The organism is Bradyrhizobium sp. CCBAU 11386 (assembly GCF_028128955.1).
In the GTDB taxonomy this organism is placed as follows: Bacteria; Pseudomonadota; Alphaproteobacteria; order Rhizobiales; family Xanthobacteraceae; genus Bradyrhizobium.
Genome location: NZ_LBKA01000244.1, coordinates 1 through 112,365 on the forward strand (window position 1 = coordinate 1; position 112,365 = coordinate 112,365).

A 112,365-nucleotide genomic window follows, 5' to 3' on the forward strand; every position below is an offset into this window, starting at 1 on the left:
GCTCCCTTGTCTGAGATTTGCAACAACCTCATTCTGGCACACTGATGCCGTAGGGGGCCGTCCACCCCATCAACCACAGGGAGACGTTTGGCGAAGACCGGCAGTTCGGGACTCACACCGGCTGCCCATCGAGAGATCTCGCGGTATGGGTCCCGACCTTCGCCGGGACGACAGTCTCTGGTTGTCCTTTTGCACCGCATCACAGAGCGGTGAGGACGCGTAACAGCGCCGCCTCTCCCTCCGTCCTTTGGACATCGACCCCAAAACAAGACGGAGAACGATCATGACACTTTGGCGCAGCCTTTTCGTCGCCGCGAGCCTGCTGGCGGCCCCTCTCAGCCTCGCTCACGCACAGACCCCGCAAACCGTGAAGGCCAGGAACGTCGTGCTGGTGCATGGCGCATGGGCCGACGGATCGAGCTGGTCGGAGGTGATCCCGATCCTCCAGGCAGCGGGCCTTCACGTGACCGCCGTGCAAAATCCGCTGTCGTCGCTTGCAGACTCCGTCGAGGCGACCAAGCGCGCACTGGCGGAGCAGGACGGTCCGACCGTGCTGGTCGCGCATTCCTGGGGCGGCACCGTGATCAGCCAGGTCGGCACCGATCCCAAGGTCACCGGCCTCGTCTATGTCGCCGCACGCGCGCCCGACGCGAACGAGGATTTCGTCGCGCTGTCGAAGCAGTTTCCGACCGGCCCGGTGCGCGCCGGCATCGTCGAACGCGACGGCTACACCAAGCTCTCGGAAGACGCCTTCCTGAAATATTTCGCCAATGGCGTGAAGCCGGAGCAGGCCAAAGAGCTCTATGCCGTGCAATGGCCGACCGCGGCCTCGATCTTCGCCGGCCGCACCACCGAAGCTGCATGGCACGCCAAGCCGAGCTGGTACGCGGTGTCGAAGAACGACGACACCATCAATCCCGATCTCGAGCGCTTCCTCGCCAAGCGCATGAACGCAACGACGATCGAGCTCGATGCCGGCCACCTCTCGCTGGTGTCGCATCCGAAGGAAGTGGCGAACCTGATCCTGGAAGCTGCGGGGTATGGGCGAAGCTGAGCGGCGATTGTGCGAATGCAAAAAAGGCGCCCGGAATTTTCGGGCGCCTTTTTGTCTTGCTCAGCTCTTCCCCACGTCGTCCCGGCGAAGGCCGGGACCCATACCCCCAGGGAGAAGTTTGGCGAAGATTCTGAGTTCGGTACTCCCACCACGCCCAATCGATAGACCTCGCGGTATGGGCCCCGGCCTTCGCCGGGACGACACCGTGAGTTTGACTAGCGCCGTCGCATCACGCGAGCAGCTTGCTAGTCCAGCCCCTGCGCGGCCGGCATGTCCTGCGTCGGCAGAATCGGGGGGCCGGCTTCGCCTGCCCCACTGTCGGCGTCGCGGCTTGCGGCGCGACGTCGGCGGGCTTGGCCTGCACGGCCGCCGTCTGCTGCGCAGGCTGTACCGCAGGCTCGGCCGGCTTCACGGCTGCGACCGACGTTTCGCCGCGCGGAGGAGCCGCCTTCGGCAGCGGCACGGTGCGACTGGCGACACGCGGGATCGGGGCTGGCGGGCGCGGCGGGCCGCTGCGGACCACGGTCGGCGGCGGCAGCGCGCTTTGCGGGCCGTAAGGGGCGACCGCACGCTCCTCATAGGTGGGCGCCATGCCATAGGCGTCGGCGGCGGGCATGAAACGCAGGATTCGTCCGTCGCGGGCGTCGATCACCAGCCGGCCGTCGTCGCCACGGCGGTCGATCACCGCGATGGTGTAGACGCTGCCGCGCAGGCGCGGGATGCCGAGCGGCGAGAAGCCGTTGTCGCGCAGCACCGCATAGACTTCGGTGGCCGGCAGCAGCGCCGGCGCCGGACCGCGTTCCTCATAGCCATAGCCATACCGCGGCGGTGGAGGCGGCGCGGCGTCCGGCGGCGCATAGGGCCTGTCGAAATCCGACACCGCGATCATAGCCCCTCCCGCAATACCGTTCGCTGGAACTTGCGCCTCTGCCGCGGTCACGGCCAGCGCCAGCGCGGCGGCGGGCACACATCCTGTGAAAAACTTCATGGTCGACACGCTCCTGTCAGGCCCCGGGTGGATCGCGCTCTTTCGCTTCTTGCGGCGTGGCGCGCCTTCCGAAGGGTCGATCCGAAGCTTCATTCGGGATTCCGGCGTCGGCGGGGCCGGATCAGGGCGCGTTTGCTTCAAAACCGGGGCCGCGCACCGTGCGGAAAGCGGAGATTGACACTCTGGGAATCGGGACTTTCGCGCGCTTGTGTGATAGACAAAAATTTGGCAAGGTGATGGTTACGACAGGAAAGCTGTCTCAATTTTGCTTGCGGTTCCGGCATAGGGATTGCACCGAAAGTCGGTGCTTCCGAGCACCAAGAAGGCAACAGGCAAAGCCGTTCTCGGGGACGTAGAACGCCTTGGCCTGAATTTAAGAAAATGCGGCTCGCAGCGGACGAGCGGTGACCCAGAGGCGGGTGCCGCGGAACGCCCAAGGTGCGCCGAAGATGGCGGTGAGGCAGCTTGCCGCATGGAGAGGACGAGGACATGAACGGGTCGCAATTCGAGCGCGCAAACATCGTGGCAGAAGAACTGTCGGCGACGGTCGCCTCGAAAACGACTGATCCGATTCAGGAGCACAATTCGCGCCCGCCGGCCGAAGGCCTCTACGATCCGAGCCTGGAGAAGGATTCCTGCGGCGTCGGCTTCATCGCCAACATCAAGGGCAAGAAGTCGCGCGAGATCGTCTCGGACGCGCTGAGCATCCTCTGCAACCTCGAGCATCGCGGCGCCGTCGGCGCCGATCCGCGCGCCGGTGACGGCGCCGGCATCCTGGTGCAGATCCCGCACGCGTTCTTCAGCCGCAAGGCCAAGGAGCTCGGCTTCGCGCTGCCGCAACCCGGCGAATACGCCATCGGCGCGCTGTTCATGCCGCGCGACACCGCCTGGCGCAACGTCATCAAGAGCATCATCGCCGACCAGATCAAGGAAGAGGGCCTGACCCTGCTCGGCTGGCGCGACGTGCCGACCGACAATTCCTCGCTCGGCGTCACCGTGAAGCCGACCGAGCCCGCCTGCATGCAGGTGTTCATCGGCCGCAACGGCACCGCCAAGACCGAGGACGATTTCGAGCGCCGGCTCTACATCCTGCGCAAGTCGATCTCGCAGGCGATCTACCAGCGCCGCGACCGGGGCCTTGCGGGCTATTACCCCTGCTCGATGTCCTGCCGCACCGTGATCTACAAGGGCATGTTCCTCGCCGACCAGCTCGGCAAGTACTATCCCGACCTGCACGAGGCGGACTTCGAGAGCGCGCTGGCGCTGGTGCATCAGCGCTTCTCGACCAACACCTTCCCGGCCTGGTCGCTGGCGCATCCCTACCGCATGATCGCGCATAACGGCGAGATCAACACGCTGCGCGGCAACACCAACTGGATGGCTGCGCGCCAGGCCTCGGTGAGCTCCGTGCTCTACGGCAAGGACATCAACCGGCTCTGGCCGATCTCCTACGAAGGCCAGTCGGACACCGCCTGCTTCGACAACGCGCTCGAATTCCTGGTGCAGGGTGGCTATTCGCTGCCGCACGCCGTCATGATGATGATTCCGGAGGCGTGGGCCGGCAATCCGCTGATGGATGAGACGCGCCGCGCCTTCTACGAATATCACGCCGCGCTGATGGAGCCGTGGGACGGCCCCGCCGCGATCGCCTTCACCGACGGCCGCCAGATCGGCGCCACGCTCGACCGCAACGGATTGCGGCCGGCGCGCTATCTCGTGACCAAGGACGACCGCATCGTGATGGCGTCCGAGATGGGCGTGCTGACGATTCCCGAGGACCAGATCATCACCAAGTGGCGTCTGCAGCCCGGCAAGATGCTGCTGGTCGATCTCGAGCAGGGCCGCCTGATCCCCGACGACGAGATCAAGGCCGATCTCGCCAAGAGCCATCCCTACAAGGAGTGGCTGGAGCGGACCCAGATCGTGCTGGAAGAGCTGCCGAAGGTTCCGACCACCGGCGTGCGCTCCAACCTGTCGCTGCTCGATCGCCAGCAGGCGTTCGGCTACAGCCAGGAAGACATCACCATCCTGATGACGCCGATGGCGGCCACCGGCGAGGAAGCCGCGGGCTCGATGGGCAACGACACGCCGATCTCGGCACTGTCGGACAAGGCCAAGCCGCTGTTCACCTACTTCAAGCAGAACTTCGCGCAGGTCACCAACCCGCCGATCGACCCGATCCGCGAGGAGCTGGTGATGAGCCTCGTCTCCATCATCGGGCCGCGGCCGAACCTGTTCGACCTGCAGGGCATGGCCACCACCAAGCGCCTCGAAGCGCGCCAACCGATTCTGACCGACGCGGATCTGGAAAAGATCCGCTCGATCTCGGAAGTGGCTGAATCGCACTTCAAGTCGCGCACGCTGGACACCACCTTCCACGCCGGTCTCGGCGCGGCCGGCATGGACCAGGTGCTCGACGAGCTCTGCGCGCGCGCGGAAAGCGCGGTGCGCGAGGGCGTCAACATCATCATCCTGTCCGACCGCATGGTCGGCACCGACCGGGTGCCGATCCCGGCACTGCTCGCCTGCGCCGCCGTGCATCATCATCTGATCCGCGTCGGACTGCGCACCTCGGTCGGTCTCGTCGTCGAATCCGGCGAGCCGCGTGAAGTGCATCATTTCGCGTGCCTTGCCGGCTACGGCGCGGAAGCGATCAATCCTTACCTCGCGTTCGAGACCATCATCGCGATGAAGGACCGCCTGCCCAGCTCGCTCGACGACTACGAGATCGTCAAGCGCTACATCAAGTCGATCGGCAAGGGCCTGCTGAAGGTGATGTCCAAGATGGGCATCTCGACCTACCAGTCCTATTGCGGCGCGCAGATCTTCGACGCGGTCGGCCTCAAGGCGGACTTCGTCGGAAAGTTCTTCGCCGGCACGCATACCCGCGTCGAGGGCGTCGGTCTCGCCGAGATCGCGGAAGAGGCCGTGCGTCGCCATGCCGACGCGTTCGGCGAGGCGCTGGTCTACAAGACCGCGCTCGACGTCGGCGGCGAATATGCCTATCGCAGCCGCGGCGAGGACCATGCCTGGACCGCCGAGTCGGTCGGGTTGCTTCAGCACGCCGCGCGCGGCAATTCGCTGGAGCGCTATCGCGCCTTCGCCAAGATCCTCAACGAGCAGTCGGAGCGCCTGTTGACGCTGCGCGGCCTGTTCCGGATCAAGAGCGCCGAGGAAGAGAAGCGCAAGCCGGTGCCGCTCGACCAGGTCGAGCCGGCCAAGGACATCGTCAAGCGTTTCGCAACCGGTGCGATGAGCTTCGGCTCGATCTCGCGCGAGGCGCACACCACGCTCGCCATCGCCATGAACCGGATCGGCGGCAAGTCGAACACCGGTGAAGGCGGCGAGGAAGCCGACCGCTTCAAGCCGATGCCGAACGGCGATTCCATGCGCTCGGCGATCAAGCAGGTCGCCTCGGGCCGCTTCGGCGTCACCACGGAGTATCTCGTCAACTCCGACATGATGCAGATCAAGATGGCGCAGGGCGCCAAGCCCGGCGAAGGCGGCCAGCTGCCCGGCCACAAGGTCGACGCGACCATCGCCAAGGTCCGGCACTCGACGCCGGGCGTCGGCCTGATCTCGCCGCCGCCGCACCACGACATCTACTCGATCGAGGACCTGGCGCAGCTCATCTACGACCTCAAGAACGTCAACCCGACGGGCGACGTCTCGGTCAAGCTCGTCTCCGAGATCGGCGTCGGCACGGTGGCCGCGGGCGTTGCCAAGGCGCGCGCCGACCACGTTACGATCGCGGGCTTCGAGGGCGGCACCGGCGCTTCGCCGCTGACCTCGATCAAGCACGCCGGCTCGCCGTGGGAGATCGGCCTTGCCGAAACCCACCAGACGCTGGTGCGCGAGCGGCTGCGCAGCCGCATCGTGGTCCAGGTCGACGGCGGCTTCCGCACCGGCCGTGACGTCGTGATCGGCGCGCTGCTCGGCGCCGACGAGTTCGGCTTCGCCACCGCGCCGCTGATCGCGGCCGGCTGCATCATGATGCGCAAGTGCCATCTCAACACCTGCCCGGTTGGCGTCGCGACCCAGGATCCGGTCCTGCGCAAGCGCTTCACCGGCCAGCCCGAGCACGTGATCAACTACTTCTTCTTCGTCGCGGAAGAGGTCCGGGAGATCATGGCCTCGCTCGGCTTCCGCACCTTCAATGAGATGATCGGCCAGGTTCAGCTGCTCGACCAGACCAAGCTGGTCGCGCACTGGAAGGCCAAGGGCCTCGACTTCTCCAAGCTGTTCGTCAAGCAGAAGGAAGAGAAGGGCCAGAAGATCTATCACTCCGAGCGCCAGAACCACCATCTGGAGGCGGTGCTCGACCGCACGTTGATCGAGAAGGCGACGCCCGCGCTCGACCGCGGCGCGCCGGTGAAGATCGACGCCACGATCAACAGCACCAACCGCTCCGCGGGCGCGATGCTGTCGGGTGCGGTCGCCAAGATCTACGGCCATGCCGGCCTGCCGCATGACACCATCCATGTCAGCCTCAAGGGCACCGCGGGCCAGGCCTTCGGCGCATGGCTCGCCCATGGCGTCACCTTCGAGCTCGAGGGTGAAGGCAACGACTATGTCGGCAAGGGCCTCTCGGGCGGCAAGATCATCGTCAAGCCGCCGAAGAACTCTGCCATCGTGCCGGAAGAGAGCATCATCGTCGGCAACACCGTGATGTACGGCGCGATCCAGGGCGAGTGCTACTTCCGCGGCATCGCCGGCGAACGTTTTGCCGTGCGCAACTCGGGCGCGGTCGCCGTGGTCGAGGGCGCGGGCGATCATTGCTGCGAATACATGACCGGCGGCATCGTGGTCGTGCTCGGCAAGACCGGGCGCAACTTCGCGGCCGGCATGTCGGGCGGCATCGCCTACGTGCTGGACGAGACCGGCGACTTCGACAAGCTGTGCAACATGGCCATGGTCGAGCTCGAGCCGGTGCTGTCGGAAGAGATGATCAATGCCGACACGTATCACGCCAGCGGCGATCTCGAGGCCCATGGCCGGGTCGACGTGTTCAAGAACCTGCTCGCCTCCGACGTCGAGCGGCTGCACGTCCTGATCACGCGTCATGCGAAAGCGACCGGCTCCAAGCGCGCCGCCGACATCCTCGCCAATTGGAAGGACTGGCTGCCCAAATTCCGCAAGGTGATGCCGGTCGAGTACCGGCGTGCGCTGCGCGAACTGGCGGCCAACGCGGACGCCGAGCCGAAAATCGCGATCGGGGCGTAAGCGACAGGCCCTCATGGTGAGGAGCGCGATAGCTGCGCCTCGAACCATGAGCTCACCATCCGGGCCTTCATCCTTCGAGACGCGGCGCGAGGAGTGCGCCGCTCCTCAGGATGAGGAGCAAGAAACAAACGAACTAAAGCGGCAGGACTTCGGGTTTAATGGGCAAGATCACGGGTTTTCTGGAAATCGAACGGCACGACCGCAAGTACACCCCGGTCGCCGAGCGCGTGAAGCATTTCAACGAGTTCGTCGTTCCCTTGACCGAGAAGGAAACGCGCGACCAGGCCGCGCGCTGCATGAATTGCGGCATTCCCTTTTGCCACGGCACCGGCTCGGTCGCGCCCGGCACGCCGGGCTGCCCGGTCAACAACCAGATCCCTGATTTCAACGACCTCGTCTATCAGGGCAACTGGGAAGAGGCCTCGCGCAACCTGCACTCGACCAACAACTTCCCGGAATTCACCGGCCGCATCTGTCCTGCGCCGTGCGAAGCGTCCTGCACGCTCAACATCGACGACAACCCGGTCACCATCAAGACCATCGAATGCGCGATCGTCGACCGCGCCTGGGACAATGGCTGGCTGAAGCCGGAGGTCGCCTCCGTCAAGACCGGCAAGAAGGTCGCGGTGATCGGCTCGGGTCCGGCCGGCATGGCCTGCGCGCAGCAGCTCGCCCGCGCCGGCCACGATGTGCACCTGTTCGAGAAGTACGCCAAGGCCGGCGGCCTGCTGCGCTACGGCATCCCCGACTTCAAGATGGAGAAGGGCATCATCGACCGCCGCGTCAAGCAGATGGAAGGCGAAGGCGTCACCTTCCACTACAACAGCCATGTCGGCGCCGACGGCAATGTCGATCCGCGCGAGATGCTCAACGAGTACGACGCCGTCGCCCTGACCGGCGGCGCCGAAGCCCCGCGCGACCTGCCGATCCCCGGCCGCGATCTCCAAGGCATCCATTACGCCATGGACTTCCTGCCGCAGCAGAACCGCCGCGTCTCCGAGGAGCCGCTGAACGGCGTCACCGAGATCCTCGCCGGCGGCAAGCATGTCGTCGTTATCGGCGGCGGCGACACCGGCTCGGACTGCATCGGCACCTCGCTGCGCCAGGGCGCGCTCTCCGTGACCCAGCTCGAGATCATGCCCGCCCCGCCCGAGCGCGAGAACAAGGGCCTGACCTGGCCGAACTGGCCGCTGAAGATGCGCACGTCCTCCAGCCAGGCCGAAGGCGCCGTCCGCGAATACGCCGTGCTGACCCAAAAGTTCACCGGCGAGAACGGCCAGGTCAAGAAGCTGCACTGCATCCGCGTCGACGACAAGTTCAAGCCGATCGCCGGCACCGAGTTCGAGCTCGACGCCGAGCTCGTCCTTCTCGCCATGGGCTTCGTCCATCCCGTGCATGAGGGCCTCTTGAAGCTGCTCTCGGTCGAGCTCGACCCGCGCGGCAACGTCAAGGCCAACACCTTGGACTACCAGACCTCGCGCCCGAACGTGTTCACCGCCGGCGACATGCGCCGCGGTCAGTCGCTGGTGGTGTGGGCGATCCGCGAGGGCCGGCTCTGCGCCCGGTCGATCGACACGTTCCTGATGGGGAAGACGGATCTGCCGCGCTAGCCGCGGCTCGTTCCGCCGCCAGATTTACAAACGGTGTCATCGCCCGCCTTGTGCGCACTTGCGCACTGGAGCGGGCGATCCAGTATTCCAGAGACATCAAACGTATACGGATAAGCCGCGGCGTACTGGATGCCCCGGTCAAGCCGGGGCATGACAGCTGAGCGGGTAGCGACGACAGCGCATCAAGGCGCGCCTCATCGCTAATTCTGCAACCTCACCCCCAGCATCACCACCGTCCCCTGCGAGCTAGACCCCGCCTGGTTCGAGTCCAGGATGTCGTGGCGCAGCGTGCCCTTGATCCAGATGTTGCGGTTGAGCTTGTAGATCAGATTGCCTTCGAGCGAGTAGGTCTTGTCGTTGCGGTTCTGGCCCTGGTAGTCGAGCGTGCCGTAGGTGAACTTGCCGACGGCGGTGAGCCAGCGGCGGAAGTCGTGATCGACCTCGGCGGAATAGGTGCGGACCAGCACGCCGGAGGAGCCGGCGACCGTGGTCTCCGCGATCTGCGTGTCGGTGACGAATTTCACCGTGGTGAGGCCGCTGGCGTTCCAGATCAGCGAGCCCGAGGTGAGGAAGCCCGAGAGCTGGCTGAGGCGCGGATCGACATAGTTGCGCGCGGAATAGCCGACCGAGACCTCGCCGGTGAGGATGCGCGAGAACTCGAAGGACGTGCCGACCTTGCCATAGCCGCCGTTTGAATCGCGAAAGTAGCCGCTGCGGTCGGCGGCCTGGTCGTGCACGCGGGTGTCGCCCTGGATCTCGACGAACGGCTTCAGGCCCGGCTTCAGCTCGTAGGAAAAGCGGCCGACGCCGCCATACTGACTGAAGTCGCGATCATTGTTGCTGAAGGTCGAGCCGTCGGTGAGCTTGGAGTCGGTGTAGGCGGTGCGATCCACGGTGGCGCCGGCCGCGACCTGGAAGCGGTTGAAGGTCTGGTCGAAGCCGACGGTCGTGCCATAGGTGGCGTAGACGGGATATTTCTGGAGGCCGGCCTGCACGTTGGGGCTGCCGGGATTGTCGGTGGCGAGCCGCAGGCGCAGCTGCGAGGTCAGCTTGAGGTCGCGGTCAACGTCGATGCGGCCGTCGACATGACCGGTGAAGTCGGGGCGGTCGATCTCGACCGGCGAGGGCGAGGGAAAGCCGTCGATCGTCGCCGGCATGTTGTTGGTGTAGCCCGAGAACGAGCCGCGCAAATCGGCGACCAGCGCGTGGCGCTCCCAGTCGGACACCACGAGGAGGTCGGGCGCGACGACATAGACCGGCGAGCCGATCGGCTTGTTCAGACGCGCCGGGTTGGTGTCATAGCCGGCGGAGAGCTCGAGCCCGCCCTTTATCAGGAAGCTGCCGGCATAATCGCCGACCGCACCGAACGGATCCTCGTCCGGCTTGAGGCGGCGGCGCAGCGGCTGGCCGGGCACGTTGCCGGCCATCGCCGGCGGCACCGGCACCTTGTGCGCGGTCTCGGACGGCGGCGACGCGATGCGCGGCGGGCCGAGCGTCCTGTCCGGCGTTGCCGGCGGCACCGGCGAGCCGGGCCCGACCGGGCGCTTCGGCTTCGGCTGCCCGGGATAGAGCTTGGGCTGCTGCCGCTTGCGGTTGAGCGAGTCGTAACCCGAGCCGCTGGCGCCGTTGGCGGCTGGCAGACCGTAGGTCGGGACCTGGCCGACGCGCGAGGTCGCCGGCGCCTGCTGGCGCTTGCGCGGATCGGCGCTGGGATCGGGCAGCGCCGGCAGCGCGTCCGTAGGTGCCTGCGGTACGCCCGCCGTGCGGCGCGTGGGCAACGTGTCGGGCGCGGCGAAACCGCCGCGGTTGGGATTGAACAGGTCGGGCGTGAGGCTCTGGGCGGCCACTGGGCCGCTTTGCAGGGCCGTCAGCGCAAGACACGGCAAGGCCGCGCGCAGGAAATGCGCGCGTTTGCTCCGGCCCGTGCCTGGAGACGACCCCACGATGGAATTACCCCAACGAAATCAAACACTTTCGCGATAGCCTCCGCCGGCTGGCAGAAACCATCGTTAATGGAGTTAAAACAATTATGGTTAATGACCCGTTGAGGGTCGGGGCGGCCGCGTCGCCTCATACGCCGAGGCGTGCTAAAGCAGGCGCCAATGGGCCATCGCCCCTCCTCCCTGGACCTGAACATGCCGAGTTCGAAACCGCTGATGACCCAATCATCCGGCCCCATTCCTACAAGTGTCGAATCCGCGCTCCGCACGCTGGAGACCGAGAGCGGCGGCATCAACGCGCTCGCCGCCGCGCTGCGCGGCCCGCTGGGTGCGGCCTTCGCCAAGGCGGTCGACCTGATCCGGCAGGCCAAGGGCCGCGTCATCGTCACCGGGCTCGGCAAGTCAGGCCATATGGGCCGCAAGATCGCGGCGACGCTGGCCTCGACCGGCACACCCGCCTTCTTCGTTCACACCGCTGAAGCCGGCCATGGCGACCTCGGCATGATCACCACCGACGACGTCATCATGGCGCTGTCCTGGTCCGGCGAGCAGCCGGAGATGAAGAACCTCGTGAACTATTCGGCGCGCTTTGCGATCCCCATGATCGCGGTGACGTCGAACGCGGCGTCCTCGCTCGGACAGGCCGCCGACCTCGTGATCGAGCTGCCGAAGGCACGCGAGGCCTGCCCGCACAATCTGGCACCGACCACCTCGACCCTGATGCAGGCCGCGATCGGCGATGCGCTCGCGATCGCGCTGCTGGAAGGCCGCGGCTTCACGGCGCTCGAGTTCGCGCATTTCCACCCCGGCGGCAAGCTCGGCGCGATGCTGAAATTCGTCCGCGACTACATGCGCACCGGCGCGGAGATCCCGGTCAAGCCGCTCGGCACCGAGATGTCGGAGGCCGTGGTCGAGATGTCGGCCAAGGGCCTCGGCTGCGTCTGCATCGTCAATGACGCGAATGAGGCGGTCGGCATCATCACCGACGGCGATCTGCGCCGCCACATGCGGCCCGACCTGCTGACGGTCACGGTCGACGACATCATGACCAGGCAGCCCAAGACCGTGCCGCCCTCGATGCTCGCCACCGAGATGATCGAGGTGCTGAACACCCGCAAGATCACGACGCTGCTGGTGACCGAAGCGGACAAGGTCGTGGGCATCGTGCACCTGCACGATCTGCTGCGGGCGGGTGTGGCGTAGCGCGCGCCATTTCCTATCGTCATTCCGGGGCGCGCCACTTGGCGCGAGCCCGGAATCCATTCATCTCCGAGGTTGCTGCCCGATGGATTCCGGGCTCGCGACTTCGTCGCGCCCCGGAATGACGGGGAGAGTGTGGCGCGCCCCTCTCTCCTCCGTCATTGCGAGCGCAGCGAAGCAATCCAGACTGCCTCCGCGGAAAGACTCTGGATTGCTTCGCTGCGCTCGCAATGACGGCGGTTAGAGCGGTGCCGGAAACCGCGCCGCCTTCTCCTCCAGCGGCAGCCTCAAGCCGTTCGCCAGATACGACACCGTGCGATAGACGCCGCACAGCAGCATGACCTCCAGGATCTGCGCCTCGTCGTAATGCGCCGCGAGCGCGGCGAATTCCGCATCGGTGAACGTCGCGTGGTGATGCAGCGCGTCGACGGCTGCGATCAGCGCCTGCTCGCCCGGTGACCAGCACGGCGACGTCGCATCGCCCTCTACGGTGGCGCGGACCTCGTCCTCGGTCAGGCGCGCCGGGCCGGCAAAGACCGCGACATGCACGCCCCATTCATATTCGCATTTGTTCAGCGCGCAGGTGCGGTCGATGACGATCTCGCGTTCACGCAACGACAGCGGCCCGGGATCGAGCAGGCCGCCGGCGCGGAACTTGTCCCAGGCGCGGCTGTGGCCCGCCATCACCCGGAACAGCAGCAGCGGCGGCGCGCCGCGCATGATGCGGTCGAATTGCGCCTGGATCTCCGGGGGATAAGGCGGCGCGAGCGGCGCAATGCGCGGTGTGGCCTGGGACATCGGCCGTCTCCATTGCTACAATTATCGTAGCACGACGCTACATTATCTGTAGCAATATGCAAGAGGGCGACGATGGCGAAACAGGCCGGCTCGACAACACGCAGCGTCCGCGGTTCACGCACGGGACGGCCGATCATGGCGCTGCTCGACCTGCTCGGCCGGCGCTGGACCTTGCGGATCCTGTGGGAGTTGCGCGACGCCCCCCTCACCTCCCGCGGCTTGCGCACCGCCTGCGACGAAGCTTCGCCGACAGTGCTACAGGCGCGGCTGGACGATTTGCGCGAGGCGGGGTTCGTGGAGCTCGGCGAAGGCGGAGGCTATGGGCTGACGCCGCTCGGGCGGGACCTGTGCGGGACGTTCATGCCGCTGCACAGGTTTGCGGAGAGATGGAGGAGGTAGGACGTCTCTTACCCTCCCCTGGAGGGGGAGGGTCGGCTCACATGGAGCGTAGCGAAATGTGAGACGGGGTGGGGTGACAGTCTCTCCACGGAAGCGGTGCCCGAGTGGAGAGATCACCCCACCCCGCTCGCGCTGCGCGCGATCGACCCTCCCCCTCCAGGGGAGGGTAAGAGCGGCTACGCCACCGCCACCGTCAGATTCACGCCGTCCACCCGCACCACCTTCACGCGCGTCCCGGCCGGCGTATCGGGACCTGCGACGCGCCAGACCGTGTCGCCGATGCGCATGGTGCCGTTGCCGTCGATGATCGGCTTCTCCAGCGTGAACTCGCGGCCGAGCAGCGCCTCGGTGCGCTTGTTGAGGAAGGGGCTCGCGCTCGCATCCGGATTCGGCCGCGAGAGACGGCGCCACACCGGCACCGCGGCAGCGGCGAAGATCGCGAACATCACCAGCTGCACCTGCCAGGACACGGCAACGGCGAACGAGATCAGCCCGACCAGCAGCGCGGCGAGCCCGAGCCAGAACAGGAATACGCCCGGCGCCAGCACCTCCAGCCCCATCAGGATGAAGCCGAAGATCAGCCAGTTCCAGGTGCCGAGCGATACGAACATGTCGGTCATGACACGACCTCTCTCAATGGCGCGGTTACGGCACCGCTGGCGGCGTCGGGCCGGACGACGGCACCGAGCCGCCACGACGGGCCGCGGCAGCGGCGGATGCCGCACTCTCGCCGAACGTCGCTTTCGCGATCTCGCCGATGCCGGCGAGCGAGCCCAGCATGCTCATCGCCTCGACCGGAAGCATGATGACCTTCTGGTTCGGCGAGTCCGCCAGTTGCCCGAACGCCTTGATATACTTGTCGGCGATGAAATAGTTCAGCGCCGCGACGTCGCCCTTGGCGATGGCTTCGCTGACCATCTGCGTCGCCTTGGCCTCGGCCTCGGCGGACCGCTCGCGGGCCTCGGCGTCGCGGAAGGCGGCTTCCTTGCGGCCCTCGGCCTGGAGGATCTGGCCCTGCTTGGCGCCCTCGGCGCGCAGGATCTCCGACTGCCGCTGGCCTTCGGCAGCCAGAATGTCGGCGCGCTTGACGCGCTCGGCCTTCATCTGCCGGCCCATCGCCTCGACGAGATCGGCCGGCGGCACGATGTCCTTGATCTCGATGCGGTTGACCTTCAGGCCCCAGGGCGAGACCGCGGCATCGACCACGCGCAGGAGGCGTTCGTTGATCTCGTCGCGATGCGACAGCACCTGGTCGAGATCCATCGCCCCCATCACCGAGCGGATGTTGGTCATGGTCAGGACGGTGATGGCCTGGGTCAGGTTGGAGACCTCGTAGCTCGCCTTGGCGGCGTCGAACACCTGGTAGAAGGCGACGCCGTCCACCGTCACGGTGGCGTTGTCCTTGGTGATCACCTCCTGCTCGGGGATGTCGATCACCTGCTCCATCATGTTGATCTTGCGCCCGACGCGATCGAAATAGGGCACGATCAGGTTGAGCCCGGGGCTCAGCGTCTGGGTGTATTTTCCGAACCGCTCGATGGTCCAGTCATAGCCCTGCGGCACCGTCTTCACGCCGGCAATCAGCGTGACGATGACGAGCAAAACCAGAACAATCGCGAAAATGTCGAAACCGCTCATATTTCCTCCAAGGCAGGAAAAGGCCCTTTCCCGCGCTGTCATTGGTCGGGATCGCGACCCTACTGGTTCAGCGGTTACGATTCACGTCGGCATTCGGACGATTCTGCACAAGACGCACGCGGGGGGAAACGGTCACGATATGTATTTCCGAAAGGCTCTTGAAAGCGTAAACGCGCAGACCTAGCGGCGAAAGTTAACGAATCCGGACATGTCCTCCGTCACGGACGACTTTATTCGATGACGTCGTTCGCGGTTGCGAGCAAGCTTGGGGGAATGGTGACGCCAAGCGCCTTGGCGGCCTTGAGGTTGACCGCGAGCTCGAACTTGGTCGGGTTCTGCACCGGCAGGTCGGCTGCCTGCGCGCCCTTCAGGATGCGATCGATGTAGCCCGCGGCGCGCCGGAGCTGCTCGGCGCTGTCGGTGCTGTAGGACATCAGCCCGCCCTCGTCGACGAAGGTGCGGCTCCAGAACACCGCAGGCACGCGCGCCTCAGCGATTGCCGCGAGCAGATGCGCGCGGTTGGCCATCGTGAAGAAGTCCGGCAGGATCAGCAGGCCGCCGTCCTTGCGCGAGGCCAGCGCCGCGATCGAGGCTGCGTCATGGACCGGCGCGGTCTCGACCGTCACATGAAGCGTTCGTGCGGCGTCCTCGATCGTGCGCAACATCAGGGGCGCGAACGGCGCGGTGGCGGGATTGTAGACGACGAAGACGCGGGACACTTTCGGCGTCACCTGCGTCAGCATCTCCAGCCATTTGCCGGCCAGCGGGCCGTCATAATCGGTGAAGCCGGTGATGTTGCCGCCGGGATGCGCGAGGGTCTGGACAAAGCCCTGGCTGACGGGATCGGTAACCACGGCGAACACGATCGGGATCGTCGCGGTGCGCCGGCGCAGCTCTTCGACCGAGGGCGTGCCGACCGCGAGCAGGATGTCGGGCTCGAGCGCGATCAGTTCGTCGGCGAGCCCGGCGATCCGCGCCCGGTCGCCGGCACCGCTGCGCCAGTCGACCCTGAGGTTGCCGTGCTCCTTCCAGCCATGGGCGGCGAGCGCCTCGACCAGGATGACGCTGCGCGTCTGCCCGATCGCATCGTCGGCGGCCGTGACCGAGAGCACGCCGAGCCGCCGCGTCGGTTGCTGCGCCAGTGCCGGGGACGGCAGCGCCGCGATCATTCCAAGAAGCCCCAACACCTCGCGGCGGTTCACGGGGGGCCCATCAAATCCAGGCTCATTATATCCAGCCCTGGAGTTCGCGCAGCACCAGGGTGCGGATCACGTCCATGCCGGGTTCGCTATCGTTGAGGCAGGGGATCGCGGAGAACTGCTCGCCGCCATTGTGCCTGAAGATCTCGGCATTCTCCTGCGCGATCTCCTCCAGCGTCTCCAGGCAGTCGGCGGCAAAGCCCGGCGTCACCACCGCGATGCGGCGCACGCCCTCTTTCGCGAGCCGCTCCATCGTCTTGTCGGTATAGGGCTGGAGCCACTCGTCATTGCCGAAGCGCGACTGGAACGTCAGCAGCAATTTTGACGCGTCCATGCCGAGCCGGCGGCGCAGCGCCTCGGTCGTGGCGATGCAATGCTCCTGATAGGGATCGCCCTTGTCGACATAGGATTTCGGCATGCCGTGGAAGGAGGCGACGATCAGCTCCGGCTTGAACGGCAGGGTTGCCAGATGCGTCTCGATCGAGACGGCGAGCGCCTCGATATAGGCCTCGTCCTCGTAGTACGGCGGCGTCACCCGCAGCGTCGGCTGCGCACGCAGGCGGGCGAGCACGCGGAACACCTCGTCGCAGACGGTCGCCGAGGTCGAGGCGGAATATTGCGGATAAAGGGGGACGGCGAGGATGCGGTCGCATCCCTCCGCGATCAGCGCCTCGATGCCCGACTTGATCGAAGGATTGCCGTAGCGCATCGCCCAGTCCACGACGACGTGATCGCGATCCGACAGCGCGGCGGCGAGCTTGTCGGCTTGCGACCGCGTGATGGTCTTCAGCGGCGACTCGTTCTTCTCGTTGTTCCAGATCTTCTGGTAGTCGAGCGCCTTGGTGCGGGGACGGCTGCGCAGGATGATCCCGTTCAGCACGAACTGCCAGATCAGGCCCTGGTCCTCGATGACCCGGGCGTCCGAGAGGAATTCCTTGAGATAGATCCGCACGCCCGGCGCATCGGCCGTGTCGGGCGTGCCGAGATTGACCAGGAGCACGCCGACGCGCTTCGGGCCGGACTGGACGGTTGGCTGCGTGGTCTCACTGGGGGCGGCGGTCGACATGATCAGTTGCGTCGCGCGTTGCACCGAACTTGTCAAGATGAGCCCGGTTTCGCTAGGGTCTCCCTAAGCGGGGGAGGGAAGATGACACTCGCGGAATGGTGCGTATTCGGAGCGCTGCTGCTCTATCTTGCGACGATCGCCTCGATCAAATGGATCCGGTTTCGCGGGTTCGACAATTCCCGGCCGCGCGATCCCGCCTTCTATGCAGACGCCATCGCGCAGCGCGCGCTCGGCGCCCACCAGAACGGCATCGAGACCTTTCCGTTCTTCGCCTTCGCGGTGCTGCTCGCCGAATTCAGGGACTCGCCGCAGCGGCTGATCGACGAGCTCGCGGTGCTGTTCCTGATCGTGCGGATCGCCTACGTGCTGACCTATCTCGGCAACCGCCCGACGCTGCGCTCGATCCTCTGGAGCATCGGCTTTGCGATCAATCTCGGGATCTTCTTCATGCCGATGCTGAAGCGGTTCTTGCCGGTGTGAGCTGCCGTGTCCCGGACGCGCTGCAACGCCCTTAGCGTTGCGGCGCAGAGCCGGGACCCAGCGGGCCACAGCTACAGTATGGAGAGATGGGCCCCGGCTCTGCAGCGCACCGTCGAAGGGACGCTGCGCTGCGTCCGGGGCACGAGAGCGTGCTTCAAAAACACGTCGTCCGTTCGGCCGCGATATAGCCGAACAACAGGCCGACGCCGAACAGCAGCACGAGACCGGCGGCGCTGAATTCGATGCCGCGCATGAACAGCGCGCCGCCGCCGTCGCGACCTGCGCTCAGGCGGGCGGCGATGTCCTTGGCGGAGACAGCGACGACGGCAATGGCCGCGACCGTGATCGCGGTGCCGAGCCCCATCAGGAAGGTCGCGGCGATGCCGGCCCAGAACAGGCCCTGGGCGAGCGCGAACACCAGCACGAGGATCGCGCCCGAACAGGGACGGATGCCGACGGTCAGGATCGCGGCGAATCCGCGCCGCCAGCCACCGGGGCCGGCGAGCTCGCTCGGCGCCGGGCCGTGGAAATGGCCGCAATGCTCGTCATGGACGTGGTCGTGCCCGTGATCGTGATCGTGATGGGCGTGGGCGTGGGCGTGACCATGATCATGGTGATCGTGGTCATGATGATCATGCGCATCATGATGGAGGTGATGGCCGTGATCATGGTGCTGCGGCACGCCCGCGATCGCCGGCACCGGCTGGGCCACCTGAAGCGCGCGGATGAAGGCGCCGCCCTTGACCCAGACCAGCCGCAGGCCGAACAGCGCGATCAGGGCGTAGCTCGCGATCTCGATCACGCCTTCCGCCTTGCACATGGTCTTGGCCGTCGCATTCAGGATCCAGGCCGAGATGCCGACGATCAGGATCGCGACCAGCGACTGCATCAACGCCGAGGCAAACGACAGCGCGATGCCGCGCCGCGCGGTCTCGCGGTTGGCGACGAGATAGGAGGCGATCACCGCCTTGCCGTGGCCGGGTCCGGCGGCATGGAAGATGCCATAAGCAAAGGAGATGAAGAGCAGCGTCCACACCGCCGAGCCGTCGGACCTGGCGGCGCGGATGGTCGCCGACATCTGGCGGTAGAACTCCGACTGTTTTGCCAATAGCCAGCCGATGAGGCCGCTGGCCTCGGGCTCGGCCGCCTGCGCGGGTTTCGGTGCGCCGAACGGATTTTGCGCGAGAAGATCGTGAAGCGCGGCATCGGCCACGCCCAGCACGACGATAACCGCGGCACAGGCGAGAAGCCCGCGGGCAAGCGGAGAATGCAGACGACCGATCAAGGGCAATCCACCGTGATCTTGTTGGCGAACATCATGCCGAAATTGGTGTTCTCGCCGCTCATGAAGGTCTGCTCGTTGAGCTTCTGCGCGGTCGCGGTGCCGTCGCTGGGACGGTCAAGCTTCATCTGGCAGCCGGCGGGCGCGCCGACCAGCTTGACCGGGTTGTCCTTGGCCATCTGGAAGTCGATGAAGAACGAACGGTCGAACACTTCGAGCACCAGCTGCTTGGGCTTGACCGGGTTCTTCAGCGGCAGCGTGAAGTGCAGGGTCAGCACTGTATCCTTGTAGTCGAGGAAGTAATCGACCGGCTCCTGGAATCGCTCCTTCTTGCCGTCCGCTCGCGCGAAGGTGAAGTAGGCATATTCCTTCAGCGATTCGACATTGGTCTGCGCAAGCGGCCCGAGCTCCTCGCGCGTATAGGCGCCCTTGGTCTTGCTCTCGAGCCCCTGCACGGCATAGGCCGAGAACATGTCGTCGAAGGTCCAGGCGTGACGCACGCCGGTGACGCTGCCGTCCGCGGCGTAGAGCAGCTCGCTGGTCGCGGTGATCCAGACATGCGGATGCGCGCTCGCCGTCCCCGCCGCGAGCGTGAGGACGGCGGCGAGCAACAGACCGAGAAGGGTGCGCATGCCCATCAGGCCGCCTTCGGGGCGTCGAGCAGGCCGCGGCGGCGGAGCAGTGCGTCGGGCTCCGGCGGGCGGCCGCGGAAGGCCTCGTAGGCGGCTTCCGGATCGACCGATCCGCCCGAGGAGTAGATGTCGTCGTGGAGACGCTTGGCCACGGCCGGATCGAAGATGTTGCCGGCCTCCTCGAACGCGCCGAAGGCGTCGGCGTCCATCACCTCCGACCACATGTAGCTGTAATAGCCGGCGGCATAATGGTCGCCGGTGAAGATGTGACCGAACTGCGTGGGCCGGTGACGCAGCGCGATCTCCTCGGGCATGCCGATCTTCTCCAGCTCCTTCTTCTCGAAGGCGCGCACGTCGCTGGCCGCCGCGGCCGGCTGGGTGTGGAATTCGAGGTCCACCAGCGCCGAGGAGACGAACTCGACCGTGGCAAAGCCCTGGTTGAATTTTCGCGCGGCGAGGAAGCGCTGGAGCAGGTCGTCCGGCAACGGCTCGCCGGTCTGGTAGTGGCGGGCGAATTGCTGGAGCACCTCGGGCCGTTCCTGCCAGTGCTCGTAGAGCTGCGACGGCAGCTCGACGAAGTCGGTGAACACGGAGGTGCCCGACAGCGACGGATAGGTCACGTTGGACAGCATGCCGTGCAGGCCGTGGCCGAATTCGTGGAACAGGGTGCGGGCGTCATCGGGCGACAGCAGCGAGGGCTCGCCGCCGGCCCCTTTCGCAAAATTGCAGATATTGAGGATGAGCGGCGCGACGTCGCCGTCGAGCTTCTGCTGGTCGCGCAGCGAGGTCATCCAGGCGCCGGAGCGCTTCGACGGCCGGGCGAAGTAGTCGCCATAGAACAGCGCCTTGTGCTTGCCGTCCCTGCCCTTCACCTCCCAGACCCGGACGTCCGGGTGCCAGACCGGCACGTCCTTGCGCTCCTCGAAGGCGATGCCGAACAGGCGCGTGGCGCAGTCGAAGGCGGCGGCGATCATGTGGTCGAGCGCGAGATACGGCTTGATCGCGGCGTCGTCGAAATTGGCCCGCTGAAGGCGAAGCTTTTCGGCGTAGAAGCGCCAGTCCCACGGCGCCAGCTTGAAATTGCCGCCCTCGGCCGAGATCAGCGTCTGCATCTCGTCGCGGTCGGCGAGCGCCCGGGCGCGCGCCGGCTTCCAGACCCGCTCGAGCAGTCCCCGCACCGCTTCCGGGGTCTTGGCCATGGAGTCTTCGAGCCGGTAGGCGGCGTAGGTCGGGTAGCCGAGCAGGTTCGCGCTCTCCTCGCGCAGCTTCAGGACCTCGACGATGGTCGTATTGTTGTCGTTGGCGTTGCCGTTGTCGCCGCGCGCGGTGAAGGCCTTGTAGACCTTCTCGCGCAGGTCGCGCCGCGCCGAGCTCTTGAGGAACGACTCGACCGAGGAGCGCGACAGCGTGACGATGGCCTTGCCGGCCATGCCGCGCTCTTCCGCCGCAGCCTTGGCACTGGCGACGAAGCTCTCCGGCAGGCCCTGGCGGTCGGCCTCCCCGAGCTCCATGAACCATTCCTGCTCGTCGCCGAGCAGATGATGGCTGAAGCCGGTGCCGAGCTGGGCGAGCCTCTCGTTGATCTCGGCCATCCGCGTCTTGGCCTCCTCGGAGAGGCCGGCGCCGGAGCGGTGGAAGCGGGTATAGGTGCGCTCCAGCAGGCGGAGCTGTTCGGGCGAAAGACCCAGATTGGCGCGGTTCTCGTGCAGCTGGGCGATGCGACCAAACAGCACGGCGTTCATCATGATCGGATTCCAGTGCCGCGCCGTCCGCAAGGAAACCTCCTTGTCGATCTCCAGGATGGCCGGGTTGGAATGCGCCGAGACGAGGTCGTAGAACACCGCCGCGACCTTGCTCAGCAGCTTGCCGGAGCGCTCCAGCGCCGTGATGGTGTTGGCGAAGTCGGGCACGGCCGGATCATTGGTGATCGCCGCGATCTCGGCGGAATGGTCGGCGAAGGCCTGCTCGAAGGCCGGGAGGAAGTGCTCCGGCGTGATCTCGTCGAAGGGCGGGGTCGCGAACGGCGTCACCCAGGCCTTCAGCAGCGGGTTGGTCTCGGCGTCCGTAGTTTGGCGGAGGTCTGACATCGCAAGTCCCGGTTTTCGAGCTGGTTCGTTGCGGCCAGCTATAGCACGCGATGGGGCTTTTTTGGGCCATTTGGCCTTGCTCCCGCCCGCCTTTTCGGAGAGATTGCGGCCCTCGAAGACACGGACCCCTGAGCCCCATGAACGCGCCTTCCTCCTCCCGCCAGATCGTCTGGCCCAGCGTCATCACCGTCATCAGCGCCGCCATCCTGATCGGCGCGGAGGTGTTCGGCGCGGCCTTTGCCGGCGGCTGGGCGCTCGCGATCCTGTTCGGTTTAGGCGATCAGGGCGCGCACATCCTCCAGGCCGTGCTGTTCGCACTCGGCGTGCTGGTGATGACCGCGTTCATCCGCGCAGCGCAGCGCGTCGAGCCCTTCACCAAGCGCGGCTGACGCTCGCTCGCGCGCGAGAGACACGCGCGCAAGCTTGAAAACTTAACGCGCGTTCATCTTCCGCGTCGCTCGCGCCACACTGCGCAAGCAGATGTTAGGCAATTCTGTTCTCAGCCTTAAAAAAATTCTTGCGAAGCAGAGTCAAAACGCTTATGTGCGGTCTTGCCCAATTTCGCACGTGCCTGTGGTCGTGTGTCAGTCGGTAGGTATCCGGACAAGAGGCCGGACAGCCGCCAAGGGGTGAAGAAGCCGAGGGGCTCTTCGGAAGCGCGGAAGTCGAGAAGACAAAGCGAACCCGAAGCGTCCAGCATCTCTCTCAAAGAGATGCCTTGTCGAAGGTGACTTCGCTCTTTGCAACCGTGACTGGCAGCCGGAGGCGAACCGGCGCACCCCGCTCTCAACGGGGGACGCGACTTAAAGCAACGACGGATCGGGCTTTTTTGGTCTCTACCGGCAGTCCAACGCCGGCGCGGGCTACTGAAAAGGCTTGTCCTTCATTGCCAGGTGTGCGGGCGGGAAATTCCCAACCAATCCACGGCAGCACAGTCTGGTTTGAGTCTTTTGGCTTCGTTGCGCCTCCATCGCGCAATCCGGCCAGAGCGCTCTTATCCGACGTCATTTTTTGAACGGATCCCCGTCGCTGGGCCGTTTGGGAGAGTGCTATGACCGAACGTATTCAGGAATTCCTGCGCAACCGCCGCAGCGAGGGCCGGGACACCGAGCCGTGCCTCGTCGTCGACCTCGAGGTCGTGCGCGACAATTTCCAGACCTTTGCCAAGGCGCTGCCCGACAGCCGCGTGTTCTATGCCGTCAAGGCGAACCCGGCGCCGGAAGTGCTGGCCCTGCTCGCCTCCATGGGCTCCTGCTTCGACACCGCGACCGTCGCCGAGATCGAGATGGCGCTGGCCGCTGGAGCGACGCCCGACCGCATCTCCTTCGGCAACACGATCAAGAAGGAGCGCGACATCGCGCGCGCCTTCGCGCTCGGCATTCGGCTGTTCGCGGTCGATTGCGCCGCCGAGGTCGAGAAGATTGCCCGTGCCGCTCCCGGCGCAAAGGTGTTCTGCCGCATCCTCTATGACTGCGCCGGCGCCGAATGGCCGCTGTCGCGCAAGTTCGGCTGCGACCCGGAGATGGCCGTCGACGTGCTCGACGTCGCCAAGCGCCTGGGCCTGGAGCCGTGCGGCATCTCCTTCCATGTCGGCTCGCAGCAGCGCAAGGTGAAGGCGTGGGACCGTGCGCTGGCGATGGCCTCGCAGGTGTTCCGCGACTGCGCCGAGCGCGGCATCAACCTCTCCATGGTCAACATGGGCGGCGGCTTCCCGACCAAGTATTTGAAGGACGTGCCGCCGGTTGTGACCTACGGCCGCTCGATCTTCCGCGCGCTGCGCAAGCACTTCGGCAACCAGATCCCGGAGACCATCATCGAGCCGGGCCGCGGCATGGTGGGCAATGCCGGCATCATCGAATCCGAGGTCGTGCTCATCTCGAAGAAGAGCGACGAGGACGAGGTGCGCTGGGTCTATCTCGACATCGGCAAGTTCGGCGGTCTCGCCGAGACCATGGACGAGTCGATCCGCTACGCCATCCGCACCGCCCATGACGGCGCGGACATGACGCCGTGCGTGCTCGCGGGACCTACCTGCGACAGCGCCGACGTGCTGTACGAGAAGACCCCGTATCCGCTCCCCGTCACGCTCGAGATCGGCGACAAGGTGCTGATCGAAGGCACCGGGGCCTATACGTCGACCTACTCGTCGGTGGCATTCAACGGCATCCCGCCGCTGAAGACGTACCACATCTGATTTGCCACATCTGATCCGCCTCTCCGTCTGAGGCCTGACGAACTCGGGAGCCGGCTTGCCGGCTCCTCCCTCACATTTCTGATTTCTGACGACGCCTTGAGCCGGCGTGCTGATCGCACGTCGGTTCAAGCGGGGACTGACGCGCCATGACTGCTTTTCGGAAGCCACAGACCGCCCTCACTTCGAAAGCCGCTCCGTTCGCGATCCGTGCGGAACGTGCTGCCGACGTCGCCGCCCGTGAAGCGCTGCTCGATGCCAGCTTTGGCGAGAACCGCCATGGCCGCACCTGCCAGCGCCTGCGCGATGGACGTGCACCTGCCGCAGGCCTTGCCCTGTCGGCTGTGCGCGAGGGGACACTCGTGGGAACCGTGCGGCTGTGGCACGTCAGCGCCGGAGGCAGGCCCGCTTTGGTCCTCGGACCGCTGGCGGTGGACCCTGCCTGCCGCGAGCTCGGGATCGGCGCCGCGCTGATGCAACAAGCGCTGGCCGCCGCCCGGGCGCGCGGGCATGCCGCCGTGATCCTGCTCGGCGATGCCCCCTACTACGCCCGCTTCGGCTTCTCGGCGGAGAAGACCGGCGCACTGATGCTGCCCGGCCCGTTCGAGCGCGACCGCCTGCTGGCGATTGAATTCCAGGCCGGTGCGCTGGATGGCGCCAAGGGGATGATCGTCCCAACCGGCGCGGCCCTGCCCAAACGGAGGGTAGTTCGCCCCCTCCAGGCGCACGCGGCCTAAGGGATTGCCATGATGGCGACGACCGAAGCCGCATTGAACGGCAACGCCCGGCCGCGCCTGCGCTGAGCTCTATTCCTTTGGGGTTGCGCAGGCCCCGGAAACGCCCTTTAACCCCCGCGAAACACCTCTTTCAGTCGAGGTCCAAACCATGTCCCGTCGCCTGATCTCTACCGGCTCTCCCCTCGAGAAGACTGTCGGCTACAGCCGCGCCGTGATCGACGGCGATTTCGCCTTCGTTGCGGGAACCACCGGCTATGACTACACGACGATGACGATGCCGGCCGATGTCACGAGCCAGTCACGCAACTGCTTCAAGACCATCGAAGCCGCCCTGAAGGAGGGCGGATTCGAGATGGCCGATATCGTCCGTGCGACCTACTACGTCACCGACGCTAGCTACGTGGATGCCCACTTCGCCGTCTGCGGCGAGGTTCTCGGTGACATCAGACCGGCTGCGACGTTGCTGGTCGTCACGGCCCTCGCCAAGCCCGAGATGAAGGTCGAGATCGAAGTCACCGCCAAGCGCCGCAGCGCCTGATCCCCCCTCACCATTTTGTCCGCCAGCACTTTCTGGAGAAACCATCCCATGAGCCCTGCCTCGCAGATCTACGCGAAGATCACCGGCCCCATCGTCATGGTCGGCTTCGGCTCCATCGGCAAAGGCACGTTGCCGCTGATCGAGCGGCATCTCGATTACGACAAGTCGCGCGTCACCGTGATCGATCCCAAGGACGAGGGCCGCAGGGCACATTGCGAGAAGCACAATGTCCGCTTCATCCAGAAGGGCGTGACCAAGGACAATTATCGCGAGTTGCTGACCCCGCTGCTCACGGAAGGCGGCGGCCAGGGCTTTTGCGTCAATCTCTCGGTCGATACCGGCTCCACCGACATCATGGAGCTCTGCAACGAGCTCGGCGCTCTTTATATCGATACCGTCAACGAGCCCTGGCTCGGCTTCTATTTCGATTCGTCGAAGGGCCCGGAAGCGCGCTCCAACTACGCCCTTCGCGAAGTGACGCTGGCCGCCAAGAGGGCGCGCCCCGCAGGCTCGACCACGGCCGTCTCCTGCTGTGGCGCCAATCCCGGCATGGTCTCCTTCTTCGTCAAGCAGGCGCTGCTCAATGTCGCCGCCGACCTCAAGCTCAATGCCCCCAAGCCGAAGACCAAGGCCGAATGGGCGGACCTGATGCGGCAGGCCGGCATCAAGGGCATCCACATCGCCGAACGCGACACCCAGCGCTCCAAGAAGCCGAAAGAGCCTGATGTCTTCGTCAACACCTGGTCGGTGGAAGGTTTCCTGTCGGAAGGCGTGCAGCCGTCCGAACTCGGTTGGGGCACCCATGAAAAATGGATGCCCGAAAATGCGCGCACCCACGAAGCCGGCTGCGGCGCCGCCATCTATCTGATGCAGCCCGGCGCCAATACCCGCGTGCGCACCTGGTGCCCGACCCGCGGCGCGCAGTACGGCTTCCTCGTCACCCACAACGAGTCGATCTCGATCGCCGATTACTTCACGGTGCGAGACGCCTCCGGTACGGCGGTCTATCGGCCGACCTGCCACTATGCCTATCATCCGGCTGACGATGCCGTGCTGTCGCTGCATGAAATGTTCGGCCGCGCGGCGAAGATGCAGGAAAAGCACCACATCCTCGATGAGAACGAAATCGTCGACGGCATCGACGAGCTCGGCGTGCTGCTGTTCGGCCATGACAACAATGCCTACTGGTACGGCTCGCAGCTCTCCATCGAAGAGACCCGCAAACTCGCGCCCTATCAGAACGCCACCGGCCTGCAGGTGACCTCCGCCGTGCTCGGCGGCATGGTGTGGGCGCTGGAAAACCCGAACGAGGGCATCGTCGAAGCCGACGAGATGGATTTCGATCGCCTGCTGGAAATCCAGCTGCCCTATCTCGGCCCGGTGAAGGGCTTCTACACCGACTGGACGCCGCTGACGGATCGTCCGGGACTGTTTCCGGAAGATATCGATACCAGCGATCCCTGGCAGTTCCGGAATATTCTGGTGCGGTGACAACTCAGCCGTCATGCCCGGGCTTGTCCCGGGCATCCACGAACTTTCTTTCTGCAGCTCCGAGAACGTGGATGGCCGGGACAAGCCCGGCCATGACGCTGCAACTACGAGTCCGCTACTTCTCCCTGATCGGCGGCGCGATCTTCTCGGCGGGCGCCTGCGGCAGCGCCGGCTTGGTGGCCGCGCCCTGCGTCTGCGGATCGGGGCGCGCGGGCTCGGGCGCCGGCGTGGTCGGCCGATCACCGCCGGGCTTTGATTCAGCCGGAGTCTTGCTCTGATCGTCGGACGGCGTGCCCTGGAGCGGCCCTGTCGCCTGCGCCAGCTCCATCCGGCTCTGTGCCCGGATCTGCGCCAGCGATAGGCCTGACACCACGACGCCGGCTGCGAACAGCGAGCAGGCGATCATCAGGTCGAATTTCAGTCTGCGCTTGTTATTTTGGCCGGGCATATCGATCACCGCCTTTGTCCGGGGGATCAACGAAGTTGCCCGACCGCGGTTCCGTGCCGGGCAAGGCTGGAACCGCACGCTTGCGCGCCCAAACGCCGGGCTCAGTCCGTTGTGCTGACTTCCCAGGTGGCGTGGCGCACGCCCGGCAGATGCTGGAGGTCAGTCGCCACATTGTTCAGCTCGTTCGGGTCGACTGCGGTCGCGACCAGCTTTGCGACGATCTCCAGAACATCCTCGCCGATCTCGACCACGTCGATATCGGCCACCGGATATTTTGCAGCCTCGAGCTTCTCGACGAGCCGATCGCGCATGTCGGGCAAGGCGTCCGCCGCCACCGCAAGCTTGAAATAGTAGGTCGCCTCCGAAGTCTTCTCGTTCAGCGGAATGCGGTTGATGGCGTTGACCAGCGGGCGCAGCATGGTGTTGCCGGCGATCACGAACACGGTCAGCGCGGCCGCCTGCGCGACCATGTCGGCACCGGCGCAGGAGCCGACCGCGGCCGAGGCCCACAGCGTCGCCGCGGTGTTGAGCCCGCGCACGTCCATGCCCTGCTTCATGATGACGCCGGCCCCCAGGAAGCCGATGCCGGAGACGACATAGGAGATCACCCGCACCGCGCCGTCCGCGCCGGTCAGGTGCATGGCGAGATCGACGAAGGCGGCAGCCCCGACCGCGACCAGCACGTTGGTGCGCAGGCCCGCGGTGCGCTGGCGGTATTGCCGCTCGGCGCCGATCAGCGTGCCCAGCACGAAGGCCGTGAACAGGCTGACCAGCGTGTCGGCGAAATCAGCAAGCTGGAAGGTCGTCAGAAACCGCATGGACCCCTATACGGCCGGAACGATGACAGATTAAAGCTCCAGCAGGCCGCCGTCCCCATTTTCGTCCGCAAACGCCAGCAGCGTGCCCTTGGCGTTCCAAGCGAGCGCCGCCGCAGGCGGCGTGCCATTGCGGCGGACCAGGATCTCGGCGCCATCCTCGAGCCGCACCATCAGCACGGTGCCGTCGCTGTAGCCGGCGGCGAGGATGTCGTTCTTCGGATGACAGGCGACGACCGAGACGCGCGCCTGGAGCGGCGCGAGCATCGCGGGCTCCTTGCCCATCGGACCGTCCTTGCTGCCGAACGGCCACAGGATCACGGTGTCGGCGCCCGAGGTCGCGAGCGCCTTGCCGCCCGCGCTCCAGGACATCGAGCGGACGCGGCCGGGATAGCCGGTCATGCGCATGTGCCTGTTGTCGGCGAGCCGCCAGCCGTGCAGCGCCGGCTCGTGCATCGCGGTGACCAGGAATTTGTTGTCCGGGCTGAAGGTGACCGCGTGATGCGAGCCGGCCCAGGGCAGGAATTCGGCCGTCGCCGCCATGTTCGGAAACCACAGCGTCGCGCCGTTGTAATGCGCGATCGCGAGCCGCAGGCCCTTCGGCGCGAACGCCAAGCCGCCGACGGTCGAGGGCACCTCGATCGACTTCTCCTCTAGCTTGCCGCTCTTGACGGTCGCCGTCTTGCCGGCCGACCAGGCAAAAGCGCCGTCGGCATGCAGCGCCACCGCGTCGATCCAGCGGCGCTTCGGGTCGGTGGCGAGCAGCGTCACCTCGCCCTTGGCATCGAGCGCAACGACCTTGCCGTCGTCGCCGCCCATGATGAGGCGCTTGCCGTCGGACGCGGTCGAGAGAATGCCACCGCTGTGCACGGCGACGGTGGTGATCTCGCCCTTGCTGTCGACGAACGCGACATTCTCCTCGCCGCCGACGAAGGCGGCGCGGTCACCGAGGAAATGCACCGACGTCACGCCCATGCCGAGCGCGACAGGCTTGACGCGGTCGGTGACGGAGACGATCGAGGCGGAATCGGGGGCCGGCGTAAACTCTTTCATCACGAGACGATGCAGCTCTCAAAACCCTGGCGAATGAGGTCTTCCGGCAATTCGCGGCCGATGAAGACGAGGCGGCTCTCGCGCGGCTCGCCGTCCTTCCATTTCCGCTGGTGGTTGCCCTCCAGCATCATGTGGACGCCCTGGAAGACGTAGCGGTCGTCGTCGTCGTGGAAGGCGAGGATGCCCTTGGAGCGCAGGATCTTGCCGCCCTCGACCTGCACCAGGTTCTGGAGCCAGGGCATGAACATGTTCGGATCGAGCGGCTTGTCGGTCTTGAGCGACAGCGATTGCATGTCCTCGTCGTGATAGTGCTTCAGGCCGTGGCCGTGATCATGGTGGTGGTGATGATCGTGGCCGTGATGGTGATGATCATGGTCGTGATTATGATCGTCGGCCTCCAAAAAGTCCGGCTCGATGTCGAGGATGCGGTCGAGGTCGAAGGCGCCGCGATCGAGCACGTCGGCCAGCGCCACCGAGCAGCGCTCGGTGCGGTGCAGCTTCGCATAGGGGTTGATGGCGCGGATGCGGGCCTCGACCTCGGCGAGCTCGGGCTTGGTGACGAGGTCGGTCTTGTTCAGCACGATGACGTCGGCAAAGGCGATCTGGTTCTTGGCCTCGGGCGCGTCCTTCAGACGGTCGGACAGCCATTTGGCGTCGGCAACCGTGACCACCGCATCGAGGCGCGCGTTCTTCTGCACGTCCTCGTCGACGAAGAAGGTCTGGGCCACCGGCGCCGGATCGGCAAGGCCGGTGGTCTCGACGATGATGGCGTCGAACTTGCCCTTGCGCTTCATCAGCCCGTCCATGATGCGCACGAGATCACCGCGCACGGTGCAGCAGATGCAACCATTGTTCATCTCGAACACTTCCTCATCGGCGCCGATGATGAGGTCGTTGTCGATGCCGATCTCGCCGAATTCGTTGACGATGACGGCGTATTTCTTGCCGTGGTTTTCCGACAGGATGCGGTTCAAAAGCGTGGTCTTGCCGGCGCCGAGATAGCCGGTCAGAACGGTCACGGGAATTTTCTGAGAGGTCGCTTCAGACATAACTACTCCGGGGTCGGGCTTTTCCGCGCGACGCGAGGCGGGGTGGCCCCTGCCCTAGTGGTCAAGCGCGCTGGTCAGGGCCTTTATATTGTGCCTGACCATGTCAATGTAAGTGGGGGCAGGCCCCTTTTCACCCGTCAAACCGTCCGAAATCAAGGTCCCGCCGACCTTTGCGCCGGTCTCGGCGGCGATCCGCCGGATCAGGCGGTCGTCGCTGATATTCTCCAGGAAAACGGCCGGGATTTTCTGGACCTTGATCTGGCCGATGATGGCGGCGATGTCCCGCGCGCTGGGCTCGGTTTCGGTGGAGACGCCGAGCGGCGCGATGAACCGGATACCGTATTCGGCGGCGAAATAGCCGAAGGCGTCATGGGTGGAGATCACCTTGCGCCGCTCGGGCGGAATTTTCGCAACGGCCTCGCGCACCTCGCGGTCGAGCGTTTCGAGCTTTTCCAGATAGGCCTTGGCCTGGGCGCGGAAGAACTCCGCGTCATCAGGATCGGCCGCGGCCAGCGCGTTGGCGATATCCGTCACGTAAACCTTGGCGTTGGGGACGGACTGCCAGGCATGCGGATCTGCAGCCGAGCCGAGCTTCAGGGGCGCGATGCCGGCGCTGGCGGTGATGACGGTTGCCTTGCTGCCGGAGGATTGCACGAGGCGCGGCAGCCAGCCCTCGAGGCCGAGCCCATTGACGACAACGAACTTTGCGTCCGCGATCCGCTTCGCATCGCTTGGCGCCGGCGTATAGACATGGACGTCGCTGTCGGCGCCGACCAGCGTCGTGACGCTGACCCGGTCACCGCCAACGTTGCGGACGAAATCACCGAGGATCGAGAAGCTGGCGACGACGTTGAGCCGTTCCGCGGCGTGCAGCGGCGAGGCGATCAGCAGCAGGGCAAGGAGCGGAAGGAAGCGCATCGCCGTCACGCTTCCAGATGCCGGCCGGGAAACAACTGCCGGACGATGCCGCCGACGCGGCCGAACAGCACCGAGACGATGTAGAGCACCGTCGCGACCAGAATGATCGCAGGGCCCGACGGCACGCGGGTCTGGAACGACAGCACGAGGCCGGCATAGCCCGAGACCGCGGCAGCGACGACCGCGATGCAGATCATCACCGTGAGATCGCGCGACCAGAATCGCGCAATGCCGGCCGGCAGGATCATCAGACCCACCGCCAGCAGCGTGCCGAGCGCTTGAAAGCCGTTGACGAGGTTGATCACGACGAGCGCGAGGAAGGCGAGATGCGCAGGTCCCCCGGCCCGGCTGACGGTGCGCAGAAACAGAGGATCGACACTCTCGATCACCAGCGGGCGGTAGATCACGGCCAGCACCAGCAGCGTCACCGTGGCGTTGAAGGCGACCACCAGCAGCGTCTGGTCGTCCATCGCGAGGATGTTGCCGAACAGCACGTGCAGCAGGTCGATATTGGTGCCCTTGATCGAGACGATGGTAACCCCCAGCGCCAGCGAGGCCAGGTAGAAGGTCGCGAGCGAGGCGTCCTCCTTCAGCCCGGTCGAGCGTGCGACCACGCCGGCGAGGATCGCGACCGCAAAGCCCGCGATCAGGCCGCCGGCCGTCATCGCAAACAGATTGAGACCGGAGAGCAGGAAGCCGACGGCAGCACCGGGCAGGATCGCGTGCGCCATGGCGTCGCCGACGAGACTCATCCGCCGCAGCATCAGGAATACGCCGATCGGCGCGCCCGCCAGCGACAGCGCGATGACGGCGGCAAGCGCCCGCCGCATGAACTCGAATTCGGTGAACGGACCGATCAGCGCGTCATGGAGCATGGGGCGTCACGCCGCCCGCGAGCGGGCATCGTCGGCCGCGCAGGCCGCGGCGCTGTCGTCGAACGCCTCGCACATCCGCATCGCGACGACGAGGTTTTCCGGCGTCAGCACCTCCGCCGTCGGGCCCCAGGCCACAGGGCCCCGCGCCAGCACCAGGGTCTCGGTGAAATGGCTGCGCACCATCTCCATGTCGTGCAGCGCGGCGAGCAAGGTGCGGCCCTCGCCATGCCAGTGCTTCACCAGCGCAAGCAGGTCGGTCGTGGTCTTGCTGTCGATGGCGTTGAAGGGCTCGTCGAGCACGATCAACCGCGCATCCTGGAGCAGCACGCGCGCGAACAGCACGCGCTGCATCTGGCCGCCGGAGAGCGTGCCGATCGGGCGGTTCTCGAAGCCATTGAGACCGACGGACGCGATCGCACGGAGGATTTTTTCGCGTGCGGCTTTGCCGATGCCGCCGAACAGGCCGGTGCCGCGCCACAGCCCGGTGCCGACGAAGTCGAACACCGAGATCGGGAAGCTGCGGTCGATCTCCGCGCTCTGCGGCAGATAGGCGATGTCGCGGGAGTCGAGCCCGCCGAGATGGATGCTGCCGTCGAGCGGCCTGAGGATGCCGACGATGCCGCGCAGCAGGGTCGATTTGCCGGCACCGTTCGGGCCGATCACGGCGACCAGCGCACCTGGCGCGACCTCGCCGTTGAGATGATGCACGGCCGGATGCCGGTCGTAACCGAGTGTGACGTTGTGGAAATGCAGCGCCGCCATGGTCACCTCATCGCGAGAAAGACGATGCCCCAGAGCACGGCGCAAACGGCGACCGCCGCGCCAAGGCGGCCCGCCATGGTCATGCGCAGGATCGACCAGGTCGCGGCCTGGGCCGGATGCGGTGTGGCCGCATCATGGACATGGGCATGGGTGTGGTCGTGCCCGTGCGAATGCCCATGGGAATGGGAATGGCCGTGGGCATGGTCGTGATGGTGGGCGTGGGACGCGGCGGGAACCATGCCAAGACGTTATATTATAACATTACGCCTGTCCACGCCGGGCTCAGGGCTTGCCGATCACCATCGCGATGGCGGCCGCCACGAACGGGAACGGCACCGAGACGGCGCAGCGGAACCAAACGAAACGGGCCGGCATGAACGGGATTTCCCACAAAATCACCCGCTGGAAGGCAAACAGGGCCCAGGCGACGACATAGGCGACCACCTGCGGCACCCCGCCGCCCGACTTCAACGCCACCGTGCCGATGGAAAAGCCGATCACCGGGCCGCCGGGCGTGGCGGCGCCGGCGACCACGGCGGTCGCAACCCCGAACCAGCCACTGTCCGGTCCGAGCCAGCCGGTGATCACCTCCTGCGGAATGATGGCGGCGATATAGCCCGAGCCGATCACGCCCAGCGCAATCCGCGGCACGATGTTGATGAAGTCCATCGAGCCTTCGCGCAGCGAGGCCTTGAACACCGGAGGCCCGCGGCGAAAGGCGATCAGGCCGACGCCGAACACCGAGCCCCACAGCAGGATGTCGATCAGGAGCGCCGCGCTCAATTCGCCTCCTCGTCGCTCGCGCGCTTCGGATAGAGCCGGACATAGACGAAGCGGCCGAGGCTGCCTGCGAGCACCGGCAGCGGCAGCGAGATCACGATCCGCCACAGCGTGAAATCGGTGCCCATGATCGGGATTTCCCAGGCGACCGCCCGGCCATAGCCGATCAGGGTCCAGCTCACGACCATGGCGATGGTGGCGCCGAAATCGGCGCCGACCGCCAGCAGCGCGCTCGCCACCGGATAAGCGGTAAAGGGCCCGCCCGGCAGGATCGCGCCGAAGGCGGTGCCGATCAGAAGGCCCTTCAGGCCGGATTGCGGCCCGAGCGAGCGCGAGACTTTTTCGTGCGGCAGGATCTCGGAGATGAAGGCGCCGAGCAGGCAGCCGGCCAGCACGCGCGGCAGGATGCCGCCGAACAGCGAGAGGTCGTGGGTGAGAATGTCGAGAACGCCGCCGGTGCCGTCACGCCGCCAGACCTGCGCCGCGCTGACCGCCACCAGGGCCGCGATGATGATCGTCGACCAGCCGATCGGCTTGCGCACACGGCCCGGCCGCGGCTCGGATTCCGCGTCCTCGGCAGGCGCCGGGTCTTTCGGGGAAGGGTCTGACAACGGGCTCGGGTCGGCTCGATGGTGATGCCCGTTCTGATTAAGGGTGCCGTCCATGCGATGCAAACGGTACGATCACAGACCGATGCGCGCATGGCGCAGGACTGATTCAATCAATTCCGCACAGCAAAAAGGCGGCCGCGCATGCGACCGCCTTTCTGTCATTCCGGGGCGTGCGAAGCGCGAGCCCGGAATCCATTTGTCCACGCGGATTGACGCCCGATGGATTCCGGGCTCGGCGCTAACGCGCCGCCCCGGAATGACTGAGTAAAGCCTTACGCCTTGTCGAACAGGGACTCGACGTATTCCCAGTTCACGAGGTTCTCGACGAACGCCTTGAGATAGTCCGGACGGCGGTTGCGATAGTCGATGTAGTAGGAGTGCTCCCAGACGTCGCAGCCGAGGATCGGGGTGGCGCCGTGCACCAGCGGATTCTCGCCGTTCGGGGTCTTGGAGATTTCGAGCTTGCCGTTCTTGACCTGGAGCCAGCACCAGCCGGAGCCGAACTGGCCGACGCCGGCCGCCTGGAAGTCGGTCTTGAACTTCTCGAAGCCGCCGAGGTCCTCGTTGATCTTCTTCTCGAGCTTGCCGGGCAGCTTGGTGCCGCCGCCATTGGGCTTCATCCAGCTCCAGAAATGGATGTGGTTGTAGTGCTGGCCGGCATTGTTGAACACCGCGGGATTCTTGCCGAACGAGCCCTTGACGATCTCCTCAAGGGACTTGCCTTCCCATTCGGTGCCCTTGAGCGCGTTGTTGCCGTTGGTGACGTAGGCCTGATGATGCTTGTCGTGGTGGAATTCGAGCGTCTCCTTCGACATGAACTGGCCGAGGGCGTCATAGGCGTAAGGGAGTGGGGGCAGCGTAAAGGTCATGGGTTCTTGTCCGCAACTGGTGGGGAACGTTCTAACGGTCACCCCTTATAGAAGGTTCCGTCGCCGTTAAATACCGTCAATTTGCGAAAAGGCGTGATGCGGCCGCTTGGCCGGATTGCATAAAATCGTCGCAGCACGCGGACATCCGATCGGGCGTGGCGGTTCGCCGCAAAATATCATTGCCTTTGAAGCGCTTATGGCAGAACGAACGCACCACGAAGCGGAGACGCGAAGAGAGAGAGCAATGAGCATCGAGATCGACATCCTGAACGGCGACGCCGCGTGGCCGATCGCACAGCCCCTGCTCAGCGCGGTCTGGGGACGCGACGCCGCCGAGAAACCGTCGTGGAGCCACGTCAAATGGGCCAATGCCGACCTTCGCGTGCTGATCGAGACGCCCGAGGACGGTCTCGTCTGCCACGTCGGCATCTACTTCCGCACTGTCACCTGGAATGGACAGAAGGTTCACATCGGCGGCATCGGCGGGGTCTGCACCCGCGAGGACCGGCGCGGCCGCGGCTACGCCACCATGGCGATCGACGCGGCGGTGCACACCATCCGGGCCAACGAGGCGGTCCGCTTCGCGCTGCTGTTCTGCGAGCCGCACAATGTCGCGTTCTACGAGGCTCGCAAATGGCAACCCTTCACGGGCGAGGTCTATTGCGACCAGCCGGAGGGGCGGATCCGCTTCACCCATATGGCGCCCTTCGTGTTCGACATCGTCCGCGCGCCGACGCTGGGCACGATCGACCTCTGCGGCCTGCCCTGGTGAGCCCTGCGTGAGGCGCGGCTGGCGCGCCAGCCGCGCGCCTTGTAATATGTCGATCATCATTCAATATTCCGCCCGGTGAACATGACGATCGACGCCCCCATAGACGCCGCCCCGCCGCGTGCACCGGTCGCCTCCCCCATCGCCAGCCTGCTGACGGCGCCGATCCTGCCGACGCTGCTACGGCTCGCGATTCCCAACATGATCGCCATGGTCGGCAGCACGCTGGTTGCGATCGCCGAGACCTCCTATATCGGCCGGCTCGGCACCATCCCGCTCGCCGCGATCGCGCTGGTGTTTCCGTTCGCGATGCTGACGCAGATGATGAGCGCGGGCGCAATGGGCGGCGGCGTCTCATCCGCGATCAGCCGCGCCCTCGGCGCCGGGGATCGCGGCCGCGCCGCGACGCTGGCGCTGCATGCCACCATCATCGGCCTCGGTGGCGGGCTGTTCTTCACGGTGATGATGCTCGTCTTCGGCCGCTCGTTCTTCACGCTGCTCGGCGGCCGCGAGCGCGTGCTCGAGGAAGCCAGCGGCTATTCGCAGGTGCTGTTCTCCGGCGCGGTCGCGATCTGGCTCGTCAACACGCTGGCCTCGGTGATCCGCGGCACCGGCGACATGCGCCTGCCTTCGATGACGCTGATCGGGGCGAGCGTGCTCCAGATCGCGCTCGGCGGCACGCTGGGGCTCGGCCTGTTCGGCGTGAAGCAATTCGGCATGCCGGGCGTCGCCGCCGGCCAGTTGATCGCATTCAGCTGCGCCGCGGTCTTCTTCCTCTGGTATCTCTTGTCCGGCCGCAGCCGGCTGCCACTTGATCTCCGCGCGTTTCATTTTGAGCGCGCGATGTTTCTGGACATTCTCAGGGTCGGCGCGGTCGCCTGCCTCTCGCCGCTCCAGACCGTGCTCACCATCCTGATCTTCACGAAGATTCTGGCAACGTTCGGCACCGAGATGCTGGCGGGTTACGGCATCGGCTCGCGGCTGGAATTTCTGCTGATTCCGATCACCTTTGCCATCGGCATCGCCTCGGTGCCGATGGTCGGCATGGCGATCGGCGCCGGACATGTGAAGCGCGCACGGCGCGTGGCGTGGACCGCAGCCGCGGCGTCCGGCCTCGCCGTCGGCCTGATCGGGTTCGTCATCGCGCTCGATCCCGCGTTGTGGGTGTCGCTCTTCACGGCCGACCCCGGCGTCACCGCCGCCGCGCACAGCTATTTCCACTGGGCCGGCCCGGCCTTTGCGTTCTTCGGCATGGGCGTGTCGCTGTACTTCTCTTCGCAGGGCGCGGCGCGCGTCGGCGGACCGGTGCTGGCCTCCACCGCGCGGCTTTTGATCGTCGCGATCGGCGGCATCGGCCTCATGATGGCGCAGGCGCCGGCCTGGACCTTGTTCGCGCTGGTCGGCGGCGCCATGGTCGTGTTCGGATTGTCGACCGCGGCCTCTGTCGCTTTCGCGCGCTGGGGCAAATGAGCGCAGGCAAATAAGCGCGGGAATGTGATTCCATCCAGCGTTGCACTATCCTGCTGGGCTGCTATGGAGGCGCTCCATTTCGGGGCCTTTCCATGACTTCCAGATTCGCTGCTCTCATCGTCCTTCTGGCTGCGCTGCTTGGCGCGACCACCGCCCAAGCGCAAAGCGCCGACGGGACCTGGCTCACGCAGGCCGGCGATGCCCGCGTCAAGGTCAGCAAATGCGGCGGCGGCATCTGCGGCGTCATCGTCTGGCTGCGCGAGCCCACCGACACCGCGACCGGCCAGCCCGCCACCGACAGCAAGAATCCCAATCCCGCGCTGGCGAGGCGCCCGATGATCGGCCTGCCGTTGTTCAACGGCATGCAGTCGTCCGGCCCGAACAAATGGTCGGGCCAGATCTACAATGCCGACGACGGCAGCACCTATGCGAGCAGCGTCACGGTCACGGGTGCAGACTCGCTGCGGGTCGAGGGCTGCGTCGGCGCGCTCTGCGGCGGCGAGACCTGGACGCGCGCGGGACGCTAGCGCTTCAAGCCATCATCGCCTTCAGGGCCGTCGCCGCCGAGGCATAGCCGCCCCGCGCGCCGTCGATGAAGTGCACGTGATCGCTGCGCAACGCCGACGGCGTGAAGCAGGTCATCATCGCGGCGTCCTGCTGGTAGAGGCCGTAGCGAACGATGCCGTCGCGCGCGGCAGCCGCGAGACGATCGCTGAGGGCGCGTTCGAGCTCGGCCGTGCAGTCGAGGATCATGCGCAGGCCGTCGTCATATTTCCTGAAGTCCGAGTTCTCGACCACCTGACGTTTGTAGAGGTTGGGCACGAAGCCGCCGACCTTGATGTCGAAGCGCATGATCAGATAGGCGAACAGCGTATAGGCCAGCACGCCGGCGACCCCGCGCTCTATGCGCCGCTGCCGGACGACTGGAGCATCGGTGTCGCCGACATTGTCGATTCCACCAAGGCGATCGCGGCGCAGCGTTACAAGGCGGTCAACATGGCCGGCGCCGCCGTGATCGCGGCGGTGACCAATGCGCTGGAGGGACGTGAATTCCCCTTCGTGTTCGGCGGTGACGGCGCCAGCTTTGCGGTCGCGCCCGGCGATCTCGATCGCGCCCGTGACGCGCTGGCTGCGACCGCGACCTGGGTGCGGGAGGATCTCGATCTGACGATGCGGGTTGCGCTGGTGCCGGTGAGTGCGATCCGGGCGCAAGGTCTCGACGTGCGCGTCGCCCGCTTTGGTCCGTCGGCGAACCTGTCCTATGCGATGTTCTCCGGCGGCGGGCTTGCCTGGGCCGACGCCGCGATGAAGCGCGGCGAGTTCGCCGTCGCTGCGGCGCCGGCCGGCACGCAGCCGGATTTGTCCGGCCTGTCAGGCTGGTGAAGCCGCGGAAGACGGGAATGCCGCCATAGAAGGATTCGCCTGATGTCATCGGATGATGCCGAATGGTTGGGACGCGTCCAGGAGAAATACGTGGCAGGATCGATCCGGGTTCGCCGGCCGACGCGATCATTGGCCGAAATGGAGGCGGACAACAAGATCGCACCGCGCCGCAATGCCGCAGTTCGTCATTGATCGGCATCAAACAGCCGGCCGCAAATGACGTTTACGGTTGAATTATCTGAAATGGTTGCGCGGGATGATCGGGTGTCTGATTTTGGCAACAAGGACTCCACCTCGCCGGTACGCCGACGCACGGGGCTCGATGCGGTCAGTGCGGTGAAGATGCCGGAGATGCTGACCGCCGCCGTCGATGCCTGGGCCGAGGCCCATCAACTGTCGCGCTCGGATGCGATCTGCAAGCTGGTCGAGCTCGGCCTGAGGATTGCGCCTGCCGCACCGGCATCAGCGTCCACGGTCGCCTCCGACGCGACCAGGCCCGAGGAGCTCGCGGTGCACGAGATCGAGGGGCTGCTCGATGCCGCATTGCCGGAGGACGAACGCGAACGCCGTATCCGCCGCCTCACCGAAGGGCCGCCGGAATTCTCACATGAACGGATTGACTTGCCGAAGCACCGGACGTGAGCGACTAGTGCAGCTTTTCATCCTCGCGCTTGCGCAAGGCGTCGAGAGAGGCGTCATGGCAGCCGACCAAGCGCACAAATTGCTGCGGATACATCTCGTGACCGTGGTCGCCGGAATTCTGATGCGTCATCGGCGGACAACGGACGTCGTCCGGCTTCGCGCGCGATTGCTCCGTCCGGCCCTGATTTGACGCGGTCATGTTTGGCATGGTCATGCACTGCTCCCTGTCGATTGGGGCAGATCGATTGACGTACTCCAATCGACTGCGGGGCATCTTACGACCAAATCCGGTTGAATGTCATTGTGCCGGATCAACGCAATTGTGGCGGCGAGGTTCCGCTTTACGCCGTATTCCCGGCGTCGACCGTGAACACGGTGCCCGTGACGTTGCGGCCGCCCTCGCCGAGCAGATATTCCACCATGCGTGCGACGTCTTCCGTTTCCGGCAGCCGGCGCAATGCACTTCGGCCCGCGATGCGCTTGCGTCCCTCGTCGGAGAGATTGTGGGTCAGCTCGGTGTCGATGAAGCCAGGCGCGATCGCGTTCACGGTGATGCCGAGCTTGCCGACCTCGCGCGCGAGCGAACGGGTGAAGCCGGTGGCGGCGGCCTTGGTCGCGCCATAGACGGACAGGCCGTTATAGCCGGTGGTCGCGATGATCGAGGAGATGTTGATGATGCGGCCGGCGCCGTCCGCCATCATCTGCCGCGCGACATATTTGGTGAGGATGATCGGCGACAGCACGTTGAGCTGCACCAGCGCCTCGATCTCGGAATTGTGCATGGTCGCAAGCAGGCCTTCGGTGCCGAGGCCGGCATTGTTGACGAGGCCGTAGATCGGGCCGAATTCGTCACGCACGAGTTTTGCGAAAGCGGGAATCGCGTCGATCACGGCGAGATCGCAGGCGCGGAAATGCAGAAGCCCCCCGGACTCGGCGATCGCCGCCTTGAGCTCGTCGCTCTCGCGCCGCGCCGCCGCGATCACGTTGTAGCCGGCGCCAGCCAGACGCTTGCCGATCGCAAGGCCGATACCGCGGCTGCCGCCGGTGACGAGGACATTATGCATCGGTGCGCGCCAGTTTTCCGGCCGGGGTGACGTCGAGCGTCTCGACGAAGCGGATCACCGCCGGCACCTTGTGGGAAGCGAGCTGGGCGCGGCACTGATCCAGGATCTGGTCGCGAATCTCCTTCACGCGCGCCCGATCGGTGCCGTCGGCGAGGATCACGTCGGCGACGACAATGCCGCCGGTGATCGGACTCTTTCGCGACTTGGCCCGCGACATCCGCACGTCGGAATGGCGATTGATGACAGCCTCGATCTCCTCGGGGTGGACCTTCAGCCCGCCGATATTGATGATACCGCCGCGGCGGCCGACGAAATAATAGCGGTCGCCGCGCAGCTCGACAATGTCGCCGCTGTCGACAAATCCGTCATCATCGGTGAGCGCGGCGGCGTTGCGGCCGATATAGGCATGTGCCGTACGCGTCGAGCGGATGCGCAGCGAGCCATCCACGACCTTCATCTCGACGCCGTTGCGGTTGCCGAGATAATCGGCCGGAAAGCCTTCGAGCCCGTCGTTGACGGCGAAGCCGACGCCGGCCTCGGTCGAGGCATAGGCATGGCCGACGGAGGAATTCGGGAACGCCGCCTTCAGGCCGTCGAGCACCGCCTGGTCGGCGATCTCGCCGGAGAGACGGACGTAAGCCGGCGCGAATTGCGCGGCCGAGCCGCTCATCAGAAGCTTGCGCCAGTGCGAGGGCGTGCCGGAGATGTGAGAGACCGCGCGCGCATTCAGCCGCGTAATGTGATCGGCGAGGGCCTCATGCGGATCCGACAGCACCATGGAGCCGCCGGAGAGAATGGCGCGGAGGAAGATCTGGAGGCCGCCATAACGGCGAATGTCGTAGAACGTCGCCCAGACCGGCGCGGGTCCACGCGCGGAGCCTTCGGCGACGATCGCGCCGGTCAGCGCTTCCAGCGTATGGCCGGCGATCTTCGGCACGCCTGACGTGCCCGAGGTGAGCATCAGCCATTCGGTGGCGCGCTCGGTCTGCGCGGTCGCGGTGGTTTGAAGCGGCAATTGTGCGGTGACGATCAGCGGCACGCGGGTCTCGGCCCAGCGATCGGGCTCGTCGGTGACGACGGCATCGATCCCGGCATCCGCGATCAGCGCGTCCAAATAGGTCGGGTTGAGATCGGGCGGACACAGCAGCATGCGGCGGGCGATGCCGTCGAGCTCGATCATGGCAAGGCCCGACCGGAGCTGGTCGGACAATTTGAGCAGCACGGCGCGGCCGGACAGCTCGCGCAGGCGGCCACCCAAAACCGTCTGCGACAGAATGTCGGTCAGCGACACGACATCGTGCGCGTCCGACAGCGTGCGGCCCTTCAGCTCCGCGCCGAGATGGCCGCGAAGTGCAAAGATCTCACGCGGGGACATTTTCGTAGGCCCGCACGAAATCGCCGACCGTGGCGGGGAACGCTGCGTCCTCGGAAATGGTGAAGGGATCGACGCCGGTCTCGTCCTCGAGCCGAGCGACGAGGATCGCGAAGGCGAGCGAGTCGAAACCCGTCTCGTGCAGGGACAGATCGTCCGAGAGTGCGGGAAGCGTGACGTGCTGTTCCCTGGCGATCTGCTGGATCGCTTCAATGACCTTGGACCTCACCGACATGACTGGCTTGCCTCTTGCTTTGTTAATCGATCGGATGTCTTGCGGCGGCTCTTGATGACCGCCTCCCCATGGCCGTCTGTTTACCCGACAGAAGTAAATGGCTTCTTGGACAATTCAGATAAAATTGGACCTATCTCCGGATTTTGGTTCCGCTAGAGCCTGATCGTACCACCCGCGATCTGCGCATAGGCGCCGGAATCGAGTGCGACATAGGCGCCCGACTTCGGATCGAGCATGAACAGCGGATCGGAGATCGCGCCGGGGTCAAATCCCTCGCGCGCGAGCTCGCCTTTCTTCTGCTTGAACGTCTCGGTCGCATCGAGCTCGCGTGAGATGCGGATGAAGACGGGGCGGGCGTAAGCCGGCAGGCGCCGTGCGAGATGCGCAGGCAATGCCGCGACGTCAAACCCCTCGTTCGCGACGATCGCGCTCATCCCGGCGCGGCCATCAGTGCCGGGGATGCTGACGCCGTAAGTGGTGGCGTCGATGACGCCGGCAAAATCGCGCACGGCGTCGTTGACCTCCGAGGTCGCGACGTTCTCGCCCTTCCAGCGAAAAGTGTCGCCGATGCGATCGACGAAATGAAAGAAGCCCTTGTCGTCGAGCCGCATCAGATCGCCGGTGCGGAACCAGGCATCGCCCTTGGCGAAGACGTCGCACAGGATCTTCTTCTCGGTCTCGCCGGCGTCGGTGTAGCCCTCGAAGCGGCCGCCGCCCTGGTCCGCCGTGCCGATGCGGCCGATGGCTTCGCCCGCCTCGCCGCGGGCGGAGGCAATGCAAAGACCCTGTTCATTGCGCAACGGCGCGCCGCTATCAGGGTCGAGCTTGACGAGGCTCGCAGGGAAACGATGCGCGAGCAGCGGCGGGATGCGGCCGATCGCGCCCGGCTGACCCTCGACGTTGAACAGGGAGAAATTGCCTTCGGTCGCCGCATAGAATTCGAGGATGCGGGGAATGGCGAAGCGGGTCTGAAAGCCCTCCCAGATGTCGCCGCGCAGGCCGTTGCCGCAGACGAGCCGCAGCCGATGGCGGTTCTCGTATTCCGACGGCGGCGCCTTGAGCAGATAGCGGCAGAGCTCGCCGATATACTGGAACAGCGTGCAGTCGTGCCGCACGATGTCGGGCCAGCAATTCGAGGCCGAGAATTTGTCCGCGATGACCACCGAGCCGCCGGCGGCCAGCATGCTGCACGGCGCGACGATGCCGCCGACCGAGTGGAATAGCGGCAGACAATCGTAGAGCCGATCCTGTGGGCCGGCGCCCGTGAGGCCGGCGAACCAAAAGCCCCAATTGAGGATGCGGCGATGGCTGATGCTGGCGGCCTTGGGCAGGCCTGTGGTGCCGGACGTGTAGATCAGCAGCGCGCGATCATCGATGGTGACGTCGCCGTGCTCTTCGGGATAAAGCGGGGCGTCGTCGAGCGCGGCAAGCGCGACATCGATGGCACGCTCGCTGCGGGCATCGCCATGGGTCCAGACCTTGGCCTCGGTCTTCAGATGCGGCTTCGCACTCTCCAGCGTCTCCGCCAGGTCGTGTGCGACGACGATGTGCAGGGGCCTCGCAACATCGAGGCAATGCGCGAGCGACTGCCCGACGAGCTTGGTATTGATCAGCGCGACCACACCGCCGACGCGGCTGATGCCGAGCCAGGCGGCGACATAGTCGATGCCGTTCGGCAGGATCAGGCCGACAGTGTCCCCCTTGGCGACGCCGACCGAGCGCGCCCAGCGCGCATAGCGGTTGATGCGTTTCGACAGACCTTCGTAGTCGAGCGTTGCGTCATCCGTGACCAGCGCAACGCGATCGGGCTGACGCTGCGCCCAATCGTCGATGACGTCGGCAAACAGCCGGCCCGGCAGCGTCTCGATCCGCGCGGTGAGCTCGATCGCCTTCAGCCAGATCTTTGATGCCGATGGCGCGCGCGCGGCCTTCGGTTGCTCGATGACGCCGGTGGTCATGCCGTTCATGCTTTCGGAACGTGTCTGCTGGTTCCGGCAGCTTAGTCCGCGCGCCCTGCCCAGGTGTTAAGAGACAAGGTAAAAGCCGGTTAGTGCGCGATTAACTCTAGTCATCCTTTACCAAGCCGATGGGATCGGCGTGCGGCCTGGCGTGATCCTTGCGATGGCAAAATCGACGACGATGCGGCTGATGCCGCATCACCGACAGGCTTGCGCAATCGGGCGATCTGTGCGGATCGCTAGTGCACCGTCTTGTGGCGCCGGCGCGGCGGCGGCCCGTTAAAGGCGTAATAAGGATTGACGTCGCACGTCGCGGCGAGCCCTGACGCCGTGGCACGGCATTGCTGCAACGAGGTGAAGGAGCAGTCGAAATAGTCACCGCCCCCGCCGCCGAGGCCGCCGCCAGTGTAGCGGTGCATGCAGACGGGATAGGCCGGATCGTATCTCTGCGCGCTGGCATCCGCTACGCCCAGCAGCGTGAAGATCGCGGTGAGGGTCAGGAAGGGCAGGCGCATGGAGAAATCCTCGTATCGGTGGCGCCGGCGACTCTGATGCCGGCGACCTCGTATGGCATAACACCGCGCCGGAGGCGACCGTTCCTGAGGACATATGACGGCAAGGTGAGTACGGTGCGCTGTATGGACGCGAACGTCTTGCCGGTTACCTTGCACAGACCCGCAGGCGTCACGGCCGGGACTTACCCCGGCCTGACGCGTAGCGGCTAGCCGAGCCCCTGCAGCACCAGCCGGTTCAGCCTCGCCGCAAACGCCGCCGGATCTTCCGGCAATTCGCCATCCAGGATCTGCGCCTGCTCGAGCAGGAGCAGGCTGAGATCGTCGACCGTCTTCGAGCCGGCCTGCGCCCTGGTGATCGCGGTGACCAGGGGGTGGCGCAGATTGATCTCGAGGATCGGCTTGGTGCGCATGCCGCGGTTCTGCTGCGCCAGGATGCGCTCGAGCTCGCGGCTCGGGCCCTGACTGTCGGCGACGAGGCAGGAGGCGGAGCTCGTGAGGCGCGTCGAAGCCTTGACGTCGCTGACGCGCTCGCCGAGCGCGGCCTTGATCACGGCGATGGTGGCGGCTTCATCCGCCTCGGGCTCGTCCTTCTTCGCTTCGTCCTTGTCGTCGACGCGCGGGATCAGGTCGAGGTTGAGATCGCCCTGGCTCAGCGACTTCAACGGCTTGCCCTCGAACTCCGTCGGCATCGAGGTCCAGAACGCGTCAACCGGATCGGACAGCAGCAGCACCTCGATGCCGCGCGCGGTCGCGGCTTCCAGCCGCGGATTGGATTTCAGCCGCTCGATGCTCTCGCCGACCAGATAATAGATCTCGGTCTGGTTCGGCTTGAAATCGGCGATGATCTGCTTCAGCGACCGCTTCTCGCCTGACGTCGTGGTGAAGCGCGACAGCGCCAGCAGCTTCTCGCGGCGCTCGAAATCCTCGTAAATGCCTTCCTTCAGAACCGCACCGAAGGCGTCCCAGATCTTGGCAAAATTCTCCGCGTCCTTCTCGGCGAGGCTTTCGAGCTCGGACACGACGCGTGTCGCCACGGCCTTGCGGATCTGGGCCAGCTGCGGATTGTTCTGCAACATCTCGCGGGAGATGTTGAGGGGGAGATCCTCGCTGTCGACCACGCCGCGGATGAAGCGCAAATAACCCGGCAAGAGGTCGGCATCGTCGGTGATGAAGACGCGGCGGACGTAGAGCTTCACCCGGCCCTTGCGGTTCGGCTCGAACAGGTCGAACGGCTTGGTCGAGGGCGCGAACAGCAGCACGGCGTAGGAGTAGCGGCCCTCGGCACGGTAGTGCAGCGTCATCGCGGGATCGTCGAAGGCGGAGGCGATCTGCTGATAGACCTTCTTGTAGTCTTCTGCCGTGAGCTCGGATTTTGAGCGCTGCCACAGCGCGCTCGCCGAATTGATCTGGCGCGGCTCACCCTCTTCCGGCACGAGCTCGATGGGAAACAGGATGTTGTCGGAATAGGCACCGACGATGCGCTCGATCTCGAAGGTCTCGAGATATTTCTTGGCGTCGTCCTTCAGGTGCAGGACGATCTCGGTGCCGCGTGTCACGCGCGCCGCGTCTTCCTCGCTGGCCCGCGCGATCTCGAAGCCGGAGCCGCCGGAGGACGTCCAGCTCCAGACGTCGCTCTCGCCGGCACGGCGGCTGACCACGATGATCTTGTCGGCGACCATGAAGGCGGAATAGAAGCCGACGCCGAACTGGCCGATCAGGCCGAGGCCGTCCTTGGCCTCCTTCAGCTTCGAGACGAACGCCTTGGTGCCGGAACGGGCGATGGTGCCGAGATGGTCGATCAGCTCCTGCCGCTCCATGCCGATGCCGTTATCGGCGATCGTGAGCGTTCCGGTCGTCTTGTTCGGGATGATACGGATCTTGAGCGCGTCGCCCTCGCCCAGCAGCGCCGGACTTTCGATCGCCTCGTAGCGCAGCTTGTCGCAGGCATCCGAGGCGTTGGAGACGAGCTCGCGCAGGAAGATGTCGGTCTCCGAATAGACGGAGTGCACCATGAGGTGCAGCAGCTCGGAAACCTCGGCCTGGAAGGGCTGCGTATGCACAGCCGTATCTGACGTCGTCATGCGTTTACCCGGTCAATCAAAAGGGGAAAACCGGGATATAACGCGATGAGACGGCGGATCAAGAGGACGTGAGCAGCCGCCCCTGCCCGCGGCAGAGGCAGCCTGTCCCTCGGCCCCAAGGCGATCAGGTCACGCAGCGGCCCGGCTGGAGCAGCTTGGCGACCTCGGTCAGGGAGCTGACCATCGGCTCGCAAGCGATGGTCGGCTTGTTGCGGCCCTGCTTCTGGTTCTGCTTCTGGAGCGCCACGGGCGGCTTGGCGTTGCCGGTCTCGATCACCGCGGGGACCCGCAGCAGCACCGAGGTATCGGCGAGGTCGTTCAGCCGCATCGACACGGTGCGGGTGGAAACCGCACCCGGCTTGAACTCGGAGAGCCGGTCGGCCTTGCCGGTCCGGTTGACGTCGTGGCCGGGCTTGTCGGCGATCGCCTGCCAGCGGTCGGCCAGATCATGGCCGGAGGCCAGTTGTATCTGTACCGCGCCGAGCGTTGCGACAATCGCGACGGCGCCCAAAAATACCTTTTGAATCTGTGACATGGCTGTCGATCCCTCGCCCCATGGCGATCGCGGGAACAACGCGGCCGGAGGAGCGGGGGTTCTCGGCAGTCACGATCACTTAACCGTGTGCAAAAAAGTCGCGCCCCGAAAAATATTTCTGGAGCCCTGGAACGACTTTCGCGGCTGGGAGTCGTCTCAACAGCCGGCTATTCCCCCCTGCCCCATAAGCCGGCGACGTAGGGCGCGACTGTGGTGATGCCAGTCGCGCCTTACTTTTGTCTGGGGTTCACTTCGCCTTCCCCGCCAGCCACTCCCGCCCTTCGCCATAGAGCTTCTCGACCTCGGCGCCGGTGAGGCCCGGCATGTCGCGCTTGACCTTGTAGCCGATCAGCTCCTGCATGTAGGCGAGATGGCGGTAGCCTTCGGGAAGCGCGGCCAGCGCTGTCTGGTCAAGGCGGAGCGTCGCGGCGGGATCGACCGGGTCAATCCGGTCCTTCTCGTAGATCGGCTGGCGGCGGACGATGCCCCATTGGCCCTGCCGCTTCTCCAGGAAATCGTAGAAGCGCCCGGTGCAGACGACGTCGCAGAGCACGTCGTGCACCGGTGCGCGCTGCGAGATGGTCATCTTGGTCTGGGCGATGGCGCGCTCGCCGGAAAGATCGATGCTGGTGCCGCCGAGGAAATGCAGGATGCGGACGCCCTTGGCAAATCCCTCCTGGCTGACGCGGATGAAATCCCGCGCCGGTCCCTGAAACCAGGTGGCGGACATCCAGCCTTCGTCATGCCAGACGGCCGCAAACCGCTCCCAGTCGCCGGCATCGCGCCACACCGCCCAGTTCTCGACGAGGTCGCGGATGGCGAGGCGATCGAGGAGTTGCTGGTCCATGATGCGAAATCTCCTGGCGGCTTGAAGCGGCGATGAGTGTCATCGGCCGGAGATATGAACGAGGCAATCAGGTTGCCGTCAAGCGCGCGGTGCTTCGCGACCTTTCGAATTGCCCACAGCCGGGAAGACGCGATACGAGCAACGAGCCTTGCAATCAACCTGATGGCGATTACTATCCGCACCGATGCAGATGAAATTCCCCTTGCTGGCCGCGCTTCTCGGATTGTTGGCGGTTTTCCCCGTATATGCGCAAACAGATTTGCAGACCGAACGCGCGACGGCCTGGAAGGCCAGGCTGACGGAACATATTGTCGGCAACAGGCTACTTCCAACTGAAGCGCGGGGACAAGCCGGCCATGCCAAAGTAACATTCGTCATCGACCGGGCCGGCAAATTGAAATCGCGGACGTTGGTCGAAAGCACCGGCTCTCGACAGCTTGACGTTGCCATGCTGGCGATCTTCGATCGCGCCCAACCGTTTCCCGAACCGCCGTCAGAGCTGACGGAGGACACGTTCTCTTTCGCAGCGCCGATTGTCTTCGCCGGCCGCCACTTCCAGGTGCCGCCCTACGGGTTGGCGGCGAGCGTGCCGACTCCGGCCTTCGCAAGGTCCGACGCCTTGGACGCCTGGCGCAAGACGGTCACCGAGCATGTCTGGCGCAACAGGGTGTTTCCTCCGGAGGCAATCGGTCAAAGAGCCGATGCCGGCGTCACCTTCGTGGTCGATCGCTCGGGCAAATTGATTTCAAACGCTTTGGTCGAAAGCACGGGCTTCGCACCGCTAGATGCCGCGACGCTCGCCATGGTCGAGCGTTCCGTGCCGTTCCCAAAACCGCCCGCTGAGGCGAAGGACGACCTGCAGAGAATGACCGTCCTCATAGCTTTCGACGGGATGCCGCCGATGGGCGGACCATGGGCGGACGAAGCCAAGGTAAAGGCCAAGGTCAACAGCGTCTGCCGAGGCTGCTGAAATAAAGTGTCGAACAAAAAAACGGCGCGCCGTCTTCTTGTTCAATACAACTCGTCTTACGCCGCCGGCACTTTCGGCGCGCGGTTGCGCGAGTTGCGCTGGAAGAACAGGGCCTGGCTTGCCACCGCCGACACCATCGCCGGCTGGAACGGCTTCGAGATCAGGAACGCCGGCTCCGGCCGCTCGCCGGTGAGGAAGCGCTCCGGATAAGCGGTGATGAACACCACCGGCACCTCGAAGGTTCGCAGCAGCTCGTTGACGGCATCCAGCCCCGACGAGCCGTCGGCGAGCTGGATGTCGGCGAGGATCAGGCCCGGCCGCCTGTTCTTGGCCAGCGCCACCGCGTCGGCATGGGTGCGCGCGACGCCGACAACGTTGTGGCCGAGATTCTTCACCAGGCTCTCGAGGTCCATGGCGATGAAGGTCTCGTCCTCGATAATCAGCACGTCGGTGGCGATCTCCGCCGCCATCTCGCGCCCTGCGGCGTCCGCGAGCCGCCGTGTCTCGGCGACATCGGTGCCGAGGATGTAGGCGACCTCCTCTTCCGAAAATCCCTCGAGCGAAAGCAGCAGGAAGGCTTGCCGCGGCAGCGGCGTGATGTTCGACAACCGCCGCTCCGGCGGCATCGGCAGGGGCGTCACCTCGGAATCGTCGTTGACGGAGACGGAATTCCAGATCTGGGTGAACAGCCGGAACAGGCCGGCCCGCGGCCCATGGCTCTCGTCGAGCACGGCGGGATCCCCGAGCATGGCTTCCAACATGGCTGCGACATAGGCGTCGCCGGAAGCCTGGCTGCCCGTCAGGGCGCGTGCATACCGGCGCAACAACGGCAAGTGTTCAGCGACAAGCTGTGAACGGGACATCCCCACTCCATTCATCTTCGGACCGACCTTGAGAGAAGACCTCAGAGACATCACGGGGGAGGCCCGGGTTCCCCTGCTCGGGCTGACTACGCCTCAGGGCAAGAAAAGTTCCGTAGCCGGCGGAACTTTTTCTCGAACCTGGAATTGAGCCTATCCAGGGAACGGCTCCCGGTTGAGAAAACTTCTCGATTTTACAGTCACTTAACTCGGGGAAACGTGGAACAGGTCATGAAAGATCTCAAGTCTCAAGCCAGCAAAAGCACGACCCCCGGCAAGGGAGGGCTCACTCCGGAGATCCAATCCCGGATCGGGCATCAGCTCCGCGCCATGTACGACGACGTCGTACGGCAGGGGGTTCCGGATCGGTTCGCCGAACTGATCAAGAAGCTTGATGCGCCGGGAGCGACACCCCAAGTGGAAAATGAGGGCGGATCCAACGACAACAACAATGGGAGGGATTAATGCCTCTCACGGACTCCCTGCGTAACGACATCCTCGCGGCCGTGCCAAGTCTGCGCGCGTTCGCGATCTCGCTCAGCGGCAACGCCGACCGCGCCGACGATCTGGTGCAGGAGACGCTGTTGCGTGCGCTTGCCAACATCGACTCATTCCAGCCCGGCTCCAACCTGCCGGCCTGGCTGTTCACGATCCTGCGCAACCTGTTCCGCTCCGACTATCGCAAGCGGCGGCGCGAGGTCGAGGACGCCGAGGGCAATTATGCGAAGACGCTGAAGACACAGCCCTCGCAGAACGCGCATCTCGAGTTCGAGGAGTTTCGCACCGCGCTCGAAAAGCTCCCGCAGGACCAGCGCGAAGCGCTCATCCTGGTCGGCGCCTCCGGCTTCTCCTATGAGGACGCAGCCTCGATCTGCGGCTGCGCAGTCGGCACGATCAAGAGCCGGGTCAACCGTGCACGCTCGAAGCTCGCCGCGCTGCTCTATGTCGACGGCGCCGAGGACTTCGGGCCCGACGAGACCGTGCGCGCCGTGATCGGCGGCAGCGGCGGATAGCAGCAGGCCGTCATCGGACCCGGACGACAAATGGAAAGGCGGCCGTTCACGCGGCCGTCTTTGCGCGCGTCTGATGGTACTTGAGCCGCTAAATCACTCCTCCATGAAGGTCACGGTGTCCGCGACGCTCGCCCGCGAGGTGCGGTAGCTGTTGACCTTGTGGGCGTGGTCGGCATAGCCGAACGAGATGCCGCAAACGACGCGGCGGTCATCGGGCAGATTGAAATGACGGCGGATCAGGCCGGAGTGCCGCGCCAGCGCCGCCTGCGGAATGGTGCCGAGCCCGAGCGCCTGGGCGGCGAGCATGAAATTGGAGACATAGGCGCCGCAATCGATCGCGCCGTAGATGCCGAGCGGCTCGTTGGTGTGGATGACAGCGACATGCGGCGCGCCGAAAAAATTGTAGTTCTCAAGCGCCTGCCTGGCGTAGCCCATCTTGTCGCCGCGGGGGATCCCGAGCGTGTTGTAGAGTTGAAACCCGCTTTCGCGGCGGCGATCGAGATAGACGCCGACATATTCGCGCGGCGGGGTGAAATCGTAATCGTCGCCGAGTCCGCCGGAGGCTTCCTTGTAGATCAGCTGGCGAAAGCGCTCCTTGGCCTCGCCGCTGGCGATGATGACCTGCCAGGGCTGGCTGTTGCACCAGGACGCGGTGCGCTGCGCGGTCTTCAGCACATGCTCGATGGTGGCGCGATCGACCTGCCTGGGCAGGAAGGCGCGCACCGAGTAGCGCTCGTTGAGGAGCTCTTCGAGCACGCCGATGCGGTCGTTCTGGTTGACTTTTGCGTCCATTGCCTAACTCGCTTTCGTGCCCCGGACGCGACGCAGCACGAAGTGATGCGGCGCAGAGCCGGGGCCCATTGTGACACGCTGGGTCCCGGCTCTGCGGAGCGGCACTTCGCGCCGCACCGCGTCCGGGACACGGGAATTCTCATCTACCCTTGGTCGGGATCTTGTTATACGGCACGTCCTTGTCGACGCGGATGTCGCCCGGCAGGCCCAGCACGCGCTCCGCGATGATGTTGCGCAGGATCTCGTCGGTGCCGCCGGCGATGCGCATCGAGGGCGAGGACAGCAGCATCTGTTGGAACTGGCCCTGCACCGTCTCCTCATCGCTGCCTGTGAGAACGCCGGCCGCGCCGTGGAGGTCCATGGCGTAGGTCGCGATGTCCTGGAGCATCATGCCCGAGACCAGCTTGCCGATCGAATTCTCCGGGCCCGGCCGCTCGCCTTTCGACAGCGCCGAGATCGCGCGGTAGCTCGTATATTTCAGCCCGCTCGACTTCACCGCCCAGCTCGCAAGCTTGGAGCGCACCGCGGGATCGTCGATGGCGAGGCCGTCCTCGAGCATCAGGTTCGCACAGAACTCGAACATCTCGGGCACACCGGTCGCAAGCCGCGCGCCGATCGACATGCGCTCGTTCATCAGCGTGGTCAGCGAGACGCTCCAGCCCTCGCCGACGGCGCCGAGGCGCTGGCTGTCCGGGATCACCACGTCGGTGAAATAGACCTCGTTGAACTCCTGCATGCCGTTGGCCTGCTTGATCGGCCGCACCTCGACGCCCGGGCTCTTCATGTCCAGGAAGAACATGGTGAGGCCCTTGTGCTTGGGCACGTTCGGATCGGTGCGCGCGATCAGAAGGCCGAAGTCGGAATAATGCGCGCCCGAGGTCCAGATCTTCTGGCCGTTGACGACCCAATTGTCGCCCTTCTTCTCCGCGCGCGTGCGCAAGCCCGCGACATCAGAGCCCGCCGAGGGTTCGGAGAAGAGCTGGCACCAGATCTCCTCCCCGGAGGCGAGCTTCGGCAAGTACCGGCGCTTGGCGTCCTCGCTGCCGAAAGCCATCACGGTCGGGCCGCACATGCCTTCGCCGATCTGGAACGGCTGCGTCAGCTTGCCGTAGACGCCCTCCTCCTGCTGCCAGATCACGCGCTCGATCGGCGTGGCGCCGCGGCCGCCATATTCCTTCGGCCAGTGCAGGCAGGCCCAGCCGCCCTCTGCCTTCTTCTTCTGCCAGGCCTTGCCGACATCGACGATGTCGTGCTGGGCGAGCCGGATGCGGCCGAGCGAGGATTTTGACAGCTCCGCCAAAAACTCCTTCGGCGCGTTGGCCTCGACCCATTTGCGCGCGGTCTCGCGGAATGCGGCTTCCTGCGGGGTGTCGTCGAAGTTCATTTTCGAACTCTCCTCTTTCGTGCCCCGGACGCGGCGTAGCGCCTAGGCGGTGCGCCGCAGAGCCGGTGCCCATTGTGGCCTTCTGGGTCCCGGCTCTGCGGAGCGGTACTTCGTACCGCGCCGCGTCCGGGACACGAACTCATCTTCCCTTCGTCGGGATCTTGTTGAACGGCACGTCCTTGTCGACGCGGATGTCGCCGGGCAGGCCCAGCACCCGCTCGGCGATGATGTTGCGCATGATCTCGTCGGTGCCGCCTTCGACACGGGTGCCCGGCGCACGCAGCAGCATGGCCTGGAAACGGCCGGCGACTTCGGCATCCTCGGGGCCGCTGATGACGCCGCTCGCGCCCTGCAAGTCCAGCGCGTAGGTCGCGACGTCCTGGATCATCGATCCGGCAACGAGCTTGCCAATGGAGTTCTCCGGCCCCGGCCGCTCGCCCTTCGACAGCGCCGAGATCGCGCGCATGCTGGTGTAGCGCAGGCCGCTCGCCTTCACCGCCCAGTTCGCCAGCTTCGAGCGCACCGCGCGATCCTCGATCGCCGGACCGTCGTCCAGCATCAGGCTGGAGCAATAGTCGAACAATTCGGGGAAACCGGTCGAGACGCCCGCGCCGATCGACATGCGCTCGTTCATCAGCGTGGTCAGCGAGACGTTCCAGCCGTCACCGACCTCGCCGAGGCGCTGATGGTCGGGAATCCGCACGTTGGTGAAATAGACCTCGTTGAAGTCGGAAGCACCGCTCGCCTGCTTGATCGGCCGCACCTCGACGCCCGGGCTCTTCATGTCCAGGAAGAACATGGTGAGACCCTTGTGCTTGGGCACGGTCGGATCGGTACGGGTGAGCAGGATGCCGTAATCGGAATAATGCGCACCCGACGTCCAGATCTTCTGGCCGTTGATGACCCATTCATCGCCGTCCTTCTCCGCCCGCGTGCGCAGGCCGGCAACGTCGGAGCCGCCGGCCGGCTCGGAGAACAGCTGGCACCAGACCTTTTCGCCTGAGGCGAGCGGCGGCAGATAGCTGCGCTTATGCTCCTCCCGTGCGAACGCCATCATGGTCGGCCCGCACATGCCGTGGCCGATGATGAACATATGGGAGAGCTTGCCGAACGGCCCCTCTTCCTGCTGCCAGATCACGCGCTCGATCGGCGACGATCCACGGCCGCCATACTCCTTCGGCCAGTGCAGGCAGGCCCAGCCGGCGTCGGCCTTCTTCTTCTGCCAGGCCTTTGCGACCTCGAGGATGTCAGCGTTCTTGAGCTGGGTGCGGCCGAGCGAGGATTTGCGCAGTTCATCCTCGTACTGCTTGGGTGCGTTCGCCGCGATCCAGGCGCGGGCGGTAGCGCGGAATTCGGCTTCCTGCGGGGTGTCGTCGAAGTTCATGGTCTTGTCTCTCGGTTCGTTCCCCGGACGCTGCGCAGCACGAAGTGATGCGCTGCAGATCCGGGGTCCATAGCGGCCCCTGGGTCCCGGCTCTGCGGCGCTTCGCGCCGCGTCCGGGACACGATCATCATCAAGCCGCGTTCTTCTTCCGCATGCGGTCGATCAACTGGTCTTCCCAATAGGACAGGCTGCCGAGGGCCAGCGCCATCGCGTTCGCCCGGCGGTAGTACATGTGACAGTCGAACTCCCAGGTGAAACCCATGCCGCCGTGCACCTGGATGTTGTTCTTGGCGCAGTGCTGGAACGCCTGCGTCGCGCTGATGCGCGCGGCGGCGGCGGCTTCCGGCAATTCGGATGCGTTGGTCGAAAGCGCCCAGGCGCCGTAATAGCTGTTGGAGCGCGCCAGCGTCGCCGAGACGTACATGTCCGCGAGCATGTGCTTCACCGCCTGGAACGAGCCGATCTGGCGGCCGAAGGCGATGCGGTCGAGCGCGTAGTCCCGGCCCATCTCCAGCGCGCGGTCGGAGCCGCCAACCTGCTCGAAGGCGCACAGCACAGCGGCACGGTCGAGCACCTGGGTGAGGATGCTCCAGCCCTCGCCGGCCGCGCCCAGCGGCTCGGCCTTGCAGTCCTTGAAAGTGATCTCCGCCTGGCCACGCGTCGGATCAAGGTTGGTCAGGCTTTTCACCTCGACGCCGCCGCCCCTGAGATCGACCAGGAACAGCGAGATGTCGCTCTCACGCCCGCTCGACCCCGTCCGCGCTGCAACGACGGCGAAGTCGGCGATCACGCCATCGGCCACGGGCTTCTTGAGGCCGTTGAGCACGCCATTCGCAGCAGTCAGCTTGATGGTCTTCGGCGACGGATTGCCCTTGCCCTCGAACAGCGCCAGCGTCCCGATCGCCTCGCCCGAGGCAATCGCCGGCAGCCACTTCTTCTTCTGCGCGTCGCTGCCGGCGATCAGCAGCGCTTCGGCGGCAAGATAAACGGTCGACGAGAACGGCACCGGCGCGTTGGCCCGGCCCATCTCTTCCGCGATCACGCAGAGCTCGAGATGGCCGGCGCCCGCGCCGCCGAATTCCTCGGGGATTGCGACACCGAGAAAACCCATCTCGGCGAGGCCCTTCCAGAGTTCCTTGTCGTAGGGCGCCTTGCCGTCGAGCACGACGCGCACCGCCTTGGGCGAGCATTTTTCGGTGAGGAATTTGCGCGCCTGATCGCGGAGCTGCTTCTGGTCGTCGGAGAAGTCGAAGTTCATGGCGGCTTGCCTTCTTATTGTGTCATTTGAATTGATGCCGTCATTCCGAGGCGCGACGAAGTCGCAAGCCCGGAATCCATTTCGCCACGCGCATGCGGCCCGATGGATTCCGGGCCTGGCCCTTCGGGCCATCCCGGAATGACGAATGGAGAGAATTGCGCACTCATCGCAGCACGATCACATCCTGATCCGGCTTGTCCGCGTAGAGCCGCTCCACCAGCACAGCCCGACGCTCCAGGCCGGCGCGCTGGTTGATGTAGCCCTTGTCGGTCAGCTCATTACCGTCGATCGAAGGCGGCTCGACCATCAGCATGGCGCGCGCGATGATGCGGCTGCTGGCGCCTTCGCACTCCCTGTTGTGCGCTTCCAGACCGCGCCTGAAGCAGGCGATCACCTCGGGATGTTTCACGGCCTGCTCAAAACTGAGATCGGGATTGCCGACAAGCTGGCGGCAGGCATGCAAGTTCGGCCAGGCGAGCAGGCCGATGAAGGCGCGATCCTGCCCCGCGATCAGCGCGTCATGCACGACGGGCGTTGCGGCTGCGATGGTGTCGGTGCGGAGCGAGCCGACATGGACGAACGTGCCGGTGGTCAGCTTGAAGTCTTCGACGACGCGCCCGGCAAAGATGATACCCTTCACCGGATCGGCATCGTCGACGAAGATGCCGGCATCGCCGATACAGTAGAAGCCTTCCTCGTCGAACATCTTCCTGGTCAGCTCCGGCTGGCCGAAATAGCCGGGCGTGACGTTGACGCCGCGCAAGCGCAGCTCGTATTTCGAGCCGCACGGCACCATCTTCAATTCGACGCCGGGGAACGGCAGGCCGATCAGGCCGACGCGCTCGGTGTCCCAATAGGTGCCGGTCGAGGTCGGCGCGGTCTCGGTCGAGCCCCAGCCGGTGTAGAACACGATGCGCTCGCCGGTGGTCTTCACCGCGAGGGCCTGCATGCGGTCGTAGAGATCGTCCGGCAGCCGCGCGCCGCCATAGGCCATGATCGACAGGTTCTTGAAGAAGGAGCGGCACAGCGCATCGTCCTTCTCCATGGCAGCGGCGAGCGCGGCGTAGCCGGCGGGCACATTGGCGTAATAGGTCGGCGAGATCTCGCGCAGATTGCGCAGCGTCTCCTCGAACTGGCCCGGCATCGGCCGGCCGTCGTCGATATAGAGCGTGCCGCCGTCGACCAGGATGGGATGAAACGCGGCATTGCCGCCCATCGTGTGGTTCCACGGCATCCAGTCCAGCATGGTCGAGATCGGACCGCCCGGATCGCGCGGCCGCACCTGCATCATCATCGCGGCATTGGCGCACATCATGCGCTGCGTGTTGATGACGGCTTTTGGCATGCCGGTCGAACCTGACGTGAAGAGCAGCTTGCCGACGGTGTCGGGCGTGATCTTGGCAATCGACTCCGCGACAGCGGCGGTCACCGGCGTTGCCGCAAGCTCGGCAAAGCTGACGCTCTTGATGCCGTCGCAGGGACGCAAGACGTGGACCACGGTGACGCCGGTGAGATCGAGCGCTTTGAGTGCGTTCTCGAAGGTCGGGCCGTCCTGCACCATCACCACGGCCGGCTTGATCAGGTCGAACAAATATTTCAGCTTGACGTGATCATGGCTCATCAACGAGTAGGCCGGCGACACGGGAGCCGCCGGAACGCGCGCCTGCATCGCAGCCTGCGTCATCAGCGCATGCTCGATCGAGTTGCCGGACAGGATCGTGACAGGGTGGCCATCGAGACCGAGATTGAGCAGGCCTTGCGTCAACGCATCCACGGTGCGCTTGGCTTCGCCGTAAGAGACCCTCCGCCATTCGCGGTTCGGGCCGCCGCGCTGGGCGAGCCAGATGCGCTCGGGTGCTTCCTTCGCCCATTTGGCGAGCGAGGCCGGGATGTGCTTCTCGTAAGGTTGCAGCGGAATGCGCGACTTCAGCACGACCGTGCCGTCGCCGCGGCGCTCGACGTCGATGTCGCGTGCCAGCCACTCGACCTTGCGAAAGGCGGGCTTCGTCATCACCGCCGCCGCGCTGCCACTCATTTTGCGTCTCCCGGAATTACTGTCCTTTGCGGATCTTCGTCGTTCAGCGCCTGATATAGACAGGCTTTCGCTTCTCAAGGAAGGCCCTGATGCCTTCCGAAAATTCCTCGGAGCGGCTGCACAGGACCTGGTTGCGGTCTTCCATCGCGATAACAGCTTCCAGCGATCCGGCATCGACGCTCATGTTGAGGCATTCTTTCGAGAGGCGAAGCCCCACCGGCGAGGCCGTGATCATCGCATCGATGTAAGGCTCGGCCGCGTCATCGAGCTTGTCTTCGTCGACGACCTCGGAGACGAGGCCGACCGCGAGCGCCCGCTCGGCGCCGATGAAGCGCCCCGTGAGGATCAGCTCGGAGGCGACGGAGACACCGACGAGGCGCGGCAGAAAATAGCTTGTGCCGATGTCGCAGCCGCCAAGGCCGAGCTTGATGAAGGCGCAGTTCATCCGCGCCGACTTCGTCGCGATGCGGATGTCGGCCGCAAGCGCCAGCGCAAAGCCGCCGCCGGCCGCCGCGCCCTGCACCAGCGCCAGGATCGGCTGCGGACAACGCCGCATCAGCATCACGATGTCGGCGATGCGGCGCTGCGAGTCCAGGGATTCGGTGACGCCGGGCGGCTCCTGCTGCCCGGCGCGGCGCGCCATCGCGGCCTTGAGATCGAGGCCCGCGCAAAAATTCTTGCCGGCGCCCTTCAGCACTACGACGCGCGTCTCGCGGTTGCGCTGGAGGCCCTGGAAATAGACGTTGAGCGCGTCGATCAGCGCGGGATCGAGCGCGTTGAGGCTGTCAGGACGATTGAGCGTCACCCGGTCGACGCCGTCGTTGTGCTCGATCAGCAGCGGTTGGGACATGCGCGATCTCTCCATCGTCGTCCTGGACAAGCGAGCGGAGCGAGCGCTGATCCAGGACCCATAATCACAGGCCCGCGTTGTTGGACCACCGGCGTTGGTTGAGCTCGTGTGACAACTTACGCCGGTGGTAATGGGTCCTGGCTTTCGCCAGGACGACGGCGGAGTTACCGCGGCGCCATGCGGATCGCGCCGTCGAGGCGGATGGTCTCGCCGTTCAGCATCGGGTTCTCGACGATGTGCACCGCGAGCATGCCGTATTCATTGGCGTCGCCAAGGCGCGAGGGATGCGGCACCTGGGCGCCCAGGCTCTTGCGGGCCTCTTCGTTCAAGCCCATCAGCAGCGGCGTGAAGAACAGGCCGGGCGCGATGGTGTTGACGCGGATCTTCTGGCTGGCGAAGTCGCGCGCGGCCGGCAGCGTGAGGCCGACGACGCCGCCCTTCGACGCTGCATAGGCGATCTGGCCGATCTGACCTTCATAGGCCGCGACCGACGCCGTGTTGATGATGACGCCGCGCTCTTCGCCGATCGGCTCGATCGTGACGAGGCGCTCGGCGAACAGCCGCAGGCAGTTGAAGGTGCCGATCAGGTTGACGTTGATAATGCGCGCGAACTTTTCCAAGGGATAAACGCCGTCGCGGCCGACGATGCGCTGCGAGCCGCCGATGCCGGCGCAGTTCATCAGCACGCGGGCGACGCCATGCGCGGCTTCCGCCTTCGCGATCGCCGCCTTGATCTGCTCCTCGCTGGTGACGTCGGCATGAAGCGCGACGCCCTTCACTTCGGCCGCGACCTTCTCGGCGTTTTCCTTGCTCTGGTCGATCACGCCGATCTTGGCGCCCTTGGCGGCCATGGCGCGGGCGGTCGCGGCACCAAGACCCGAACCACCGCCGGTGATGAGAACGGCTACGTCTTTCAGCTGCATCTTAGCTCTCCTTGGTTTTTGGCGTTAATGGCGAATGGCGAATAGGGAGTGGCGAATGGAACGGGAGCCCCATTCGCTACTCGCCATTCGCCATTCGCCCATTCAATATTCCGCCGCAGATCAGCGTTTCCATGTGCTTGATGTATTGCCGGCAGACTTCATCGGTGACCGGGCCGACGCCGGTCGCGCGGGACATCGCGTGCCGGCCGAAGAACAGGTGATCGCAGGCGCCGATCAGGCTGGTGTAGAACAGCACCGGATCGGTCTGGCGGAATTCGCCGCTGCTGACGCCTTCGGCGAGCAGGCGGCGATGAAAATCCAGCAGCGGCGCGACGAAGAATTTCGAGACTTCGTCGGCGGAGCCCGCAACGCTCTCGTGCAGGAGATAGTGGATCAGCCGGTTCATGTAGGGGAACCGGTGATAGGCGCGGATGATGCCGCCGATATGCAGCTTCAGCTTCGCGGTCGGCGTGATCGGCTGCGCCAGCAGATATTCGAGGTTGGAGAGCTCCGTTCCCGCATCGCGCTCGAGCAGCGCCAGCAGCAGGCCGTCCTTGTTGCCGAAGTGATATTTGACCAGCGCGGCGTTGGCGCCCGACTTCTGGGCGATGTCGGAGAGCGAAATCTCGATCGAGGAACGTTCGATCATCAGCTCGCTCGCGGCCACGAGCAATTTCTCTGCCGTGGAATTCTTTCCGCTGGGGGGCCTGTTCGGTACGCTGGTAGCCACGGAGATCCCTGTTCTCGCCGCTTGAAGCGGGGCGCAGATAAGCCCAAGCAGCGTCTCATCACAAGAGTTAATTGATCGATTGACTAAATGACGTCGCGCCCTTTTAATCCGCCCCGACAACCCAACCCGATCCAGAAAAATTCAGGGAGAGACCGAAATGGCCGAGGCTTACATCGTCGCCGCTGCGCGTACCGCCGGCGGGCGCAAGGGGGGCCGCCTCGCCGGCTGGCATCCGGCCGATCTCGCCGCCAAGGTGCTGGACGAGCTGGTCGATCGCACCAAGGTCGGTCCGGCCCTGGTCGAGGACGTGATCATGGGCTGCGTGATGCAGGTCGGCGAACAGTCCAACAACGTCGCGCGCAATGCGATCATGGCCTCGAAGCTGCCGGAAAGCGTGCCGGGTACCTCGATCGACCGCCAGTGCGGCTCCTCGCAGCAGGCGCTGCACTTCGCGGCCCAAGCCGTGATGTCCGGCACGATGGACGTCGTGATCGCCGCCGGCGTGGAATCGATGACGCGCGTGCCGATGGGCCTGTCCTCGCAGCTCCCGGCCAAGAACGGCTTTGGCAATTACAAGAGCCCGGGCATCGAAGCGAGGTACCCCAACATCGTGTTCAGCCAGTTCACCGGCGCGGAGATGATGGCCGAGAAGTACGGCCTCTCCAAGGATGAGCTCGACGAATATTCCTACAACAGCCATCAGCGCGCGATCGCGGCGACGCAAGCCGGCCACTTCAAGAAGGAGATCGTGCCGCTCGAGATCACCCGCGCCGACGGCAGCAAGGACACCCACCACATCGACGAGGGCATCCGCTTCGACGCCACGCTCGACGGCATCAAGGGCGTCAAGCTGATCGCCGAGAACGGCAAGCTCTCCGCGGCCAGCGCCAGCCAGATCTGCGACGGCGCTTCCGGCGTCATGGTGGTGAACGAGCGCGGGTTGAAGCAGCTCGGCGTCAAGCCGCTCGCGCGCGTCCATCACATGACCATGATGGGCGGCGATCCCGTGATCATGCTCGACGCGCCGCTGCACGCCACCAAGCGCGCGCTGGAGAAGGCCGGCATGACGATCGGCGACATCGACTTGTTCGAGGTCAACGAGGCCTTCGCCTCGGTGCCGACCGCCTGGCTGAAGACCACCGGCGCCGATCCGGAGCGCCTCAACGTCAATGGCGGCGCCATCGCGCTCGGCCATCCGCTCGGCGGCTCCGGCACCAAGCTGATGACGACGCTGATCCACGCGCTGCACCAGCGCGGCAAGCGCTATGGCCTCCAGACCATGTGCGAAGGCGGCGGCATGGCCAATGTGACGATCGTGGAGCGGCTGTAAGAACAAAAGCGAGTAGTGAGTGGCGAGTAGCGAATGGTGAGCAGGCGAAGAGCGGTTTGCCCTTCCCTATTCGCCATTCGCTATTCGCCATTCGCGTTTTGAGGAAACGCCATGACCCATCCCTCCGTCTACGCCAAGACCACGCCGAACAAGATCGCCTACCAAATGGCCGGCACCGGCAAGGCGATCACCTATCGCGAGCTCGACGAGCTCTCGAACCAGGGCGCACACCTGTTCCGCTCGCTCGGCCTGAAGGCCGGCGACCACATCGCGCTGTTGATGGAGAACCGCCTCGCCTTCATGGAGATCTGCTGGGCCGCGCAGCGCAGCGGGCTCTACTACACCGCGATCAGCCGCTATCTGAAGCAGGACGAGATCGACTACATCATCGCCGATTGCGGCGCCAAGGTCGTGATCACCACGCCGAAATGCGCCGACCAGATCAAGGCCCTGATCAAGGGCACGCCCGGCGAGCCGGTCTTCTACATGATGGACGAGCCGCTGCCCGGATTCCGCTCCTACGACAAGGAAGCAATCGCGCAGCCAACGACGCCGATCGCCGACGAGGTCGCCGGCTACGACATGCTGTACTCGTCCGGCACCACCGGCCGGCCCAAGGGCATCAAGAAGGCGTTCGAGGGCAACAGGATCGACGTGCCGAACGCCTTCCTGCGCGTGCTCTGCGCGGACATGTGCGGTATGAATGCGGAGAGCACGTATCTGTCGCCGGCACCGCTCTATCACGCGGCTCCCTTGCGCTTCAACATGATGGCGATCGTGCTCGGCGGCACCTCCATCATCATGGAGCGTTTTGACGCCGAAGAGTTCTTGAAGCTGGTCGAGAAGTACAGGATCACGCAGTCGCAGCTCGTGCCGACCATGTTCGTGCGCATGCTGAAGCTGCCGGACGATGTCCGCACGAAGTACAACGTCTCGACGCTCAAGGGCGCCATCCACGCCGCCGCCCCCTGCCCGGTCGATGTCAAAGCGGCAATGATCGACTGGTGGGGACCGATCCTGATCGAGTATTACGCCGGCTCGGAAGGTAACGGCGTCACCGTGTGCAATTCGAAAGAATGGCTGGAGCATCGCGGCAGCGTCGGCCGCGCCGTGGTCGGCAAGATCAAGATTCTCGACGAGAACGACGAGGAGCAGCCGACCGGCGAAATCGGCACGGTCTATTTCGCCGACGCGCCTGTTTTCACCTATCACAACGATCCCGAGAAGACCAAGAAGGCCTACAACGCCAAGGGCTGGTCGACGCTCGGCGATGTCGGCTATCTCGACAAGGACGGCTTTCTCTATCTCACCGATCGCAAGTCCTACATGATCATCTCGGGCGGGGTGAACATCTACCCGCAGGAGACCGAGGACGTGCTCATCACCCACCCCGAAGTCGCGGACGTTGCCGTATTCGGCGTGCCGAACGAGGAGATGGGCGAGGAGGTGAAGGCGGTGGTGCAGCCGCACGACCCCAAACGCGCCGGCAAGGAGCTCGAGGCCGATCTGATCGCCTACTGCAAGGGCCGCCTCTCCGCCATCAAGTGCCCGCGCTCGATCGATTTCGAGGCCGAGCTGCCGCGCACGCCGACCGGCAAGCTGGTGAAGCGGCATTTGCGCGATAAATATTGGCCGAAGACGGCGGCGAAGATTTAGCCCGAGCAGTCGTTCCGAACACCGTCATGTCCGGGCTTGTCCCGGGCATCCACGTTCCTTGTACCGCGAATGAGGACGTGGATGGCCGGGTCAAGCCCGGCCATGACGCCGAGCGAACCTCAACGTAGCCTCAATCAAACAGGCTCGGCGTGTGGTTCACCAGCGCGCCTTCGATCTCGAGCATCTTCAGCTTCGTCACCACGCCGCCATTGGCCGAGAAGCCGCCGGGCTTGTTGCCGGCCGCCAGCACGCGGTGGCAGGGCACGACGATCGGGCACGGGTTGCGGCCCAGCGCCTGGCCGACATCGCGCGACAGCTCGACGCCGCCGAGCTGCTTGGCGATGTCGCCATAGGTGATGGTCTTGCCGGGCGGGATGGTACGGGCGATCTCGTAGACGCCGCGGTTGAAGTCGGGCACGCCGTCGAGATCGAGCGGGATGTCGGTGAGATCATCCGGCTCGCCCGCGAGCAGTCTTGTGATGCGGTCGATCGCCTGCTGCACCTCGGCGGTCGGCTCGGCTTCACTGGCATCGATGTGGCGCTGACTGATGCGGGTGCGAATCTTCTGCTCGCCGCCCATCGGCAGCTGCGTGCCGTTGATGCCGCGCGGGCCCCAGGCGATGGCGCAGAGGCCGATCCGGGTATCGAACAGGGCAAAATGCTGGTCGGTCATGGCTTGGTTCCTGGCTGCGTCCTTGTCGCATGCCCCCAATGTGATCTCTGGCCAAATCTAGGCTTGGAAATAGTTGCGATCCACCCGGTTTCCGGGAATCTTGCACAGGAGTTCCGCCTCCCTTCTCGCGAGCCAAGAATGCAGAGCCTCCACGTCAACGGATACGACATGCCCTATCTCGACGTGGGCGAAGCCAAAGGCGGCCCGCCGCTGGTCTGCGTGCATGGTTCGCTCTCGGACTTCCGCATCTGGGGCTGCGTGTTCGGGCCGCTGACGCAACGGCACCGGCTGATTGCCGTCAGCCTGCGGCACTTCTTCCCCGAGCAGTGGGACGGCCTCGGTGACACCTACTCCATCAGCCAGCATGTCGACGACGTCATCGCCTTCATCGAAAAACTCGACCTCGGTCCCGTCGACCTGATGGGGCATTCCCGCGGCGGGCACATCTGCTTCCGCGTGGCGCAACGGCGGCCGGAGCTGCTGCGGCGGCTGATCCTCGCCGAGCCCGGCGGCGAGCTCGATGCGAGCCTCGATCCCGACTATGCCGGCGGCCCCTCGCCGCTGCTGGCACGCTTCACGGCGTCGGCGGAGAAGATCGCGGCCGGCGACGTCGACGGCGGCCTCGCCGTCTTCATCGACACGCTGGAGGGCGCTGGCACCTGGCCGCGGCTGCCGGCGATGGTGAAGCAGAATCTGCGCGACAACGCCATGACGCTGATCGGCCAGGTCCGCGACAACCGCCCGCCCTTCTCGAAGGCGGATGCCGAATCGATCAGAATGCCGACACTGTTCATCCTGGGCGCGCGGACCAAGGGCCTGCTGCCGAAGGTGCTGCATGCGCTGGCCGCGCATGTGCCCTATTCCAAGACGGCGATCATCCCGAACGCGACGCATCCGATGTTCGAGCAGGCGCCGCAAAAATACTCCGAAGTGGTGCTGGACTTTCTGGCGGGCTGAGCATGCAGACATTTCGCGTCAACGGTTATGACATGGCCTATCTCGAAGTCGGAGACGGCCCGCCGCTGGTCTGCGTGCATGGCACGTTAGGGGATTTCCGCACCTGGTATTCGGTGCTCGGCCCGCTGTCGAAGCGCCATCGGGTGATCTCGGTCAGCCTGCGGCATTTCTTTCCCGAGCATTGGGACGCCATCGGCGAGGACTACAAGATGGCGCAGCACGTCACTGATGTGATCGCCTTCATCGAGCAGGTCAGGCCCGCACCCGTGGATCTCATGGGACATTCGCGCGGCGGCCATATCGCCTTTCGCGTGGCGCAGGCGCGGCCTGATCTGTTGCGCAAGCTGGTGCTGGCCGAGCCCGGTGGCGATCTCGACGCCAGCCTGCCGGCGCCTGAAGGCACGCCCGCGCATCCACCGCTGGCGACGCGCACGGCGCGCTCGGTCGAGATGATCCGCGCCGGCGACATCGAGGGCGCACTGCAGAACTTCTACGAGGGTATCGAGGGCGACGGCTCGTGGCGGCGCGTGCCGGCGGCGGCGAAGCAGCAATTGCGCGACAACGCCATCACCTTCCTCGGCCAGATCAACGAGCAGCGCAGGCCCTACACCCTGGCGGATGCGCAGGCGATCAGGACGCCGACGCTCCTGATCGGCGGCGGTGCGACGACGGGAAGCCTGTCGGTGATGTGGCGCGTGCTGGCGGAGCACATCGCGGGCAGCAGGACGGCGGTGATCGAAAATGCCGGCCACTGGATGTTCGAGCAGGCGCCGCTGGAGTTCGGCGAGGTGGTGAACAGGTTTCTGGCGGAGTAGGCGCTTCCTTCGCTTCGCCTCTCCCCGCGTGCGGGGAGAGGCCGACACGCGCCGAGCGATGCGAAGCATCGTCCGAAGCGCGGCGGGTGAGGGGGAGCTTCCGCATGTCCAACTCTCACCGTCGCCGCGGAGACTCCCCCTCACCCCACCCTCTCCCCGCAAGCGGGGCGAGGGAGCGCGAGGCCGGTGCCTCCCTCACGCCACCTTCCACACGCCGACCGGCATGTTGATCGTCGCGTTGAGTCGGTTCCAGACGTTGATGGTCGCGATCGAGAGGATCAGGGTTGCGAGCTCGCGCTCGTCAAAATGCTTGGCGGCCTCGTTCCAGATCGCATCGGGCACCGGATCCTCGCGGTCGGCGATACGGGTGACCGCCTCGGCCAGAGCCAGCGCGGCGCGCTCGGCTTCGGTGAAATAGGGGGTGTCGCGCCAGGCCGAGACGGCGAACAGGCGCTCGTCGGTCTCGCCAGACTTGCGGGCGATCTTCGGGTGCATGTCAACGCAGACGCTGCAACCGTTGATCTGGCTGGCGCGCAGGTGCACCAGTTCCAGGAGCTTTTCCGGCAGGCCCTGTTTGGTCAAATTGCCGAGAGATTGCAGGACATTCATGGCCTCGGGCAGGACCATGACGGGGTGATTCATGCGGGCGTGCATCATTGTCGTCTCCATCTGTCGAATTTCGAAGGTTCCGGTCACATTGGCCGGATTGGCTTCGTCATGGGCATGACGGATCGCGATGAGGGAATGTGACCGATGACCCAAAAAAACTTCGAAGAAGATTTTCTCAGCCAGCAGTTCGAGGCCAATCGGGAGCATTTGCGCGCGGTCGCCTACCGGATGCTGGGCTCCCGCGGCGAGATCGACGATGCCGTGCAGGAGGCCTGGCTGCGGCTCAGCCGGAGCGATACGTCCGATGTCGCGAATTTGCGGGGCTGGCTGACCACCGTGGTCGCGCGCATCTGCCTCGACATGCTGCGCGCACGAAAGTCGCGCCGGGAGGACCCGATGGGCCCGCATGTGCCGGAGCCGGTTGACGAGACGCGGGAGCGCGACGCGGAAATGGCCGATTCCGTCGGCGCGGCACTCCTGATCGTGCTGGAAACCTTGCAGCCGGCGGAGCGGCTCGCCTTCGTGCTGCACGACATGTTCGCGGTGCCCTTCGAGGAGATCGCGCCGATCGTCGGGCGCTCCGTCGATGCCTCGCGCCAGCTTGCCAGCCGCGCGCGGCGGCGCGTGCAGGGCGCGCCGGTGCCCGAGACGGACCTGTCGCGTCAACGCAAGATCGTCGATGCCTTCCTCGCAGCTTCGCGCGAAGGCAATTTCGAGGGGCTGCTTGCCGTGCTCGATCCCGACGTCGTCTTTCGCGCCGACCAGGCCGCGGTGCGGCTCGGTACGCTGCCGGAGATCCGCGGCGCCGATGCGGTCGCGCAGCTCTACAAGGGCCGCGCCCAGGCCGCGCGCGCGGCGCTGGTCGATGGCGAGATGGGTGTTGCGGTCATCCTCGGCGGGCAATTGCGCATCGCGCTGCGCGTGACCTTCAGCGGCGACCGGATCGCGGCGATCGAGGCGGTGGCCGATGCAGAAGAGATCGCGGCGATCGAGGTGGAGGTGCTGGAGCGCTAGGCCGGGCGTGGCATCCTCGGCAGCGAGCCGTACCGTGTCGACGGCAACCGCAGGCGCCAAACCGGGCCCATGTCATTTTCTCGAAAACAACCCCATGCACAGTAGACGGCACAAGTAATATCAATAGCTTAGCCTGCCCCCGAAAATGAGAGGCGGCCATCCTCCGGTACCGCTTGACGCCCCCTGCCAGACCGCGTAGCGTCGAATACGGAATTCCGTATTCCCTCTGTTTCGGAGCCGCCGGCGTGATCCCTCTCGACCCGCTCCCGAACCTGATCGACCAGGTCTATGCACGGATCCTGGAGGCGATCTCCGATCGCACGTTGCAGCCCGGCCAGCGCATCCGGCAGAACGAGCTCGCCGACAAGCTCGGCGTGTCGCGCCAGCCGGTGTCGCACGCGCTGCATCTGCTGCATCGGCAGGGCCTCGTCGCCGAAAGCGGCCGGCGCGGCTTCGAGGTCACCCAGCTCGATCCCGCGCGCATCCGCCAGCTCTACGAGGTGCGCGGCGCCATCGATGCACTCGCCGCCAGGCTCGCGGCGACGCGCGCCGCAAGCGACGCGGCAGGACGCGCACGGCTCGAGGCGGCGCTCGCCGCCGGGCGCCGCATCGATCGCAAGACGTCGCTTGCCGAGCTCATCACCCTCGACGTCGATTTTCATCGCGCGATCTACCAGCTCGCCGGCAATCCCGTGATCGAGGAGACGATCGCGCCGCAATGGCCGCATATGCGCCGCTCGATGGCGACGGTGCTGTCGGAGCTCGACTACCGCGGCAGCGCCTGGGCCGAGCATGCGACGATCGCCGGACACATTCTCGCGGGCGAGGCGAATGCCGCCGAACGCGCGGCACTCGCGCATGCGCAGACGGCGGGACGGATGACCGAGGAGAGATTGAGGGCGACGGACGAGGCGGCGGCGTAGCTAAACGCTGTCATTCCGGTCGCGCGAAGCGCGATCCGGAATCTCGAGGTTCCGGGTTCGGTCCTGCGGACCGCCCCGGAACGACGAACAACAAAAATCAAAACAGGAGGACGGCCCATGAAACTGTCTCAGGAGCAATTGGAGTTCTTCCACCGCGAGGGCTGGCTGTTCCTGCCCGAATTGTTCAGCCAGGAGGAGGTCGATCTGCTCGCGCGCGAGGCGGTCGGCATCTACGATGCCAATCGGCCGGAGGTCTGGCGCGAGAAGAGCGGCGCCCCGCGCACGGCGTTTGCCGCGCATCTCTACAACGAGGCCTTCCGCATCCTGGGCGCGCATCCGCGCATGATCGACCCGGTCGAGCAATTGTTCGGCGAGCCTGTCTACATGCACCAGTTCAAGATCAATGCGAAATCGGCCTTCACCGGCGACGTCTGGCAATGGCACCAGGATTACGGCACCTGGAAGCGCGACGACGGCATGCCGGAGCCGCGCGCGATGAACATCGCGATCTTCCTCGACGAGGTGATGCCGATCAACGGCCCCCTGATGCTGGTGCCGCGCAGCCAGAACGCCGGCGACCTCGAAGCCTCGCATGACCTTGCCACCACGTCCTACCCGCTGTGGACGCTGGACGAGGCAACAGTGACGCGCCTCGTCAAGCAGGGCGGCATCGTCGCGCCTACCGGCAAGCCCGGCGGCATGCTGATGTTCCACGGCAATCTCGTGCACGGCTCGGCCGGCAACATCACGCCCTACCCGCGCAAGATCGTGTACCTGACGCTGAACGCGGTCTCGAACCACATCCGCAACCCCACGCGGCCCGAGTACATCGCCCACCGCGATTTTGCGCCGATCAAGACGGTGGACGACGACGCCCTGCTGCGGCTCGCACGTGCGCCGCGGCAGGCGGCGGAGTAGACAGGTGTCGTGCCCCGGACGCGGCGCAGCGTCTCTTCGACGATGCGCTGCAGAGCCGGGGCCCATGCCGCACGGAATTCCCTCACACTGGGTCCCGGCTCTGCGGAGCGGCACTTCGCGCCGCACCGCGTCCGGGACACGATAGTTGCACTGGACATTTCCCATGAACCTCTTCCGCCTCCTCCAGGCCCGCGCGTCCGCCGGCAAGCCTGTGCGTGTCGCGCTGATCGGCGCGGGTAAATTCGGCTCGATGTTTCTGGCACAGGTGCCGCATACGCCGGGGCTGGAGGTGCCCATTATCGTCGACATCGATCGCGAGCGCGCGCGCGAGGCCTGCCGCACGGTCGGCTGGGATGAGGCGCGCATCGCCGCAACTGTCTTCACCGATGACGGCGCACGCGCGATTGCCGGCGGCGCGATGGACGTGGTGGTGGAAGCGACCGGCAACCCGGCCGTCGGCATCAGGCACGCGCGCGCCGCGATCGCGGCGGGCAAGCATATCGTGATGGTCAATGTCGAGGCCGACGTGCTGGCGGGCCCGCTGCTCGCCGAGGAAGCGCGCAAGGCGGGCGTGGTCTATTCGCTCGCCTATGGCGACCAGCCGGCGTTGACGGCGGAGATGGTCGACTGGGCGCGCGCCACCGGCTTTCGCGTCGTTGCCGCCGGCAAGGGCACGAAATATCTGCCGGCCTATCACGACGTGACGCCGGACGGCGTCTGGCAGCATTACGGCCTGACTGCGGGCGAAGCGCAGTCCGCCGGCATGAATCCGCAGATGTTCAACTCATTCCTCGACGGCACCAAATCGGCGATCGAGATGGCCGCGATCGCCAATGCCTGCGGCCTCGACGTGCCGACGGAGGGGCTGCTGTTTCCGCCCTGCGGCGTCGACGATCTGCCGCATATCATGCGGCCGCGATCGCGCGGCGGCGTGCTGGAACGGTCTGGCGTGGTGGAAGTCGTGTCCTCGCTCGAACGCGACGGACGGCCGGTGTTTCGCGACCTGCGCTGGGGCGTCTATGTCGTGCTGGAGGCCCCGAACGACTATGCCGCGGACTGCTTCAAGCAGTACGGCCTGAAGACCGACGCCAGCGGACGCTTTGCGGCGATGTACAAGCCCTATCACCTGATCGGGCTCGAACTGAACATCTCGGTGCTGTCGGCCGCGTTGCGGGGCGAGCCGACCGGCCAGCCCTACGGCTTCCGCGGCGACGTCGCAGCGGTGGCAAAACGCAATCTGCGCGCCGGTGAGATGCTGGACGGCGAAGGCGGCTACACCGTGTGGGGCAAGCTGGTGCCGGCGGCCGCGAGCCTCAAGGCCGGCGCGCTGCCGATCGGGCTCGCCCATCGCCTGAAGCTGAAACATGACATTGCACATGGCACGGTGGTGCGCTGGGACGACGTCGAGTTCGACGCCAGCAACGAGACGGTGGAGGTCCGGAAGGCCATGGAGGCAGCATTCGCAGCGCAGCATTGAGGTTCGAGGCTGACAGCCCAACCACACCACTCTTGATTTGCAGATGCCCTTTCGTCATCCTGAACGCGATCCGGGAATACTGAATCTCGGACACCAAGAAAACGTCGGCCACCGGCGAACATCAAAGCGGCAACAAGATCGCGATCCCTCGTCGAGGACTCGACAACACCCAGAGGGGAAACGCATGGAACGTCGTAAATTCCTGACGGCAGGGGGATTGGGCCTTGCCGCAAGTGCCGTTGCCGCGCCTGCTATCGCGCAGTCGATGCCGGAGGTGAAATGGCGGCTGGCGGCGAGCTGGCCGAAATCGCTCGATACGCTGTATGGCGGCTGCGAATATTTCTGCAAGCGCGTCGCCGAGATCACCGACAACCGCTTCCAGATCCAGCCCTTCGCCGCCGGCGAGATCGTGCCGGGACTGCAGGTGCTCGACGCGGTGTCGAACGGCACTGTCGAGATGGGAAACACCGCGCTCTACTACTATTGGGGCAAGAATCCGGCGTTCACCTTCGGCACGTCATTGCCGTTCGGGCTCAACACGCGCCAGCATATCTCCTGGCTGTTGTGGGGCGGCGGTCAGGACATGCTCAACGATCTCTTGAAGGAGCACAACGCCATCGGCATTCCAACCGGTTCGACCGGAGCTCAGATGGGCGGCTGGTTCCGGAAGGAAATCAAGTCCATGGAGGACTTCAAGGGATTGAAATTCCGCGTCGGCGGCTTCGCCGGCACGATCATCGCCAAGGTCGGCGGCGTGCCGCAGCAGATCGCGGCCGGCGAGATCTACCCCGCACTGGAAAAGGGGACCATCGATGCGGCCGAGTGGGTCGGTCCGTATGACGACGAGAAGCTCGGCTTCGTGAAGGTTGCAAAGTACTATTACTATCCGGGCTGGTGGGAAGGCACCGGCCAGGGCCACAACCTCATGAATATCGAGAAGTGGAATGCATTGCCCAAGCATTATCAGGCAGCCATTTCGGCGGCTTCGCTCGACACCTTCACCTGGGTGACCGGCAAGTATGATGCGGTCAACCCGCCGGCGCTGAAGCGGCTGCTGGTTGCGGGCGCGATCCTGAAACCGTTCCCGCAGGAGGTGCTCGAAAGCTGCTATACCGCGGCGGGCGAGATCTATGCGGACCTCGCCAAGAGCAATCCGCATTTCGGCAAGATGTATGCAAGCCTCTCCGCGTATCGCAGCGAATCGCTGGCCTGGATGCAGGTGGCGGAGCTTAGCTTCGACAGCTTCATGATGCGGATGCGGACAAGGACGTAGCTGCGGCGCGTCGTGCAACGTCAAACGACGAAAGCCCCGGAGATGTCTCCGGGGCTTTCGCTTTGGACCGTCCGATGCGTCCACGCGCGAGGTGGCGACTAGATCAACCCGCCGGCATCCGCGACGCGGCGCTGGTGATAGTCGGTGTCGCCGAACGTGTTCTCGATCATGGTCAGGCGCTTGAAGTAGTGGCCGATCTTCGCCTCCATGGTCATGCCGATGCCGCCGTGGAGCTGGATCGACTGCTGGCCGACGAATTTCAGCGACTTGCCGATCTGCACCTTGGCCGCGGCGATCGCGTTGGAGCGCTCCTTGGCGTTCTCGAAGTCGTTCGCCATGGTTGCGAACATCGACATCGAGCGCGCCTGCTCGGCCGCGACGAACATGTCGGAGGCGCGGTGCTGGAGCGACTGGAACGAGCCGATCGCGACGCCGAACTGCTTGCGCGTCTTGATGTACTCGACCGTGGTCTTGAGCGACTCGTCCATCAGGCCGACCGCTTCGGCGCAAAGCGCGACGCGGGCTTCGTCAACGACGCGTTCGATCAGCGCGAGCGAATCCTCGGGATTGCCGATCGCGGCATCCGCGCCCACCTCGACACCGGTGAAGGTGATGTCGGCGGCGTGCAGGCCGTCCTGGGTCGGGTACGATTTCCTGGTGACGCCCTTGGCATTCGCGGGCACCAGGAACACGCCGATCCCGGTCTTGTCGCGGCGGTCCCCCTTGGTGCGCGCGGTGACGAGAAGCGTGGCGGCGTTCTCGCCGTTGAGCACGACGAATTTTTCGCCGTCGATGATCCAGCCGTCGCCCTTCTTCTTCGCGGTCGTCGAGACATCGAACAGATCGTAGCGGGAGTTCTTCTCGAGCTGGGCAAATGCAAGCGTCTTGCTGCCGTCGATGATGGCAGGCACATGCGCGGCCTTCTGCGCATCGCTGCCGGCGTGGCGCAGGAAGCCGCCGCCGATCACGACGGTTGCGAGATAGGGCTCGAGCACCAGCGCCTTGCCGAGCGCTTCCATCACGATCATGGTCTCGACGCCGCCGCCGCCGAAGCCGCCATCGGCCTCCGCGAACGGCAGGCCGAGCAGGCCCTGCTCGGCGAGCTTGCCCCAGACGGCCTGGCTCCAGCCGCCCTTCTCCTTCATGTACTTCTTGCGGCTCTCGAAATCGTAGGAATCGGTCAGCAGGCCGTCGATGCTTTCCTTGAGAAGCCGCTGCTCCTCGGACAGATCAAAATCCATTTCTTTGGTTCCTCGTACCCGGACTATTTGGCTTCGTCATTCCGGGATGGCCCGAAGGGCCAGGCCCGGAATCCATTTCGCCTCAGCGTATGCGGCCCGATGGATTCCGGGCTCGCGACTTCGTCGCGCCCCGGAATGACGGTGAAAAATTGCCTCCCCGCCTCCGCGGAGAGGGAGCAGATCACAGCCCCAGCACCGCCTTGGCGATGATGTTGCGCTGGATCTCGTTGGAGCCGCCGTAGATCGAGACCTTGCGGTTGTTGAAGTAGCTCGGCGCGATCTGGGCGGTCCACTCCATGGCTTCGTTGGAGCCGTCGTCGCCGTGCACGTCGTAAGGCGCGGCGAACGGGCCGATCACTTCCATCAAGAGCTCGGTGGTGGTCTGCTGGATCTCGGAGCCCTTGATCTTCAGCACGGACGAGGCCGGATTGGGCTTGCCCTTGCCGTGCTTGCCTTCGTCGGCGACGACGCGGAGCTGCGTCAGCTCGAGCGCCTTCAGCTCGATCTCGCAGGCCGCCAGCTTCTCGCGGAAGGCGGCGTCCTGGATGATCGGCTTGCCGCCGGATTCGACCTTGGAGGCGAGATCGCGGATGCGGCGCAGCCGCTCCTTGGAGACGCCGACCCGCGCGATGCCGGTGCGCTCATTGCCGAGCAGGAATTTGGCGTAATCCCAGCCCTTGTTCTCCTCACCGATCAGGTTCTCGTAGGGCACCTCGACGTCGTCGAAGAAGACCTCGTTGACCTCGACGCCGCCGTCGATGGTCTGGATCGGGCGCACGGTGACGCCCTTCGACTTCATCGAGAACACGATGAACGAGATGCCCATCTGCTTCTTGGCGCCGGGATCGGTGCGGCAGAGGCAGAAGATCATGTCGGCGTGCTGGGCCAGCGTCGTCCAGGTCTTCTGGCCGTTGATGATCCACTTGTCGCCCTTGCGCTCGGCCTTCGTCTTCAGCGAGGCGAGGTCGGAGCCGGAGCCGGGCTCGGAGAAGCCCTGGCACCACCAATCGTCAACGTTGGCAATGCGCGGCAGATATTGCTTCTTCTGCTCTTCATTGCCGAAGGTGTAGATCACCGGGCCGACCATGCTGACGCCGAAGGCGAGCGGCTGCGGCGCCGGATAGGACTGCAGCTCCTCGTTGAAGATGTAGTGCTGCACGGATGTCCAGCCGGTGCCGCCATATTGCTTGGGCCAGTGGCTGACGCCCCAGCCCTTCTTGTTGAGGATGCGCCACCACGCCACCATCTCGTCCTTCGAGAGGTGGCGGCCCTCGACCAGCTTGCGCCGCGTATCCGGCGGCACGTTGTCGCGGAAGAATGACCGCACTTCCTCGCGAAACGCCTGCTCTTCTTTCGTGAATGCGAGATCCATCGGATCCTCCTGTCCAGCTTTCTTTTCTCTTCGTCATCCTGGCGAAAGCCAGGATCCATTACCACCAGTTGTCATTGTGTTAGTCGGTGGTGGCCATTTGTGTCCCTCACCAACATTTGGGGTAATGGGTCCCGGCTTTCGCCAGGACGACGGTGAACTACTGCAACACCTCGAACAACCCGGCCGCGCCCATGCCGCCGCCGACGCACATGGTGACGACTGCGTACTTGGCCTTGCGGCGGCGGCCTTCGATCAGGGCGTGGCCGGTGAGGCGCGCACCCGACATGCCGTAGGGATGACCGACCGCGATCGCGCCGCCGTCGACGTTGATCTTCTCGGGGTCGATGCAGAGCTTGTCGCGGCAATAGAGCACCTGCACCGCGAAAGCTTCGTTGAGCTCCCAGAGACCGATGTCGTCGACCTTGAGACCGTGGCGCTTGAGCAGCCGCGGCACGGCAAAGACCGGACCGATGCCCATCTCGTCCGGCTCGCAGCCGGCGGAGACGAAGCCGCGGAAGATGCCGAGCGGCTTCAGCCCGCGCTTGGCGGCTTCCTTGTCGCTCATGATCACGCTCGCGCTGGCGCCGTCCGAGAGCTGGCTGGCATTGCCGGCGGTGATCGAAAAACCTTCGCCGCGCACGGGCTTGAGGCCGGCGAGGCCCTCAGCCGTGGTCTCGGGGCGCGGGCCCTCGTCCTGCGACAGCGTGACGTCCTTGAAGGAGACCTCGCCGGTCGCCTTGTCGGTGACCGCCATCTGGGTCGTGATCGGCGCGAGCTCGTCCTTGAACTTGCCGCCCTGTTGGGCTGCCGCGGTGCGGCGCTGGCTCTCCAGTGAATATTCGTCCTGCTTCTCGCGCGAGATGCCGTAGCGCTTGGCGACGATTTCGGCCGTGTCGATCATGGGCATGTAGACCTCGCCCTTGATCTTGAGCAGCGCCGGGTCCTGGGCGTGGAAGCCGTTCATCTTGTCGTTCTGCACCAGCGAGATCGACTCGCCGCCGCCGCCGACCGCAATCTCGACGCCGTCGAAGATCACCGAGCGCGCGGCGAGCGCGATGGCCTGGAGGCCCGAGGCGCATTGCCGGTCGATGGTGGTGCCGGCGACGGTGACGGGAAGGCCGGCACGGAGCAGCGCCTTGCGCGCGATGTTGCCGCCGGTCGAACCCTGCTGGAGGGCTGCGCCCATCACGACATCCTCGATCTCCTTCGGATCGACCTTGGCGCGCGCGACAGCCTCGCCGATGGCGTGGCCGAGCAGCGTGGCGCCCTCGGTGGCGTTGAGCATGCCGCGATAGGCCTTGCCGATCGGCGTGCGGGCGGTGGAAACGATGACGGCGTCGGTCAAGAACGACCTCCTGATGCGAGTTGGGTGGATTGTGACGGTTTCTGCTGCTGGCGCAATTCGTGACGCGACAGTTTTCCGACCGGCGTGCGCGGCAAATCGTCGACGAACTCGACCTCGGCCGGCAATTCGTGCTTGCCGAGCTTGCCAGCGAGCTGCGCCCGCAGCTCGTCGAGTGAGAACGGCTTGGCCTCGGGCCTCAGCTTGATGAAGGCCTTGGCGGCCTCGCCGCGATACTGGTCGGGAATGCCGAGCACGATCACCTCGTGCACCCCGGGAATGGTGTAGATCGCCTGCTCGATCATCTGCGGATAGACGTTGAAGCCGCCGGAGATGATCATGTCCTTCTTGCGGTCGACCAGGAAGAAATAGCCGTCGGTATCGACATAGCCGATGTCGCCGGTGAGGAAGCGGCCGTCGATGAAAGCCTCCGTGGACCCCTCGGGCTTGTTCCAGTAACCCCTGGTGACGTTCGGGCCCTTGATCCGGATCTCGCCGACCTCGCCCGGCGGCAATACCTTCGTGGGATTGTCCAGCGACACCACGTCGAGCTCGATGCCGGGCAGCATCAGGCCAATCGAGCCCGGCTTGTCGGGGCCCGTCGGCGGATGGCCAGTGCCGGGCGAGCAGGTCTCGGTCATGCCCCAGCCGCTCTTCAGCTTCTTGCCGACCTTGCGCTCGAAGAAGCTGGCGATCTCCACCGGCAGCGGCGCGCCGCCGGAGCCGATGGTTGCGAGCGAGGAGAAATCGCGCTTGTCGAGATCAGGCAGCGCTGCGATCGCGATCCACATCGTCGGCACGCCCGGAAAGTAGGTCGCGCGCTTGACCTCGATGTCGCGCATCACGGCTTCGACGTCGAAGCGCTGGTGCAGCGAGATCAGATTGCCGCGGCTGAGCGCGGACAACAGCACGACGGTGAGCGCATAGATGTGGAACAGCGGCAGCACGCAGATCACGCGCTCGATGACGTCGCCGCGCGTCGCGCGCGACGGCTTGCCCCAGACGTCGTAGATCGACACCGCCGAGGTGAGGTTGCCGTGCGTGAGCATCGCGCCCTTGGGCAGGCCGGTGGTGCCGCCGGTATATTGCAGCAGGGCGACGTCGTCGGCCGTGACGTGCGGCCACTCTGCGGGCGCGGCGGCGCCCTCGACGAAGGTCTTGAAGGTGACGATGCGGGGATCGTTGGGGATCGCCGCTTGCGGCGTGCCGACCTTGCCCCAATTGTCGTCCTCGCAGACGACGAGGCGATCGATCAGGCCCTTCTCCAGAAATTTCAGCGCGGTCGGCAGCAGCGCGGCGAGGTTGGAGGTGACCAGCAGGCGCGAGCCGGAGTCGGAGACCTTGTGCGTCAGCGCGATCTCGCCGTCGAGCGGAGAAAGGTGCGCAACGCGGCTGCCTGCCTTCAGCGCGCCGAAGAAATTGACCGGGTGATCAGGCGTGTTGCCGAGGAACAGCGCGACGGATGTGTTCTTGCCGCAGCCGGCGCGGAGAAACGCCGCCGCCGCGCGTTCGGCCATCGCGGCGAGCTCGGCATAGGTGATCAGACGTTCGCGGAATTCCAGCGCGGTGCGCGGGCCGTAATCGGCGGCGGCTTTCGACAGCAGGTCGGGGAGCGTGCCCTGGACGATGGTGTCGTCCCAACGCACGCCCTCGGGATAAAACTGTTCGCCGGGATGGGTCATGAACGATCGATACTCTGCGAGGCGGCAGTAACCGGGCCGTGTGAGGCGGGCACAGGCGGATGGGCTCCCCTCCCCCTTGCGGGGAGGGGTTGGGGAAGGGGGTAGCCACGAACGCTGACCTCGCCTGGAGCTACCCCCCTCCCTGCCCCTCCCCCGCAAGGGGGGAGGGAACGGAAAGGGAGTCGCCCGGAGCCGGATCTCGCGGCCACTGCGCCCAAGTCAATCACGCCGCTTTCGCCGCCGCCGCCAGCGAGGCGAAGGTCTTGCCCTCCGCCGCGAGCTTCTTCAGCAGCGGTGCGGGCTCGAGGCTGGGGTCGTTGGTCTCCTTGGCGTAGAACGACAGGCGATCGGCGATGTGCTTGAGGCCGACGGTGTCGGCCCAGAACATCGGGCCGCCGCGATAGATCGGCCAGCCGTAGCCGTAGAGCCAGACCACGTCGATGTCGGAGGGACGCGCCGCGATGCCCTCTTCGAGGATCTTCGCGCCCTCGTTGATCATCGGATACATCATGCGCTCGAGGATCTCCTCGTCGCTGACGGCGCGCTTCTTGCGGCCGAGACGCAGCAGCGTCTCGTCGATCAGCTTCTCGACCTCAGGATCGGGCAGCGCCGAGCGCGAACCGGCTTCATACTTGTAATAGCCCTTGCCGGTCTTCTGGCCGAAGCGGCCGGCTTCGCACAGCGCATCCGCGATCTCCGACTTGATGCCGCGATCCTTGCGCGAGCGCCAGCCGATGTCGAGGCCGGCGAGGTCGCCCATCGCGAACGGCCCCATCGGCATGCCGAACTTGGTGACGACCGCGTCGACCTGCTGCGGCAGGGCGCCTTCGAACAGCAGCTTCTCGGACTGCTTGCCGCGCTGCGCCAGCATGCGGTTGCCGACGAAGCCGTCGCAGACGCCGACCACGGCCGGCACTTTTGCAATTTTACGCGCGATCGTGACAGCGGTGACGAGGGCATCCGGCGCGGTCTTGTCGGCGCGGACGATCTCGCACAGCTTCATGACGTTGGCCGGCGAGAAGAAGTGCATGCCGAGCACGTCCTGCGGACGCTTGGTCGACTTCGCGATCTCGTCGATGTTGAGATACGAGGTGTTGGAGGCGAGCACCGCGCCGGGCTTGGCGAACTGGTCGAGCTTGCCGAACACTTCCTTCTTGACCGCCATGGTCTCGAACACGGCCTCGATGACGAGGTCGGCATCGCCGACATTCTCGATGCCGACGACGCCGGTGATCAGCGCCATGCGCTTGGCGGGCGCATCCGCCGGGATGCCGCCGCGCGCGGCGGTCGCTTCCCAGTTCTTCTGCATGATGCCGAGGCCGCGCTTGAGCTGCTCCTCGCCGGTCTCGATCAGGGTGACGGGAACGCCGGCATTGGCAAACGACATCGCGATGCCGCCGCCCATGGTGCCGGCACCGAGAATGGCAACACGGTTGACGGGGCGCGACTTGGTGCCTTCGGGCACGCCGGCGATCTTGGCGGCCTCACGCTCGGCGAAGAAGGCATAGCGCTGCGCCTTGGACTGGTCGCTGGCGACCAGCTTGAGGAAGCCCTCGCGCTCCTTCTTCAAGCCCTCGTCGAACGGAAAATCGATGGCGTAGCCAACCGCGTCGGCGGCCGCGAACGGCGCTTCCAGGCCGCGCGACTTCTTGGTCATGGCGGCGACCGCATTGGTGAAGATCGAGCGGTCGGCCTTGGCGGCCGCGATCTTGGAATCGTCGTCGCGCAGGCGGCGCAGCGGACGCTTCTCGGCGAGCAATTTGCGGACGAAGGCTTCGCCGCCGGAGGCCGGACCTTCGACGATCTCCTCGATCAGGCCGCTCTTCAGCGCTTCCGCCGCACCGATCGGATCACCGCCGACGATCATCTTGACCGCGAGCTCGGGGCCGACCGCGCGCGGCAGGCGCTGGGTGCCGCCGGCGCCCGGCAGCAGGCCGAGCTTCACTTCGGGCAGGCCGAGCTTGGCCTCCTTCACCGCAACGCGGAAATGGCAAGCCAGCGCGACCTCGAGGCCGCCGCCGAGCGCGGTGCCGTGAATTGCGGCAACGACCGGCTTCGGCGCGTTCTCGATCTCGGACAGCACGTCGTTGAGGGCGGGCGGCTTCGGCGGCTTGCCGAATTCGGTGATGTCGGCGCCGGCGATGAAGGTGCGGCCGGCGCAGGTCAGCACGATGCCCTTGATCGCGGGATCGGCGACTGCGGCCTTGATGCACTCCAAAATGCCACCGCGGACTGCGGCACTCAGCGCATTGACCGGAGGGCTGTTGACCGTGACGATCCCGACTTCGTCATGACGCTCAAGCTTGACCACTTCGCTCACGGTTTCCCTCCTTGGTGGGGATTTACTTTTGTTCGATTTCGCGGTGCGGAATTTAATTCCGCATCTTGACGGCAGGGTTATTTTGAAGCACGGACGTTGTCAACGACTCCGCGCAAGAAGCAGATCAGGGATGAAGCGTACAGGAAAGAAGACTGCGACCGATCGGAATTTCGTCGTCGCGCTTTCCCGCGGACTTGATGTATTGCGCGCATTCCAACCCAGCGACGGCCTTCTCGGCAACCAGGAGATCGCGGCCCGCACCAACCTGCCCAAGCCGACCGTTTCGCGCCTGACCTATACGTTGACGAAGCTCGGTTATCTGACGCCGGTTCCCCGCTTCGAGAAGTATCAGCTCGCGCCGGCCGCGATGGCGCTCGGCTATGCGGCGTTGTCCAATCTCGGCGTTCGACATTTGTCCGAGCCGTTTCGCGAGGAAGTGATGCGCGCGACCGGCGGCGCGGTCGCGATCGGGGGCCGCGACCGTCACAGCATGATCTATTTCGGGCAGAGCCGCGGCAGCGAGACGGTCGGCGTTCAACTTGACGTCGGCTCCCGCGTGCCGATTGCAACCAGTGCGATGGGCCGCGCCTATTTCTGGGCGCTGTCTGAGGAAGATCGCGCCGAGCTGTCGCGCGTCCTGCGCGAACATTACGGCAGCCGCTGGCCGAAGATGCGCGACGGACTGGAACGTTCCGGCGAGACCGTCGCGAAATACGGCTTTGCGATTTCCGTCGGCGACTGGCACGACGACATCGGCGCCGCCGGCGTCGCGCTCAAGCTCAACGATGGAACCGGACCTTACGCATTCAATTGCGGCGCGCCCGCATTCCGCTTCACGGAAGAGCGTTTGATCAACGACATTGGACCGCGTCTGCTTGCGATGGTAAGGAACATCGAAGCGGCACTCGGGGGTCTGATGCCGCATTCCAAAAAAGAAGTCAGCAAAAAGCTGAAATCAGGAGGAAAAGTTGCGCGTGTGGCCGAGGGGTTCAGATAGCCTTTGTCATGATCGGGAGCGGTTCGCATCGCCCCGTCGCCCACTGAAATTTGCGGGCGAGACGAGATGACGCAGGCACAGCTCGCGCAGGGGACATCGCCCCTGCTCGCGGTTCGCGACGTCAGCGTCGTGTTCGGCGGCATCATTGCGCTCAACGGTGTGTCCTTCGACATGCACAAGGGCCAGATCCTCGGATTGATCGGCCCCAACGGCGCCGGCAAGACGACGCTCTTCAACTGCCTGTCGCGGCTCTACCAGCCCTCGTCCGGCGACATCCTGATGGAGGGCGCGAGCATCCTGTCGCGGCCGCCGCACCGGATCGCCGAGATCGGCATCGGCCGCACCTTCCAGAACGTGGCGCTGTTTCCGAACCTGTCGGTGATGGACAATGTCCGCGTCGGCACGCATGCCCGCACCTCCAGCGACATCATCAGCGACTCGCTGCGCCTGGCCTGGATTCGCCGCAGCGAGACCGACGTCAACAAGAAGGTGCACGAGATCCTCGCCTATCTCGACCTCGAGGACGTCGCCCACACCGTGGTGTCCGGCCTGCCCTTCGGCACCCAGAAGCGCGTCGAGCTGGCGCGCGCGCTGGCGGCCGATCCGAAGATCCTGCTGCTCGACGAGCCGGCCGGCGGCCTCAACCACGAGGAAGTCTACGTGCTCGGCGACCTGATCCGCCGCATCCGCGACGACCGCCACATGACCGTGCTGCTGGTCGAACATCACATGGGCCTCGTGATGTCGATCGCCGACCACGTCGTCGCGCTCAATTTCGGCAAGAAGCTCGCGGAAGGCACGCCCGCCCAGGTGCAGGCGGACCCCGACGTCATCAAGGCCTATCTCGGGAGCAAGGACCAATGACGACGCTGCTCAACGTCAAGGACCTGCGCGCCTATTACGGCCAGGTCCAGGCGCTCCATGGCCTGTCCTTCTCGCTCAACGAGGGCTCGCTGACGACGCTGCTCGGGGCCAACGGCGCCGGCAAGACCACCACGCTGCGCGCGATCTGCAACATGGTGCGCTCGACCGGCGGCATCGAGTTCGACGGCAAGCCGCTCAACAACCGCTCCACCGAGAGCATCGTGCGGTTCGGCATCGCCCACGTGCCGCAGGGCCGCGGCACCTTCACCACCATGACGGTGGAGGAGAACCTCCAGCTCGGGGCCATCACCCGCAAGGACAGCGCCGGCATCGTCTCCGACATCGAGCGCATGTATGCGCATTTCCCGGTGCTGAAGCAGCGCCACACCCAGCAGGCCGGCACGCTGTCCGGCGGCGAGCAGCAGATGCTCGCGGTCGCGCGCGCCCTGATGCTGCGGCCGCGGCTGATGCTGCTGGACGAGCCGTCCTTCGGCCTCGCGCCGCTGGTCGTGCGCGACCTGTTCGGCATCCTCGGCAAGATCAACCGCGAGGACAAGGTGTCGATCCTGGTGGTCGAGCAGAACGCCCAGCTCGCGCTCGAGCTCGCCGACAAGGCCTACGTGATCGAGACCGGCCGCATCGTGATGTCGGGCAACGCCAAGGACATCGCGAACAACGAAGAAATCCGCAAATCCTATCTGGGTTACTGAGGGAGCCGGCACAATGGAGCTGTTCACCAACCAGGTCCTGGCCGGCATCGCCACGGGCGCGATCTATGCCTGCATGGCGCTCGCCGTGGTCATGATCTACCAGGCCATCGACCATCTCAACTTCGCGCAAGGAGAGATGGCGATGTTCTCGACCTTCATCTCCTGGCAGCTGATGCAGTGGGGCATCCCCTACTGGGCCGCTTTCGTCATCACGCTGGCGCTCTCCTTCGTCGGCGGCATCGCGATCGAGCGCATCCTGTTCAAGCCGCTCGCGAAAGCGCCGATCCTGACCAACGTCGCCGGCTTCATCGCGCTGTTCGCGATCATCAACTCCTCGGCCGGCCTGATCTGGGACTTCACCATCAAGCAATATCCGACCCCGTTCGGCTCCTCGCCGTTCCTCGGCAGCCAGCTGATCTCGACCCACCAGGCCGGCATGATCGGCGTCACCGTGCTGCTGCTGCTCGGCCTGTATTTCTTCTTCCAGTACACGCGGATCGGCCTTGCCATGCGTGCGGCCGCCTCGGTGCCTGAATCGGCGCGCCTCGTCGGCATCAACACGAGCTGGATGATTGCGCTGGGCTGGGGCATGGCGTCCGCGATCGGCTCGATCGCCGGCATGCTGATCGCGCCCGTGGTGTTCCTGGAGCCCAACATGATGGGCGGCGTGCTGATCTACGGTTTCGCCGCGGCGGTGCTGGGCGGACTGACCAGCCCGTTCGGCGCCGTGGTCGGCGGCTTCCTGGTCGGCGTCTTCGAGAACCTCGCCGGCACCTACATCCCCGGCGTCGGCAACGAGCTGAAACTCCCGATCGCGCTCGCGCTGATCATCTCCGTCCTGGTCGTCAAACCCGCTGGTCTGTTCGGCCGGCACATCGTCAAGCGAGTTTGATCATGAGCGCAGCAGAAGAAGTCGTCGCCGAAGGCCACCAGGCGGTCGAGGCCGTTCCGAAGCGGGCCATGACGCTGGGCACCGGCACCTCGCTGGTGGTGCTGGCTGCGCTGCTGATCGCACCCGTCTTCGTCAAGAACTTCATCATCTTCCAGATGACGATGCTCCTGATCTACGGGCTCGCGGTGCTGGCGCTGAACATCCTGACCGGCGGCTCGGGCCAGTTCTCGCTCGGCCAGAGCGCCTTCTACGCCGTCGGCGCCTATACGACCGCGGTGCTGATGGAGCACTTCAACATCAACTACGCGCTGACGCTGCCGGTCGCCGGCGTGGTCTGCTTCGGCTTCGGCTTCCTGTTCGGCCAGCCGGCGCTGCGGCTCTCCGGCGTCTATCTGGCGCTCGCGACCTTTGCGCTCGCCACCGCCATGCCGCAGCTTCTGAAGCTGAACTTCCTCGAGCACTGGACCGGCGGCGTGCAGGGCCTCGTCGTCACCAAGCCCGATGCGCCGTTCGGCCTGCCGATGTCGCAGGACATGTGGCTGTACTACTTCACGCTCATCGTCGTGATCGCGATATACATCTTCTCGGTGAACCTGCTGCGCTCCCGCTCGGGCCGCGCCTTCATGGCGATCCGCGACAACGAGATCGCGGCCTCCGCCATGGGCGTCGACGTCGCGCTGTACAAGACCCTGGCCTTCGGCGTGTCCGCCGCCATCACCGGCGTCGCCGGCTCGCTCGGCGCCATCGCGGTGCAGTTCGTGGCGCCGGACAGCTACACCATCACGCTGGCGATCTCGCTGTTCCTCGGCATGGTCGTCGGCGGCGTGGGCTGGCTGCCCGGCTCGATCGTCGGCGCCGCCTTCATCATCTTCGTGCCGAACATCGCGGAGGGCATCTCCAAGGGCCTCTCCGGCGCCGTGTTCGGCGTGCTCCTGTTCGCCGTCATCTACCTCGTGCCGCATGGCGCAAGGCAAGTCGCAATCCTGGGCCAGCAGTTCGCCGGAAGGCTCAGGAAGAACTGAAAACCCTCATAAGGAAGGAGACCAAATTGTTTCTTGGAAGAATACTGCGAACCACCGCACTCGTAACGGCGGTCGCGACCCTCAGCTCCGGCGCAGCACTCGCCCAGAAGAAATACGACACCGGCGCGTCCGATACCGAGATCAAGATCGGCAATATCATGCCGTACAGCGGTCCGGCGTCGGCCTATGGCATCATCGGCAAGACCGAAGAAGCCTATTTCAAGATGATCAACGACAAGGGCGGCATCAACGGCCGCAAGATCAACTTCGTCACCTATGACGACGGCTATTCGCCGCCGAAGGCCGTGGAGCAGGTCCGCAAGCTGGTCGAAAGCGACGAAGTACTGGCCGTGTTCAACCCGCTCGGCACGCCTTCGAACAGTGCGATCCAGAAATACCTGAACGCCAAGAAGATCCCGCAGCTCTTCGTCGCGACCGGCGCCACCAAGTGGAACGACCCGAAGAACTTCCCCTGGACCATGGGCTGGCAGCCCTCCTACCAGAGCGAAGCGCAGATCTATGCGAAATGGCTGACGAAGGAAAAGCCTGACGCCAAGGTCGCGATCCTCTACCAGAACGACGATTTCGGCAAAGACTACCTCAAGGGCACCAAGGACGGGCTCGGCGCCAAGGCGGCGTCGACCATCATCATGGAGGAGAGCTACGAGGTGTCCGAGCCGTCGATCGACGGCCACATCGTCAAGATCAAGGCCGCCAATCCCGACGTGCTGCTGATCTATGCGACCCCGAAGTTCGCGGCCCAGACCATCAAGAAGACCGCCGAGCTCAGCTGGAAGCCGCTCCAGATCCTCACCAACGTGTCGATCTCGGTCGGCAGCGTGATGAAGCCGGCCGGCTTCGAGAATGCGCAGGGCGTGCTGTCGGCAGCCTATGCCAAGGACTCGACGGATCCGCAGTGGAACAACGACCCCGGCATGAAGAAGTGGAACGAGTTCGTCGACAAGTACATGCCGGGTGCCGACAAGTCCGACACCAGCATGGTCTACGGCTATGGCGCCGCCTCGACGCTCGCCAAGGCGCTGGAAATGTGCGGTGACGATCTCACCCGCGCCAACCTGATGAAGCAGGCGGCGAGCCTGAAGGATTTTGTACCGGACACGCTGCTGCCCGGTGTAAAGATCAACACCGGTGCCACCGATTTCGCCCCGATCGCGCAGCTCCAGATGCAGCGCTTCAAGGGCGAGAGGTGGGAACTGTTCGGCGAGATCATCAGCGGCGACGTCGCCTCCGAGTGACACGCTGACGCAATAGTCCAACCCTAAAGAAGCCTCCGCGGGCGACCGCGGGGGCTTTTTGTTGACGTTCGGCGTCAATCTTGTTCAATGCGGCGCCAATCCAGCTCGGGGTAGGAGAACAATGACTGCCGTTCGTTTTCAGGTTGCGGCCCTTTCGGCCGCACTCGCGTTGTGCACTGCGATGACTGGCCCGGTGCTGGCGCAAAAGAAATACGACAGCGGCGCTTCCGATACCGAGATCAAGATCGGCAACATCATGCCCTATAGCGGGCCGGCCTCGGCCTATGCCGTGATCGGCAAGACCGAGGAAGCCTATTTCAACAAGATCAACGCCGAGGGCGGCGTCAACGGCCGCAAGATCAAGTTCATCTCCTACGACGACGGCTATTCGCCGCCGAAGACGGTGGAGCAGGCGCGCAAGCTGGTCGAGAGCGACGGGGTGCTCTTGATCTTCGGCTCGCTCGGCACCTCGACCAACGGCGCGATCCGCAAATACATGAACGAGAAGAAGGTGCCGCAATTGTTCGTGGCGAGCGGCGCCTCGAAGTGGAACGATCCCAGGCAATATCCCTGGACTATGGGCTGGCAGCCGAGCTACGCGAGCGAGGCGCGCATCTATGCCAAGTACATCATGAAGGAGAAGCCGGACGCGAAGATCGGCGTGCTCTATCAGAACGACGATTTCGGCAAGGACTATCTGAAGGGGCTGAAGGGCGGCTTGGGGGCCAAGGCGTCGATGATCGTGCTGGAAGAGGCCTACGACACCTCGGAGCCGGCGGTCGACGAGCATGTGGTGAAGCTGAAGGCCTCGGGCGCCGACGTCTTGATCAGCATCACCACGCCGAAATTCGCCGCCCAGGCGATCAAGAAGGCGGCCGAGATCAGCTGGCATCCGATCCACATCCTCTCCAACGTCTCGGCCTCGGTCGGCGGGGTGCTCGAGCCGGCCGGGATCGAAATCTCGCAAGGCATCCTGTCGGCCAGTTACACCAAGGACGGCTCGGACCCGCAGTGGAACGCCGATGACGGCATGAAGAAGTTCTATGACTTCCTCGGGCAATACGATCCCAAGGCGAACAAGCTCGATGCCGGCGTGGTGTTCGGCTACGCCGCGGCCCAGACCATGGTGAAGGTGCTGCACATGTGCGGCGACGACCTCACCCGCGAGAACGTCATGAAGCAGGCCGCCAGCCTGAAGGATTTCGCGCCGGACACGCTGCTGCCCGGCATCAGGATCAACACCGCACCGGACAATTTCGCCCCGATCGAACAGCTCCAGATGATGCGGTTCAAGGGCAGGAAATGGGAGCTGTTCGGCGGCATCATCTCGAGCGAACTCGGGCCATGAAGCAGAACAATTCAAGATAGCTTCTTCTGCGCTAGGCAACTTCAGCGCAATTGGTTAACGGCGCGCGAAATCTCACGCGCCGGAATATTCCGCACCGCTTCAAATAGATTGCGCGTCCTGCGACAGTTGTGCGGGGCGTTTTTCTTGCTGGCGGCGACGGATGGGTATTGAATGTACGACGGAGCGGCGCGCAACGATCGCTCCCAATCAAAAACAATCGACACGTTCAAACCTCTTCTAGGGAGATCAAGATGCTTGCAATGCATGTGCGGTTGGGGGCCTTCTCGGCTGCCCTCCTGCTTGCTGCCGCCTTGTCCACGGCAGCATCGGCACAGAAGAAATACGACACCGGCGCATCCGACACCGAAATCAAGATCGGCAACATCATGCCCTACAGCGGACCGGCCTCCGCCTACGGCGTGATCGGCAAGACCGAGGAAGCCTATTTCCGCAAGATCAACGCGGAAGGCGGCATCAACGGCCGCAAGATCAACTTTATCAGCTATGACGACGCCTATTCGCCGCCGAAGACCGTGGAGCAGGCGCGCAGGCTGGTCGAGAGCGACGAGGCGCTGCTGGTCTTCAACTCGCTCGGCACGCCGCCGAACTCGGCGATCCAGAAATACCTGAACCAGAAGAAGGTGCCGCAACTCTTCGTCGCCACCGGCGCCACCAAGTGGAACGATCCGCAGAATTTTCCGTGGACGATGGGCTGGCAGCCGAACTACCAGAGCGAAACCATCATCTACGCGAAGTACATCCTGAAGAACAAGCCGGACGCCAAGATCGCCGTGCTCTATCAGAACGACGATTACGGCAAGGACTATCTGAAGGGCTTCAAGGACGGGCTCGGCGCCAAGGCGGCCTCGCTGATCATTGTCGAGGACAGCTATGAGGTCTCCGAGCCGACCATCGACTCGCACATCGTGAAGCTGAAGGCCTCCGGTGCCGACGTCTTCATAAACATCACCACGCCGAAATTCGCGGCGCAGGCGATCAAGAAGAACGCCGAGCTCGGCTGGAAGCCGCTGCATTTCCTCAACAACGTCTCGGCCTCGATCGGCAGCGTCATCAAGCCGGCCGGCTTCGAGAACGCGCAGGAGATCATCTCGTCACAATACTTCAAGGATCCGACCGACGCCCAATGGAAGAGCGACCCGGCGATGATCGCCTGGAATCAATTCCTGGATAAGTATTATCCCGAAGCGAACCGCACCGATGCTTCGGTGATGTATGCCTACATCGTGAGCCAGGGCCTCGTGCAAGTGCTCAAGGCCTGCGGTGACGATCTGACCCGCGAGAACGTCATGAAGCAGGCCGCCAACATCAAGGACTACGAGCCGGCCGGCCTGTTGCCGGGCATCAAGGTCAACACCTCGGCCACCGATTTCGCGCCGATCTCGCAGCTGCAATTGATCCGTTTCAAGGGCGAGACCTGGGAGCGGTTTGGTGAAATTTTGAGCGGCGACGTCGGCGGCTGACGTTAAAAGGCCAACTAAAGACGCAGCCTCCGCGGCCTTGCCGCGGGGGCTTTTCCTTGAAGCTTTCGCGCAAATCGTATTGTATTGCGGCCGCGTCGCCAAAAACAATCAAGACAAGAAAAGGAAACGCACACACCAAGAAAATGAAATAGGGAGATAGGAATGCCCGCTGTCACCGGCAAACTTGCAGCCGCGTCACTGGCGCTTGCGCTCATTGCGGCCTCGGCCTCCACTGCATCGGCCCAGAAGAAATACGATACCGCGCGACCGACACCGAGATCAAGATCGGCAACATCATGCCCTACAGCGGACCGGCCTCCGCCTACGGCGTGATCGGCAAGACCGAGGAAGCCTATTTCCGCAAGATCAACGCGGAAGGCGGCATCAACGGTCGCAAGATCAACTTTGTCAGCTATGACGACGCCTATTCGCCGCCGAAGACCGTGGAGCAGGCGCGCAAGCTGGTCGAGAGCGACGAGGTGCTGCTCATCTTCAACTCGCTCGGCACGCCGCCGAACTCGGCGATCCAGAAATACATGAACTCGAAGAAGGTGCCGCAGCTGTTCGTCGCCACCGGCGCCACCAAGTGGAACGATCCGCAGAACTTCCCCTGGACGATGGGCTGGCAGCCCAACTACCAGAGCGAATCCATCATCTACGCGAAATACATCCTGAAGAACCATTCGAACGCCAAGATTGCCGTGCTCTATCAGAACGACGATTACGGCAAGGACTACCTGAAAGGATTCAAGGACGGACTCGGCAGCAAGGCCGCCGCGATGATCGTGGCCGAGGAAAGCTATGAAGTCTCGGAGCCAACCATCGATTCCCACATCGTCAAGCTCAAGGCGACCGGCGCCGACGTGTTCTTCAACATCAGCACGCCGAAATTCGCTGCTCAGGCGATCAAGAAGAATGCCGAGATCGGCTGGAAGCCGCTTCATTTCCTCAACAACGTCTCGGCCCAGATCGGAAGCGTGTTAAAGCCCGCCGGTTTCGAGAACGCGCAAGACATCATCTCATCGATCTACCTCAAGGATCCCACTGATCCGCAATGGAAAGACGATTCGGCGGTGAAGGCCTGGAGCGAGTTCCTCGACAAATACTATCCCGACGCCAACCGTGCCGACTTCAACGTGATGTACGCCTACATCGTATCGCAAGGACTCGTGCGTGTATTAAAGGCTTGCGGCGACGACCTGACGCGCGAGAACGTAATGAAGCAGGCGGCCAACCTCAAGGATTTCGAAGCTGTCGGCCTGTTGCCCGGAGTCAAGGTCAATACCAGCCCAAGCGACTTCGCTCCGCTCTCGCAACTTCAGCTGATGCGTTTCAAGGGTGAGAGCTGGGAGCGGTTCGGCGACATCATCAACGCCGACGTCAGCGGCTAGCCGCTAGCAGGATCCAAATGCGCGAAAGTCCTCCGCGAGCCCCCCGCGGGGGGCTTTTTGCTGCATGGCGATTATGATCACGCGATTGCACAATCGAATGACGGTAAACCCTGCTTACGCTTTCGCGCATGATACGGTAGGCAGGTGAACGGCGAATTCGCCGCCATCGCTTCAGTCTGCTCAAGGCCATCGTCATGACCGACCGACGTCCCCTGCTCCGCGCGCTCTACGACGCCGCCGTCGCCGCCGCGCATCCGAATACAATTCTGGCGCCGCATCTACGGCCGGCCCCAAAAGGACGCGTGATCTGCCTCGCCGCCGGCAAGGGCGCCGGCGCGATGGCCGCGGCCGCCGAGCGGCATTATCTCGACGCGCTGAAGCTCGCGCCGGAGCGCCTCGTCGGCATCGCCACCACGCGCCACGGCTACGGCGTGCCGACCCGCCGCATCCGCGTGGTCGAAGCCGGCCATCCCGTGCCCGATGAAGCCGGCCTCAAGGGCGCGGCCGACACGCTCGCGCTCGCAGGCGAGGCCGGGCCCGACGACCTGCTTCTGGTGCTGCTCACCGGCGGCGGTTCGGCGAACTGGATCGCGCCGGTGGACGGCATCAGCTTTGCGCAGAAGCAGGCGGTCAACAAGGCACTGCTGCGCTCGGGCGCGCCGATCGGCGAGATGAACGTCGTGCGCAAGCATCTGTCGCGCATCAAGGGCGGCCGGCTGGCGCGCGCCGGCAGGAACGCCGCCGAGATCGTGACGCTCGCGATCTCCGACGTGCCGCATGACGATCCCTCCGCGATCGCCTCCGGCCCCACCGTGCCCGATCCGACCACGCTGGCGGATGCGCGCGCGATCGTGGCCAGGTACAAGCTCGATATCGACGATGCCGTGCGCCGCGCGCTCGACGATCCCAACAACGAGAGCTGCAAGCCTGGTGATGCCGCCTTTGCGCGCGCGTCGTTCGAATTGATCGCGCGGCCCAAGCAGTCGCTCGACGCCGCGGTGAAGCTCGCGAAAGAGGCCGGCTACGAGACGATCGATCTCGGCGCCGATCTCGAAGGCGAGGCGCGCGAGGTCGCGGCCCATCATGCCGAACTCGCGTTGCAGGCGCGCGCGCAGGGCAAGCGCATCGCGATCCTCTCCGGCGGTGAGCTTACGGTCACCGTGCGCGGCCAGGGGCGCGGCGGTCCGAACCAGGAATACGCGCTGGCGCTCGCCGCCCTGCTGAAGGATACGGCCGGCATCTCCGCGCTCGCGGGCGACACCGACGGCGCCGATGGTGGCGCCGGCCACTCCACCGACCCCGCAGGCGCGCTGATCGACGCGGCGACGTTTGCGAAGATGAAGGCGCTGGCGCTCCAGCCGCAGGCCTATCTCGACAACAACGACGCGACGGCGTTCTTCGAGGCGACCGGCGATCTGCTGATGCCCGGCCCGACGCTGACCAACGTCAACGACATCAGGGTGATCCTGGTGGATTGAGGTCTCTTACCCTCCCCTGGAGGGGGAGGGTCGGCTCACATCGAGCGCAGCGAGATGAGAGCCGGGGTGGGGTGACAGTCTCTCCACGTCGCACACTGCCGGAGTTGAGAGATCACCCCACCCCGCCCGCGCTGCGCGCGGTCGACCCTCCCCCTCCAGGGGAGGGTAAGAGCTCAAAACTCGTTGGCGATCTTCGAGAGCATCTCGATCAGCGCTTCGCGGTTGGCCTGGCCGAGCAGGCCGTTCAGCCGCGCCTCGTGCTTGGTGGCGACGAGCTTTTTCGCCCGCGTCAGCACCGCCTTGCCCTTGTCGGTCAGAACCAGGATATGCGAGCGGCGGTCGTTGGTGGAGCGGATCCGCGCGCAAAGGTCGCGGCTCTCGAGATTGTCGAGCAGGGCCACGAAATTCGGGCGCAGGATGCCGAGGGTGGAGGCGATCTCGGTCTGGTTACGCCCCGGGTTCTTCTCGACCAGCAGCAGCACGGAGAACTGCGCGGGCGTGAGCTGGAGCGAGGCCATGCAGCGCAGGAAGTTCTCGAACACCTTGAGCTGCGCCCGCTTCAGGACGTAGCCGAGCTGCTCGGAGAGCTCGCCGAGCTGGAGGGCTTCGGCTGCCCCCTGGGCCTCGGCCGCGTCCTTGCGGCCCTTGGCCGTGTCGGCAGGTTTTTCGGAGGACTTTTCAGCGGTTTTGGAAACGGTCATCGCCTCGTGCTCGTAATCCCGCTAAATTCGGGACGGGTCGCCCGCCACCCTTGAAGTTATATTTGATAATTGTTATGGACCATATCAAATATCGTCAGCGCATTTCAATGGCTGTGAGCGGACCATCCACCGCAATTGCGGAGACCGGTCCTTAATCTTTGAGGGGGAGCGTCCGGTCTTGAACACCACTATCATGCTGTTCCTGCTGCAGGACGGCATCACCAATGGCGCGATCTATGCGCTGCTCGGCCTTGCGCTGGTGCTGGTGTTCGCCGTCACCCGCGTGATCCTCATTCCCCAGGGCGAGTTCGTCACCTATGGAGCGCTGACCTATGCCTCGCTGGCCGCCGGCCAGATGCCGGGCACGGCAAAACTCGCGCTCGCCCTCGGCATCGGCGCCTTCGCCTTCGACCTGTTCGTGGCCCGCAAGGCGCTGCATGGCCGGCTGATCCTGCGCAGCGTCCTCACCAATATCGTGCTGCCCGGCATCGTGCTGGCGCTGACCGTTTATTTCGCCGCCCAGAAACCGCCGGTGGCGATCTGCATCGCGCTGTCGCTGGTGATCGTGGCGATGATTGGCCTCTATCTCTACCGCATCGCGTTCCAGCCGCTGGCGCACACCTCCGTGCTGGTGCTGCTGATCGCGTCAGTGGGCGTCCACCTCGCGCTGCAGGGACTGGGCCTCCTGTTCTTCGGCGCCGAAGGCCAGCGCGGACCTGCCGTGCTGTCCGGCTCTTTCACCGCCGGCGCGCTGCGCTTCACCGGCCAAAGCATCACCGTCTACGGCATCACCATCGCCTTCATCGTCGGGCTCTGGCTGTTCTTCGGCCTGACGCTCTACGGCAAGGCGCTGCGCGCGACCGCCGTGAACCGGCTCGGCGCGCGGCTGGCCGGCATCCGCACCACGCTGTCCGGGCAGATCGCCTTCCTGCTGGCGTCCGTCATCGGCGCGCTGTCGGGCATCATGATCGTGCCGATCACGACGCTCTATTACGACAGCGGCTTCCTGATCGGGCTGAAGGGTTTTGTCGCCGCGATCATCGGCGGCCTCGTCAGCTACCCCCTCACCGCCGTCGCGGCGCTGTTCGTCGGCATCGTCGAGGCGTTCTCGTCCTTCTACGCCTCCAACTACAAGGAAGTGATCGTCTTCATGCTGCTGATCCCCGTGCTGCTGCTGCGCTCGCTCGCCGCGCCCGCGGTCGAGGAAGAGAAGGACTGACGCTAAGATGCAGAGCCGGCTTCCCATTCTCGTCTTCGCGCTTGTCATGGCGGCGATCCCGTTTGTCCCTGGCATGCCGCCGTTCTGGATCGTGCTGCTCGACAATATCGGCCTTGCCGCCCTGGTCGCGATGGGCCTCGTGCTGCTGACGGGCGTCGGCGGCCTCACCTCGTTCGGCCAGGCCGCCTTCGTCGGCTTCGGCGCCTACACCACCGCGGTGCTGTCGACGGGCTACGGCCTGTCGCCCTGGCTGACGCTGCCGTTGTCGCTCGTGGTCAGCGGATCGCTGGCGGTGCTGCTTGGCCTCGTCACAGTCCGCCTCTCCGGCCACTATCTGCCGCTCGGCACGCTCGCCTGGGGGCTCGGCCTGTTCTATCTCTTCAGCAAGCTGGAGTTCTTGGGCCGCAACGACGGCATCTCGGCGATCCCACCGCTGTCGATCGGCGCGTACAAGATGCTTTCGCCCGGCTCGATCTATTACGCGATCTGGGTCGCCGTGATCCTCTCGGCCCTGCTCACGATGAACCTCCTGGACTCCCGCACCGGCCGCGCCATCCGGGCGCTGCGGCGCGGCCATGTCGCGGCCGAGGCGTTCGGCGTGCACACGCCACGGGCAAAGCTGCTGGTGTTCATCCATGCCGCGGTGCTGGCCGGCCTCTCCGGCTGGCTCTATGCGCACCTCCAGCGCGCGGTGAACCCGACGCCGTTCGGCGCGCAGGCCGGCATCGAATATCTCTTCATCGCGGTGGTCGGCGGCGCCGGCTATGTCTGGGGCGGCGTGCTGGGCGCGGCGATCGTCGTGGTCCTGAAAGAAGTGCTGCAAAGCTATCTACCGCTGATCCTGCCGGGCTCCGGCCAGGTCGAGACCATTGTGTTCGGCATCATGCTGGTGGCATTGCTCCAGCTCGCGCCCGGCGGCGTCTGGCCGTGGCTGATGTCGTTCCTGCCCGAGCGCACCGGCGGCAAGAAGCCCGACACCTCGCTGAAACTGGAGCAGCGCACCCGCTCGCCCGGCGAGGCCAGCGTCCTGCTTCAGGTCGAGAAGGCGCGCAAGCAATTCGGCGGCGTGATCGCGGTCAACAACGTCTCCTTCGACGTCCAGGCCCGCGAGATCGTCGCGCTGATCGGGCCGAACGGCGCCGGCAAGAGCACGACGTTCAACCTGATCACCGGCGTGCTGTCGGCGACATCAGGCTCGATCTCGGTGCTCGGCAAGAAGGTCGACAACGCGCCGCCGCAGGAGATCGTCAAGCTCGGCATCTCCCGCACCTTCCAGCATGTGAAGCTGGTCCCCGACATGACCGTGCTGGAGAACGTCGCGATCGGCGCGCATCTGCGCGGCCATTCGGGGCCGATCGCCTCGATGCTGCGGCTCGATCGCGTCGATGAAGCAAGACTTCTGGCGGAAGCTGCCCGCCAGATCGAGCGCGTCGGCCTCACTGAGCAGATGCACCAGCTCGCAGGTTCGCTCTCGCTCGGCCAGCAGCGCATCGTCGAGATCGCGCGCGCGCTCTGCGTCGATCCGATGCTGCTGCTGCTCGACGAGCCCGCCGCGGGCCTCCGCCACATGGAGAAGCAGCAGCTTGCCAAGCTGCTGCGCGAGTTGCGCGACGGCGGCATGAGCGTGCTGCTGGTCGAGCACGACATGGGCTTCGTGATGAACCTCGCCGACCGCATCGTCGTGCTCGATTTCGGCACCAAGATCGCGGAGGGCACGCCCGCCACGATCAAGACCAATCCCGAAGTGATCAAGGCCTATCTCGGAGTGGCGGCATGAGCGCGCTGTTGTCCGTCACCGACGCGCATGTCGCCTATGGCAAGGTCGAGGCGGTGCGCTCGGTCTCGCTCGAGGTCGGGGCGAACCAGATCGTCACCATCGTCGGCGCCAACGGCGCCGGCAAGACCACGCTGCTGTCCGCCATCATGGGCATCTTGCCGCTGAAGGGCCGCGTTGTCTTTGCCGGCCAGGATCTCGCGCGGCTCGACATCGAGGACCGCGTCGCGATGGGCCTCGGCCTCGTCCCGGAGCACCGCGAATTGTTCGTGACCATGAATGTCGAGGACAATCTCGAGTTAGGGGCCTTCCGCATCGAGCGGAGCAAGGCGAAAGCCTCGATGGAGCGGGTCTACACGCTGTTCCCGCGGCTGAAGGAGCGGCGCAAGCAGCTCGCCGGCACGCTCTCCGGCGGCGAGCAGCAGATGCTCGCGATGGGCCGCGCGCTGATGGGCGAGCCGAAGCTCTTGATGCTGGACGAGCCGAGCCTCGGCCTCGCCCCGATCATCGTCGCCGACATTTTCCGCATCGTCACCGAGCTGCGCGCCAGCGGCGTCTCGGTGCTGCTGGTCGAGCAGAACGCGCAGGCCGCGTTGAAGATCGCGGACCAGGCCTATGTGATGGAGCTCGGCGAGTTCGTGCTCAGCGGCAAGGCCAGCGACATCGCCGCGAACGAACGCGTTGCGGCGAGCTATCTCGGCTTCCAGCACGAAGGCGCGGGCGTGCTGTAGGTTCCTCCTCTCCCTCTCCCCGTTCTTACGGGGCCGCGACGAGCTTCGCTCGCGCTGAGAGGGTTGGGGGGAGGGACGGCATCCGCGAATGCGATGAGAGTTGGACTCGCGGAGAGTCCCCCTCACCCGGAATCCGCGCTGCGCGCGAATTCCGGCCTCTCCCCACACGCGGGGAGAGGCGAAGACCGTCGCCTAGCTTGACACCGTCTCCCCCTTCAACGCCGCCACCTCCGCTTCCAGCTCGGCGATCCGCTGATCCCTCGCCGCCAGCGCGGCCGCGACATCCGCCGCGTCGAATTTCTGCGGAATGTGCTGCGGGCAGTTGGTGTCCCAGGCCGCGATCTTGAACAGGATCACCTGCTCGGGCCGCGCGCGGTAGCCTTTGGGCATCAGCGACGTCGTCAGCGCATCGTCGTCCTCGACCACGCGCGCCTCGCCCCAGATCTTCACCCGGCGGCGATGGGCGTAGTCCATTACGAAGATGTAGGCCTTGGGATTTTCGGACAGGTTTCCCTGCGTGATGTATTGCCGGTTGCCGGCATAGTCCGTGAAGGCCAGCGTCTGTTTGTCCAGCACCTTCAAAAAGCCCTTCGGGCCGCCGCGGTGCTGGATGTAAGGCTGGCCGTCCGCCGAGGCGGTGGCGAAATAGAAGCTGTTGGCTTCAGCGAGGAACGTTGCGAGGTTCTCGTCGACCTCGGTGCGCCAGCCGCGCTGCTCGGCATGCGCATAGCCTTCGCGTGATCCCTTTCGGGTCTGGATCGATTTCACCGCCGGCGTGAACGCCACGTCGCTGGCGTAGGTCTGAGTTGCCGTCATCGGAAGTTCTCCTGGAATTCCGGAGCAAATCTGCGTCTTTCGACCGCTAAGGTGGCAACCTTCGGCTTCTAAAACAATCAGCCCGCTTGACACTTCATCATTGCAATATATGCAATAATGTCCATGGACCGCCTGGACGCCATGCACGTCTTCGTCACCGTCGCCGACCTGCGCGGCTTTGCGCCGGCGGCGCGCAAGCTGCACCTGTCGCCCTCGGCGGTGACGCGGCTGATCGCGGCGCTGGAGGAGCATCTCGGCGCCCGGCTGTTGCAGCGGACCACGCGGCAGGTGACCCTGACCGACGTCGGCACGCGCTACCTGGAACGGGCCCGGCGCATCCTCGCCGATGTCGAGGAGGCTGACGGCTCGGCGCGGGAAGAGCGTAACCGGCCGAGCGGGCGGCTGGTGGTGTCGGCGCCGGTCGGCTTCGGCCGGCTGCATGTCGGGCCGGTCATGACGGCTTACCTCAAGCGCTATCCCGAGGTTGCCGGCGAATTGCGGCTGTCCGACCATCTCGTCAATCTCGTGGAAGACGCCGTCGACGTGGCGGTGCGGATCGGCCATCTCGCCGATTCCACGCTGGTGGCCCGCCAAGTCGGCGAGATGCGGCGGATCGTGGTGGCCGCGCCGAGCTATCTGAAGCGCCACGGCGAGCCGAAGACGCCGGAAGCGCTCGCCTCGCACCAGACCATCCAGTTCGGCTCCGCGACCGGGTGGCGCTTCCCTCACGACGGCCGCGACATCGAGGTGACGCCATCGCCCCGTTTCATCAGCAACAGCGCGGACGCAGCGCTGCAATATGCCGAGGCCGGCGGCGGCGTGACGCGGGTGCTGGCCTACCAGGCCGCCGAGGGGCTCAAGCGCGGACGGCTGAAAATCGTGCTGGCGAAATACGAGCAGCCGGCGCTGCCGATCCATGTCGTCTATCCGACCTCGCGCCTGCTCTCGGCCAAGGTGCGCGCGTTCATAGATCTCGTGGTGGAGACGGCGGAGTGGCGGTTCGGGTGAGCTCTCGTGTCCCGGACGCGCCGCGAAGCGGCGCAGAGCCGGGACCCAGAAAGCCAGAGAGTCATTTGCGGATGGATGGGCCCCGGCTCTGCAGCGCACCGCTGAAGAAGCGCTGCGCTGCGTCCGGGGCACGAGACATCACCCCTTCTTCGGCACCACCCGAAACGTCCCGCTGGCGCGCGCGATCACGGTGTCGTCGGCCTTGATCAGGCACTGCGCGAAACAGATCGTGCTGCCGGTCTTGATCACCTCGCTCTCGACCGCGAGCCACTGGCCGATCTCGGCGGAGCCGACAAAATCGATCGAGAGCGAGATCGTCACGAACGACGTGCTCCAGTTCGTCACCAGCGCACAGCTGTAGCCCATGGCGTTGTCGGCAAGTGACGTGATGAGCCCGCCATGGATCAACCCACGCGCGTTGGTGTGCGGCTTGGCCAGGCGCAGGCCGATGATCACGGCCTTGTCGGTCTTCTTCGAATAGAGCGGCTCCCAGGGATCGGTGAGGGGCGCTTTACGGAAATGCGGCTCGAAGCCGGCGGGAATGTCGGTGGAGGTCATGGCTGTCTCGCGTTGCTGGTTGCCGGCATTGAACGCGATGGGCGTGACGGACGCATCACCTACAAAGTTTTAAACGGAATTTGCGCGGGTGTTTGAAATGGGCGGCGGCGTTGCGAGCAATGCGACGCCCGTAGGGTGGGCAAAGGCGCAACGCGCCGTGCCCACCATCTCTCTACAAACACAAAGCTGGTGGGCACGCTTCGCTTTGCCCACCCTACGGCACTTCCCTAAAACGGCAGCCCCACATAATTCTCCGACAACGACGTCATCGCGGCCTGCGACTGCGTGACGTAGTCGAGCTCGGCGAGCTGGATGCGGGCGCCGATGGTGCCGGTGTCGGGAAATTTGTGCAGCATCGAGGTCATCCACCAGGAGAAGCGCACGGCCTTCCAGACGCGCGCCAGCGCCTTGGCGGAATAGGCATCGATTCCGGCGCTGGACTTCTCCTCGTAGAATTCGCGCAGCGCGCTCGACAGGTAATGCGCGTCGCTGGCCGCCAGGTTCAAGCCCTTGGCGCCGGTCGGCGGCACGATGTGGGCGGCATCGCCGCACAGGAACATCCTGCCGAAGCGCATCGGCTCGGCGACGAAGCTGCGCAACGGGGCGATGCTCTTCTCGATCGAGGGACCGGTGACGAGGCTGTCGGCGGCCACCTGGTTGAGCCGGCGCTTCAATTCGTCCCAGAAGCGGTCGTCCGGCCATTGGTCGACATGGTCGTCCAGCGAGCACTGCACATAGTAGCGGCTGCGCTTCATCGAGCGCATGGTGCAGAGCGCAAAGCCGCGAGCGTGGTTGGAGTAGATCAGCTCGTGGCTGACCGGCGGCGTCTCGGAGAGGATGCCGAGCCAGCCGAACGGATAGACCCGCTCGAACTCCTCGATCGCCGGGGCCGGGACGCTGGCGCGGCTGACGCCATGGAAACCGTCGCAACCAGCGATGAAATCGCAATCGAGCGTGTGGGTGACGCCGTCCTTGACCCAGGTTACGCGCGGGTGACTGCCGTCGAAATCATGCGGCTGCACGTCCCTGGCCTCGTAGACCGTGTCGAGGCCGGCCGCCTTGCGCGCGTTCATCAGGTCGAGCGTGACCTCGGTCTGGCCGTAGATCATCACCGTCTTGCCGGTCGCGGCCTTCATGTCGATGCGATGACGGCGGCCGGAAAAGGCGAGCTCAATGCCCTCATGCACCAGGCCTTCGGCATGCGCCCGCGCGCCGGCGCCGACCTGGTCGAGCAGCGCGACGGTTCCCTCCTCCAGGAGACCGGCGCGGATGCGGCCGAGCACGTAGTCCGGGCTCTGCCGCTCCAGGATGACGTTGTCGATGCCGTAATCGTGCAGCAGTTGCCCAAGCAACAATCCAGCCGGCCCGGCCCCGATGATTGCGACTTTTGTCCGCAATACTTGCTCCTCCCGATCCTGTAGGCTTTCGTTGCGGCTCGCTTGTCGCGTCACGACGCGCAGGATAATTATACCATATAACGGTTGGGCAAAAGGGGAGTGCTGGTCGCGGCTAACGGCGACAAATCCATGCAACATGGCTGACGTACAGGAGGCGACAAGGTGCGCGCCAGTTCCGGCTTGAACGCGCCGGCCAATTAGATAACATGTTAATTAATGGGACCGGGCCATCGAAGCCCGCCGTCGAAAACAGGGAGAGACGTGTGATGAGGAAAGCCTGCCTGGCTTTGTTGCTCGCAGCAAGCGTGACGCCTGCGTTCGCGCAGGACAAGACCTTCGATTTGAAGATCTCGCACTGGGTGCCCGCTTCGCATCCCCTCCAGAAATCGCTGGAAGACTGGGCGGCCGCGGTCGAGAAGGATTCCGGCGGCACCATCAAGAGCAAGGTGTTTCCGGCCCAGCAGCTCGGCAAGGCGTTCGATCATTACGACATGGCGCGCGACGGCATCGCCGACGTCACCTATGTCAATCCCGGCTACCAGCCCGGCCGCTTCCCGATCGTCGGCGCCGGCGAATTGCCGTTCCTGATCTCGGATGCCAAGGGCGGCTCGATGGGGCTCGACGCCTGGTATCGCAAATATGCCGAGAAGGAGATGAAGGACGTCAAATACTGCCTCGCCTTCGTCCACTCACCCTCGTCCTTCCACTCCCGCACCAAGAAGATCGTGACGCCGGAGGACGTGAAGGGCCTGAAGATCCGCCCGGCGCACGCCACCATGGCGAACTTCGTCACCTCGCTCGGCGGCACCAATGTGCAGTCCTCCGCGCCCGAAGTGCGCGACATCATCGAGCGCGGCGTCGCCGACGGCGTCACCTTCCCCTGGGGCTCGCTGGTGCTGTTCGGCATCGACAAGGTGACCAAGTACGACATGGAGGCGCCGCTCTACACCACGACCTTCGTGTTCGTGATCAACAAGGACAAGTACAACGCGATGTCCGACAAACAGAAGGCCGCGATCGACAAGAACTGCTCGGTCGAGATGGCCGGCGTGGTCGGCGAGCACTGGGGCAAGTTCGAGGACGCCGGCGTCGGCAAGGTGAAGGCGGAGTCGGACCACGAGGTCTACAAGCTGAGCCCCGAGCAGACCGCCGCCTGGAAGAAGGCCGCCGAGCCGCTGGTCAAGACCTGGAGCGACGGCGCCAAGAAGGCCGGCGCAGATCCGGACGCGACATTGGCGGACCTGAAGGCCTCGCTGAAGAAGTACAACGCGCTGGCGGAGTAGCGCGATGGCGGTCTCTTCTTCCCCCTCTCCCCGTTCTTACGGGGAGAGGGTTGGGGTGAGGGGCTGCTTCCGCATAGATGGTGAAAGATGGGCTCGCGGAGAGCCCCCTCACCCGGAATCCGCGCTTGCGCGCGCATTCCGGCCTCTCCCCGCGAGCGGGGAGAGGCGAACGACCGCCTTCTGAGCCGAGAGCACAATGACATCACGTAGGACACACCCATGAAGCGCGCCTGGATGGATCGCTTTATCGACACGATCGAATGGATCGCGGCCGGCTTCGTCGGCCTCGTCGCGCTCGACATCTTCCTGTCGGTGCTGCTGCGCAACACGCTGAACTATTCGATCCCCGACAGCTTCGACATCGGCCGCATGCTGCTCGGCATCCTGATCTTCTGGGGCATCGCCGCGACCTCCTATCGCGGCACCCACATCACGGTCGATCTGGTCTGGGGCAATGTCGGGCCGCGCTACCAGCGCTGGATCGACGTGTTCGCGACCCTGGTGCTGCTGTTCGTCGTCACGGTGCAGACCTGGACCCTGTTCGACAAGGTGCGCGGCACCTACAACGACAACGTCCAGACCTTCGACATGCACATGCCGACATGGCCGTTCTTCGCGGTCGCCTGGATCGGCGACGTCTCGGCCGTGCTGCTGATCGCGATCCGCACCTACCGGCTGATCTTCCACCCCGAAGAAATGCACGACCCCAAGCTGAAGGCGACGGAGTAACCATGAGCACCGATGCCGTCGCCGTTCTCGGCTTCGTTTCCCTGTTCGCCCTGATGCTGCTGCGCGTGCCCGTCGGCATGGCCATGGGCCTGGTCGGCGTCTGCGGCTTCTCTTACCTTGTCAGCGGAACGGCGGCGCTGAAACTGGTCGGCCAGACCTCGATGCGGACGGTCACCGACTACACGTTCGGCGTCATCCCGATGTTCCTGCTGATGGGCTCCTTCGTCAGCCATTCCGGCATGAGCCGCGAGCTGTTCCGCGCCGCCAACGGATTTGTCGGCCACTTGCGCGGCGGGCTCGGCATCGCCACCGTCGGCGCCTGCGGCGGCTTTGCCGCGATCTGCGGCTCCTCGGTTGCGACCGCCGCGACCTTCTCCGCCGTCGCCTACCCCGAGATGCGCCGCTTCGGCTATCCGCAGTCGTTCGCCACCGGCGTGATCGCGGCCGGCGGCACGCTCGGGGCGATGCTGCCACCCTCCACCGTGCTGGCGGTCTACGGCATCATCACCGAGCAGGACATCGGAAAGCTCTTCATCGCCGGCATCATTCCGGGCCTGCTGGCGATGACGATGTACATGATCACGATCGGCCTGATCGGATACTTCCGGCCGGACTTCCTGCCCAAGGGCAAGGTGCTGCCGTGGCGCGAGCGCTTTGCCGGGTTGAAGGAGATCTGGGCGCCGGTCCTGCTGTTCGTCTTCGTCATCGGCGGCCTTTACGGCCTGCCCTTCCTGCCGCGCTTCACGCCGACGGAAGCCGGCGGCGTCGGCGCCACCGGTGCCTTCATCATCGGCGTGCTGACCGGCCGGCTCGACCGCGAGAAGATTCTGGCCTCGCTGCTCCAGGCGACGCGCACCGCGGCCGCCGTGTTCACCGTGCTGATCGGCGCGCTGATCTTCGGCTATTTCCTCACGGTGACGCAGACGCCGCAGAAGGTGACGGAATTCCTCACCGGCCTCGGCCTCGGCCCTTACGGCGTGCTGGCGCTGATCATGGTGATGTATCTCGTGCTCGGCTGCCTGATGGACGCCATGGCGATGATCATCCTGACCGTGCCGATCATCTTCCCCGTCATCATGCATCTTGGCTTCGACCCGATCTGGTTCGGCGTCATCATCGTGATGACGGTCGAACTCGGCCTGATCCATCCGCCGGTGGGCATGAACGTCTTTGTCATCAAGAGCGTGGTGAAGGACGTCTCCTTCTCCACCATTTTCAAGGGCGTGATCCCGTTCGTGGCGACGGATCTGGTGCGGCTGGTGATCCTGATCGCCTTCCCGCTGCTGGCGACGTGGCTGCCGACGCGGATGATGGCGCATTGACGAGGTGAAGCGATGACCACGCCGACGTTAGAGACGAAGTACGTCTTCACCATCACCGCCCGCATCGGCGACGTCGTCACCGCCGGCGAGACCGGCATCGGCGTGCGCCGCATCATCCCGATCGTCGGCGCCGAGGTGAAGGGCGCTGTCAACGGCAAGGTTCTCTCCTTCGGCGCCGACTTCCAGACCATCCGCCCCAACGAGCTGATCGACCTTGAAGCAAAATACGCCTTCGAGACCGACGACGGCGCCATCGTCTATGTCGAGAACAAGGGCATCCGCTTCGGCCCGGTCGAGCTGTTGCAGAGGCTCAAGCGCGGCGAGCCGGTCGATCCAAAACTGATCTATTTCCGGACCGTGCCGCGGTTCGAGACCGGGCATGAAAAGTATCGCTGGCTGATGGAGCACATTTTTGTAGCTTCAGCCGCACGCCACGCGGACCGCGTCGTGATCGACGTGCATCAGGTGATGTGAGGAATCGGTCTTTGACCCAGGGCGAACCTGGTTCAGAATGTGATCTGCGCCAAGTTGTGCAGACCACGGGAGTCCCACCATGTCTCTTATGGCTTCCAGCGAACCAGTCCCCCAACACACCTTCGACTCCGCCGAAATGGGCGCCATCGCTCACCTCTACCGCGGCGAGGTCTATCGCTCGACGATCTGGCGAACGCGGCTCGACAACACGACCAATTGGGCGATCGTCACGATGGGCATCGCGCTGTCGACGACCTTTGCGAGCCCGGAGGCTTCGCCTCTGCCACTCGTACTCGTCGGACTGCTCCTTGCCGTGTTCCTCGGGATGGAGGCGCGGCGTTATCGCTATTTCAATGTCTGGCGTGCCCGGGCCCGTTGGCTGGAGAAGAATTTCTATGCGCCAATCTTCACCGGTGAAGCGCACGATGATAGCTGGAAGGCTGTTCTCGCGCGCGACTACACTGCGCCCCGCCATCACATTTCATTTGTCCGCGCTGCCGGACGGCGGTTGCGTCGCAACTACGTCTGGATACTCGCCATCCAGGCGACAGCCTATTACGGCAAGATTGCAATCCATCCGATGCCTGCAATGACCTTGACGGAACTTATCGATCGCGCCGCCGTCGGACCGATTCCCGGCTGGGTCGTTCTGATCGTGGGCTTTGCCTACAATTTCGGGTGGCTGGCGTTTGCGCTCGGCACGATGTGGCTCGACCAACGCGAGCATGGGACCAAGGGCGACCAGGTGGCGATGGGCTGATGACACCGGCGGCTACCCGTTCCTGAGGGAGCCGAGACGAGCGTAGCTGCCCCGACGCCAGGGAGGGCCTCCCTTGTTGACTCCTTGTAAATTCGTTATACAACATAACTATTCTGATAAGGACGCAAATGACACAGGGAAACGCCGAGACCGCTGACGCGGGCGCCTCCGGGCTGTTGAGGATCGAGAGGGCGGACCGGGTTCTGACCGTGGGCCTGAACCGGCCGGCCAAGCGCAATGCGCTCAATGACGGCATCATCCTGGAAATCGGCGAGTGTTTTGCGTCGCTGCCCGAGGATATCGGCGCGGTCGTCATCCACGGCATCGGCGACCATTTCTCCAGCGGTCTCGACCTGTCCGAACTGACGGAGCACGACGCGACCGGCGGCCTGCTCCATTCGCAGATGTGGCACCGGGTGTTCGACCGCATCCAGTACAGCCGCGTGCCCGTGATCGCCGCGCTCAGGGGCGCCGTGATCGGCGGCGGGCTGGAGCTCGCCTGCGCAGCCCATATCCGCGTCGCCGAGCCCTCGACCTATTTCGCGCTGCCGGAGGGGCAGCGCGGCATCTTCGTCGGCGGCGGCGGCTCGGTGCGGCTGCCGCGGCTGATCGGCGTTGCCAGGATGATGGACATGATGCTGACCGGCCGCGTCTATAGCGCGACCGAAGGCGCCTCCTACGGTTTTGCGCAATATCTCACGGAAGCCGGCAACGGGCTCGGCAAGGCGCTGGAGCTTGCGACCAAGATCGCCTCCAACGCGCCGCTGACGAATTTCGCCGTGCTCCAGGCACTGCCGATGATCGCGGAAGCCAATCCGCAGACCGGCCTGTTGATGGAATCGCTGATGGCGACGGTCGCGCAGAGCGACAAGGAAGCCAAGCGCAGGATCCGCGAATTCCTCGAGCACAAGACCGCCAAGGTGAAGCCAAAGTCATGAGTGCACAGCCGTCCTCTTCCAGCACGGAGCGCGGCGCAAGCACCTTCCCGCTGCGCCCCATTTCGTTCGGCGATCCCGTCGTCAACATCGACCGGCGCGAGGACGGGACGATCTACCTGCGGCCGAAGCAGCCGCTCGGCGACTATCCCGTCCGCATCACCGACCGCCTGCATCATTGGGCCGCGACGACGCCGGACCGCGTCTTCATGGCCGAGCGCGAAGGCGGCCGCGGCTGGCGCAAGATCACCTATGCCGAGCTGCTCACCGCGAGCCGGCACATTGCCTCCGGGCTGATCCAGCGCGGCCTGTCGGCGGAGCGGCCGGTCGTCATCCTCTCCGGCAATTCGATCGACCATGCGCTTCTGGCCTTCGGCGCGTTCTATGCCGGCGTTCCGTTCTGCCCGGTGTCGCCGGCCTATTCGCTGGTGTCGAAGGATTACGGCAAGCTGTCCTATCTGATGAAGCTCTTGACGCCGGGCCTCGTCTTCGCCGAGGACGCCGACAAGTTCGCGGATGCACTCGCCGCCAATGTTTCGCTCGGCACCGAGATCGCTGCGTCTTTCGGCCATGTGCCGGGCCGCGACGTCACCCTGCTCGCCGATCTCATGGCGACGCCGATCCGCGGCGATCTCGACACGGTGCACGGCAAGATCGGCCCCGACACGATCGCAAAATTCCTGCTGACGTCGGGCTCGACCGGCAATCCCAAGGCCGTCATCAACACCCAGCGCATGATCTGCGCCAACCAGGTGATGCTGCGCGAGACGCTCGCCTTCCTCAAGGACGAGCCGCCCGTCATCATCGACTGGCTGCCCTGGAATCACACTTTTGGCGGCAACCACAATATCGGGCTGACGCTCTACAATGGCGGCTCGATGTATCTGGACGCCGGCAAGCCGATGCCCGGCGGCATCGAGGAGACCGTGCGCAATCTCCAGGAGATTTCGCCGACGGTCTATTTCAACGTGCCCAAGGGCTACGAGTCGCTGCTGCCATACCTGCGCGACGACCAGGGCCTGCGCGCGAAATTCTTCGACCGGCTGCATGCGATGTTCTTCTCGGGTGCGGCGCTGTCGCCGTTCGTCTGGAACAGCCTCGACGAGCTCGCGGTGAAGGAAAAAGGCTATCGCGTGCCGATGCTGACCGGACTTGGCGCGACCGAGACCGCGCCGTTCTTCATGTCGGTCAATCCGCGCACCAGCCGCTCCGGCCATGTCGGGTTGCCGGTCTCAGGCAATGACGCCAAGCTGGTGCCGAACAACGGCAAGCTCGAGGTCCGCGCCAAGGGGCCGAACGTGATGCCCGGCTACTGGCGCCAGGCGGACATCACCGCAAAATCCTTCGACGAGGAAGGATTTTACATGATGGGCGACGCGCTCAAGCCCGCCGATCCCGATGATCTCAACGCCGGCTTCGATTTCGACGGCCGGGTCAGCGAGGATTTCAAGCTCGGCAGCGGCACCTGGGTCAGCGTCGGCCCCCTACGCGCGCGCTTCGTTGCGGCCTGCGCACCGCTGGTGCGCGACGTCGTCATTGCCGGCATCAACCGCGACGAGGTCTCCGCGCTGGTCGTGCTCGACCTCGACGGCTGCCGGCTGATCAACCCGACGCTGCCGGCCGACGATCTCGTCGTCGCGACGCGCGACCGGCTGGTGCGTGAGGCCTTTCGCGAGCGCCTGACCAGTTTCCTCGGCTCGGCCACCGGCTCCTCGACGCGGATCACGCGCGCGATCCTGATGGACACGCCGCTTTCGATCGACAAGGGCGAGGTCACCGACAAGGGCTCGATCAACCAGCGCGCAGTGCTGGAGCATCGCGGCGCCCTGATCGAGGAGCTCTACGCTGCCAATCCATCGGACCGTGTGATATCGGTCGGCTAAGAAATCATCACTACAGGAGAACGCCATGTTGTTGAAGGATCAGGCAGCCATCGTTACCGGCGGCGCATCGGGGCTGGGCGCGGCCACCGCGCGAAAACTGGCGGCGCAGGGCGCCAAGGTCGCGGTGTTCGACCTCAATACCAAGCTCGCAGAAACCGTTGCCGCCGAGATCAAGGGCGTGGCCGTAACTTGCGACGTCTCCGATGCCGCCTCCGCTGAGGCTGCGATCGCGCAGGCGACCAAGGCCCACGGCCCCGCGCGCGTGCTGGTCAATTGCGCCGGCATCGGCGTTGCCAAGCGCGTGGTGGGCCGCGACGGCCCGATGGCGCTCGCCGATTTCGACAAGGTGATCAAGGTCAATTTGATCGGCACCTTCAACATGCTGCGCCTCGCCGCGACCGAGATGTCCAAGCTCGAGCCGCAGGCGACCGGCGAGCGTGGCGTCATCATCAACACCGCCTCCGTGGCCGCCTATGACGGCCAGATCGGCCAGTCGGCCTATTCGGCCTCGAAGGGCGGCATCGTCGGCATGACGCTGCCGATCGCGCGCGAGCTCGCACAGTTCGGCGTCCGCGTGCTGACGATCGCTCCCGGCCTGTTCCTCACCCCGCTGCTCGCCAACCTGCCGCAGGAAGCCCAGGATTCGCTCGCGGCCGCGATCCCCTTCCCGCGCCGGCTCGGCAACGCCGACGAGTTCGCCGCGCTCGCGCTGCACATGGTCGAGAATTCGTACCTGAACGGCGAGGTGGTGCGCCTCGACGGCTCGCTGCGCATGGCGCCGAAGTAAATTGATGGGCGCTATTGCAGCAGCGACCTCGACCTTACCTCTCCCTTTGGGAGAGGTCGGCGCGGAGCGCCGGGTGAGGGGCTCTGCCCTATCGAGGGACCGTACCCCCTCACCCGAATTGCTTCGCAATTCGACCTCTCCCTCCGGGAGAGGTGAGAAACAGCACCAGCGGGCACAAGACGCATGTTCGTGAACCGGCGCGACGTACAGATCCAGTGGGGCGATTGCGACCCCGCCAACATCGTCTACTACCCGCGCTATTTCGCGATGTTCGACGATTCGACCTCGACCCTGTTCGAGGCCGCCGGCTTCTCGAAACAGGACCTGGTCCACAAATACGGCCTGGTCGGTATCCCCATGGTCGACACGCGGGCCAAATTCTACATCCCCTCGACCTATGGCGACTGGATCACCATCGAGACGAAGGTCGAGAGCATCAAGCGCTCGAGCTTCGAGGTGAAGCACAACGTCTACAAGGGCGACGCGCTGGCGATCGAGGCATTCGAGACCCGCGTCCTGGTCGGCCGCGACCCGGCCAATCCAGAGAAGCTGAAATCGGCACCGTTTCCGGCGGAAATGGTGACCAAGTTCACGGGGAGCTAAATCGCCGCATCACCAAAAGAGGGGGCTGAATTACCCCCCGATTTCTGCTTTCAAGGAAACACGTCAAGGGAGGAATAATAGATGAAACGCTTTTACCTGACCGCCGCCATCGCCGCGGCGACGCTTGCCCTGCGGGCCCTGCCCGCGCTGGCGCAGACCAGCGAAATCACCATCGGCATCACCACCACCACGACCGGCCCGGGCGCCGCCCTCGGCATTCCCGAGCGCAACGCGCTGGAATTCGTGCCGAAGGAGATCGGCGGCGTTCCGCTGAAGGTGATCGTGCTCGACGACGGCGGCGATCCCACCACCGCGACCACCAATGCCCGCCGCTTCGTGACGGAATCCAAGGCCGACATCATCATGGGCTCGGCGCTGACGCCTCCGACCATCGCGGTCTCCAACGTCGCCAACGAAGCCGGCATCCCGCATTTCGGCCTCGCGCCGTTCCCGATCACGCCGGAACGCATGAAGTGGTCGGTGGCGATGCCGCAGCCGATCCCGATCGTGGGCAAGGTGCTGTACGATCACATGAAGTCGAAGGGTGTGAAGACCCTCGGCTATATCGGCTACTCCGATTCCTACGGCGACCTCTGGTTCAACGACCTGAAGGCGCAGGCCGTGCCGATGGGCATGACCATCGCGGACGAGGAGCGCTTCGCCCGTCCCGATACGTCGGTGACCGGACAGGTGCTCAAGCTCGTCGCCGCCAATCCCGACGCGATCCTGGTCGGCGCCTCCGGCACCGCGGCCGCGCTGCCGCAGACCGAGCTGCGCGAGCGCGGCTATCAAGGCCTGATCTACCAGACCCACGGCGCGGCCAGCATGGACTTCATCCGCATCGCCGGCAAAGCGGCCGAAGGCGTGCTGATGGCCTCGGGCCCCGTGATGGATCCCGAGGACCAGCCGGACGAAGCCGCCACCAAGAAGCCGGGCCTTGCGCTCAACTCGGCCTATGAAGGCAAGTACGGCCCGAACAGCCGCAGCCAGTTCGCCGGCCATTCCTATGATGCCTTCGAGATCCTGAAGCGCATCATCCCGACGGCACTGAAGACGGCCAAGCCCGGCACGCCGGAATTCCGCGAAGCCATCCGCCAGGCGCTGCTGTCGGAGAAGGAGCTGGCGGCGAGCCAGGGCGTCTACAACTTCACCGAAAAGGACCGCTACGGCCTCGACGAGCGCTCGCGCATCCTGCTCACGGTGAAGAACGGCAAGTACACGCTGGTGAAGTAAGCGCCACGAGAGTTTTAAGACGGCGAGAGCCGGCCCGTTGGGCCGGCTCTTTTGTTTTCAGTTCCAGACTCTCTGGTCGTCATGCCCGGGCTTGTCCCGGGCATCCACGTTCTTTGGACCCTGCCGCAAGGCGTGGATGGCCGGGACACGCCCGGCCATGACGATGTGGAAGCTCAGTGCCCCACACGCCGGCAATAGATGGACGCTAAGCCGCCTGCCGCAGCGGCGTCCAGGCGAACTCCGGATAGTAATTGTCCATCATGCGGTCGACATAGGCGGTGAGGTTCGGGAAGCCCTCGGCCCGCTGCCGCAAGCCGGATTCGAAGAACGGCGACAGGATTCCGGCGAGCATGCCAAAGGCGGTGGCATCGACGCCGCAGGGCTTGTTGCCCATCAGATAGGACTTGTCGCCGAGCTGCACCGAAAGCGCGAACAGCGAGCGGACGGCGAGATCGACGTCGTCGTCGGGCGCGTGACGGCCGAGGCCGGAGAGCAGGTAGTTCTCGGCGACACGGAATTGCGCATCCTCGCGCAATTTTTCGCGATTGTGTTCCGGCGCGCCGTCGAAGAAGTGCGACGGGCCCTTGGCGAAGTTGACCGGATCGACCCAGCGCGCGCCGACCAGTGCCCAATAGACGTGATGCTCGATCATGCGCTCGAACGCCCAGGCCTGCGCGCGCTCGGCCAGTGACAGGCCGGCGTCGAAATCGAAGCCGTAGCGGCGCTCGATATGGGCGCGGATGAAGGTGGAATCGGCCACCGCCTCGCCGCCGTCGTCGATGAACGGCAGCTGCCCCTTGGGCGAAGCGGGCGGCATCGCGCGCTCCTTCCGGTAGGGCAGTCCCGCCATCTTGAGCTGCACCTCCGTCTTGGTGACGAAGGGGCTGATTTCCGGCAGGCCGAAGCCGGTGCCAAAGCCGTAAAGCGTGATCATGCGAGCTCTCCTGAACCTGCGAAACTTGACGGAACCTAATGACGGGCTGCTGCCACCATGGTGGCAGCAGCCGTGATATCTTCTGCGAAACGGGCCCCTCGCCAGGCGCGGCCCATGACGTGGCGGACCAGCGCGTCCGCGGCCTGGATCAGCGAGCGTGTCACCATGGTCGCGAACGCAACGCGGAGGTCGACGACGGTGAGATCGAAAAACATGAGGCGGCTGAAGGCCAAAGCGTGCAGCATGGCCTGCGCCCGCCACAGCGGACCGGCCGAGCCGAAATGGGTTGGGACGATCATGGACAAATCCTCTTCAGTCGACGTGTTGTCCCGGTATAGACCCCCCCTGCTGCCAACATCCTGTCAGCATCCACGCGCCGGATTTTGAGCGGGCTGCGGTCAGGAATTTGGAAAGAGAATTGTCATGAGACGCGCCGACCGGCTGTTTCAGATCATCCAGGTGCTGAGGCGCACGCGTAAGCCGCTGACGGCGGATGCAATCGCGGCCGAGCTCGAGACCTCGAAGCGCACCATCTATCGCGACATCGCGACGCTGATCGGCCAGCGCGTGCCGATCCGCGGCGAGGCCGGCATGGGCTACATCCTGGAAAAGGGTTTTGACCTGCCGCCCCTCATGCTGACACCCGACGAGATCGAGGCGGCGGTGCTGGGCGCGCAATGGGTCGCGGGCCATGCCGATTCCACACTGGCGCGCGCGGCCGAAGATCTGATGGCCAAGATCGCCGACACCGTGCCTGAGCGCCTGCGCCCCTTCGTGCTGGAGCCCGCGAGCCGCGCGCGGCCGAGCTGGAACAGGGAGCCGGACCGCCTCGACATGGCGCGCACGCGCACCCAGATCCACGAAGGCAAGAAGATCATGCTGCGCTATCGCGACGAGCAGGGCCGCCCCAGCGAGCGCATGATCTGGCCGATCTCGGTCGGTTATCTCGAAGCCGTGCGCCTGCTCGCGGCCTGGTGCGAGCTGCGCAGCGACTTCCGCAGCTTCCGCACCGACCGCGTCGTGGACGCGACTTATCTCGACGAGAAATATCCGGAGCGGCGCGACGTGCTGCGCGCAAGATGGCGGCAGAGCCTGGTCTGGGGCCCGCCAAAGGACACGTGACGACGATGGACGAGACATCCCCCATCGACCTGTCGAGCTGCTGCCAGAGCTGCGGCGCCTGCTGCGGCTATTCGGAGAACTGGCCGCGCTTCTCGATCGAGAGCGACGAGGAGCTTGCGGCGATCCCGGAGGCGCTCGTCAATGCGCGGCAGTCAGGCATGCGCTGCGAAGGCGACCGCTGCTCGGCGTTGCGTGGGGAGATCGGGAAAGAGACCGCCTGCGGTATCTACGCCGTGCGGCCGGAGGTCTGCCGCACCTGCATGCCGGGCGATGCCGAATGCGCGATGGCGCGGCGGAAGTTCGGGCTGCCGATGATCGCGAACTCTTAAGCGGGAACAGCTTCGCTGATCTCGTCGTCGAGCTCGTCATCGAGCGGTGCAAGCACCGAGAGCGGCTTGGTCGACAGCGTGATCGGCTTGCGGCCTCCCGACAGCGACGGCGAGGATTTGGTTACGCGTTCGCGTGACAGCGCGTAGAGCGTCGAGCCGACACGGCCGCCGTTCTCGATCAGGTCGCGCTCGCTACAGCTGCCTGCGATCGCGACCGCCAGCGAATGCAAATGGCTGCGGCGATAGCAGAACAGCGCCAGCTTCGCGCGTGCGTCAGGGGAAACACTCTCAACCAGCCTCGGCAGCCCGCTCTCGCTGGCGCGATACATCTCGCCAAGGAGCTCGTCGCGGACCGGGCAGAAATCGCTTTCAAAGGCGTCGCGGCTTGAAAACATTGCAATTCTCCCTCGTGTGGGGAAGATGCAGCGCAATTCTCTAACGAAAGGTTAACCACCCGGGGCGGTAGTCACCCGGGGTGCTTGCGCGCTCCCCGCGAATCAGAGGCGGACGGGGAGCCGCGTGGGCGGCCGCGCATAACCTGGGAGTTGATCACCAGGGCCTACCCGGCGTCATGGCCGGGCATAGCCGTCCGAAGGACGGCGTCGCTTCCGCTCGCCTATGTCCCGGCCATCCACGTCTGACCACGTGGCACGAAGAACGTGGATGCCCGGAGCAAGCCCGGGCATGACGACGGCCTGTGGATGCCGATAGGCGATGACCTGCGCCAAGGCCGCCTGCCTCAGTTTGCTGCCATGAAGATGGAGAGGCCGAACCCGGTGAGATGGTGCAGCGCCTGGTCGACGCCGATCAGGGTCCAGAACCAGGGATGCGCAAGGTCGACAGCGAAATTGGCCGAGACGAAGCCCTTGGCCCGGTCGATCGTGATGTGGATCACGAAATCGATCAGCGCCACGAACCAGAAT

The 112,365-nt window shown here is 65.0% G+C and carries 106 protein-coding genes and 4 pseudogenes (1 of these 110 only partly in view); 54 read left to right on the forward strand and 56 right to left on the reverse strand.

Annotated elements, in window-relative coordinates; all coding sequences use genetic code 11:
- Positions 1–283 precede the first annotated feature (283 nt).
- Positions 284–1,054 carry an alpha/beta fold hydrolase gene (locus XI09_RS28285; protein WP_271569755.1) on the forward strand — a complete coding sequence of 257 codons (771 nt, stop codon included), beginning with the start codon at positions 284–286 and terminating at the stop codon, positions 1,052–1,054.
- A gap of 245 nt (positions 1,055–1,299) precedes the next feature.
- Here the strand turns inward: XI09_RS28285 and XI09_RS28290 are convergent.
- Positions 1,300–2,042, reverse strand: a pseudogene (locus XI09_RS28290) (hypothetical protein).
- Positions 2,043–2,531: 489 nt separating this feature from the next.
- On the opposite strand from XI09_RS28290, the gene gltB reads away from it, so the two are divergent.
- Together gltB and XI09_RS28300 are read left to right on the forward strand one after the other, a co-directional pair.
- Complete coding sequence (gene gltB / locus XI09_RS28295; protein WP_271569756.1) at positions 2,532–7,265, forward strand: glutamate synthase large subunit; 4,734 nt, start codon at positions 2,532–2,534, stop codon at positions 7,263–7,265.
- A 158-nt stretch (positions 7,266–7,423) separates the two neighbouring features.
- Positions 7,424–8,875: a glutamate synthase subunit beta gene (locus tag XI09_RS28300; RefSeq protein ID WP_271569757.1), complete on the forward strand. Its 1,452-nt coding sequence runs from the start codon at positions 7,424–7,426 to the stop codon at positions 8,873–8,875.
- Between the two features lie 200 nt (positions 8,876–9,075).
- Here the strand turns inward: XI09_RS28300 and XI09_RS28305 are convergent, their stop codons facing one another.
- Positions 9,076–10,818: an outer membrane beta-barrel protein gene (locus tag XI09_RS28305; RefSeq protein WP_271569758.1), complete on the reverse strand. Its 1,743-nt coding sequence runs from the start codon at positions 10,816–10,818 to the stop codon at positions 9,076–9,078.
- Positions 10,819–11,010: 192 nt separating this feature from the next.
- Here XI09_RS28305 and XI09_RS28310 point away from each other — a divergent pair, with 192 nt between their 5' ends.
- Positions 11,011–12,018 carry a KpsF/GutQ family sugar-phosphate isomerase gene (locus XI09_RS28310; protein ID WP_271569759.1) on the forward strand — a complete coding sequence of 336 codons (1,008 nt, stop codon included), beginning with the start codon at positions 11,011–11,013 and terminating at the stop codon, positions 12,016–12,018.
- 237 nt (positions 12,019–12,255) lie between these two features.
- Here XI09_RS28310 and XI09_RS28315 read toward each other — a convergent pair whose 3' ends face one another.
- Positions 12,256–12,813: a carboxymuconolactone decarboxylase family protein gene (locus XI09_RS28315; protein ID WP_271569760.1), complete on the reverse strand. Its 558-nt coding sequence runs from the start codon at positions 12,811–12,813 to the stop codon at positions 12,256–12,258.
- A gap of 72 nt (positions 12,814–12,885) precedes the next feature.
- Here XI09_RS28315 and XI09_RS28320 point away from each other — a divergent pair, with 72 nt between their 5' ends.
- The gene (locus XI09_RS28320) at positions 12,886–13,212 is read left to right on the forward strand and encodes a winged helix-turn-helix transcriptional regulator (RefSeq protein WP_271569761.1); all 327 of its coding nucleotides are present in this window, start codon (positions 12,886–12,888) and stop codon (positions 13,210–13,212) included.
- Between the two features lie 176 nt (positions 13,213–13,388).
- Here the strand turns inward: XI09_RS28320 and XI09_RS28325 are convergent, their stop codons facing one another.
- The 4 genes from XI09_RS28325 to hemH form a co-directional block, all read right to left on the reverse strand.
- On the reverse strand, positions 13,389–13,832 hold the full coding sequence (locus XI09_RS28325; protein ID WP_271569762.1) for an NfeD family protein: 444 nt from the start codon (positions 13,830–13,832) through the stop codon (positions 13,389–13,391).
- 25 nt (positions 13,833–13,857) lie between these two features.
- Positions 13,858–14,850: an SPFH domain-containing protein gene (locus XI09_RS28330; protein WP_027543270.1), complete on the reverse strand. Its 993-nt coding sequence runs from the start codon at positions 14,848–14,850 to the stop codon at positions 13,858–13,860.
- Between the two features lie 230 nt (positions 14,851–15,080).
- The gene (locus XI09_RS28335; RefSeq protein ID WP_271569763.1) at positions 15,081–16,052 is read right to left on the reverse strand and encodes an ABC transporter substrate-binding protein; all 972 of its coding nucleotides are present in this window, start codon (positions 16,050–16,052) and stop codon (positions 15,081–15,083) included.
- Between the two features lie 25 nt (positions 16,053–16,077).
- Positions 16,078–17,115, reverse strand: coding sequence for a ferrochelatase (gene hemH / locus XI09_RS28340; RefSeq protein ID WP_271569764.1), 1,038 nt, complete (start codon positions 17,113–17,115; stop codon positions 16,078–16,080).
- Between the two features lie 81 nt (positions 17,116–17,196).
- Between hemH and XI09_RS28345 the strand changes: the two genes are divergently transcribed.
- Positions 17,197–17,595: an MAPEG family protein gene (locus XI09_RS28345; RefSeq protein WP_271569765.1), complete on the forward strand. Its 399-nt coding sequence runs from the start codon at positions 17,197–17,199 to the stop codon at positions 17,593–17,595.
- A gap of 154 nt (positions 17,596–17,749) precedes the next feature.
- On the opposite strand, the gene XI09_RS28350 is transcribed toward XI09_RS28345, so the two are convergent.
- Genes XI09_RS28350 through XI09_RS28360 form a run of 3 tightly spaced genes read right to left on the reverse strand, consistent with a single transcriptional unit; the run spans position 17,750 to position 21,596 of the window.
- The gene (locus XI09_RS28350) at positions 17,750–18,886 is read right to left on the reverse strand and encodes a nickel/cobalt transporter (protein ID WP_271569766.1); all 1,137 of its coding nucleotides are present in this window, start codon (positions 18,884–18,886) and stop codon (positions 17,750–17,752) included.
- Positions 18,877–19,515 carry a DUF1007 family protein gene (locus XI09_RS28355; RefSeq protein WP_271569767.1) on the reverse strand — a complete coding sequence of 213 codons (639 nt, stop codon included), beginning with the start codon at positions 19,513–19,515 and terminating at the stop codon, positions 18,877–18,879. Before XI09_RS28355 ends, XI09_RS28350 begins: the two co-directional genes overlap by 10 nt.
- Entirely contained in the window at positions 19,515–21,596 is a 2,082-nt protein-coding gene (locus XI09_RS28360) for a M3 family metallopeptidase (protein ID WP_271569768.1), read from the reverse strand. The genes XI09_RS28355 and XI09_RS28360 overlap by 1 nt, the downstream gene beginning before the upstream one ends.
- A 137-nt stretch (positions 21,597–21,733) precedes the next feature.
- On the opposite strand from XI09_RS28360, the gene XI09_RS28365 reads away from it, so the two are divergent.
- The 5 genes from XI09_RS28365 to XI09_RS28385 all read left to right on the forward strand — a co-directional run bounded on the left by XI09_RS28365 (position 21,734) and on the right by XI09_RS28385 (position 26,553).
- Positions 21,734–21,985 (forward strand): hypothetical protein, encoded by a 252-nt coding sequence (locus XI09_RS28365; RefSeq protein ID WP_135175473.1) that lies wholly within the window; start codon positions 21,734–21,736, stop codon positions 21,983–21,985.
- Between the two features lie 662 nt (positions 21,986–22,647).
- Positions 22,648–23,790 carry a type III PLP-dependent enzyme gene (locus XI09_RS28370; RefSeq protein ID WP_271569769.1) on the forward strand — a complete coding sequence of 381 codons (1,143 nt, stop codon included), beginning with the start codon at positions 22,648–22,650 and terminating at the stop codon, positions 23,788–23,790.
- Between the two features lie 146 nt (positions 23,791–23,936).
- Complete coding sequence (locus tag XI09_RS28375) at positions 23,937–24,524, forward strand: GNAT family N-acetyltransferase (RefSeq protein ID WP_271569770.1); 588 nt, start codon at positions 23,937–23,939, stop codon at positions 24,522–24,524.
- A gap of 148 nt (positions 24,525–24,672) precedes the next feature.
- A complete protein-coding gene (locus XI09_RS28380; protein ID WP_271569771.1) occupies positions 24,673–25,062 on the forward strand; it encodes a RidA family protein in 390 nt (129 codons plus the stop codon).
- 48 nt (positions 25,063–25,110) lie between these two features.
- Positions 25,111–26,553, forward strand: a complete 1,443-nt coding sequence (locus XI09_RS28385) for a homospermidine synthase (RefSeq protein ID WP_271569772.1) — start codon at positions 25,111–25,113, stop codon at positions 26,551–26,553.
- 115 nt (positions 26,554–26,668) lie between these two features.
- Here XI09_RS28385 and XI09_RS28390 read toward each other — a convergent pair whose 3' ends face one another.
- The 11 genes from XI09_RS28390 to XI09_RS28440 all read right to left on the reverse strand — a co-directional run bounded on the left by XI09_RS28390 (position 26,669) and on the right by XI09_RS28440 (position 34,733).
- On the reverse strand, positions 26,669–27,001 hold the full coding sequence (locus XI09_RS28390) for a hypothetical protein (RefSeq protein WP_271569773.1): 333 nt from the start codon (positions 26,999–27,001) through the stop codon (positions 26,669–26,671).
- Positions 27,002–27,102: 101 nt separating this feature from the next.
- A complete protein-coding gene (locus tag XI09_RS28395) occupies positions 27,103–27,819 on the reverse strand; it encodes an MgtC/SapB family protein (protein ID WP_271569774.1) in 717 nt (238 codons plus the stop codon).
- A gap of 30 nt (positions 27,820–27,849) precedes the next feature.
- Positions 27,850–28,869 (reverse strand): WD40 repeat domain-containing protein, encoded by a 1,020-nt coding sequence (locus XI09_RS28400; RefSeq protein WP_271569775.1) that lies wholly within the window; start codon positions 28,867–28,869, stop codon positions 27,850–27,852.
- On the reverse strand, positions 28,869–29,918 hold the full coding sequence (locus XI09_RS28405; RefSeq protein WP_271569776.1) for a CobW family GTP-binding protein: 1,050 nt from the start codon (positions 29,916–29,918) through the stop codon (positions 28,869–28,871). The genes XI09_RS28400 and XI09_RS28405 overlap by 1 nt, the downstream gene beginning before the upstream one ends.
- 54 nt (positions 29,919–29,972) lie before the next feature.
- Positions 29,973–30,836, reverse strand: coding sequence for a metal ABC transporter solute-binding protein, Zn/Mn family (locus XI09_RS28410; protein WP_271569777.1), 864 nt, complete (start codon positions 30,834–30,836; stop codon positions 29,973–29,975).
- 5 nt (positions 30,837–30,841) lie between these two features.
- Entirely contained in the window at positions 30,842–31,711 is an 870-nt protein-coding gene (locus tag XI09_RS28415) for a metal ABC transporter permease (protein ID WP_271569778.1), read from the reverse strand.
- A 6-nt stretch (positions 31,712–31,717) separates the two neighbouring features.
- Positions 31,718–32,473, reverse strand: coding sequence for a metal ABC transporter ATP-binding protein (locus XI09_RS28420; RefSeq protein ID WP_271569779.1), 756 nt, complete (start codon positions 32,471–32,473; stop codon positions 31,718–31,720).
- 2 nt (positions 32,474–32,475) lie between these two features.
- Entirely contained in the window at positions 32,476–32,712 is a 237-nt protein-coding gene (locus XI09_RS28425; RefSeq protein ID WP_271569780.1) for a hypothetical protein, read from the reverse strand.
- 43 nt (positions 32,713–32,755) lie between these two features.
- Positions 32,756–33,256 carry a hypothetical protein gene (locus tag XI09_RS28430; protein WP_271569781.1) on the reverse strand — a complete coding sequence of 167 codons (501 nt, stop codon included), beginning with the start codon at positions 33,254–33,256 and terminating at the stop codon, positions 32,756–32,758.
- A complete protein-coding gene (locus XI09_RS28435) occupies positions 33,253–33,864 on the reverse strand; it encodes a permease (RefSeq protein ID WP_271569782.1) in 612 nt (203 codons plus the stop codon). Before XI09_RS28435 ends, XI09_RS28430 begins: the two co-directional genes overlap by 4 nt.
- A 272-nt stretch (positions 33,865–34,136) precedes the next feature.
- Entirely contained in the window at positions 34,137–34,733 is a 597-nt protein-coding gene (locus tag XI09_RS28440; RefSeq protein ID WP_014491764.1) for a superoxide dismutase, read from the reverse strand.
- A gap of 244 nt (positions 34,734–34,977) precedes the next feature.
- Between XI09_RS28440 and XI09_RS28445 the strand changes: the two genes are divergently transcribed.
- From XI09_RS28445 to XI09_RS28455, 3 genes are all read left to right on the forward strand, one after another.
- A complete protein-coding gene (locus XI09_RS28445; protein ID WP_271569783.1) occupies positions 34,978–35,505 on the forward strand; it encodes a GNAT family N-acetyltransferase in 528 nt (175 codons plus the stop codon).
- Positions 35,506–35,586: 81 nt separating this feature from the next.
- Positions 35,587–36,972, forward strand: coding sequence for an MATE family efflux transporter (locus tag XI09_RS28450; protein ID WP_271569784.1), 1,386 nt, complete (start codon positions 35,587–35,589; stop codon positions 36,970–36,972).
- Between the two features lie 92 nt (positions 36,973–37,064).
- Positions 37,065–37,499 carry a DUF2147 domain-containing protein gene (locus XI09_RS28455; RefSeq protein ID WP_271569785.1) on the forward strand — a complete coding sequence of 145 codons (435 nt, stop codon included), beginning with the start codon at positions 37,065–37,067 and terminating at the stop codon, positions 37,497–37,499.
- Between the two features lie 4 nt (positions 37,500–37,503).
- On the opposite strand, the pseudogene XI09_RS28460 reads toward XI09_RS28455, so the two are convergent.
- Positions 37,504–37,863, reverse strand: a pseudogene (locus XI09_RS28460) (DUF3095 family protein); the annotation flags it as partial.
- Here XI09_RS28460 and XI09_RS28465 point away from each other — a divergent pair.
- Together XI09_RS28465 and XI09_RS28470 are read left to right on the forward strand one after the other, a co-directional pair.
- Positions 37,831–38,346 (forward strand): annotated as a pseudogene (locus XI09_RS28465) (DUF3095 family protein); the annotation flags it as partial. The pseudogenes XI09_RS28460 and XI09_RS28465 overlap by 33 nt on opposite strands.
- 252 nt (positions 38,347–38,598) lie before the next feature.
- On the forward strand, positions 38,599–38,997 hold the full coding sequence (locus XI09_RS28470) for a hypothetical protein (RefSeq protein WP_271569786.1): 399 nt from the start codon (positions 38,599–38,601) through the stop codon (positions 38,995–38,997).
- Positions 38,998–39,001: 4 nt separating this feature from the next.
- Here the strand turns inward: XI09_RS28470 and XI09_RS28475 are convergent, their stop codons facing one another.
- The 9 genes from XI09_RS28475 to XI09_RS28515 form a co-directional block, all read right to left on the reverse strand.
- Positions 39,002–39,211: a hypothetical protein gene (locus XI09_RS28475; protein ID WP_271569787.1), complete on the reverse strand. Its 210-nt coding sequence runs from the start codon at positions 39,209–39,211 to the stop codon at positions 39,002–39,004.
- A 127-nt stretch (positions 39,212–39,338) separates the two neighbouring features.
- Positions 39,339–40,061: an SDR family NAD(P)-dependent oxidoreductase gene (locus XI09_RS28480; RefSeq protein WP_271569788.1), complete on the reverse strand. Its 723-nt coding sequence runs from the start codon at positions 40,059–40,061 to the stop codon at positions 39,339–39,341.
- Complete coding sequence (locus tag XI09_RS28485; protein ID WP_271569789.1) at positions 40,054–41,436, reverse strand: class I adenylate-forming enzyme family protein; 1,383 nt, start codon at positions 41,434–41,436, stop codon at positions 40,054–40,056. Before XI09_RS28485 ends, XI09_RS28480 begins: the two co-directional genes overlap by 8 nt.
- Positions 41,423–41,668 (reverse strand): acyl carrier protein, encoded by a 246-nt coding sequence (locus XI09_RS28490; protein ID WP_008135396.1) that lies wholly within the window; start codon positions 41,666–41,668, stop codon positions 41,423–41,425. Before XI09_RS28490 ends, XI09_RS28485 begins: the two co-directional genes overlap by 14 nt.
- 152 nt (positions 41,669–41,820) lie before the next feature.
- Positions 41,821–43,635 (reverse strand): long-chain-acyl-CoA synthetase, encoded by a 1,815-nt coding sequence (locus XI09_RS28495; RefSeq protein ID WP_271569790.1) that lies wholly within the window; start codon positions 43,633–43,635, stop codon positions 41,821–41,823.
- A gap of 230 nt (positions 43,636–43,865) precedes the next feature.
- Positions 43,866–44,141: a DUF3551 domain-containing protein gene (locus XI09_RS28500; protein ID WP_271569791.1), complete on the reverse strand. Its 276-nt coding sequence runs from the start codon at positions 44,139–44,141 to the stop codon at positions 43,866–43,868.
- Positions 44,142–44,347: 206 nt separating this feature from the next.
- Complete coding sequence (htpG, locus tag XI09_RS28505) at positions 44,348–46,222, reverse strand: molecular chaperone HtpG (protein WP_271569792.1); 1,875 nt, start codon at positions 46,220–46,222, stop codon at positions 44,348–44,350.
- A 124-nt stretch (positions 46,223–46,346) separates the two neighbouring features.
- Entirely contained in the window at positions 46,347–46,757 is a 411-nt protein-coding gene (locus tag XI09_RS28510; RefSeq protein ID WP_271569793.1) for a hypothetical protein, read from the reverse strand.
- A 247-nt stretch (positions 46,758–47,004) separates the two neighbouring features.
- Positions 47,005–47,604: a nuclear transport factor 2 family protein gene (locus XI09_RS28515; protein ID WP_271569794.1), complete on the reverse strand. Its 600-nt coding sequence runs from the start codon at positions 47,602–47,604 to the stop codon at positions 47,005–47,007.
- A 184-nt stretch (positions 47,605–47,788) separates the two neighbouring features.
- On the opposite strand from XI09_RS28515, the gene XI09_RS28520 reads away from it, so the two are divergent.
- Positions 47,789–48,574 (forward strand): TonB family protein, encoded by a 786-nt coding sequence (locus tag XI09_RS28520; protein WP_271569795.1) that lies wholly within the window; start codon positions 47,789–47,791, stop codon positions 48,572–48,574.
- Positions 48,575–48,630: 56 nt separating this feature from the next.
- On the opposite strand, the gene XI09_RS28525 is transcribed toward XI09_RS28520, so the two are convergent.
- Entirely contained in the window at positions 48,631–49,437 is an 807-nt protein-coding gene (locus tag XI09_RS28525) for a response regulator (RefSeq protein ID WP_271569796.1), read from the reverse strand.
- A 228-nt stretch (positions 49,438–49,665) separates the two neighbouring features.
- Here XI09_RS28525 and XI09_RS28530 point away from each other — a divergent pair, with 228 nt between their 5' ends.
- Together XI09_RS28530 and XI09_RS28535 are read left to right on the forward strand one after the other, a co-directional pair.
- Positions 49,666–49,899, forward strand: a complete 234-nt coding sequence (locus XI09_RS28530) for a NepR family anti-sigma factor (protein WP_271569797.1) — start codon at positions 49,666–49,668, stop codon at positions 49,897–49,899.
- Positions 49,899–50,447 carry a sigma-70 family RNA polymerase sigma factor gene (locus XI09_RS28535; protein WP_011090521.1) on the forward strand — a complete coding sequence of 183 codons (549 nt, stop codon included), beginning with the start codon at positions 49,899–49,901 and terminating at the stop codon, positions 50,445–50,447. The genes XI09_RS28530 and XI09_RS28535 overlap by 1 nt, the downstream gene beginning before the upstream one ends.
- A gap of 93 nt (positions 50,448–50,540) precedes the next feature.
- Here XI09_RS28535 and XI09_RS28540 read toward each other — a convergent pair whose 3' ends face one another.
- From XI09_RS28540 to XI09_RS28575, 8 genes are all read right to left on the reverse strand, one after another.
- Complete coding sequence (locus tag XI09_RS28540) at positions 50,541–51,239, reverse strand: nitroreductase (RefSeq protein ID WP_271569798.1); 699 nt, start codon at positions 51,237–51,239, stop codon at positions 50,541–50,543.
- A gap of 139 nt (positions 51,240–51,378) precedes the next feature.
- Positions 51,379–52,623, reverse strand: coding sequence for an acyl-CoA dehydrogenase (locus XI09_RS28545; protein ID WP_271569799.1), 1,245 nt, complete (start codon positions 52,621–52,623; stop codon positions 51,379–51,381).
- A gap of 139 nt (positions 52,624–52,762) precedes the next feature.
- Positions 52,763–54,007, reverse strand: coding sequence for an acyl-CoA dehydrogenase (locus XI09_RS28550; RefSeq protein ID WP_271569800.1), 1,245 nt, complete (start codon positions 54,005–54,007; stop codon positions 52,763–52,765).
- Between the two features lie 130 nt (positions 54,008–54,137).
- The gene (locus XI09_RS28555; protein WP_271569801.1) at positions 54,138–55,265 is read right to left on the reverse strand and encodes an acyl-CoA dehydrogenase family protein; all 1,128 of its coding nucleotides are present in this window, start codon (positions 55,263–55,265) and stop codon (positions 54,138–54,140) included.
- A 163-nt stretch (positions 55,266–55,428) separates the two neighbouring features.
- Complete coding sequence (locus XI09_RS28560; protein WP_271569802.1) at positions 55,429–57,300, reverse strand: AMP-binding protein; 1,872 nt, start codon at positions 57,298–57,300, stop codon at positions 55,429–55,431.
- Positions 57,301–57,343: 43 nt separating this feature from the next.
- Positions 57,344–58,150, reverse strand: a complete 807-nt coding sequence (locus tag XI09_RS28565; protein WP_271569803.1) for an enoyl-CoA hydratase/isomerase family protein — start codon at positions 58,148–58,150, stop codon at positions 57,344–57,346.
- A 164-nt stretch (positions 58,151–58,314) separates the two neighbouring features.
- Entirely contained in the window at positions 58,315–59,073 is a 759-nt protein-coding gene (locus XI09_RS28570) for an SDR family NAD(P)-dependent oxidoreductase (protein ID WP_271569804.1), read from the reverse strand.
- 76 nt (positions 59,074–59,149) lie between these two features.
- The gene (locus tag XI09_RS28575) at positions 59,150–59,803 is read right to left on the reverse strand and encodes a TetR family transcriptional regulator (RefSeq protein ID WP_271569805.1); all 654 of its coding nucleotides are present in this window, start codon (positions 59,801–59,803) and stop codon (positions 59,150–59,152) included.
- Positions 59,804–59,960: 157 nt separating this feature from the next.
- Here XI09_RS28575 and XI09_RS28580 point away from each other — a divergent pair, with 157 nt between their 5' ends.
- Complete coding sequence (locus XI09_RS28580) at positions 59,961–61,133, forward strand: acetyl-CoA C-acetyltransferase (protein WP_271569806.1); 1,173 nt, start codon at positions 59,961–59,963, stop codon at positions 61,131–61,133.
- A gap of 111 nt (positions 61,134–61,244) precedes the next feature.
- The gene (locus XI09_RS28585; RefSeq protein ID WP_271569807.1) at positions 61,245–62,789 is read left to right on the forward strand and encodes an acyl-CoA synthetase; all 1,545 of its coding nucleotides are present in this window, start codon (positions 61,245–61,247) and stop codon (positions 62,787–62,789) included.
- Positions 62,790–62,919: 130 nt separating this feature from the next.
- Here XI09_RS28585 and XI09_RS28590 read toward each other — a convergent pair whose 3' ends face one another.
- On the reverse strand, positions 62,920–63,462 hold the full coding sequence (locus XI09_RS28590) for a methylated-DNA--[protein]-cysteine S-methyltransferase (protein WP_271569808.1): 543 nt from the start codon (positions 63,460–63,462) through the stop codon (positions 62,920–62,922).
- Between the two features lie 138 nt (positions 63,463–63,600).
- On the opposite strand from XI09_RS28590, the gene XI09_RS28595 reads away from it, so the two are divergent.
- Both XI09_RS28595 and XI09_RS28600 read left to right on the forward strand, forming a co-directional pair.
- The gene (locus XI09_RS28595; RefSeq protein ID WP_271569809.1) at positions 63,601–64,419 is read left to right on the forward strand and encodes an alpha/beta fold hydrolase; all 819 of its coding nucleotides are present in this window, start codon (positions 63,601–63,603) and stop codon (positions 64,417–64,419) included.
- Between the two features lie 2 nt (positions 64,420–64,421).
- The gene (locus tag XI09_RS28600) at positions 64,422–65,234 is read left to right on the forward strand and encodes an alpha/beta fold hydrolase (protein ID WP_271569810.1); all 813 of its coding nucleotides are present in this window, start codon (positions 64,422–64,424) and stop codon (positions 65,232–65,234) included.
- Positions 65,235–65,429: 195 nt separating this feature from the next.
- On the opposite strand, the gene XI09_RS28605 is transcribed toward XI09_RS28600, so the two are convergent.
- Complete coding sequence (locus XI09_RS28605) at positions 65,430–65,888, reverse strand: carboxymuconolactone decarboxylase family protein (protein WP_271569853.1); 459 nt, start codon at positions 65,886–65,888, stop codon at positions 65,430–65,432.
- Positions 65,889–65,987: 99 nt separating this feature from the next.
- On the opposite strand from XI09_RS28605, the gene XI09_RS28610 reads away from it, so the two are divergent.
- The 5 genes from XI09_RS28610 (at position 65,988) to XI09_RS28630 (ending at position 71,448) form a co-directional block, all read left to right on the forward strand.
- The gene (locus XI09_RS28610; protein ID WP_271569811.1) at positions 65,988–66,857 is read left to right on the forward strand and encodes a sigma-70 family RNA polymerase sigma factor; all 870 of its coding nucleotides are present in this window, start codon (positions 65,988–65,990) and stop codon (positions 66,855–66,857) included.
- Positions 66,858–67,102: 245 nt separating this feature from the next.
- Positions 67,103–67,780 (forward strand): GntR family transcriptional regulator, encoded by a 678-nt coding sequence (locus XI09_RS28615; RefSeq protein ID WP_271569812.1) that lies wholly within the window; start codon positions 67,103–67,105, stop codon positions 67,778–67,780.
- Between the two features lie 117 nt (positions 67,781–67,897).
- Positions 67,898–68,698, forward strand: a complete 801-nt coding sequence (locus XI09_RS28620; RefSeq protein WP_027543327.1) for a phytanoyl-CoA dioxygenase family protein — start codon at positions 67,898–67,900, stop codon at positions 68,696–68,698.
- A gap of 163 nt (positions 68,699–68,861) precedes the next feature.
- Positions 68,862–70,175: an NAD(P)H-dependent oxidoreductase gene (locus XI09_RS28625; RefSeq protein ID WP_271569813.1), complete on the forward strand. Its 1,314-nt coding sequence runs from the start codon at positions 68,862–68,864 to the stop codon at positions 70,173–70,175.
- Positions 70,176–70,359: 184 nt separating this feature from the next.
- A complete protein-coding gene (locus XI09_RS28630) occupies positions 70,360–71,448 on the forward strand; it encodes a TRAP transporter substrate-binding protein (protein WP_271569814.1) in 1,089 nt (362 codons plus the stop codon).
- A gap of 98 nt (positions 71,449–71,546) precedes the next feature.
- On the opposite strand, the gene pimD is transcribed toward XI09_RS28630, so the two are convergent.
- From pimD to XI09_RS28655, 5 genes are all read right to left on the reverse strand, one after another.
- Positions 71,547–72,689, reverse strand: a complete 1,143-nt coding sequence (gene pimD, locus XI09_RS28635) for a pimeloyl-CoA dehydrogenase small subunit (RefSeq protein WP_271569815.1) — start codon at positions 72,687–72,689, stop codon at positions 71,547–71,549.
- A gap of 181 nt (positions 72,690–72,870) precedes the next feature.
- Positions 72,871–74,061, reverse strand: coding sequence for a pimeloyl-CoA dehydrogenase large subunit (pimC, locus tag XI09_RS28640; protein ID WP_271569816.1), 1,191 nt, complete (start codon positions 74,059–74,061; stop codon positions 72,871–72,873).
- A gap of 157 nt (positions 74,062–74,218) precedes the next feature.
- The gene (locus tag XI09_RS28645; protein WP_271569817.1) at positions 74,219–75,406 is read right to left on the reverse strand and encodes an acetyl-CoA C-acyltransferase; all 1,188 of its coding nucleotides are present in this window, start codon (positions 75,404–75,406) and stop codon (positions 74,219–74,221) included.
- Positions 75,403–77,085: a dicarboxylate--CoA ligase PimA gene (gene pimA, locus XI09_RS28650; protein ID WP_271569818.1), complete on the reverse strand. Its 1,683-nt coding sequence runs from the start codon at positions 77,083–77,085 to the stop codon at positions 75,403–75,405. Before pimA ends, XI09_RS28645 begins: the two co-directional genes overlap by 4 nt.
- Before the next feature lie 223 nt (positions 77,086–77,308).
- The gene (locus XI09_RS28655; protein ID WP_271569819.1) at positions 77,309–79,405 is read right to left on the reverse strand and encodes a 3-hydroxyacyl-CoA dehydrogenase NAD-binding domain-containing protein; all 2,097 of its coding nucleotides are present in this window, start codon (positions 79,403–79,405) and stop codon (positions 77,309–77,311) included.
- 130 nt (positions 79,406–79,535) lie between these two features.
- Between XI09_RS28655 and XI09_RS28660 the strand changes: the two genes are divergently transcribed.
- The 7 genes from XI09_RS28660 to XI09_RS28690 all read left to right on the forward strand — a co-directional run bounded on the left by XI09_RS28660 (position 79,536) and on the right by XI09_RS28690 (position 86,494).
- Positions 79,536–80,402, forward strand: a complete 867-nt coding sequence (locus XI09_RS28660; RefSeq protein ID WP_271569854.1) for an IclR family transcriptional regulator — start codon at positions 79,536–79,538, stop codon at positions 80,400–80,402.
- Positions 80,403–80,468: 66 nt separating this feature from the next.
- Positions 80,469–81,266: an ABC transporter ATP-binding protein gene (locus XI09_RS28665; protein WP_027543335.1), complete on the forward strand. Its 798-nt coding sequence runs from the start codon at positions 80,469–80,471 to the stop codon at positions 81,264–81,266.
- A complete protein-coding gene (locus tag XI09_RS28670) occupies positions 81,263–81,976 on the forward strand; it encodes an ABC transporter ATP-binding protein (protein WP_271569820.1) in 714 nt (237 codons plus the stop codon). Before XI09_RS28665 ends, XI09_RS28670 begins: the two co-directional genes overlap by 4 nt.
- A 13-nt stretch (positions 81,977–81,989) precedes the next feature.
- Positions 81,990–82,868 carry a branched-chain amino acid ABC transporter permease gene (locus XI09_RS28675; RefSeq protein WP_271569821.1) on the forward strand — a complete coding sequence of 293 codons (879 nt, stop codon included), beginning with the start codon at positions 81,990–81,992 and terminating at the stop codon, positions 82,866–82,868.
- A 2-nt stretch (positions 82,869–82,870) separates the two neighbouring features.
- A complete protein-coding gene (locus XI09_RS28680) occupies positions 82,871–83,890 on the forward strand; it encodes a branched-chain amino acid ABC transporter permease (RefSeq protein ID WP_271569822.1) in 1,020 nt (339 codons plus the stop codon).
- 26 nt (positions 83,891–83,916) lie between these two features.
- Positions 83,917–85,146 (forward strand): ABC transporter substrate-binding protein, encoded by a 1,230-nt coding sequence (locus tag XI09_RS28685; RefSeq protein ID WP_271569823.1) that lies wholly within the window; start codon positions 83,917–83,919, stop codon positions 85,144–85,146.
- 121 nt (positions 85,147–85,267) lie between these two features.
- Positions 85,268–86,494, forward strand: a complete 1,227-nt coding sequence (locus tag XI09_RS28690; RefSeq protein ID WP_271569824.1) for an ABC transporter substrate-binding protein — start codon at positions 85,268–85,270, stop codon at positions 86,492–86,494.
- A 41-nt stretch (positions 86,495–86,535) separates the two neighbouring features.
- On the opposite strand, the gene XI09_RS28695 is transcribed toward XI09_RS28690, so the two are convergent.
- The gene (locus tag XI09_RS28695) at positions 86,536–86,718 is read right to left on the reverse strand and encodes a hypothetical protein (protein ID WP_271569825.1); all 183 of its coding nucleotides are present in this window, start codon (positions 86,716–86,718) and stop codon (positions 86,536–86,538) included.
- Between the two features lie 27 nt (positions 86,719–86,745).
- On the opposite strand from XI09_RS28695, the gene XI09_RS28700 reads away from it, so the two are divergent.
- The 3 genes and pseudogenes from XI09_RS28700 (at position 86,746) to XI09_RS28710 (ending at position 90,844) form a co-directional block, all read left to right on the forward strand.
- Positions 86,746–87,975, forward strand: coding sequence for an ABC transporter substrate-binding protein (locus XI09_RS28700; protein ID WP_271569826.1), 1,230 nt, complete (start codon positions 86,746–86,748; stop codon positions 87,973–87,975).
- A gap of 162 nt (positions 87,976–88,137) precedes the next feature.
- Positions 88,138–89,366 (forward strand): annotated as a pseudogene (locus XI09_RS28705) (ABC transporter substrate-binding protein).
- 194 nt (positions 89,367–89,560) lie between these two features.
- A complete protein-coding gene (locus XI09_RS28710) occupies positions 89,561–90,844 on the forward strand; it encodes a glycerate kinase type-2 family protein (RefSeq protein ID WP_271569827.1) in 1,284 nt (427 codons plus the stop codon).
- Positions 90,845–91,017: 173 nt separating this feature from the next.
- Here XI09_RS28710 and XI09_RS28715 read toward each other — a convergent pair whose 3' ends face one another.
- Positions 91,018–91,545 carry a MarR family winged helix-turn-helix transcriptional regulator gene (locus tag XI09_RS28715; RefSeq protein WP_271569828.1) on the reverse strand — a complete coding sequence of 176 codons (528 nt, stop codon included), beginning with the start codon at positions 91,543–91,545 and terminating at the stop codon, positions 91,018–91,020.
- Between the two features lie 178 nt (positions 91,546–91,723).
- On the opposite strand from XI09_RS28715, the gene XI09_RS28720 reads away from it, so the two are divergent.
- From XI09_RS28720 to XI09_RS28730, 3 genes are read left to right on the forward strand one after another with little or no spacing between them, the layout of a single operon-like run.
- On the forward strand, positions 91,724–92,764 hold the full coding sequence (locus tag XI09_RS28720; protein WP_271569829.1) for a branched-chain amino acid ABC transporter permease: 1,041 nt from the start codon (positions 91,724–91,726) through the stop codon (positions 92,762–92,764).
- 7 nt (positions 92,765–92,771) lie between these two features.
- On the forward strand, positions 92,772–94,541 hold the full coding sequence (locus XI09_RS28725; protein WP_271569830.1) for a branched-chain amino acid ABC transporter ATP-binding protein/permease: 1,770 nt from the start codon (positions 92,772–92,774) through the stop codon (positions 94,539–94,541).
- Entirely contained in the window at positions 94,538–95,269 is a 732-nt protein-coding gene (locus tag XI09_RS28730; RefSeq protein ID WP_271569831.1) for an ABC transporter ATP-binding protein, read from the forward strand. Before XI09_RS28725 ends, XI09_RS28730 begins: the two co-directional genes overlap by 4 nt.
- A 192-nt stretch (positions 95,270–95,461) precedes the next feature.
- Here the strand turns inward: XI09_RS28730 and XI09_RS28735 are convergent, their stop codons facing one another.
- Positions 95,462–96,085: a pyridoxamine 5'-phosphate oxidase family protein gene (locus tag XI09_RS28735; RefSeq protein ID WP_271569832.1), complete on the reverse strand. Its 624-nt coding sequence runs from the start codon at positions 96,083–96,085 to the stop codon at positions 95,462–95,464.
- Between the two features lie 123 nt (positions 96,086–96,208).
- Here XI09_RS28735 and XI09_RS28740 point away from each other — a divergent pair, with 123 nt between their 5' ends.
- Positions 96,209–97,093: a LysR family transcriptional regulator gene (locus XI09_RS28740; protein WP_092187344.1), complete on the forward strand. Its 885-nt coding sequence runs from the start codon at positions 96,209–96,211 to the stop codon at positions 97,091–97,093.
- A 138-nt stretch (positions 97,094–97,231) separates the two neighbouring features.
- Here XI09_RS28740 and XI09_RS28745 read toward each other — a convergent pair whose 3' ends face one another.
- Entirely contained in the window at positions 97,232–97,651 is a 420-nt protein-coding gene (locus tag XI09_RS28745; RefSeq protein ID WP_271569833.1) for a PaaI family thioesterase, read from the reverse strand.
- Between the two features lie 227 nt (positions 97,652–97,878).
- Complete coding sequence (pobA, locus tag XI09_RS28750; RefSeq protein ID WP_271569834.1) at positions 97,879–99,048, reverse strand: 4-hydroxybenzoate 3-monooxygenase; 1,170 nt, start codon at positions 99,046–99,048, stop codon at positions 97,879–97,881.
- A gap of 266 nt (positions 99,049–99,314) precedes the next feature.
- Between pobA and XI09_RS28755 the strand changes: the two genes are divergently transcribed.
- The 10 genes from XI09_RS28755 (at position 99,315) to XI09_RS28800 (ending at position 109,057) form a co-directional block, all read left to right on the forward strand.
- Positions 99,315–100,331 carry a TRAP transporter substrate-binding protein gene (locus XI09_RS28755; RefSeq protein WP_271569835.1) on the forward strand — a complete coding sequence of 339 codons (1,017 nt, stop codon included), beginning with the start codon at positions 99,315–99,317 and terminating at the stop codon, positions 100,329–100,331.
- 219 nt (positions 100,332–100,550) lie between these two features.
- Entirely contained in the window at positions 100,551–101,060 is a 510-nt protein-coding gene (locus XI09_RS28760) for a TRAP transporter small permease (protein WP_025575305.1), read from the forward strand.
- A 2-nt stretch (positions 101,061–101,062) separates the two neighbouring features.
- The gene (locus XI09_RS28765) at positions 101,063–102,382 is read left to right on the forward strand and encodes a TRAP transporter large permease (RefSeq protein WP_271569836.1); all 1,320 of its coding nucleotides are present in this window, start codon (positions 101,063–101,065) and stop codon (positions 102,380–102,382) included.
- A gap of 12 nt (positions 102,383–102,394) precedes the next feature.
- On the forward strand, positions 102,395–102,856 hold the full coding sequence (locus tag XI09_RS28770) for a DUF3237 domain-containing protein (protein ID WP_271569837.1): 462 nt from the start codon (positions 102,395–102,397) through the stop codon (positions 102,854–102,856).
- 79 nt (positions 102,857–102,935) lie between these two features.
- A complete protein-coding gene (locus XI09_RS28775) occupies positions 102,936–103,616 on the forward strand; it encodes a DUF2270 domain-containing protein (RefSeq protein ID WP_271569838.1) in 681 nt (226 codons plus the stop codon).
- Positions 103,617–103,744: 128 nt separating this feature from the next.
- A complete protein-coding gene (locus tag XI09_RS28780; protein WP_011090568.1) occupies positions 103,745–104,554 on the forward strand; it encodes a crotonase/enoyl-CoA hydratase family protein in 810 nt (269 codons plus the stop codon).
- Positions 104,551–106,434 (forward strand): feruloyl-CoA synthase, encoded by a 1,884-nt coding sequence (locus XI09_RS28785; protein ID WP_271569839.1) that lies wholly within the window; start codon positions 104,551–104,553, stop codon positions 106,432–106,434. Before XI09_RS28780 ends, XI09_RS28785 begins: the two co-directional genes overlap by 4 nt.
- Before the next feature lie 25 nt (positions 106,435–106,459).
- Complete coding sequence (locus XI09_RS28790) at positions 106,460–107,221, forward strand: SDR family NAD(P)-dependent oxidoreductase (RefSeq protein ID WP_271569840.1); 762 nt, start codon at positions 106,460–106,462, stop codon at positions 107,219–107,221.
- Between the two features lie 183 nt (positions 107,222–107,404).
- Positions 107,405–107,824: an acyl-CoA thioesterase gene (locus XI09_RS28795; RefSeq protein WP_271569841.1), complete on the forward strand. Its 420-nt coding sequence runs from the start codon at positions 107,405–107,407 to the stop codon at positions 107,822–107,824.
- A gap of 81 nt (positions 107,825–107,905) precedes the next feature.
- Positions 107,906–109,057, forward strand: coding sequence for an ABC transporter substrate-binding protein (locus XI09_RS28800; RefSeq protein WP_271569842.1), 1,152 nt, complete (start codon positions 107,906–107,908; stop codon positions 109,055–109,057).
- A gap of 205 nt (positions 109,058–109,262) precedes the next feature.
- Here the strand turns inward: XI09_RS28800 and XI09_RS28805 are convergent, their stop codons facing one another.
- Both XI09_RS28805 and XI09_RS28810 read right to left on the reverse strand, forming a co-directional pair.
- On the reverse strand, positions 109,263–109,991 hold the full coding sequence (locus tag XI09_RS28805; RefSeq protein ID WP_271569843.1) for a glutathione S-transferase family protein: 729 nt from the start codon (positions 109,989–109,991) through the stop codon (positions 109,263–109,265).
- A gap of 35 nt (positions 109,992–110,026) precedes the next feature.
- Positions 110,027–110,290: a hypothetical protein gene (locus XI09_RS28810; protein WP_271569844.1), complete on the reverse strand. Its 264-nt coding sequence runs from the start codon at positions 110,288–110,290 to the stop codon at positions 110,027–110,029.
- 124 nt (positions 110,291–110,414) lie between these two features.
- Here XI09_RS28810 and XI09_RS28815 point away from each other — a divergent pair, with 124 nt between their 5' ends.
- Both XI09_RS28815 and XI09_RS28820 read left to right on the forward strand, forming a co-directional pair.
- Positions 110,415–111,113 carry a helix-turn-helix transcriptional regulator gene (locus XI09_RS28815; protein WP_092187331.1) on the forward strand — a complete coding sequence of 233 codons (699 nt, stop codon included), beginning with the start codon at positions 110,415–110,417 and terminating at the stop codon, positions 111,111–111,113.
- A gap of 5 nt (positions 111,114–111,118) precedes the next feature.
- Positions 111,119–111,442: a YkgJ family cysteine cluster protein gene (locus tag XI09_RS28820; protein WP_177234507.1), complete on the forward strand. Its 324-nt coding sequence runs from the start codon at positions 111,119–111,121 to the stop codon at positions 111,440–111,442.
- Here the strand turns inward: XI09_RS28820 and XI09_RS28825 are convergent.
- Entirely contained in the window at positions 111,439–111,837 is a 399-nt protein-coding gene (locus XI09_RS28825; protein ID WP_271569845.1) for a hypothetical protein, read from the reverse strand. The genes XI09_RS28820 and XI09_RS28825 overlap by 4 nt on opposite strands.
- 344 nt (positions 111,838–112,181) lie before the next feature.
- On the reverse strand, positions 112,182–112,365 hold the 3' portion of the coding sequence (locus XI09_RS28830) for a DUF3307 domain-containing protein (protein ID WP_271569846.1). It continues 164 nt past the right edge of the window; the window shows 184 of its 348 coding nt (coding positions 165–348); the start codon falls outside the window, past its right edge; it ends in the stop codon at positions 112,182–112,184.

What these genes read in the sequence shown, in the direction of transcription:
- XI09_RS28285 (WP_271569755.1), top strand. Translation starts at nt 284, where the DNA reads ATGACACTTTGGCGCAGCCTTTTCGTCGCCGCGAGCCTGCTGGCGGCC.
- gltB (WP_271569756.1), top strand. Translation starts at nt 2,532, where the DNA reads ATGAACGGGTCGCAATTCGAGCGCGCAAACATCGTGGCAGAAGAACTG.
- XI09_RS28300 (WP_271569757.1), top strand. Translation starts at nt 7,424, where the DNA reads ATGGGCAAGATCACGGGTTTTCTGGAAATCGAACGGCACGACCGCAAG.
- XI09_RS28310 (WP_271569759.1), top strand. Translation starts at nt 11,011, where the DNA reads ATGCCGAGTTCGAAACCGCTGATGACCCAATCATCCGGCCCCATTCCT.
- XI09_RS28315 (WP_271569760.1), bottom strand. Translation starts at nt 12,813, where the DNA reads ATGTCCCAGGCCACACCGCGCATTGCGCCGCTCGCGCCGCCTTATCCC.
- XI09_RS28320 (WP_271569761.1), top strand. Translation starts at nt 12,886, where the DNA reads ATGGCGAAACAGGCCGGCTCGACAACACGCAGCGTCCGCGGTTCACGC.
- XI09_RS28325 (WP_271569762.1), bottom strand. Translation starts at nt 13,832, where the DNA reads ATGACCGACATGTTCGTATCGCTCGGCACCTGGAACTGGCTGATCTTC.
- XI09_RS28330 (WP_027543270.1), bottom strand. Translation starts at nt 14,850, where the DNA reads ATGAGCGGTTTCGACATTTTCGCGATTGTTCTGGTTTTGCTCGTCATC.
- hemH (WP_271569764.1), bottom strand. Translation starts at nt 17,115, where the DNA reads ATGTCGACCGCCGCCCCCAGTGAGACCACGCAGCCAACCGTCCAGTCC.
- XI09_RS28345 (WP_271569765.1), top strand. Translation starts at nt 17,197, where the DNA reads ATGACACTCGCGGAATGGTGCGTATTCGGAGCGCTGCTGCTCTATCTT.
- XI09_RS28355 (WP_271569767.1), bottom strand. Translation starts at nt 19,515, where the DNA reads ATGGGCATGCGCACCCTTCTCGGTCTGTTGCTCGCCGCCGTCCTCACG.
- XI09_RS28360 (WP_271569768.1), bottom strand. Translation starts at nt 21,596, where the DNA reads ATGTCAGACCTCCGCCAAACTACGGACGCCGAGACCAACCCGCTGCTG.
- XI09_RS28365 (WP_135175473.1), top strand. Translation starts at nt 21,734, where the DNA reads ATGAACGCGCCTTCCTCCTCCCGCCAGATCGTCTGGCCCAGCGTCATC.
- XI09_RS28370 (WP_271569769.1), top strand. Translation starts at nt 22,648, where the DNA reads ATGACCGAACGTATTCAGGAATTCCTGCGCAACCGCCGCAGCGAGGGC.
- XI09_RS28375 (WP_271569770.1), top strand. Translation starts at nt 23,937, where the DNA reads ATGACTGCTTTTCGGAAGCCACAGACCGCCCTCACTTCGAAAGCCGCT.
- XI09_RS28380 (WP_271569771.1), top strand. Translation starts at nt 24,673, where the DNA reads ATGTCCCGTCGCCTGATCTCTACCGGCTCTCCCCTCGAGAAGACTGTC.
- XI09_RS28385 (WP_271569772.1), top strand. Translation starts at nt 25,111, where the DNA reads ATGAGCCCTGCCTCGCAGATCTACGCGAAGATCACCGGCCCCATCGTC.
- XI09_RS28390 (WP_271569773.1), bottom strand. Translation starts at nt 27,001, where the DNA reads ATGCCCGGCCAAAATAACAAGCGCAGACTGAAATTCGACCTGATGATC.
- XI09_RS28395 (WP_271569774.1), bottom strand. Translation starts at nt 27,819, where the DNA reads ATGCGGTTTCTGACGACCTTCCAGCTTGCTGATTTCGCCGACACGCTG.
- XI09_RS28400 (WP_271569775.1), bottom strand. Translation starts at nt 28,869, where the DNA reads ATGAAAGAGTTTACGCCGGCCCCCGATTCCGCCTCGATCGTCTCCGTC.
- XI09_RS28405 (WP_271569776.1), bottom strand. Translation starts at nt 29,918, where the DNA reads ATGTCTGAAGCGACCTCTCAGAAAATTCCCGTGACCGTTCTGACCGGC.
- XI09_RS28410 (WP_271569777.1), bottom strand. Translation starts at nt 30,836, where the DNA reads ATGCGCTTCCTTCCGCTCCTTGCCCTGCTGCTGATCGCCTCGCCGCTG.
- XI09_RS28415 (WP_271569778.1), bottom strand. Translation starts at nt 31,711, where the DNA reads ATGCTCCATGACGCGCTGATCGGTCCGTTCACCGAATTCGAGTTCATG.
- XI09_RS28420 (WP_271569779.1), bottom strand. Translation starts at nt 32,473, where the DNA reads ATGGCGGCGCTGCATTTCCACAACGTCACACTCGGTTACGACCGGCAT.
- XI09_RS28425 (WP_271569780.1), bottom strand. Translation starts at nt 32,712, where the DNA reads ATGGTTCCCGCCGCGTCCCACGCCCACCATCACGACCATGCCCACGGC.
- XI09_RS28440 (WP_014491764.1), bottom strand. Translation starts at nt 34,733, where the DNA reads ATGACCTTTACGCTGCCCCCACTCCCTTACGCCTATGACGCCCTCGGC.
- XI09_RS28445 (WP_271569783.1), top strand. Translation starts at nt 34,978, where the DNA reads ATGAGCATCGAGATCGACATCCTGAACGGCGACGCCGCGTGGCCGATC.
- XI09_RS28450 (WP_271569784.1), top strand. Translation starts at nt 35,587, where the DNA reads ATGACGATCGACGCCCCCATAGACGCCGCCCCGCCGCGTGCACCGGTC.
- XI09_RS28455 (WP_271569785.1), top strand. Translation starts at nt 37,065, where the DNA reads ATGACTTCCAGATTCGCTGCTCTCATCGTCCTTCTGGCTGCGCTGCTT.
- XI09_RS28470 (WP_271569786.1), top strand. Translation starts at nt 38,599, where the DNA reads ATGGTTGCGCGGGATGATCGGGTGTCTGATTTTGGCAACAAGGACTCC.
- XI09_RS28475 (WP_271569787.1), bottom strand. Translation starts at nt 39,211, where the DNA reads ATGACCATGCCAAACATGACCGCGTCAAATCAGGGCCGGACGGAGCAA.
- XI09_RS28480 (WP_271569788.1), bottom strand. Translation starts at nt 40,061, where the DNA reads ATGCATAATGTCCTCGTCACCGGCGGCAGCCGCGGTATCGGCCTTGCG.
- XI09_RS28485 (WP_271569789.1), bottom strand. Translation starts at nt 41,436, where the DNA reads ATGTCCCCGCGTGAGATCTTTGCACTTCGCGGCCATCTCGGCGCGGAG.
- XI09_RS28490 (WP_008135396.1), bottom strand. Translation starts at nt 41,668, where the DNA reads ATGTCGGTGAGGTCCAAGGTCATTGAAGCGATCCAGCAGATCGCCAGG.
- XI09_RS28495 (WP_271569790.1), bottom strand. Translation starts at nt 43,635, where the DNA reads ATGAACGGCATGACCACCGGCGTCATCGAGCAACCGAAGGCCGCGCGC.
- XI09_RS28500 (WP_271569791.1), bottom strand. Translation starts at nt 44,141, where the DNA reads ATGCGCCTGCCCTTCCTGACCCTCACCGCGATCTTCACGCTGCTGGGC.
- htpG (WP_271569792.1), bottom strand. Translation starts at nt 46,222, where the DNA reads ATGACGACGTCAGATACGGCTGTGCATACGCAGCCCTTCCAGGCCGAG.
- XI09_RS28510 (WP_271569793.1), bottom strand. Translation starts at nt 46,757, where the DNA reads ATGTCACAGATTCAAAAGGTATTTTTGGGCGCCGTCGCGATTGTCGCA.
- XI09_RS28515 (WP_271569794.1), bottom strand. Translation starts at nt 47,604, where the DNA reads ATGGACCAGCAACTCCTCGATCGCCTCGCCATCCGCGACCTCGTCGAG.
- XI09_RS28520 (WP_271569795.1), top strand. Translation starts at nt 47,789, where the DNA reads ATGCAGATGAAATTCCCCTTGCTGGCCGCGCTTCTCGGATTGTTGGCG.
- XI09_RS28525 (WP_271569796.1), bottom strand. Translation starts at nt 49,437, where the DNA reads ATGTCCCGTTCACAGCTTGTCGCTGAACACTTGCCGTTGTTGCGCCGG.
- XI09_RS28530 (WP_271569797.1), top strand. Translation starts at nt 49,666, where the DNA reads ATGAAAGATCTCAAGTCTCAAGCCAGCAAAAGCACGACCCCCGGCAAG.
- XI09_RS28535 (WP_011090521.1), top strand. Translation starts at nt 49,899, where the DNA reads ATGCCTCTCACGGACTCCCTGCGTAACGACATCCTCGCGGCCGTGCCA.
- XI09_RS28540 (WP_271569798.1), bottom strand. Translation starts at nt 51,239, where the DNA reads ATGGACGCAAAAGTCAACCAGAACGACCGCATCGGCGTGCTCGAAGAG.
- XI09_RS28545 (WP_271569799.1), bottom strand. Translation starts at nt 52,623, where the DNA reads ATGAACTTCGACGACACCCCGCAGGAAGCCGCATTCCGCGAGACCGCG.
- XI09_RS28550 (WP_271569800.1), bottom strand. Translation starts at nt 54,007, where the DNA reads ATGAACTTCGACGACACCCCGCAGGAAGCCGAATTCCGCGCTACCGCC.
- XI09_RS28555 (WP_271569801.1), bottom strand. Translation starts at nt 55,265, where the DNA reads ATGAACTTCGACTTCTCCGACGACCAGAAGCAGCTCCGCGATCAGGCG.
- XI09_RS28560 (WP_271569802.1), bottom strand. Translation starts at nt 57,300, where the DNA reads ATGAGTGGCAGCGCGGCGGCGGTGATGACGAAGCCCGCCTTTCGCAAG.
- XI09_RS28565 (WP_271569803.1), bottom strand. Translation starts at nt 58,150, where the DNA reads ATGTCCCAACCGCTGCTGATCGAGCACAACGACGGCGTCGACCGGGTG.
- XI09_RS28570 (WP_271569804.1), bottom strand. Translation starts at nt 59,073, where the DNA reads ATGCAGCTGAAAGACGTAGCCGTTCTCATCACCGGCGGTGGTTCGGGT.
- XI09_RS28580 (WP_271569806.1), top strand. Translation starts at nt 59,961, where the DNA reads ATGGCCGAGGCTTACATCGTCGCCGCTGCGCGTACCGCCGGCGGGCGC.
- XI09_RS28585 (WP_271569807.1), top strand. Translation starts at nt 61,245, where the DNA reads ATGACCCATCCCTCCGTCTACGCCAAGACCACGCCGAACAAGATCGCC.
- XI09_RS28590 (WP_271569808.1), bottom strand. Translation starts at nt 63,462, where the DNA reads ATGACCGACCAGCATTTTGCCCTGTTCGATACCCGGATCGGCCTCTGC.
- XI09_RS28595 (WP_271569809.1), top strand. Translation starts at nt 63,601, where the DNA reads ATGCAGAGCCTCCACGTCAACGGATACGACATGCCCTATCTCGACGTG.
- XI09_RS28600 (WP_271569810.1), top strand. Translation starts at nt 64,422, where the DNA reads ATGCAGACATTTCGCGTCAACGGTTATGACATGGCCTATCTCGAAGTC.
- XI09_RS28605 (WP_271569853.1), bottom strand. Translation starts at nt 65,888, where the DNA reads ATGCACGCCCGCATGAATCACCCCGTCATGGTCCTGCCCGAGGCCATG.
- XI09_RS28610 (WP_271569811.1), top strand. Translation starts at nt 65,988, where the DNA reads ATGACCCAAAAAAACTTCGAAGAAGATTTTCTCAGCCAGCAGTTCGAG.
- XI09_RS28620 (WP_027543327.1), top strand. Translation starts at nt 67,898, where the DNA reads ATGAAACTGTCTCAGGAGCAATTGGAGTTCTTCCACCGCGAGGGCTGG.
- XI09_RS28625 (WP_271569813.1), top strand. Translation starts at nt 68,862, where the DNA reads ATGAACCTCTTCCGCCTCCTCCAGGCCCGCGCGTCCGCCGGCAAGCCT.
- XI09_RS28630 (WP_271569814.1), top strand. Translation starts at nt 70,360, where the DNA reads ATGGAACGTCGTAAATTCCTGACGGCAGGGGGATTGGGCCTTGCCGCA.
- pimD (WP_271569815.1), bottom strand. Translation starts at nt 72,689, where the DNA reads ATGGATTTTGATCTGTCCGAGGAGCAGCGGCTTCTCAAGGAAAGCATC.
- pimC (WP_271569816.1), bottom strand. Translation starts at nt 74,061, where the DNA reads ATGGATCTCGCATTCACGAAAGAAGAGCAGGCGTTTCGCGAGGAAGTG.
- pimA (WP_271569818.1), bottom strand. Translation starts at nt 77,085, where the DNA reads ATGACCCATCCCGGCGAACAGTTTTATCCCGAGGGCGTGCGTTGGGAC.
- XI09_RS28660 (WP_271569854.1), top strand. Translation starts at nt 79,536, where the DNA reads ATGAAGCGTACAGGAAAGAAGACTGCGACCGATCGGAATTTCGTCGTC.
- XI09_RS28665 (WP_027543335.1), top strand. Translation starts at nt 80,469, where the DNA reads ATGACGCAGGCACAGCTCGCGCAGGGGACATCGCCCCTGCTCGCGGTT.
- XI09_RS28670 (WP_271569820.1), top strand. Translation starts at nt 81,263, where the DNA reads ATGACGACGCTGCTCAACGTCAAGGACCTGCGCGCCTATTACGGCCAG.
- XI09_RS28675 (WP_271569821.1), top strand. Translation starts at nt 81,990, where the DNA reads ATGGAGCTGTTCACCAACCAGGTCCTGGCCGGCATCGCCACGGGCGCG.
- XI09_RS28680 (WP_271569822.1), top strand. Translation starts at nt 82,871, where the DNA reads ATGAGCGCAGCAGAAGAAGTCGTCGCCGAAGGCCACCAGGCGGTCGAG.
- XI09_RS28690 (WP_271569824.1), top strand. Translation starts at nt 85,268, where the DNA reads ATGACTGCCGTTCGTTTTCAGGTTGCGGCCCTTTCGGCCGCACTCGCG.
- XI09_RS28700 (WP_271569826.1), top strand. Translation starts at nt 86,746, where the DNA reads ATGCTTGCAATGCATGTGCGGTTGGGGGCCTTCTCGGCTGCCCTCCTG.
- XI09_RS28710 (WP_271569827.1), top strand. Translation starts at nt 89,561, where the DNA reads ATGACCGACCGACGTCCCCTGCTCCGCGCGCTCTACGACGCCGCCGTC.
- XI09_RS28715 (WP_271569828.1), bottom strand. Translation starts at nt 91,545, where the DNA reads ATGACCGTTTCCAAAACCGCTGAAAAGTCCTCCGAAAAACCTGCCGAC.
- XI09_RS28725 (WP_271569830.1), top strand. Translation starts at nt 92,772, where the DNA reads ATGCAGAGCCGGCTTCCCATTCTCGTCTTCGCGCTTGTCATGGCGGCG.
- XI09_RS28730 (WP_271569831.1), top strand. Translation starts at nt 94,538, where the DNA reads ATGAGCGCGCTGTTGTCCGTCACCGACGCGCATGTCGCCTATGGCAAG.
- XI09_RS28735 (WP_271569832.1), bottom strand. Translation starts at nt 96,085, where the DNA reads ATGACGGCAACTCAGACCTACGCCAGCGACGTGGCGTTCACGCCGGCG.
- XI09_RS28740 (WP_092187344.1), top strand. Translation starts at nt 96,209, where the DNA reads ATGGACCGCCTGGACGCCATGCACGTCTTCGTCACCGTCGCCGACCTG.
- XI09_RS28745 (WP_271569833.1), bottom strand. Translation starts at nt 97,651, where the DNA reads ATGACCTCCACCGACATTCCCGCCGGCTTCGAGCCGCATTTCCGTAAA.
- XI09_RS28755 (WP_271569835.1), top strand. Translation starts at nt 99,315, where the DNA reads ATGAGGAAAGCCTGCCTGGCTTTGTTGCTCGCAGCAAGCGTGACGCCT.
- XI09_RS28760 (WP_025575305.1), top strand. Translation starts at nt 100,551, where the DNA reads ATGAAGCGCGCCTGGATGGATCGCTTTATCGACACGATCGAATGGATC.
- XI09_RS28765 (WP_271569836.1), top strand. Translation starts at nt 101,063, where the DNA reads ATGAGCACCGATGCCGTCGCCGTTCTCGGCTTCGTTTCCCTGTTCGCC.
- XI09_RS28770 (WP_271569837.1), top strand. Translation starts at nt 102,395, where the DNA reads ATGACCACGCCGACGTTAGAGACGAAGTACGTCTTCACCATCACCGCC.
- XI09_RS28775 (WP_271569838.1), top strand. Translation starts at nt 102,936, where the DNA reads ATGTCTCTTATGGCTTCCAGCGAACCAGTCCCCCAACACACCTTCGAC.
- XI09_RS28780 (WP_011090568.1), top strand. Translation starts at nt 103,745, where the DNA reads ATGACACAGGGAAACGCCGAGACCGCTGACGCGGGCGCCTCCGGGCTG.
- XI09_RS28785 (WP_271569839.1), top strand. Translation starts at nt 104,551, where the DNA reads ATGAGTGCACAGCCGTCCTCTTCCAGCACGGAGCGCGGCGCAAGCACC.
- XI09_RS28790 (WP_271569840.1), top strand. Translation starts at nt 106,460, where the DNA reads ATGTTGTTGAAGGATCAGGCAGCCATCGTTACCGGCGGCGCATCGGGG.
- XI09_RS28795 (WP_271569841.1), top strand. Translation starts at nt 107,405, where the DNA reads ATGTTCGTGAACCGGCGCGACGTACAGATCCAGTGGGGCGATTGCGAC.
- XI09_RS28800 (WP_271569842.1), top strand. Translation starts at nt 107,906, where the DNA reads ATGAAACGCTTTTACCTGACCGCCGCCATCGCCGCGGCGACGCTTGCC.
- XI09_RS28805 (WP_271569843.1), bottom strand. Translation starts at nt 109,991, where the DNA reads ATGATCACGCTTTACGGCTTTGGCACCGGCTTCGGCCTGCCGGAAATC.
- XI09_RS28810 (WP_271569844.1), bottom strand. Translation starts at nt 110,290, where the DNA reads ATGATCGTCCCAACCCATTTCGGCTCGGCCGGTCCGCTGTGGCGGGCG.
- XI09_RS28815 (WP_092187331.1), top strand. Translation starts at nt 110,415, where the DNA reads ATGAGACGCGCCGACCGGCTGTTTCAGATCATCCAGGTGCTGAGGCGC.
- XI09_RS28820 (WP_177234507.1), top strand. Translation starts at nt 111,119, where the DNA reads ATGGACGAGACATCCCCCATCGACCTGTCGAGCTGCTGCCAGAGCTGC.
- XI09_RS28825 (WP_271569845.1), bottom strand. Translation starts at nt 111,837, where the DNA reads ATGTTTTCAAGCCGCGACGCCTTTGAAAGCGATTTCTGCCCGGTCCGC.